The sequence below is a fragment of the Gordonia sp. YC-XJ4 genome (assembly GCF_059511865.1).
Map to the genome: position 1 here is coordinate 1,956,294 of NZ_CM183447.1, position 113,961 is coordinate 2,070,254.

The 113,961-nt window shown below is 67.5% G+C and carries 105 protein-coding genes, 1 pseudogene and 2 riboswitches (2 of these 108 running past the window's edge); of the genes and pseudogenes, 55 read left to right on the plus strand and 51 right to left on the minus strand.

The window, feature by feature from the left end; all coding sequences use genetic code 11:
- The 5 genes in view from AC5ZH6_RS08590 to tsaD are tightly spaced (each overlapping or abutting the next) and all read left to right on the plus strand, a layout consistent with a single transcriptional unit that may run on beyond the window.
- Positions 1–571: the 3' portion of an alpha/beta fold hydrolase gene (locus AC5ZH6_RS08590; RefSeq protein ID WP_006367576.1), read on the plus strand. 557 nt of this gene lie to the left of the window's left edge; 571 of the gene's 1,128 nt are visible here — the last part of the coding sequence; its start codon lies beyond the left edge, outside the window; its stop codon occupies positions 569–571.
- Entirely contained in the window at positions 568–1,014 is a 447-nt protein-coding gene (gene tsaE / locus AC5ZH6_RS08595) for a tRNA (adenosine(37)-N6)-threonylcarbamoyltransferase complex ATPase subunit type 1 TsaE (protein WP_006367575.1), read from the plus strand. Before AC5ZH6_RS08590 ends, tsaE begins: the two co-directional genes overlap by 4 nt.
- Positions 1,011–1,817, plus strand: a complete 807-nt coding sequence (gene tsaB / locus AC5ZH6_RS08600) for a tRNA (adenosine(37)-N6)-threonylcarbamoyltransferase complex dimerization subunit type 1 TsaB (protein WP_006367574.1) — start codon at positions 1,011–1,013, stop codon at positions 1,815–1,817. Before tsaE ends, tsaB begins: the two co-directional genes overlap by 4 nt.
- Positions 1,814–2,347 carry a ribosomal protein S18-alanine N-acetyltransferase gene (gene rimI / locus AC5ZH6_RS08605; RefSeq protein ID WP_006367573.1) on the plus strand — a complete coding sequence of 178 codons (534 nt, stop codon included), beginning with the start codon at positions 1,814–1,816 and terminating at the stop codon, positions 2,345–2,347. The genes tsaB and rimI overlap by 4 nt, the downstream gene beginning before the upstream one ends.
- Positions 2,344–3,387 (plus strand): tRNA (adenosine(37)-N6)-threonylcarbamoyltransferase complex transferase subunit TsaD, encoded by a 1,044-nt coding sequence (gene tsaD, locus AC5ZH6_RS08610; protein ID WP_006367572.1) that lies wholly within the window; start codon positions 2,344–2,346, stop codon positions 3,385–3,387. The genes rimI and tsaD overlap by 4 nt, the downstream gene beginning before the upstream one ends.
- 15 nt (positions 3,388–3,402) lie before the next feature.
- Here the strand turns inward: tsaD and AC5ZH6_RS08615 are convergent, their stop codons facing one another.
- Positions 3,403–3,864, minus strand: coding sequence for a MarR family winged helix-turn-helix transcriptional regulator (locus AC5ZH6_RS08615; RefSeq protein ID WP_006367571.1), 462 nt, complete (start codon positions 3,862–3,864; stop codon positions 3,403–3,405).
- 90 nt (positions 3,865–3,954) lie between these two features.
- Here AC5ZH6_RS08615 and AC5ZH6_RS08620 point away from each other — a divergent pair, with 90 nt between their 5' ends.
- The 3 genes from AC5ZH6_RS08620 to groL all read left to right on the plus strand — a co-directional run bounded on the left by AC5ZH6_RS08620 (position 3,955) and on the right by groL (position 7,981).
- The gene (locus AC5ZH6_RS08620; protein ID WP_020171749.1) at positions 3,955–5,580 is read left to right on the plus strand and encodes an MFS transporter; all 1,626 of its coding nucleotides are present in this window, start codon (positions 3,955–3,957) and stop codon (positions 5,578–5,580) included.
- Positions 5,581–5,755: 175 nt separating this feature from the next.
- Positions 5,756–6,055, plus strand: a complete 300-nt coding sequence (gene groES, locus AC5ZH6_RS08625; protein ID WP_006334733.1) for a co-chaperone GroES — start codon at positions 5,756–5,758, stop codon at positions 6,053–6,055.
- A 309-nt stretch (positions 6,056–6,364) separates the two neighbouring features.
- On the plus strand, positions 6,365–7,981 hold the full coding sequence (groL, locus tag AC5ZH6_RS08630; protein ID WP_014359484.1) for a chaperonin GroEL: 1,617 nt from the start codon (positions 6,365–6,367) through the stop codon (positions 7,979–7,981).
- A 135-nt stretch (positions 7,982–8,116) separates the two neighbouring features.
- Here the strand turns inward: groL and AC5ZH6_RS08635 are convergent, their stop codons facing one another.
- Positions 8,117–8,413, minus strand: a complete 297-nt coding sequence (locus AC5ZH6_RS08635) for a WhiB family transcriptional regulator (protein ID WP_006367568.1) — start codon at positions 8,411–8,413, stop codon at positions 8,117–8,119.
- A gap of 455 nt (positions 8,414–8,868) precedes the next feature.
- Here AC5ZH6_RS08635 and AC5ZH6_RS08640 point away from each other — a divergent pair, with 455 nt between their 5' ends.
- The 3 genes from AC5ZH6_RS08640 (at position 8,869) to AC5ZH6_RS08650 (ending at position 11,344) form a co-directional block, all read left to right on the plus strand.
- Entirely contained in the window at positions 8,869–9,741 is an 873-nt protein-coding gene (locus AC5ZH6_RS08640) for a hypothetical protein (RefSeq protein WP_210739049.1), read from the plus strand.
- A gap of 132 nt (positions 9,742–9,873) precedes the next feature.
- A complete protein-coding gene (locus AC5ZH6_RS08645) occupies positions 9,874–10,464 on the plus strand; it encodes a sigma-70 family RNA polymerase sigma factor (protein ID WP_014359485.1) in 591 nt (196 codons plus the stop codon).
- 13 nt (positions 10,465–10,477) lie between these two features.
- A complete protein-coding gene (locus AC5ZH6_RS08650; protein ID WP_014359486.1) occupies positions 10,478–11,344 on the plus strand; it encodes an anti-sigma-D factor RsdA in 867 nt (288 codons plus the stop codon).
- Between the two features lie 101 nt (positions 11,345–11,445).
- On the opposite strand, the gene AC5ZH6_RS08655 is transcribed toward AC5ZH6_RS08650, so the two are convergent.
- Complete coding sequence (locus tag AC5ZH6_RS08655) at positions 11,446–11,835, minus strand: DUF5319 domain-containing protein (RefSeq protein WP_014359487.1); 390 nt, start codon at positions 11,833–11,835, stop codon at positions 11,446–11,448.
- 145 nt (positions 11,836–11,980) lie between these two features.
- On the opposite strand from AC5ZH6_RS08655, the gene guaB reads away from it, so the two are divergent.
- The 3 genes from guaB to AC5ZH6_RS08670 all read left to right on the plus strand — a co-directional run bounded on the left by guaB (position 11,981) and on the right by AC5ZH6_RS08670 (position 16,571).
- Positions 11,981–13,492 carry an IMP dehydrogenase gene (gene guaB, locus AC5ZH6_RS08660; protein ID WP_006367563.1) on the plus strand — a complete coding sequence of 504 codons (1,512 nt, stop codon included), beginning with the start codon at positions 11,981–11,983 and terminating at the stop codon, positions 13,490–13,492.
- Between the two features lie 114 nt (positions 13,493–13,606).
- A complete protein-coding gene (locus AC5ZH6_RS08665) occupies positions 13,607–14,749 on the plus strand; it encodes a GuaB3 family IMP dehydrogenase-related protein (RefSeq protein WP_006367562.1) in 1,143 nt (380 codons plus the stop codon).
- A gap of 55 nt (positions 14,750–14,804) precedes the next feature.
- Positions 14,805–16,571 carry a GMC family oxidoreductase gene (locus tag AC5ZH6_RS08670; protein ID WP_006367561.1) on the plus strand — a complete coding sequence of 589 codons (1,767 nt, stop codon included), beginning with the start codon at positions 14,805–14,807 and terminating at the stop codon, positions 16,569–16,571.
- A gap of 122 nt (positions 16,572–16,693) precedes the next feature.
- Here AC5ZH6_RS08670 and AC5ZH6_RS08675 read toward each other — a convergent pair whose 3' ends face one another.
- The 3 genes from AC5ZH6_RS08675 to AC5ZH6_RS08685 are packed head-to-tail and all read right to left on the minus strand — an operon-like array spanning position 16,694 to position 18,631.
- Entirely contained in the window at positions 16,694–17,296 is a 603-nt protein-coding gene (locus AC5ZH6_RS08675) for an energy-coupling factor transporter transmembrane component T family protein (RefSeq protein ID WP_020171748.1), read from the minus strand.
- Positions 17,293–17,967 carry an energy-coupling factor ABC transporter ATP-binding protein gene (locus AC5ZH6_RS08680; protein ID WP_006367559.1) on the minus strand — a complete coding sequence of 225 codons (675 nt, stop codon included), beginning with the start codon at positions 17,965–17,967 and terminating at the stop codon, positions 17,293–17,295. Before AC5ZH6_RS08680 ends, AC5ZH6_RS08675 begins: the two co-directional genes overlap by 4 nt.
- A gap of 19 nt (positions 17,968–17,986) precedes the next feature.
- Entirely contained in the window at positions 17,987–18,631 is a 645-nt protein-coding gene (locus AC5ZH6_RS08685; RefSeq protein WP_014359492.1) for a biotin transporter BioY, read from the minus strand.
- 98 nt (positions 18,632–18,729) lie between these two features.
- Here AC5ZH6_RS08685 and guaA point away from each other — a divergent pair, with 98 nt between their 5' ends.
- Both guaA and AC5ZH6_RS08695 read left to right on the plus strand, forming a co-directional pair.
- Positions 18,730–20,316, plus strand: a complete 1,587-nt coding sequence (gene guaA / locus AC5ZH6_RS08690; RefSeq protein WP_006367557.1) for a glutamine-hydrolyzing GMP synthase — start codon at positions 18,730–18,732, stop codon at positions 20,314–20,316.
- A 39-nt stretch (positions 20,317–20,355) separates the two neighbouring features.
- Positions 20,356–20,550 carry a hypothetical protein gene (locus AC5ZH6_RS08695; RefSeq protein ID WP_043456377.1) on the plus strand — a complete coding sequence of 65 codons (195 nt, stop codon included), beginning with the start codon at positions 20,356–20,358 and terminating at the stop codon, positions 20,548–20,550.
- Positions 20,551–20,567: 17 nt separating this feature from the next.
- Here AC5ZH6_RS08695 and AC5ZH6_RS08700 read toward each other — a convergent pair whose 3' ends face one another.
- Together AC5ZH6_RS08700 and AC5ZH6_RS08705 are read right to left on the minus strand one after the other, a co-directional pair.
- Positions 20,568–20,810: a hypothetical protein gene (locus tag AC5ZH6_RS08700; RefSeq protein ID WP_006367556.1), complete on the minus strand. Its 243-nt coding sequence runs from the start codon at positions 20,808–20,810 to the stop codon at positions 20,568–20,570.
- A 32-nt stretch (positions 20,811–20,842) separates the two neighbouring features.
- A complete protein-coding gene (locus AC5ZH6_RS08705; protein ID WP_014359493.1) occupies positions 20,843–22,198 on the minus strand; it encodes a PspC domain-containing protein in 1,356 nt (451 codons plus the stop codon).
- A 163-nt stretch (positions 22,199–22,361) separates the two neighbouring features.
- Here AC5ZH6_RS08705 and AC5ZH6_RS08710 point away from each other — a divergent pair, with 163 nt between their 5' ends.
- The gene (locus AC5ZH6_RS08710) at positions 22,362–23,783 is read left to right on the plus strand and encodes an ATP-binding protein (protein WP_043456378.1); all 1,422 of its coding nucleotides are present in this window, start codon (positions 22,362–22,364) and stop codon (positions 23,781–23,783) included.
- Entirely contained in the window at positions 23,780–24,460 is a 681-nt protein-coding gene (locus AC5ZH6_RS08715; protein ID WP_496168933.1) for a LuxR C-terminal-related transcriptional regulator, read from the plus strand. Before AC5ZH6_RS08710 ends, AC5ZH6_RS08715 begins: the two co-directional genes overlap by 4 nt.
- Positions 24,461–24,541: 81 nt before the next feature.
- Here the strand turns inward: AC5ZH6_RS08715 and AC5ZH6_RS08720 are convergent, their stop codons facing one another.
- Entirely contained in the window at positions 24,542–25,831 is a 1,290-nt protein-coding gene (locus AC5ZH6_RS08720) for a serine/threonine-protein kinase (RefSeq protein WP_014359496.1), read from the minus strand.
- A 194-nt stretch (positions 25,832–26,025) separates the two neighbouring features.
- A complete protein-coding gene (locus tag AC5ZH6_RS08725) occupies positions 26,026–26,559 on the minus strand; it encodes a DnaJ family domain-containing protein (protein WP_193361580.1) in 534 nt (177 codons plus the stop codon).
- Between the two features lie 36 nt (positions 26,560–26,595).
- Between AC5ZH6_RS08725 and AC5ZH6_RS08730 the strand changes: the two genes are divergently transcribed.
- The 4 genes from AC5ZH6_RS08730 to AC5ZH6_RS08745 all read left to right on the plus strand — a co-directional run bounded on the left by AC5ZH6_RS08730 (position 26,596) and on the right by AC5ZH6_RS08745 (position 31,096).
- Positions 26,596–27,240, plus strand: a complete 645-nt coding sequence (locus AC5ZH6_RS08730; RefSeq protein WP_240524184.1) for a TetR/AcrR family transcriptional regulator — start codon at positions 26,596–26,598, stop codon at positions 27,238–27,240.
- Between the two features lie 155 nt (positions 27,241–27,395).
- Positions 27,396–28,433, plus strand: a complete 1,038-nt coding sequence (locus tag AC5ZH6_RS08735) for an Rv2578c family radical SAM protein (protein WP_014359499.1) — start codon at positions 27,396–27,398, stop codon at positions 28,431–28,433.
- A 243-nt stretch (positions 28,434–28,676) separates the two neighbouring features.
- Positions 28,677–29,498 (plus strand): DnaE2-dependent mutagenesis accessory factor ImuA', encoded by an 822-nt coding sequence (gene imuA', locus AC5ZH6_RS08740; protein WP_006367550.1) that lies wholly within the window; start codon positions 28,677–28,679, stop codon positions 29,496–29,498.
- Positions 29,498–31,096: a DNA polymerase Y family protein gene (locus AC5ZH6_RS08745; protein WP_006367549.1), complete on the plus strand. Its 1,599-nt coding sequence runs from the start codon at positions 29,498–29,500 to the stop codon at positions 31,094–31,096. The genes imuA' and AC5ZH6_RS08745 overlap by 1 nt, the downstream gene beginning before the upstream one ends.
- Positions 31,097–31,107: 11 nt before the next feature.
- On the opposite strand, the gene AC5ZH6_RS08750 is transcribed toward AC5ZH6_RS08745, so the two are convergent.
- Both AC5ZH6_RS08750 and AC5ZH6_RS08755 read right to left on the minus strand, forming a co-directional pair.
- Positions 31,108–32,205, minus strand: coding sequence for an alanine racemase (locus AC5ZH6_RS08750; protein ID WP_006367548.1), 1,098 nt, complete (start codon positions 32,203–32,205; stop codon positions 31,108–31,110).
- Positions 32,202–34,133: an SDR family oxidoreductase gene (locus tag AC5ZH6_RS08755; protein WP_271355397.1), complete on the minus strand. Its 1,932-nt coding sequence runs from the start codon at positions 34,131–34,133 to the stop codon at positions 32,202–32,204. The genes AC5ZH6_RS08750 and AC5ZH6_RS08755 overlap by 4 nt, the downstream gene beginning before the upstream one ends.
- Positions 34,134–34,339: 206 nt before the next feature.
- Here AC5ZH6_RS08755 and AC5ZH6_RS08760 point away from each other — a divergent pair, with 206 nt between their 5' ends.
- The 5 genes from AC5ZH6_RS08760 to AC5ZH6_RS08780 all read left to right on the plus strand — a co-directional run bounded on the left by AC5ZH6_RS08760 (position 34,340) and on the right by AC5ZH6_RS08780 (position 41,328).
- Positions 34,340–34,939, plus strand: a complete 600-nt coding sequence (locus AC5ZH6_RS08760) for a TetR/AcrR family transcriptional regulator (RefSeq protein WP_238534885.1) — start codon at positions 34,340–34,342, stop codon at positions 34,937–34,939.
- Positions 34,940–35,030: 91 nt separating this feature from the next.
- Complete coding sequence (locus AC5ZH6_RS08765; RefSeq protein WP_006367545.1) at positions 35,031–36,647, plus strand: carboxylesterase/lipase family protein; 1,617 nt, start codon at positions 35,031–35,033, stop codon at positions 36,645–36,647.
- A 140-nt stretch (positions 36,648–36,787) separates the two neighbouring features.
- Entirely contained in the window at positions 36,788–37,309 is a 522-nt protein-coding gene (locus tag AC5ZH6_RS08770; protein WP_006367544.1) for a glyoxalase superfamily protein, read from the plus strand.
- Positions 37,310–37,443: 134 nt separating this feature from the next.
- A complete protein-coding gene (gene def / locus AC5ZH6_RS08775) occupies positions 37,444–38,019 on the plus strand; it encodes a peptide deformylase (RefSeq protein WP_006367542.1) in 576 nt (191 codons plus the stop codon).
- Positions 38,020–38,070: 51 nt separating this feature from the next.
- The gene (locus AC5ZH6_RS08780) at positions 38,071–41,328 is read left to right on the plus strand and encodes an error-prone DNA polymerase (protein WP_014359503.1); all 3,258 of its coding nucleotides are present in this window, start codon (positions 38,071–38,073) and stop codon (positions 41,326–41,328) included.
- 41 nt (positions 41,329–41,369) lie between these two features.
- Here AC5ZH6_RS08780 and AC5ZH6_RS08785 read toward each other — a convergent pair whose 3' ends face one another.
- The 4 genes from AC5ZH6_RS08785 to AC5ZH6_RS08800 form a co-directional block, all read right to left on the minus strand.
- Positions 41,370–42,905 (minus strand): hypothetical protein, encoded by a 1,536-nt coding sequence (locus AC5ZH6_RS08785; protein WP_271355402.1) that lies wholly within the window; start codon positions 42,903–42,905, stop codon positions 41,370–41,372.
- 52 nt (positions 42,906–42,957) lie between these two features.
- Positions 42,958–43,584: a signal peptidase I gene (locus AC5ZH6_RS08790; protein ID WP_496168939.1), complete on the minus strand. Its 627-nt coding sequence runs from the start codon at positions 43,582–43,584 to the stop codon at positions 42,958–42,960.
- A gap of 61 nt (positions 43,585–43,645) precedes the next feature.
- Positions 43,646–45,094, minus strand: a complete 1,449-nt coding sequence (locus tag AC5ZH6_RS08795) for a cutinase family protein (protein WP_271355405.1) — start codon at positions 45,092–45,094, stop codon at positions 43,646–43,648.
- Between the two features lie 170 nt (positions 45,095–45,264).
- Positions 45,265–45,903, minus strand: coding sequence for a SipW-dependent-type signal peptide-containing protein (locus tag AC5ZH6_RS08800; RefSeq protein ID WP_271355406.1), 639 nt, complete (start codon positions 45,901–45,903; stop codon positions 45,265–45,267).
- A gap of 414 nt (positions 45,904–46,317) precedes the next feature.
- On the opposite strand from AC5ZH6_RS08800, the gene AC5ZH6_RS08805 reads away from it, so the two are divergent.
- Both AC5ZH6_RS08805 and AC5ZH6_RS08810 read left to right on the plus strand, forming a co-directional pair.
- Entirely contained in the window at positions 46,318–46,545 is a 228-nt protein-coding gene (locus tag AC5ZH6_RS08805; RefSeq protein WP_014359505.1) for a DUF167 domain-containing protein, read from the plus strand.
- Between the two features lie 225 nt (positions 46,546–46,770).
- The gene (locus tag AC5ZH6_RS08810; protein WP_014359506.1) at positions 46,771–47,220 is read left to right on the plus strand and encodes a hypothetical protein; all 450 of its coding nucleotides are present in this window, start codon (positions 46,771–46,773) and stop codon (positions 47,218–47,220) included.
- Positions 47,221–47,236: 16 nt separating this feature from the next.
- Here AC5ZH6_RS08810 and AC5ZH6_RS08815 read toward each other — a convergent pair whose 3' ends face one another.
- Complete coding sequence (locus AC5ZH6_RS08815) at positions 47,237–47,701, minus strand: tRNA (cytidine(34)-2'-O)-methyltransferase (protein ID WP_006367533.1); 465 nt, start codon at positions 47,699–47,701, stop codon at positions 47,237–47,239.
- A 5-nt stretch (positions 47,702–47,706) separates the two neighbouring features.
- Positions 47,707–48,708: a serine/threonine dehydratase gene (locus AC5ZH6_RS08820; protein WP_006367532.1), complete on the minus strand. Its 1,002-nt coding sequence runs from the start codon at positions 48,706–48,708 to the stop codon at positions 47,707–47,709.
- Between the two features lie 62 nt (positions 48,709–48,770).
- On the opposite strand from AC5ZH6_RS08820, the gene AC5ZH6_RS08825 reads away from it, so the two are divergent.
- From AC5ZH6_RS08825 to AC5ZH6_RS08835, 3 genes are all read left to right on the plus strand, one after another.
- Positions 48,771–49,685 carry a bifunctional methylenetetrahydrofolate dehydrogenase/methenyltetrahydrofolate cyclohydrolase gene (locus AC5ZH6_RS08825; protein WP_271355408.1) on the plus strand — a complete coding sequence of 305 codons (915 nt, stop codon included), beginning with the start codon at positions 48,771–48,773 and terminating at the stop codon, positions 49,683–49,685.
- Positions 49,682–50,005 (plus strand): DUF3017 domain-containing protein, encoded by a 324-nt coding sequence (locus AC5ZH6_RS08830; RefSeq protein ID WP_496168942.1) that lies wholly within the window; start codon positions 49,682–49,684, stop codon positions 50,003–50,005. The genes AC5ZH6_RS08825 and AC5ZH6_RS08830 overlap by 4 nt, the downstream gene beginning before the upstream one ends.
- Before the next feature lie 85 nt (positions 50,006–50,090).
- On the plus strand, positions 50,091–51,650 hold the full coding sequence (locus tag AC5ZH6_RS08835) for an Hsp70 family protein (RefSeq protein WP_006367529.1): 1,560 nt from the start codon (positions 50,091–50,093) through the stop codon (positions 51,648–51,650).
- Between the two features lie 63 nt (positions 51,651–51,713).
- On the opposite strand, the gene metX is transcribed toward AC5ZH6_RS08835, so the two are convergent.
- Positions 51,714–52,862, minus strand: coding sequence for a homoserine O-acetyltransferase MetX (metX, locus tag AC5ZH6_RS08840; RefSeq protein WP_014359510.1), 1,149 nt, complete (start codon positions 52,860–52,862; stop codon positions 51,714–51,716).
- 24 nt (positions 52,863–52,886) lie between these two features.
- Positions 52,887–54,221, minus strand: a complete 1,335-nt coding sequence (locus tag AC5ZH6_RS08845; protein ID WP_271355409.1) for a bifunctional o-acetylhomoserine/o-acetylserine sulfhydrylase — start codon at positions 54,219–54,221, stop codon at positions 52,887–52,889.
- 61 nt (positions 54,222–54,282) lie between these two features.
- Positions 54,283–54,403, minus strand: a riboswitch (SAM riboswitch).
- Positions 54,404–54,620: 217 nt separating this feature from the next.
- On the opposite strand from AC5ZH6_RS08845, the gene AC5ZH6_RS08850 reads away from it, so the two are divergent.
- Positions 54,621–56,378: a cutinase family protein gene (locus AC5ZH6_RS08850; protein WP_271355411.1), complete on the plus strand. Its 1,758-nt coding sequence runs from the start codon at positions 54,621–54,623 to the stop codon at positions 56,376–56,378.
- Positions 56,379–56,471: 93 nt separating this feature from the next.
- Positions 56,472–57,800 carry an MFS transporter gene (locus AC5ZH6_RS08855; RefSeq protein ID WP_148275452.1) on the plus strand — a complete coding sequence of 443 codons (1,329 nt, stop codon included), beginning with the start codon at positions 56,472–56,474 and terminating at the stop codon, positions 57,798–57,800.
- On the opposite strand, the gene bfr is transcribed toward AC5ZH6_RS08855, so the two are convergent.
- Positions 57,758–58,243, minus strand: coding sequence for a bacterioferritin (bfr, locus tag AC5ZH6_RS08860; protein ID WP_006367524.1), 486 nt, complete (start codon positions 58,241–58,243; stop codon positions 57,758–57,760). The genes AC5ZH6_RS08855 and bfr overlap by 43 nt on opposite strands.
- 95 nt (positions 58,244–58,338) lie before the next feature.
- On the minus strand, positions 58,339–58,518 hold the full coding sequence (locus tag AC5ZH6_RS08865) for a (2Fe-2S)-binding protein (RefSeq protein ID WP_014359516.1): 180 nt from the start codon (positions 58,516–58,518) through the stop codon (positions 58,339–58,341).
- A gap of 123 nt (positions 58,519–58,641) precedes the next feature.
- On the opposite strand from AC5ZH6_RS08865, the gene AC5ZH6_RS08870 reads away from it, so the two are divergent.
- From AC5ZH6_RS08870 to AC5ZH6_RS08880, 3 genes are all read left to right on the plus strand, one after another.
- A complete protein-coding gene (locus tag AC5ZH6_RS08870; protein WP_265077827.1) occupies positions 58,642–59,490 on the plus strand; it encodes an exodeoxyribonuclease III in 849 nt (282 codons plus the stop codon).
- A gap of 69 nt (positions 59,491–59,559) precedes the next feature.
- Positions 59,560–60,600, plus strand: coding sequence for a tryptophan--tRNA ligase (gene trpS / locus AC5ZH6_RS08875; protein ID WP_079929251.1), 1,041 nt, complete (start codon positions 59,560–59,562; stop codon positions 60,598–60,600).
- Positions 60,601–60,729: 129 nt separating this feature from the next.
- A complete protein-coding gene (locus tag AC5ZH6_RS08880; protein WP_271355413.1) occupies positions 60,730–61,791 on the plus strand; it encodes a YhjD/YihY/BrkB family envelope integrity protein in 1,062 nt (353 codons plus the stop codon).
- A 24-nt stretch (positions 61,792–61,815) separates the two neighbouring features.
- Here AC5ZH6_RS08880 and AC5ZH6_RS08885 read toward each other — a convergent pair whose 3' ends face one another.
- The 3 genes from AC5ZH6_RS08885 to AC5ZH6_RS08895 form a co-directional block, all read right to left on the minus strand.
- The gene (locus AC5ZH6_RS08885) at positions 61,816–63,123 is read right to left on the minus strand and encodes a D-alanyl-D-alanine carboxypeptidase family protein (protein WP_271355415.1); all 1,308 of its coding nucleotides are present in this window, start codon (positions 63,121–63,123) and stop codon (positions 61,816–61,818) included.
- Between the two features lie 75 nt (positions 63,124–63,198).
- Positions 63,199–64,587 carry an aspartate aminotransferase family protein gene (locus tag AC5ZH6_RS08890; protein WP_006367519.1) on the minus strand — a complete coding sequence of 463 codons (1,389 nt, stop codon included), beginning with the start codon at positions 64,585–64,587 and terminating at the stop codon, positions 63,199–63,201.
- Positions 64,584–65,048, minus strand: coding sequence for an Lrp/AsnC family transcriptional regulator (locus AC5ZH6_RS08895; RefSeq protein WP_006367518.1), 465 nt, complete (start codon positions 65,046–65,048; stop codon positions 64,584–64,586). Before AC5ZH6_RS08895 ends, AC5ZH6_RS08890 begins: the two co-directional genes overlap by 4 nt.
- A gap of 110 nt (positions 65,049–65,158) precedes the next feature.
- Between AC5ZH6_RS08895 and AC5ZH6_RS08900 the strand changes: the two genes are divergently transcribed.
- Both AC5ZH6_RS08900 and AC5ZH6_RS08905 read left to right on the plus strand, forming a co-directional pair.
- Positions 65,159–66,658, plus strand: a complete 1,500-nt coding sequence (locus tag AC5ZH6_RS08900; RefSeq protein WP_271355418.1) for an aminobutyraldehyde dehydrogenase — start codon at positions 65,159–65,161, stop codon at positions 66,656–66,658.
- Positions 66,655–68,070: an NAD(P)/FAD-dependent oxidoreductase gene (locus AC5ZH6_RS08905; protein WP_271355420.1), complete on the plus strand. Its 1,416-nt coding sequence runs from the start codon at positions 66,655–66,657 to the stop codon at positions 68,068–68,070. Before AC5ZH6_RS08900 ends, AC5ZH6_RS08905 begins: the two co-directional genes overlap by 4 nt.
- A gap of 14 nt (positions 68,071–68,084) precedes the next feature.
- On the opposite strand, the gene AC5ZH6_RS08910 is transcribed toward AC5ZH6_RS08905, so the two are convergent.
- The gene (locus AC5ZH6_RS08910) at positions 68,085–68,579 is read right to left on the minus strand and encodes a PaaI family thioesterase (protein ID WP_035726755.1); all 495 of its coding nucleotides are present in this window, start codon (positions 68,577–68,579) and stop codon (positions 68,085–68,087) included.
- 58 nt (positions 68,580–68,637) lie between these two features.
- On the opposite strand from AC5ZH6_RS08910, the gene AC5ZH6_RS08915 reads away from it, so the two are divergent.
- A complete protein-coding gene (locus AC5ZH6_RS08915) occupies positions 68,638–69,288 on the plus strand; it encodes a TetR/AcrR family transcriptional regulator (RefSeq protein WP_006367514.1) in 651 nt (216 codons plus the stop codon).
- Between the two features lie 3 nt (positions 69,289–69,291).
- Here the strand turns inward: AC5ZH6_RS08915 and AC5ZH6_RS08920 are convergent, their stop codons facing one another.
- The 4 genes from AC5ZH6_RS08920 to AC5ZH6_RS08935 form a co-directional block, all read right to left on the minus strand.
- Entirely contained in the window at positions 69,292–70,011 is a 720-nt protein-coding gene (locus AC5ZH6_RS08920; RefSeq protein WP_006367513.1) for a type 1 glutamine amidotransferase, read from the minus strand.
- On the minus strand, positions 70,008–70,910 hold the full coding sequence (locus AC5ZH6_RS08925; RefSeq protein WP_006367512.1) for a universal stress protein: 903 nt from the start codon (positions 70,908–70,910) through the stop codon (positions 70,008–70,010). The genes AC5ZH6_RS08920 and AC5ZH6_RS08925 overlap by 4 nt, the downstream gene beginning before the upstream one ends.
- Entirely contained in the window at positions 70,900–72,420 is a 1,521-nt protein-coding gene (locus AC5ZH6_RS08930; RefSeq protein WP_006367511.1) for an APC family permease, read from the minus strand. The genes AC5ZH6_RS08925 and AC5ZH6_RS08930 overlap by 11 nt, the downstream gene beginning before the upstream one ends.
- Before the next feature lie 121 nt (positions 72,421–72,541).
- Entirely contained in the window at positions 72,542–73,015 is a 474-nt protein-coding gene (locus AC5ZH6_RS08935; RefSeq protein ID WP_035726754.1) for a hypothetical protein, read from the minus strand.
- 130 nt (positions 73,016–73,145) lie between these two features.
- On the opposite strand from AC5ZH6_RS08935, the gene AC5ZH6_RS08940 reads away from it, so the two are divergent.
- On the plus strand, positions 73,146–73,709 hold the full coding sequence (locus tag AC5ZH6_RS08940; protein ID WP_006367509.1) for a Uma2 family endonuclease: 564 nt from the start codon (positions 73,146–73,148) through the stop codon (positions 73,707–73,709).
- Positions 73,710–73,823: 114 nt separating this feature from the next.
- On the opposite strand, the gene AC5ZH6_RS08945 is transcribed toward AC5ZH6_RS08940, so the two are convergent.
- The 4 genes from AC5ZH6_RS08945 to sdhC are packed head-to-tail and all read right to left on the minus strand — an operon-like array spanning position 73,824 to position 77,298.
- Positions 73,824–74,612, minus strand: a complete 789-nt coding sequence (locus AC5ZH6_RS08945; protein WP_006367508.1) for a succinate dehydrogenase iron-sulfur subunit — start codon at positions 74,610–74,612, stop codon at positions 73,824–73,826.
- Positions 74,612–76,366, minus strand: coding sequence for a succinate dehydrogenase flavoprotein subunit (gene sdhA, locus AC5ZH6_RS08950; RefSeq protein ID WP_006367507.1), 1,755 nt, complete (start codon positions 76,364–76,366; stop codon positions 74,612–74,614). Before sdhA ends, AC5ZH6_RS08945 begins: the two co-directional genes overlap by 1 nt.
- A gap of 59 nt (positions 76,367–76,425) precedes the next feature.
- A complete protein-coding gene (locus AC5ZH6_RS08955) occupies positions 76,426–76,878 on the minus strand; it encodes a succinate dehydrogenase hydrophobic membrane anchor subunit (protein WP_006367506.1) in 453 nt (150 codons plus the stop codon).
- 12 nt (positions 76,879–76,890) lie between these two features.
- Entirely contained in the window at positions 76,891–77,298 is a 408-nt protein-coding gene (sdhC, locus tag AC5ZH6_RS08960) for a succinate dehydrogenase, cytochrome b556 subunit (protein WP_014359531.1), read from the minus strand.
- A 226-nt stretch (positions 77,299–77,524) separates the two neighbouring features.
- Between sdhC and AC5ZH6_RS08965 the strand changes: the two genes are divergently transcribed.
- Genes AC5ZH6_RS08965 through AC5ZH6_RS08975 form a run of 3 tightly spaced genes read left to right on the plus strand, consistent with a single transcriptional unit; the run spans position 77,525 to position 80,438 of the window.
- On the plus strand, positions 77,525–77,968 hold the full coding sequence (locus AC5ZH6_RS08965; protein ID WP_271355760.1) for a cytidine deaminase: 444 nt from the start codon (positions 77,525–77,527) through the stop codon (positions 77,966–77,968).
- Complete coding sequence (locus tag AC5ZH6_RS08970) at positions 77,965–79,311, plus strand: thymidine phosphorylase (protein WP_271355423.1); 1,347 nt, start codon at positions 77,965–77,967, stop codon at positions 79,309–79,311. The genes AC5ZH6_RS08965 and AC5ZH6_RS08970 overlap by 4 nt, the downstream gene beginning before the upstream one ends.
- Positions 79,308–80,438, plus strand: a complete 1,131-nt coding sequence (locus tag AC5ZH6_RS08975; protein ID WP_271355424.1) for an adenosine deaminase — start codon at positions 79,308–79,310, stop codon at positions 80,436–80,438. Before AC5ZH6_RS08970 ends, AC5ZH6_RS08975 begins: the two co-directional genes overlap by 4 nt.
- 82 nt (positions 80,439–80,520) lie before the next feature.
- Here AC5ZH6_RS08975 and AC5ZH6_RS08980 read toward each other — a convergent pair whose 3' ends face one another.
- From AC5ZH6_RS08980 to AC5ZH6_RS08990, 3 genes are all read right to left on the minus strand, one after another.
- A complete protein-coding gene (locus AC5ZH6_RS08980; RefSeq protein ID WP_014359535.1) occupies positions 80,521–81,813 on the minus strand; it encodes a SatS C-terminal domain-containing protein in 1,293 nt (430 codons plus the stop codon).
- Between the two features lie 77 nt (positions 81,814–81,890).
- Positions 81,891–82,850, minus strand: coding sequence for a C40 family peptidase (locus tag AC5ZH6_RS08985; RefSeq protein WP_006367500.1), 960 nt, complete (start codon positions 82,848–82,850; stop codon positions 81,891–81,893).
- Positions 82,850–83,176: a type VII secretion target gene (locus AC5ZH6_RS08990; RefSeq protein ID WP_006367499.1), complete on the minus strand. Its 327-nt coding sequence runs from the start codon at positions 83,174–83,176 to the stop codon at positions 82,850–82,852. The genes AC5ZH6_RS08985 and AC5ZH6_RS08990 overlap by 1 nt, the downstream gene beginning before the upstream one ends.
- Positions 83,177–83,382: 206 nt before the next feature.
- Here AC5ZH6_RS08990 and upp point away from each other — a divergent pair, with 206 nt between their 5' ends.
- A complete protein-coding gene (gene upp, locus AC5ZH6_RS08995; protein WP_014359538.1) occupies positions 83,383–84,006 on the plus strand; it encodes a uracil phosphoribosyltransferase in 624 nt (207 codons plus the stop codon).
- An 18-nt stretch (positions 84,007–84,024) separates the two neighbouring features.
- On the opposite strand, the gene AC5ZH6_RS09000 is transcribed toward upp, so the two are convergent.
- From AC5ZH6_RS09000 to AC5ZH6_RS09010, 3 genes are all read right to left on the minus strand, one after another.
- Complete coding sequence (locus tag AC5ZH6_RS09000; RefSeq protein ID WP_006367497.1) at positions 84,025–84,804, minus strand: ABC transporter ATP-binding protein; 780 nt, start codon at positions 84,802–84,804, stop codon at positions 84,025–84,027.
- A 46-nt stretch (positions 84,805–84,850) separates the two neighbouring features.
- The gene (locus AC5ZH6_RS09005; protein WP_006367496.1) at positions 84,851–85,540 is read right to left on the minus strand and encodes a hypothetical protein; all 690 of its coding nucleotides are present in this window, start codon (positions 85,538–85,540) and stop codon (positions 84,851–84,853) included.
- Between the two features lie 134 nt (positions 85,541–85,674).
- Complete coding sequence (locus AC5ZH6_RS09010) at positions 85,675–86,478, minus strand: purine-nucleoside phosphorylase (RefSeq protein ID WP_006367495.1); 804 nt, start codon at positions 86,476–86,478, stop codon at positions 85,675–85,677.
- A gap of 78 nt (positions 86,479–86,556) precedes the next feature.
- On the opposite strand from AC5ZH6_RS09010, the gene AC5ZH6_RS09015 reads away from it, so the two are divergent.
- Both AC5ZH6_RS09015 and AC5ZH6_RS09020 read left to right on the plus strand, forming a co-directional pair.
- Positions 86,557–87,264 carry an enoyl-CoA hydratase/isomerase family protein gene (locus AC5ZH6_RS09015; protein ID WP_006367494.1) on the plus strand — a complete coding sequence of 236 codons (708 nt, stop codon included), beginning with the start codon at positions 86,557–86,559 and terminating at the stop codon, positions 87,262–87,264.
- A 45-nt stretch (positions 87,265–87,309) separates the two neighbouring features.
- The gene (locus AC5ZH6_RS09020; RefSeq protein ID WP_006367493.1) at positions 87,310–88,509 is read left to right on the plus strand and encodes an amidohydrolase; all 1,200 of its coding nucleotides are present in this window, start codon (positions 87,310–87,312) and stop codon (positions 88,507–88,509) included.
- Positions 88,510–88,567: 58 nt separating this feature from the next.
- Here AC5ZH6_RS09020 and AC5ZH6_RS09025 read toward each other — a convergent pair whose 3' ends face one another.
- Entirely contained in the window at positions 88,568–89,050 is a 483-nt protein-coding gene (locus tag AC5ZH6_RS09025; protein WP_006367492.1) for a gamma-glutamylcyclotransferase family protein, read from the minus strand.
- A gap of 244 nt (positions 89,051–89,294) precedes the next feature.
- Between AC5ZH6_RS09025 and AC5ZH6_RS09030 the strand changes: the two genes are divergently transcribed.
- The 3 genes from AC5ZH6_RS09030 to AC5ZH6_RS09040 all read left to right on the plus strand — a co-directional run bounded on the left by AC5ZH6_RS09030 (position 89,295) and on the right by AC5ZH6_RS09040 (position 92,679).
- Positions 89,295–90,698 (plus strand): NAD(P)H-quinone dehydrogenase, encoded by a 1,404-nt coding sequence (locus AC5ZH6_RS09030; protein WP_035726770.1) that lies wholly within the window; start codon positions 89,295–89,297, stop codon positions 90,696–90,698.
- Between the two features lie 147 nt (positions 90,699–90,845).
- On the plus strand, positions 90,846–92,222 hold the full coding sequence (locus AC5ZH6_RS09035) for a hypothetical protein (RefSeq protein ID WP_496168949.1): 1,377 nt from the start codon (positions 90,846–90,848) through the stop codon (positions 92,220–92,222).
- A gap of 4 nt (positions 92,223–92,226) precedes the next feature.
- Positions 92,227–92,679 (plus strand): hypothetical protein, encoded by a 453-nt coding sequence (locus AC5ZH6_RS09040; RefSeq protein WP_006367488.1) that lies wholly within the window; start codon positions 92,227–92,229, stop codon positions 92,677–92,679.
- Between the two features lie 19 nt (positions 92,680–92,698).
- Here the strand turns inward: AC5ZH6_RS09040 and glpK are convergent, their stop codons facing one another.
- Positions 92,699–94,207 (minus strand): glycerol kinase GlpK, encoded by a 1,509-nt coding sequence (gene glpK, locus AC5ZH6_RS09045; RefSeq protein ID WP_035726752.1) that lies wholly within the window; start codon positions 94,205–94,207, stop codon positions 92,699–92,701.
- Positions 94,208–94,261: 54 nt separating this feature from the next.
- Between glpK and glpD the strand changes: the two genes are divergently transcribed.
- Positions 94,262–96,007, plus strand: coding sequence for a glycerol-3-phosphate dehydrogenase (gene glpD / locus AC5ZH6_RS09050; protein ID WP_006367486.1), 1,746 nt, complete (start codon positions 94,262–94,264; stop codon positions 96,005–96,007).
- An 85-nt stretch (positions 96,008–96,092) separates the two neighbouring features.
- Entirely contained in the window at positions 96,093–96,518 is a 426-nt protein-coding gene (locus tag AC5ZH6_RS09055) for a pyridoxamine 5'-phosphate oxidase family protein (RefSeq protein WP_006367485.1), read from the plus strand.
- Between the two features lie 570 nt (positions 96,519–97,088).
- Here the strand turns inward: AC5ZH6_RS09055 and AC5ZH6_RS09060 are convergent.
- The 3 genes and pseudogenes from AC5ZH6_RS09060 to AC5ZH6_RS09070 form a co-directional block, all read right to left on the minus strand.
- Positions 97,089–98,439, minus strand: a pseudogene (locus AC5ZH6_RS09060) (HNH endonuclease).
- 358 nt (positions 98,440–98,797) lie between these two features.
- The gene (locus tag AC5ZH6_RS09065; RefSeq protein WP_271355431.1) at positions 98,798–99,583 is read right to left on the minus strand and encodes a DNA-formamidopyrimidine glycosylase family protein; all 786 of its coding nucleotides are present in this window, start codon (positions 99,581–99,583) and stop codon (positions 98,798–98,800) included.
- Positions 99,570–104,246: an ATP-dependent helicase gene (locus tag AC5ZH6_RS09070; protein ID WP_271355432.1), complete on the minus strand. Its 4,677-nt coding sequence runs from the start codon at positions 104,244–104,246 to the stop codon at positions 99,570–99,572. The genes AC5ZH6_RS09065 and AC5ZH6_RS09070 overlap by 14 nt, the downstream gene beginning before the upstream one ends.
- Before the next feature lie 70 nt (positions 104,247–104,316).
- Positions 104,317–104,463: riboswitch (cobalamin riboswitch) on the plus strand.
- 36 nt (positions 104,464–104,499) lie between these two features.
- Here AC5ZH6_RS09070 and AC5ZH6_RS09075 point away from each other — a divergent pair.
- Together AC5ZH6_RS09075 and AC5ZH6_RS09080 are read left to right on the plus strand one after the other, a co-directional pair.
- Complete coding sequence (locus tag AC5ZH6_RS09075; RefSeq protein ID WP_006367480.1) at positions 104,500–104,721, plus strand: CbtB domain-containing protein; 222 nt, start codon at positions 104,500–104,502, stop codon at positions 104,719–104,721.
- A gap of 26 nt (positions 104,722–104,747) precedes the next feature.
- Positions 104,748–105,575 carry a CbtA family protein gene (locus AC5ZH6_RS09080; protein WP_211541837.1) on the plus strand — a complete coding sequence of 276 codons (828 nt, stop codon included), beginning with the start codon at positions 104,748–104,750 and terminating at the stop codon, positions 105,573–105,575.
- Positions 105,576–105,653: 78 nt separating this feature from the next.
- On the opposite strand, the gene AC5ZH6_RS09085 is transcribed toward AC5ZH6_RS09080, so the two are convergent.
- From AC5ZH6_RS09085 to AC5ZH6_RS09095, 3 genes are read right to left on the minus strand one after another with little or no spacing between them, the layout of a single operon-like run.
- Complete coding sequence (locus AC5ZH6_RS09085) at positions 105,654–106,319, minus strand: (2Fe-2S)-binding protein (RefSeq protein WP_006367478.1); 666 nt, start codon at positions 106,317–106,319, stop codon at positions 105,654–105,656.
- Positions 106,316–107,227: a CbtA family protein gene (locus AC5ZH6_RS09090; protein WP_271355433.1), complete on the minus strand. Its 912-nt coding sequence runs from the start codon at positions 107,225–107,227 to the stop codon at positions 106,316–106,318. The genes AC5ZH6_RS09085 and AC5ZH6_RS09090 overlap by 4 nt, the downstream gene beginning before the upstream one ends.
- 9 nt (positions 107,228–107,236) lie before the next feature.
- Positions 107,237–107,461 carry a CbtB-domain containing protein gene (locus tag AC5ZH6_RS09095; RefSeq protein WP_014359555.1) on the minus strand — a complete coding sequence of 75 codons (225 nt, stop codon included), beginning with the start codon at positions 107,459–107,461 and terminating at the stop codon, positions 107,237–107,239.
- 334 nt (positions 107,462–107,795) lie between these two features.
- Between AC5ZH6_RS09095 and AC5ZH6_RS09100 the strand changes: the two genes are divergently transcribed.
- Positions 107,796–109,016 (plus strand): acyl-CoA dehydrogenase family protein, encoded by a 1,221-nt coding sequence (locus AC5ZH6_RS09100; RefSeq protein WP_006367475.1) that lies wholly within the window; start codon positions 107,796–107,798, stop codon positions 109,014–109,016.
- A gap of 119 nt (positions 109,017–109,135) precedes the next feature.
- Here AC5ZH6_RS09100 and AC5ZH6_RS09105 read toward each other — a convergent pair whose 3' ends face one another.
- The 3 genes from AC5ZH6_RS09105 to AC5ZH6_RS09115 form a co-directional block, all read right to left on the minus strand.
- A complete protein-coding gene (locus tag AC5ZH6_RS09105; protein ID WP_271355434.1) occupies positions 109,136–110,419 on the minus strand; it encodes an Nramp family divalent metal transporter in 1,284 nt (427 codons plus the stop codon).
- Between the two features lie 70 nt (positions 110,420–110,489).
- Complete coding sequence (locus AC5ZH6_RS09110) at positions 110,490–113,267, minus strand: molybdopterin-dependent oxidoreductase (protein WP_271355762.1); 2,778 nt, start codon at positions 113,265–113,267, stop codon at positions 110,490–110,492.
- Positions 113,268–113,269: 2 nt separating this feature from the next.
- A protein-coding gene (locus tag AC5ZH6_RS09115) for an FAD binding domain-containing protein (protein ID WP_094602282.1) crosses the window boundary here: on the minus strand, positions 113,270–113,961 show its 3' portion. Its footprint extends 133 nt past the window's final position; the window shows 692 of its 825 coding nt (coding positions 134–825); its start codon lies beyond the right edge, outside the window — the gene reads right to left on this strand; its stop codon occupies positions 113,270–113,272.

Consider the following 113,961-nt stretch of genomic DNA (forward strand, 5'->3'; position numbering starts at 1 on the left):
CGGCCGGATCGCGGGAGTGGCGCTCGTGGCGACCGCCGCCAGCGGTCTGACCGAGGCCGGACTCGGTCGGGGACTGCGCAATCCACTGCTCGACGGGTTCGCGGTCGCCGCCCGCAACACCCCGCGGGTCATCGAGGCGGGCCGCGACCTGACCCGGCTACTCCTCGAGCCGGTGCTCGTCGCCGCCAGCTTCGGCCCGGATTTCCACAGCCCGGCTGCCGGGCGGGCGGTGGAGAAGATGATTCAGAACACGCCCATCGTGACCGTGGTCAACTTCCTCAACGCGCTGGAGCGTCATGACGAGTGGATGGGTGTTCCGGTGATCGCCCAGGTGCCCTCGGTGGTCGTATGCGGCGACGAGGACCGGATGACGCCGTTGCCCAATTCGCTGCAGCTCTACGGTGAACTCGGCACCGACTCGCGGATGGAGGTGGTCGACGGCGCCGGGCACATGGTGCAGATGGAGGCGCCCGACCGCGTCACCGACGCGATCGCCGATCTCGTCGACCGTGCGCGTCCGGCCCGCCCGGCTCCGCGGCGTCGCTGGTGGCAGCGGAGGCTGCGCGCATGAGCGGACCGCAGACCCGCGATCTCCCGGGCGTCGCCGACACCGAGATGTTCGGAGAGGAACTCGCGCAAGGACTTTCGGCCGGTGACCTGGTGATCCTGGACGGACCACTGGGTGCGGGCAAAACCGCCCTCGCCCGCGGCATCGGGCGAGGGCTGCACGTCGCCGGTCCGGTCTCCTCACCGACGTTCATCATCGCGCGCGAACACCGGCCGACCTCGGCCGGTCGGCCCGGGATGATTCACGTCGACGCCTATCGGCTCGGGGGGCTCGAGGAACTCGACGCACTCGACCTCGACACCGACCTCGCCGACGCCGTCGTGGTGGTCGAGTGGGGCGAGGGGGTGGCCGAACGTCTGGCCGAGCGACATCTGCTGGTACGTCTGGTCCGCGACCCCGACACCGACGTGCGCCACGCGAGTTGGGAATGGGTGAATCACCGATGAGCACACCGGAATCGACACCGTCGGCGCAGTCAACGTCGGCGCAGACGGCCCCCGGCACCGTGGCGGGTGAGAGCACTCCAACCGGGCGCACTCGGACCGTGCTCGTGATCGACACCGCCACCGATACCGTCGTCACCGGGATCGGCCGCATCACGACGACGGCCGGGGCTCCCGAGTGCCATGTGGTCGCCGTCCGCGCGGTGGCCGACGGGCGTCGCCACGCGGAGATCCTGACCTCGCTCATCGCCGAGGTACTCGAGGAATCGGGCGTCGGCCGCGATGGCATCGACGCGGTGGTCGTCGGAACCGGGCCCGGGCCGTTCACCGGCTTGCGGGTGGGCATGGCAACCGGCGCCGGATTCGGTGACGCCCTGGACATTCCGGTGTTCGGCGTCTGTTCGCTCGATGCCATCGCGCACGATGTGGGGCGCGTGAGCGCGCCGGGCGCCACGGTGCTCGCGCTCACCGACGCGCGCCGCCGTGAGGTGTACTGGGCGCTCTACCGCGACGGCGGGCACACCCGCACGCGTGGACCCGAGGTGAGCGCTCCCGGTGTCGTCGCCGAGATCCTCTCCGACTCGGGTGTCGACGCGGTCGGCGGGTCGGCGGCCCACCTGCGCCAGAGTGGTTGGGGTGGTGACGATCCGGCGATCACCGTACCCTCGGTCGCCGGATTGCTCGGTGCGGCCGCGATCGCGGTGACCGGTGGGCAGAGTCCACCGCCGCTCCTTCCGCTCTATCTGCGCCGACCCGATGCGGTGGAACGAAAGGACCAGCAACCCAAGAAGGTCGGCGCGTCGTGACCACCGGTGCGCCGATCATCGATGCTCTCGACTACCGCGACATCCCCCGTTGTGCCGCCCTGGAGAAGGAGATGTTCGCCGGCGATTCACCGTGGCCGGCAACGGCTTTCCGGGCAGAGCTGAACGCGCCGTATAACCGCTACTTCGCGGCCCGGGACGAGCTCGGTGGTGCCGTCGCCGGCTACGCGGGTATCTCCACCCTCGGATCCGAGGGCAGCTTCGACTGCGAGATCCACACGATCGCCGTCGCGCCGACCCATCGCGGACGCGGTTACGGCAGGGCGTTACTCGATGCGCTGCTCGAGGTCGCCGACTCCGTCGACGCACCGGTCTTCCTCGAGGTGCGCGTCGACAACGTCACCGCGATCGCGCTCTACGAGCGCAACGGTTTCGTGACGTCGGGCGTGCGGCGCGGCTACTACCAGCCCTCGGGTGCCGACGCCTACACGATGATCCGTCCGTCGGCCTCCGGTCGGGTCGGCGTCGACGAGACACTGGATTCGGCAGGCAAGGGCGGGCAGCACACATGATCGTGATGGGTATCGAGAGCTCCTGCGACGAAACGGGAGTCGGGATCGTGCGCTGGGAGCCGGGCACCGACGAGCCCGGTCGGGCGGTCCTGCTTGCCGACGAGGTGGCCTCCAGTGTCGACGAGCATGCCCGATTCGGGGGAGTGGTCCCCGAGATCGCCTCCCGCGCACACCTCGAGGCGATCGTGCCCACCATGCGGCGGGCTCGCGCGGCGGCCGGGATCGATCGTCCCGATGCCATCGCGGTCACCATCGGCCCGGGTCTGGCCGGGGCCCTGTTGGTGGGAGTGGCGGCAGCGAAATCCTATGCGCTGGCCTGGGATGTCCCGCTGTATGCGATGAATCATCTCGGCGGACATGTCGCGGTCGACACGCTGGAGCACGGACCGATGCCCGAATGCGTGGCCCTGCTGGTCTCCGGCGGGCACACGCACCTGCTGCACGTCACCGATCTCGCCGAGCCGATCGTCGAGCTCGGTACCACCGTCGACGATGCGGCCGGTGAGGCGTTCGACAAGGTCGCCCGCCTGCTCGACCTCGGTTTCCCTGGTGGACCGGCTCTGGACAAGGCTGCAGCGCTTGGGGATCGGGAGGCGATCGCGTTCCCCCGGGGAATGACCGGGCCCCGCGACGCCCGGTATGACTTCTCGTTCAGCGGGGTCAAGACGGCGGTGGCCCGCTACGTGGAGAAGTGTCGACGAGACGGCGTCGAGGTACCGATCGCCGACGTCGCGGCGTCCTTTCAGGAGGCGGTCGCCGACGTGTTGACGCTCAAGGCCGTACGTGCGTGCGATGACCTCGGCGTCGACACTCTCGTGCTCGGAGGCGGGGCGACGGCCAACTCGCGTATTCGATCTCTGGCGCAAGAACGTTGTGCTGCAGCGGGTATCACGCTGCGGGTACCCACTCAGCGCCGGTGCACCGACAACGGGGTGATGATCGCGACGCTCGGCGCCCACGTCATCGCCGGCGGTGCGCAGCCCTCACCGCTGACGGTGGCGACCGATCCGGGGATGAGCGTGCAGGTCTCGCAGTTGTGACGGCGGAGCGCTGCGTCAGGTGGTGGTGAACCCGCCGCCGGACACCTCGGGGCACGTCACGCACTGCTCGGCGAGGATTCGACGTTGGGTCGGCCGGGCATCGGTGTACCGTCGCGCTCCCTCGTCGGTGAGAGCAGCGAACACCGACCGTCGGTCCGTGGCGCACATCGTGCGCTCGACGAGTCCGTCCTTGTCGAGTCGGGCGACCACGCGCGACAGTGCGCTCTGCGTCAGATGCACCCGCCCGGCCAGATCGCTCATCCGAAGGCTGTGATCCGCTGCGGCCCAAAGAAGTTCGAGGACCTCGAATTCACTGGAGGACAGTTGGTGCAGCGTCTGTAGTTCGCGGTCGAGGGTGCACTGGATGCGGTGGAAGCGGACCGAGAGATCGTGCCATGCGGCGGCGAGTTCCTCGGCACGGTCGTCGCTGGCGGCGCCGGCTCCGCTCGTCGCGTCTCCTTCTGCCGCCGTGGTCATGGCCGCAGCATATCACTGCCACCGCATCTTATGCGTGAGAAAACAATGTGAGATCAAATAATGTAGACGCATTAGATGCGTATGCATATAGTGATCGGCATGGCATTCACAGATCGCAAGGTGGTTTCCCCGGCCGTGCCGGGACACACGGGGGCGCCGCGCGCGCCGCACGACGCGTCACCGCTCGACCCGGCCGACCATGTGGCGGCCGGTCATGTCACGACCGGATCGGGTTGGCCGGCGCGAACCTGGATTCTGCTCGTGGTGCTGGCCGGCGCCTTGTTCCTCGACGGGCTCGACGTGTCGATGGTCGGGGTCGCACTTCCCTCGATCGGCTCCGATCTCGGCATGGGGCAGAGCGAGCTCCAATGGATTGTCAGCGGATATGTCCTGGGCTACGGCGGTCTGCTCATGCTCGGCGGCCGGGTGAGCGATCTCCTCGGCCGGCGGCGGGTCTTCCTCGTCGCGCTCGGCGTCTTCGCGGTCGCGTCGGTGGCCAGCGCCGTCGTCGACATCGACATGCTGATCGTGGCCCTGCGATTCATCAAGGGGGTGGCGGCGGCGTTCACCGTGCCGGCCGGGTTGTCGATCATCACGACCACCTTCGCCGAGGGGCCTGCGCGCAACCGCGCACTGAGCATCTACACCGTCTGCGGGGCCAGCGGCTTCTCGCTCGGTCTGGTCTTCGGTGGACTGCTCACCGAGTGGTCCTGGAGGGCCACCCTGATGTTCCCGGGACCGGTGGCGATCGGATTGTTCTTCGCCGGGCTGCGGGTCATCCCGCGCGGTGAGCGGGTCGCGTTCCGCTGGGCGCAGTTCGACGTCCTCGGTGCGGCGACGAGCACGGGTGCGCTGCTGCTGCTCGTGTTCGCGGTGGTCCGGGCTCCCGAGATCGGGTGGGCGTCGACGGCCACCATCGGCACCTTCGTCGCCTCGGCCGTGCTGGCCGTCGCTTTCCTGGTCATCGAGATCCGGCACCGACACCCGCTCGTGCGACTGGGCATCCTGCGGTCGTACCTGCTGGTACACGCCAACATCTCCGGTGCGCTGATGTTCGGCGGGTATGTCGCCTTCCAGTTCGTCGTCACCCTCTACCTGCAGGATTCGCTCGGCTGGACCCCGCTGGCCATGGCCCTCGGCTTCTTGCCGGCCGGGTTGATCGTCGCGGCCAGCGCGACCCGGATGGACCGGGTACTCGACCGCGTGCCCACCCCGTTGCTGATGGTGCTGGGATTTGCGGCCTTTCTCGGCGGATACCTCTGGTTCGCACGAGCCCAGCCCGGCATGGCCTACGCGGATTTCCTGTTGCCGACCATCATCCTGCTCGGCATCGGTTTCGCGCTCACGTTCCCGTCGGTGACCTCTCAGGGCACCGCGGGCGTCGACGACGACGAGCAGGGGCTCGCGTCCGGATTGGTCAACACCAGCGTGCAGATCGGCGGGGCGGTGATGCTCGCCGTCGTGACCGCCGTGCTCTCCAGCTCGGGGGAGCACAATCGACCCGGCGAGTTGCTCGGCGGGATGACCACGGCGATCTGGCTGGTCAGCGCGCTGTCGGTGATCGGTCTGGTCGGCGCGGTGGCGGTGAGTTGGTTCGGTCGACGCGACGCCGCCGCGGGTGGAGGGCGGTCGGGCGAGCCGAGGGACGAGCCTGCCGCATCGCCGGCCGCAGCGGTGGCGGAGGTGTCCGTTCCGCAGCCGTGTGCCCACTGCTGAGAATTTTGCACCCGCCGCCCTTGAGTGCTGGCACTCGCATGTATAGAGTGCCAATAGGCACTGTGTTGTGAACCTCGGCACCCGCGACGACGAGGTTTGTGGCAGAGCCCCCCAATGCAGGTCAACTGCAACAAGTACATCCACTTCTCGAACGAGAAAGTTGAGGACTGACATCGTGGCGAGCGTGAACATCAAGCCGCTTGAGGACAAGATCCTGGTGCAGGCCGTCGAGGCCGAGACGACCACCGCGTCGGGTCTGGTCATCCCGGACACCGCCAAGGAGAAGCCGCAGGAAGGCACCGTCATCGCAGTCGGTGAGGGACGGGTGACCGAGCAGGGCAACCGTGTCCCGGTCGACGTCAAGGAAGGCGACACCGTCATCTACAGCAAGTACGGCGGCACCGAGATCAAGTACGCCGGCGAGGAGTACCTGATCCTGTCGGCGCGCGACGTGCTCGCGGTCATCGGCAAGTAAGAGCGCAACGCGTTGGAGCGACACGAGAATTCGTGAACCTCTCTCCGCCCCGGTGCCCCTTGGGTCACCGGGGCGGAGTTGCCTGACCGCATCGGTCACACGGAACGCTCCATTCCCGACCCCCACCACCTGTTCGCGCATCACTCCCTATCTCTCGTGCGTTTGCCGCTCCCCCATGTGTTCGCGCCGCGCCGCGATGCAGGAGGAGCCGGCGAGGAGCGTAGCGACAAGCCGGCGACGACGAAGTGCGGCGACTTGAGGCGCGAACACCCGCGACTCGCGGAGCGATCGCAGAAAGTACAGAAACTCATGTCCAAGCAGATCGAATTCGATGAAAAGGCGCGCCGCGCGCTCGAACGCGGCATCAATCAACTCGCCGACACGGTGAAGGTCACGCTGGGGCCCCGTGGCCGCCACGTGGTGCTCGCCAAGGCTTTCGGCGGGCCGAGCGTCACCAACGACGGTGTCACGATCGCGCGTGACGTCGATCTCGAAGATCCCTTCGAGAATCTGGGTGCGCAGCTGGTCAAGTCGGTTGCCACCAAGACCAACGACGTGGCCGGGGATGGCACCACCACGGCGACGGTTCTCGCGCAGGCGATCGTCTCGGCCGGTCTGCGCAATGTCGCTGCCGGTGCGGGTCCGATGGCGCTCGGCGCAGGCATCGGCAAGGCTGCCGACGCCCTGAGCGCCGAACTGTTGCGGACGGCGACGCCGGTCGAGGGGCAGAAGGCGATCTCGCAGGTGGCGACCGTGTCCTCGCGGGACGCCGAGATCGGCGAGATGGTCGGTAAGGCGATGGAGACTGTCGGCGTCGACGGTGTCGTCACCGTGGAGGAGGGTTCGGGCCTGAGCACCGAACTCGATGTCACCGAGGGTGTCCAGTTCGACAAGGGCTATCTGTCGCCGTACTTCGTGACCGATGCCGACGCACAGGAAGCCGTTCTCGAGGACGCGCTGGTGTTGTTGTACCGCGACAAGATCAGCTCGCTGCCGGATTTCCTGCCGCTGCTGGAGAAGATCGTCAACGCCGGCAAGTCGGTGTTGATCATCGCCGAGGACGTCGAGGGCGAGCCGCTGTCGACGCTCGTGGTCAACTCGATCCGCAAGACGATCAAGGCCGTCGCGGTGAAGGCCCCGTTCTTCGGCGACCGTCGCAAGGCGTTCCTCGAGGATCTCGCCGTGGTCACCGGCGGGACCGTCATCTCCTCCGACATCGGGCTGAGCCTGGCGACCGCCGAGCTGGACCTGCTGGGGTCGGCGCGGCGCGTGGTGGTCACCAAGGACACCACGACGATCGTCGAGGGTGCCGGGACCGCGGACGCGATCGCCGATCGCGCCGCCCAGTTGCGTCGCGAGATCGAGAACAGTGATTCCGACTGGGATCGTGAGAAGCTCGCCGAGCGGCTCGCGAAGCTGTCCGGTGGCATCGCGGTGATCCGGGTCGGGGCGGCCACCGAAACCGCGCTCAAGGAGCGCAAGCACCGCGTCGAGGATGCGGTGGCCGCGGCCAAGGCCGCCGTCGAGGAGGGCATCATCGCCGGTGGCGGTTCGGCCATCGTGCAGGCCGCCAAGGTGCTCGACGCTCTCGCCGACTCGCTGCCCGGCGACGAGGCGCTCGGCGTGCGGGTTGTTCGCGAGGCCGTCAAGGCGCCGCTGTTCTGGATCGCCACCAACGCCGGTGTCGACGGAGCGGTCGTGGTGAATCGCGTCGCCGAGTCCGGTGCGGGGGAGGGCTACAACGCCGCCACCCTCACCTACGGCGATCTCATTGCCGAGGGCATCATCGACCCGGTCAAGGTCACCCGCTCGGCGGTCGTCAATGCCGCGTCGGTGGCCCGGATGGTTCTCACCACCGAGACCGCGGTCACCGACAAGCCCGAGCAGGCCGCCGAGGCCGGTCACGGACACGGGCACGCGCACTGACGGTCGGTCTTCTTCACGACGGTTTCTTCACGACGATGCCGGGGTGGTCACCACAAGGGTGACCACCCCGGCATCGTCATGTGGTGAGAGGGGTGTCGGGGAGGTCGTTGCGCCCCGGCGGTGGTTGGTGCGCGTTCAGCTCGCGATACGGCGTCCGACACCGCGCTTCATCAGCATGCTGCGTTCGGATTCCGACAGCCCGCCCCAGATGCCGTACGGTTCGGCCACCGCGAGTGCGTGCTCGCGGCATTGGGCGATCACCGGGCACTGATGGCACATCTCCTTGGCGCGCCGTTCACGCTGTGCCCGGGCCCGGCCGCGTTCGCCGTCGGGATGAAAGAACATCGACGATTCGACACCACGGCACAGGCCGTGCATCTGCCAATCCCAGACGTCGGCGTTGGGGCCGGGAAGGTGGTTCGGTGCAGGCATGGCAGCATCTCCTTCTGCAAGGGCGTGGACTCGCGTGGACCTTGTGGGCGTCGAGTCGCGACGTGATCCGACGGTGGCGCCGGTCTGGAGTTCATGACGGTCGTTGTCGTGGTCGTTTCCGGCGACGCAAGAGAACAGTAAGCGGGCCTGAGAAACAACGTCAATACCGTCAATCAGCGGGAAATGATCGAAAAGATTCCGCCATTGTTAACGCAGTGTTAGCTAGAGTCCCGGCGCTAGCACAGCCGTGCCGACCGGTGTTGCGGGGGCGTCCGTGGCCTGCGGAGATGCGGTGTGAGCAGTGCGTATTGGCGTATCCGGAAGGAAATGGGAGGGCGTGGAGAAATGGTGCGGTACGAGCGGCCAAGATATTCGATTAACCTGACGGAAACCGTCACGTCATCGACCGTTGATGCCACCGAGATTTTTAACAATTGTGTCGCCGAGTTAAATTCATGCTAACTGGGACGCCGGACGGTGACGCCGGACACGTTTTCGCTGGTGATGAGCGCGTGCGGCGGTGGTGTACGGCAGTCGAGACCGGTGGGCTCGGGTACGGGGCGGCCGCGTTGACCGCGCTGGCGGAGTTGGTGGCCGACGCCCGGCGTGCCGGCGACGGTCCGATGGCGGCACTCGCCACGAGCACCGCGGCGTCGCTGTACCGGCAGTCGGGTCGTCACCGCGACGCGCGTGCCCTGGACTCGCGCGCGCTGGCATACGTCGATGCCGCCGGGTCGTCGCCACGGCACGCTGACTCGAGGTGGACTCGCGCCGCCCTGGCCGACACTCTCGTCAATCTCGCCGCCGACAATCTGGGGTTGCTGCGGTTCGGTGTGTCGCATCGACTCCTCGAACGGGCCGATGTGGTCCTCGGACGGCCGCAGGATCTGGGCGAGGGTCCATGGCTGCCCGACGCCCGGTGCCGGCTTCGATTGCTCTGGGTGCGTGCGGAGTGGGCTCTCTACACCGGCGACGCGAAGCACGCGGTCGAGGTCGCCGAGCGAGCGCAGGCACAGCTCGCCGACCGCGCAGACCATGGAAGCGAGCGCCATCGGATCAAGACCGGGCTGGTCCTCGCGGCTGCGCGCGCCGGCGCCGGGCAGACCGAGCACGCACGACAGGACGCCTCGACGGTGCGTGATCAGGCGGCCGAGGCGGGCCTGCTTCCCCTGTGCTGGGCAGCGTCATCGCTGTTACAAGGACTCGGCGACGCCCCGGATTCGGGACCCGGCGGTCCAGCGCCTTCGACCGGCGCCTCCGTCATCGATCTGCATCGATTGCTGATGGAGCGCGGCATGCCGTTCGTGACGTCGGCGAACGATCGCTAAGGTATTTGGGGTTCGCCGCGCCCGCATGGCAGTCCCCGCGCAGGGCGGCACCGCTGTTCAGGCCGTCATTGCACCGCAACGGACCAGGTGAGGTCCGCCACACACTATGTAACACGGGGATCTCGACTGACGATGAAACTGACGGGTGATGAGCTGGACGCCGCCGTCCGCGCCGCGAGGCAGGGCGATCGCGTGGCTCTCACGTCAGTTCTCGAGAGTGTGCATGAACCCATCCTGCGCTACTGCCGAGGGCGAATCGGAGTCGGAGAGCGCCACTTGTTCTCCGCGGATGACATTGCGCAGGAGGCGTTGATGGCGGTGATGACCGCGCTGCCCCGATATGAGGATCAGGGCAAACCGTTCATGGCCTTCGTCTACGGCATCGCGTCCCACAAGGTCGCCGACGCGATGCGGGTTGCCGGTCGGGTCAAGGCCGATCCGGTGGAGGCGGTTCCCGATGTCACCACGGTCCTCGGCGGGCCCGAGGAGATGGCATTGGACTCCGATGCCAGCCGACGGATGCGACAACTGCTGTCGGTGTTACCCGACAAGCAGCGCGAGATCCTCGTGTTGCGACTGGTGGTCGGGATGTCCGCGGAGGAGACCGCCGACGCGGTCGGCAGCACACCGGGAGCGGTGCGCGTCGCCCAGCATCGAGCGCTGGCAAAACTGAAAGACGAGCTGAGGAAGGCAGGTGGACGACGCAATGAACGACGAGCATGACCGGCGTCGACCCATGCCGGGCCCGCAGCCGTCGGGGGGCGTTCCGGGTTCCGGTGTCGGGCCACATGCACCACGTGGCCACGGCCATTCCGGTGCACCCGACGACAACGATCGACGAGCCGACATCGACCTGCGGCAGGTGCACTTCGATGACGCATTCATCGACGCGCTCTCCCATGACGTGCCCACGCCCACCCGTGACGACACCGAGTATCAGTTGGCCGCATTGCTGTCGGGTTGGCGCCACGAGGTTCTCTCCGAGCCCGCACCGCCGATCCCCGGTGTCGCCGAGGTCGAGCGCGCGATGGCGGCGCGCTCCGGTGCACGTCGCGGTGGCAGGGTGGTGCGCTCGCTGCGCGTCGTCGCCGGTGCGGCGGCGATCGCGGTGGTCGCCGCAGCCGGTCTGACCGTGGTGAGCGAGGGCGCCCAGCCGGGCGACTCGCTGTGGGGTGTCAAGAAGGTCGTGTTCGCACAGGCCGCGTCGGAGACGCAGGCCGCCTACGACGTGCGTTCGGATCTCGAGCAGGCCGAGGCGGCACTCGCCTCCGGTGATGTCACCCAGGCGCAGCAGCTCATCGCGCGGGCGCAGACCAAGATGGGCCCGGTACGCGACTCGCAAACCCGGGATCAGATGAATCAGTGGATCACCCGGCTGCAGTCCGACGAGTCGGGCACACCCGCTGCGCCCACGTCGCAGCGTCCGGGTACCACGGCTCCCGGTGCCAGTGGCACCGAGAGCAGTGCTCCGCAGACCTCGGATCAGACGAGCGTTCCCTCGGAGCCGTCGTCGACGCCGACCACCACACCGACGACCACGCCGACGACCAGTTCACCGCCACCGACGACGGCGACGACCACCACGACCACGCCGGCAGGCTGATCGCCGTCTGCCTGATCGCCGTCTGCCTGATCGACGTCTGCCTCATTGACGTCTGCGGGGGCCGGCCGACACCACCCGACCGGAACGCCTGAGCGATCAGCTCAGCGTTCGTCGCCGAGGTGGTTGTGCGCGTCGGCGTACCCGCGGCAGTAGTCCCACGTGACGTAGTCGTCGGGGCGGGGGTCGACGGCGGGCTCGTGCGGACGCACGGTGCCGTCGATCAGAAGCTGTAAAAGGTTGGCGCGCAACATATCCCAGTCGTGGTAATGGTCCTCGTGGCAGTCTTCGCACACGACGACGAGGCCACGGACCCCGCGATGGGCCAGGAGTGCCTCGTAGACGGCCAGATCGGCGAGATCCTCTTCGACCGCGACCCGCTCGTTCTCGTCGAGGGGGATGCCGGGCTCCATCGAGTCCAACGCCGACGCGGGATCGCTGGGATCATCGGCGAACGGGTCGGGCGGAAGTCCTGGTGGCAAGTGGTCACGCACACCTCCACCGTAACCGATATCGCGTGACCTGCGCCGCATCGGTTCCACAGTTCGACGGGCCGATACGCGCATGCTCCACAGGGGTCACGGGTGAGCTGAATCGCCGCATTGGGTTGTGGCTCCGGTTGCCCGATACCATGGACCGATGACCCACGTTCGCACCGGTGGAGACGATCCCGGCAAGGTCGCAATGCTCGGCCTCACCTTCGACGACGTCCTGTTGCTACCCGCGGCATCGGATGTGATCCCCAGCGAGGCCGATACGTCCTCGCGGGTGACCAAGAACATCTCCCTGCGGGTGCCCCTGGTGAGTTCGGCGATGGACACCGTCACCGAATCCCGGATGGCCATCGCGATGGCCCGCGCCGGCGGCATGGGCGTATTGCACCGCAATCTGTCGATCGCCGACCAGGCCGCCCAGGTAGAGACGGTCAAGCGCTCCGAGGCCGGCATGGTCACCGACCCGGTCACCTGCTCACCGCACAACACCCTCGCCGAGGTCGATGCGATGTGCGCGCGTTATCGCATCTCCGGGCTGCCCGTGGTCGACGAGAAGGGTGAGCTCGTCGGCATCATCACCAACCGCGACATGCGATTCGAGGTCGATCAGGACCGGCCGGTCGCCGAGGTGATGACCAAGGCCCCATTGATCACCGCCCAGGAAGGGGTCTCCGCGGAGGCCGCCCTGGGTCTGTTGCGGCGCAACAAGGTCGAGAAGCTGCCGATCGTGGACGGCAACGGCAAACTGACCGGGCTGATCACCGTCAAGGACTTCGTCAAGACCGAGCAGCACCCGTTCGCGACCAAGGACTCCGACGGCCGGCTGCTCGTCGGCGCCGCCGTGGGTACCGGTGACACGCAGTGGGATCGGGCCATGGCACTCGCCGACGCGGGTGTCGACGTGATCATCGTCGACACCGCCCACGCCCACAACCGGCTGGTGCTCGACATGGTGTCCAAGGTGAAGTCCGAGGTCGGCGACCGCGTTGAGGTGGTCGGCGGCAACGTCGCCACCCGGGAGGCCGCGCAGGCACTCGTCGACGCCGGCGCCGACGCGGTGAAGGTCGGCGTCGGGCCCGGCTCGATCTGCACCACCCGCGTCGTCGCCGGGGTGGGCGCCCCGCAGATCACCGCGATCCTCGAGGCGGTGACGGTGTGTCAGGCGGCCGGCGTGCCGGTGATCGCCGACGGCGGACTGCAGTACTCCGGCGACATCGCCAAGGCGCTGGCCGCCGGCGCGTCGACGGCGATGCTCGGGTCGTTGCTCGCCGGTACCGCCGAGGCGCCGGGCGATCTGATCCTGGTCAACGGCAAGCAGTTCAAGAGCTACCGCGGCATGGGATCGCTCGGTGCCATGCAGGGCCGCGGGCAGGGTAAGTCCTACTCCAAGGACCGCTACTTCCAGGACGACGTCCTCAAGGAGGAGAAGCTCGTCCCGGAGGGCATCGAGGGTCGGGTCCCGTTCCGGGGTCCGCTGAACCAGGTGATCCACCAGCTCGTCGGCGGCCTGCGTGCAGCAATGGGCTACACCGGTGCCACCACGATCCCGGAACTGCAGAAGGCGCGCTTCGTGCAGATCACCGCGGCCGGACTCAAGGAGTCCCATCCGCACGACATCACCCTGACCGCCGAGGCGCCCAACTACTATTCTCGCTGAGTTCGCCTCGACGACTCCGACCCGCAAGTTCACCGGTCCGCACGTGAGGCGGCCCAGAAGACCCTCGTGGCGTGCGTTGCAACATGACCGTGCGCCGGACAGAAAGGCGCAACGGTGCGTGACCTCGTGGACCTCGGCATGGGCCGGACGGCGCGGCAGACCTTCGAACTCGACGACGTCAGCATCGTTCCGTCGCGGCGGACCCGGTCGTCCAAGGACGTCTCGACCGCATGGCAGATCGATGCCTACCGTTTCGAGGCGCCGATTCTGAGTCACCCGACCGACGCCCTGGTGTCGCCTGCGGTGGCCATCGAACTCGGACGACTCGGCGCTCTCGGTGTCATCAACGGTGAAGGGCTCTGGGCGCGTCATCGCGACGTCGAGGACAAGATCGCCGAGCTGGTCGAGGTGGCAACCACCGACCCCGATCCGCAGGCCGCGGTGCGGCGCCTTCAGGAACTGCATGCGGCACCGCTGGATCCCGATCTGCTCGGTGCGGCCGTGGCCACCATCCGCGAGGCCGGGGTGACCACCGCGGTACGTGTCAGCCCCCAGCACGCACCCGAGCTGACCCCGGCCCTGGTGGCCGGTGGTGTGGAGTTGCTGGTGGTGCACGGCACGATCATCTCCGCCGAGCACGTCGTGCAGGGCGCCGAGCATCCGCTCAACCTCAAGACCTTCATCGCCGACCTCGACATCCCCGTCATCGCCGGCGGGGTGCACGATCATCGCACCGCACTGCACCTGATGCGCACCGGCGCCGCCGGCGTCATCGTCGGTTACGGCTCCACCGCGGGTGCCACCACCACCGGCGAGGTCCTGGGTATCGGGGTGCCGATGGCCACCGCGATCGCCGATGCGGCCGCCGCCCGGCGGGACTACCTCGACGAGACCGGCGGACGGTATGTCCACGTCATCGCCGACGGCGACATCCACACCTCCGGCGACCTCGCCAAGGCGATCGCCTGCGGAGCCGACGCGGCGGTGCTCGGCACTCCGCTGGCCGCCGCGGCGCAGGCCCCGGGGCGGGGCTGGTACTGGCCGTCGGCGGCCGCGCATCCCGACACCCCGCGTGGGGCCATGTTGCAGGTGGCCACGCCCGACGGCCGACCGACCCTCGAAGAGATTCTCACCGGCCCGTCCGCCGATCCGTTCGGGGAGTTGAATCTGGTTGGCGCACTTCGTCGTTCGATGGCCAAAGCGGGCTACTCCGATCTCAAGGAGTTCCAGAAGGTCGGGCTGACCATCCACCGCTGAGGGGAAAACGAGACCCCCATCACTCAATGTGACAATCGGCGTTAGAATATTTGCCATGGCAGCCCACCATGGTTCACCCGACTTCGACGTGCTCATCATCGGTTCCGGCTTCGGCGGCAGCGTCAGCGCGTTACGCCTGGTCGAGAAGGGGTATCGCGTTGGCGTCGTCGAAGCGGGTCGCCGCTTCGACGACGAGGACTTCGCCAAGACCAGCTGGCGGCTCAACAAGTGGCTCTGGGCACCCAAGCTCGGCCTGTACGGCATTCAGCGCATCCACGCCCTCAAGGACGTGATGATTCTGGCCGGTGCGGGCGTCGGCGGCGGGTCGCTCAATTACGCGAACACCCTGTACAAGCCGCCCACCCCGTTCTTCACCGATCCCCAGTGGAATCACATCACCGACTGGGAGGACGAACTGTCGCCGTACTACGATCAGGCGCGACGGATGCTCGGGGTGGTCACCAATCCGACGTTCACCGAATCCGACCGCATCATGCGTGAGGTCGCCGACGAGATGGGTGTCGGCGACACCTTCACCTCGACCCCGGTCGGTGTGTTCTTCGGAGAGAAGGTTGGTCTGGCCGGTCGTCCCGGACAGACCGTCCCCGACCCGTACTTCGGCGGGGCCGGACCCGAGCGCACCGCGTGCACCGAATGCGGCGCCTGTATGACCGGGTGCCGGGTCGGCGCCAAGAACACCCTGATGAAGAACTACCTGGGGCTGGCCGAACGCCACGGGGCGACGATCATCGACCGCACGACCGTCGACGGACTGTCCCGGCGCGCCGACGGTACCTGGGAGGTGAGCACGCATGGGTCGTCGTCGTGGGGGCCGCTGGGCCGACGTAGCCGCACCTACACCGCGTCGCAGGTGGTCGTCGCGGCGGGCACCTTCAACACCCAGCGTCTGCTCCACCACGCCAAGGAGCGCACCCTGCCCGCGATCTCGGATGCCATGGGGCGTCTGACCCGCACCAACTCCGAGTCAATCCTCGGCGCCAATGCGGCGAAATACGATCCCCGGCACGACTATTCACACGGTGTCGCGATCACCTCGTCGTTCCATCCGGAGCCGAACACGCACATCGAACCCGTCCGGTACGGCAAGGGCTCCAACGCCATCGCCTATCTGCAGACGCTGCTCACCGACGGTGGCACCCCGGCCCAACGATTCGGACAGTTCCTGCGTGCGGTGGCCCGCAATCCGTTCCTGCTCGCCCGGATTCTGGTGGTGCACAAGTGGAGTCAGCGCACCGTGATCGCGCTGGTGATGCAGAACAACAACAATTCGCTGACGACCTTCGTCCGCAAACGCGGACCCCTGCGCTACATCACCAGCAAGCAGGGCATCGGCGAGCCCAATCCGACCTGGATTCCCAAGGGCAACGAGGCCACCCGCCGGATCGCCGACAAACTCCCGGGCGGGATGGCCGGCGGCACGTGGGGCGACATCGTCAACATGCCGCTGACCGCCCACTATCTCGGTGGGTGCGCCATCTCCGACGATCCGGCCAACGGTGTCATCGACCCCTATCACCGCGTCTGGAACTACCCGACGCTGCACATCACCGACGGTGCGTCGATCTCGGCCAATCTCGGGGTCAATCCGTCGTTGTCGATCTGTGCCCAGGCCGAGCGCGCGATGGCGTTCTGGCCCAACAAGGGTGAGATCGACACCCGGCCGGAACAGGGTGTGGGATACACGCGACTGCAACCGGTGGTACCTGTTGCGCCCGTGGTACCCGCGGATGCGCCCGGGGCGCTGCGATTGCCGATCACGCCGGTCGAGCGGGCCGAATTGCCCACGGCGCCGGGAGCGTAGCGAGCGGGCCGAATTGCCTACGGCGCCGGGAGCGTAGCGAGCGGGCCGAATTGCCTACGGCGCCGGGAGCGTAGCGAGCGGGCCGGGTGGGTGCGGCGCCGGGAGCGTGGCGAGTGGCGCGGTCAGTCCAGGCCGCGTGCCGAGAGGCTCTCGGCGAATCCGTCTGCGGTGCGCAGGGCGCCGAGCACGATGGGCGCCACCAGGATTCGCGGTCCGGGGCGTAGGCCGCGGGCCCGTCGGGCCTCGTCGACCTGACCGGCGATCTCGACCATCAGGGGGATGGCGCGGATCGTGAGTGCCAGGGCGATCGCGATGAGGTCGGTACGAATCCCGAAGCGCCGCAACGGGTGTAGTGCGCGGGTCAGTGAGTCGAGCATGTCGGTGGTCCGGGTGGTCAGGGTGACCACCGCCGCCAGCAGTACCGACAGCGCCAGGATTCCGCACACGAGCAGGGCGCGCCGCGCGTCGGTGAAGATCCACTGGAAAGCGAAGATGAACACCAGGATCCAGAGGGTGGGCCGGAACTGTCGCCAGGCGGTGACCGGTCCGATCCCGGCCAGCGCGTAGAGCGCCGCCACGGCGAGTGCGCCAATGCCCAGCGCGGGCAGTGAGCGTACGGCCAGGGAGATCGCCAGGATCGCCGCGGCGAGCCCGACCAGCTTGATTCCCGGCGAGAGTCGGTGCAGCGGTGAGTGTCCCGGACGGTAGGTGCCCAGCGGATTCACGTCATCATCTCCCGGTAGTGACGCAGTGCCGGTGTGGGCTCGTCGTCGGCGACGATGCGTCCGTCGTCCATCACCAGTACGCGGTCGAAGTCGGAGACGAGATCGAGGTCGTGACTGACGACGATGAGTTGTTCGGTCAGTCCGGCGAACACCGCGCGCAACATCCGGGCGTTGCGCAGATCCAGCAGGGTGGTCGGTTCGTCGGCGATGATCACCGCGGGTTCGGTGACGAACACCGATGCCAGGGCGAGGAGTTGCTTCTGGCCGCCGGAGAGCCGTCCGGCGGGGGAGTCGGCGTGGTCGGCCAATCCGAACCGGTCGAGGACGGTCCGGGTGCGTTCGGCGCGTTCGGTTCTGCTCAGATCGGTGCGGGTGAGGGAGAGCTCGATGTCCTCGGCGACGGTCGGCATGATGATCTGCCGGTCGGGGTCGGAGAAGATGAAGCCGACCTCGCGTCGGACGCGTCGTTTGTGGCGTCGCGCGTCGATCCCGTTGACCGTCACGGTGCCGTGGTCGGGGATGACGAGCGCGTTGATCATTCGCACCAGGGTCGATTTGCCGCTGCCGTTGGCGCCGACGATCCCGATTCGGCGTTCCGACAGGGTCAGCGACACCTCGCGCAGGACGGTGCGGGCACCGAAGGCGTGGGTGATGTCGCAGAACTCGATCACGATGGGGCTCCGGTCGCGGTCAGTTCGACGGGGAGGCCTCGTGGGTCGGTCGCCGCAGCGGGCTGATCAGACCCGGCCATCCGCGGTGGACCTGGGCGGCGACCACGGCGGCGACGACGGCCTTGATCGTGTCGCCGAGGATGAACCAGCCGTTCGCGGCGATCGCCGCCCACAGCGTCATGTCGGCGCGGATCATCAGGCCGATGGTGCCGCAGATGTACACCACGAGGATGCCGCCGATGATGTTGATGACGATGCCGGGCAGCACCCGATACCGCGGCACCGTCTGCGATCGGGTGTGCGTCCACATCATCAGTGCGGTCAGTACGCCGATGACGATCACTCCCGGCAGGAAGCCGACGAAGAAGCCCGCGGTGGGGGAGCTCAATGCCGTCAAGCCGTTACGGCCACCGGAGAGGATCGGCAGGCCGGCGATCGCGAGCACCATGAAGATGACCACCGACAGCGTGCCCTTCTTGGGGCCGAGGATCGCCCCGGCGAGCATCACGCCGAGCGTCTGGAAGGTGATCGGCACGCCGGCGGTGCCCACGGTGATGGTGCCGGGCAGGCCGAGTGCGGCGATCAGCGCGGCGAACACCGCCGCCTGGGTGATGTCGGCGATGGTCAGTGACCAGGCACTGGGCCGGGTATCAGAAGTAGTCATTGCGAAAGATGAGTATTCCACGACGATCGGGGCGTGCGATCCGCCAGGGCGCGCAGGGTGAACCGCCCGGTGTCCGGCGGTGCCACTAGACTCGCCCCGTGACCGATTCGCAGGGATTCATCGACGGCCCGCGCCCGGTGCTCGTCGTCGACTTCGGTGCCCAGTACGCGCAGTTGATCGCGCGCCGTGTCCGTGAGGCGCGGATCTACTCCGAGGTGATCGCGCACGACGCGGGTATCGAGGCGTTCAAGGCCAAGGACCCGGTGGCGCTGATCCTCTCCGGTGGGCCCGCCTCGGTGTACGCCGAGGACGCCCCGCGGCTGGATCCGGCGATCCTCGACCTCGATATCCCGGTCTTCGGCATCTGCTACGGATTCCAGACCATGGCCGCAGCGCTGGGTGGTCGGGTGGCCAACACCGGTGGGCGCGAATTCGGCCGCACCACACTGACTCTCACCGACGAGGGGCTCCTGCACCAGGGACTGTCCAGCACTCAGCCGGTGTGGATGAGCCACAACGACGCCGTGCAGGAGGCGCCGGAGGGGTTCACCGTCACCGGCTCGACGCCCGGTGCGCCGGTTGCCGCGTTCGAGAATGTCGAGCGCCGGATGGCCGGGGTGCAATACCACCCGGAGGTGCTGCACACCCCGCACGGCCAGCAGATCCTCACCCGCTTCCTCTACGAGATCGCCGGGCTCGAGGCCGACTGGACCGCCGCCAACATCGCCGACGCCCTCATCGACCAGGTCTCCGACCAGATCGGCGACGGTCTGGCCATCTGCGGTCTGTCCGGTGGGGTGGATTCCGCGGTTGCGGCGGCCCTGGTGCAGCGTGCGATCGGTGATCGGCTGACGTGTGTGTTCGTCGATCACGGGTTGCTGCGCGCGGGCGAGCGTGAGCAGGTGCAACACGACTTCGTCGGTGCCACCGGCGCGAAACTGGTCACCGTCGACGCCGCCGACACCTTCTTGCGCGAGTTGTCCGGGGTCAGCGATCCGGAACAGAAGCGAAAGATCATCGGCCGCGAGTTCATCCGCTCGTTCGAGGGCGCGGTGAGTGAGGTGCTGGGCGATCACGCCGAGGGCGGACAGCAGGTCGACTACCTGGTGCAGGGTACCCTGTATCCGGATGTCGTCGAGTCCGGTGGTGGTAGTGGTACGGCCAACATCAAGAGCCACCACAACGTCGGCGGATTGCCCGAGGATCTCGAGTTCAGCCTCGTTGAGCCGCTGCGCCTGCTGTTCAAGGACGAGGTGCGCGCCGTTGGCCGTGAGCTCGGTCTGCCGGAGGAGATCGTTGCGCGTCAGCCGTTCCCGGGTCCGGGTCTGGCGATCCGGATCGTCGGGGAGGTCACCGCGGAGCGGCTGGCCATGTTGCGTAAGGCCGATCTCATCGCGCGTGAGGAATTGACCGCGGCGGGGCTCGACGCGCAGATCTGGCAGTGCCCGGTGGTGCTGCTCGCCGACGTGCGCAGCGTCGGCGTCCAGGGCGACGGCCGCACCTACGGTCATCCGATCGTGCTGCGCCCGGTTTCCAGTGAGGACGCGATGACCGCGGACTGGACCCGCGTGCCCTATGAGGTCCTCGAGATCATCTCCACCCGCATCACCAACGAGGTCCCCGACGTGAACCGTGTCGTCCTCGACGTCACGAGCAAGCCGCCGGGCACCATCGAGTGGGAGTGAGTGGGGCCGTGGTGCCCTCGCCTTCGACGTGCGAGTGAGATGTCCGGCGCCATCGGTCTCGCAGCGCTGATACTCGTGTCGCTGGTACTCGCCGCGGCAGTGATCGTTGCGGCCGTGACGGTGCATCGGCGCACCGGAAGTGTTGTCGGAGCGGTGGTCACCGCCTGTGCCGCAGCGCTCGTCGCTTATGGCGTCGTGATCATCGTGATCATGAGCGGGCAACCGAACCTCTAGACCAGTTCGGCAGATGATCAGCGCGACCGGGCCGACCGTGCTCCGGTGGCGATGAGCAGGGCGCCGACGGCGACGGCGATCCCGACGAGGGCCCATCCGATGGTCGCCGGGTCGGGCAGCGTCGGCCCGTCGGCGAGTCCCCAGCCGGCCACCAGCAGGGCGGCGAGCCCGATCAACGCCACCACGGGGGCACGACGCTGTGGTGCGCGGTCGGTGTCATTGTGATCGCCATTGCCGAATGATGGTGTCGTGCTCTTCATCTCGTCTCCTGTTCAGGGGTTGCCGGAGGTGTTCATCGCTGCACCTTCACACTGCCGACATTGGTGTGGGCGTCGATGGTGAGCACGGGGCCGGTGGTGCCGTCGTTGCCGCCGTCGAGTCCCTCGGGGCAGGAATAGTCGCCGACGCCTGCTGTGCATTCGGCCCGGATGTTCATCCCGGCGGGCACCTCGACGACGATCTCGCCGATTCCGTTGCGTAGGTGTACGGTCTCGTCGGTCGTCAGGTCGACGTCGCGGAGATCGAGCGTCATGCTGCCCATGGTCAGTGTGTACTCGTCGCGGATGTCGTTCTCGCTCATCGGTTTCCAGTTCCGTTCGCCGACTCCGCCGCCGGGCATACCGAACCGGTGGTCACCGGAGGCGGCTCCGGCGAGCAACGTGGTCACGATCACCGCCGCAGAGAGTCCGACCGCGAGTGGTACCAACGCCCCCGGGTGCGAGCGTGTGGACTGCCTGCGCAGCCCGTTGACCAGCAGACCCGCTCCGATCACGGCCAATGCCAGGGACAGCACGTGTGGCACGGTGAACCAGCCGGCGCCGAGTCCGTGGGCGGCGATCCCGCCTGCGACCACCAGGACCGCGATGCCGACCACGATGAACGAGAACGCCGATCGGCGGGGCGCGGCAGGTGGCGTCGGTGGCGTCGCGGGTGTGGTGGGTTCGGGGAGATCCCAGGCGAATCGGGCGGCCCCGAGCGGATCCCACGACGGGGGTGTGGCCTCGATGAAATCGGTCGGTGCGGCGGAAGTCGGGGCTGTGGTGCTCGCGGTGGGTGATGCGGTGACCCCGGCCGCCGGCTTGGCGAGATCGACCGCACCCGGTGCGCCGGGTACCGACGCCGATGCGGTGGATGCGGCACCGGTTCGTACCGCGCGCGGGGTCCAGCGGACGAATCGTTGCGGCGGTTCCGGCGCCGAGACGGTCGAAACGCTGGTATCTGCAGGTGGTTCGGGCGTGCGCAGGAACAGCAACCACCATCCGATGAGCATCAGGATGCCGCCGACGATTCCGCCCGAACCCCAAGGGCCACGCGAGAACACCGACGAGACGACGATCACGACGACCACCCACAGGATCACCGTCGGATTGTTGTGCCACCCGCGGGAGGCACCGCGATCGCCGCCGGCGGCGTGCGTGCGGGCCCGGGTGGTGGACGGAAAGGCGATCCATGCCGCGAGGTACAGGAGCACCCCGCTGCCGCCGAAGACGGCCGCCACCACGAACGCCACCTTCACCAGCGTCGGGTCGACCCGGTAGCGCTCACCGATGCCCGTGCAGACACCGGCAATGGTGCGCGGAGAGGCCGGTCTGGTGGGCCGTGTGGCCCACAGCCGTTCGAGCTGCGTCCGAAGCTGCGTCGTGTCCATGGCACTCATCGTGCTCGGTTCGTGGCGAGCTCACATCGGGGACCGACCCTGAAATCCACCCGGATCGACGCGTCGCCGACGTCGGCCGGTGTCGCGGTCTTCGGGGTCGGCACCGGGGTGAACCCTGATGCCCGGGCCCGACGATCATGGAAGTATCGAAGGCATGGCAACCGACGTCGAGCGTGCGCAGAGACTGATGCGCCGCAGTGGCGGCCGCGTGATCGGCGGTGTCGCCGGCGGCGTCGCCGACCACCTCGGCGTCGACGCATTCCGGGTCCGCGTCGTCTTCGTCGTGCTGACCGCGATGGCCGGGGCGGGCGCGCTCGCCTACGCGCTGCTGTGGTTCTTCTGCCCGCCGGGCGACGACGTCGCCGCTCCCAGCCCGTCCGAGCGCAGGCAGGCGTGGGGACTCGCGCTCATCGGGTTGGTCGCGATGAGCGTGGTGGGTTTCGCCGCATCCGGTACGCCCGCCACCTACCTCGTGCCGCTGGTGTTCGTGGCCGTCGGTGCGAGCCTGGTCTGGCGCGAATTCGACACCTCGGCGCGTGCCCGCCCCCACGGTCCGCTGCTGACCTGGACACGACTGGCAGGTGGCGCGGTACTGGTGATCGGGGGCTTGGTCGTCATCGTGTTCGCCGGCACCCGGAACTTCGGCGGACTGAGTACGACGCTCCTCGCCGTCGGTGCGACGTTGCTGGGCGTGCTGTTGCTGACGGTGCCGCTCTGGATGCGAATGTGGCGCGCCCTCAACGAGGAACGGGCCGCGCGCATCCGCAATGCCGAACGCGAGGAGATCGCCTCGCACCTGCACGACTCGGTGCTGCAGACGCTGGCCCTCATCCAGAAGCAGGCCGCCAAGCCAGAGGAGGTCGCGCGCCTGGCTCGCAGTCAGGAACGCGAGTTACGGACGTGGCTGTTCGGTGATCCGGCGCAGCGCGGCGGGTCCCTGGTTGCCGCCGTGACCAGCGTGGCCGGCGAGATCGAAGACCATTACGGCGTCGAGGTCGAGGTGGTGACGGTCGGCGATCTGCGGCCCGACGAGGAGCCCGACAAGTCGATCGCGAAACGGTGGCCCGCGCTGATCGGGGTGACCCGGGAGGCATTGATCAACGCGGCCAAGCACTCCGGCGAACGCAAGATCGATGTCTACCTCGAGGTCGGCGACGACGAGGTCGAGGTGTACGTGCGCGATCGCGGCGTCGGCTTCGATCCCGACCGGGTCGACGGTGATCGTCAGGGCATCGCACGGTCGATCCGGGCCCGCACCGAGCGCGTCGGCGGACAGGTGTCGATCCGCTCGGCGCCCGGGCGTGGCACCAATGTGCGGGTCACCATGCCCCGTGGGGATTCCGTCCCGCACGAGGACGAGAAGGCCGGGGCCGATCTCGAAAAGCATTCGGATATCCCCATTTCCGGCGAGGATCCCTCGGTCGTCCGGACTCCCGGGAATCGCGGTGCAGGGCACCTGGGTTCCGACCACACCGGCACGGACCACACCGGCCCCGGCCAGCGAGTCACCGACCAGCACGCCACCGACGATCCGAACACCGACGATCCGAGCACCGACCACGGAAAGGCATCATGACCATCGAAGCGCCGCATACCGGGCACTACCGGGTGTTCCTCGTCGACGATCACGGCGTGTTCCGGTCGGGGGTGCGGGCCGAACTCGCCGGGGAGGACGGTCTGACGGTCGCCGGCGAGGCGGGCACGGTCGCCGAGGCGATCGCCGGGATCACCCGTCTGCGACCGGATGTGGTGCTGCTCGATGTGCACATGCCCGCCGGTGGTGGGGTCGCGGTGCTGCGTGGGGTGACCGACGCGCTGGGAGTCGATGCCCCGGTGTTCCTGGCATTGTCGGTGTCCGACGCGGCCGAGGACGTGATCGCCACGATTCGCGCCGGTGCCCGCGGTTACGTGACCAAGACGATCGACGGGAGCGAACTCGCCGACTCGGTCCGTCGGGTCGCCGAGGGCGACGCCGTGTTCAGTCCACGTCTGGCCGGATTCGTGCTGGACTCCTTCACCGGCAAATCGTCGACGCCGGAGCCGCAACTGGACCCCGAACTCGACTCGCTGACCCGACGGGAACTCGAGGTCCTGCGACTGCTCGCACGCGGGTACACCTACCGCGAGATCGCCGAGGAACTGTTCATCTCGATCAAGACCGTCGAGACCCATGCCTCCAACGTGCTGCGAAAGACCCAGCAGTCCAACCGGAATGCGCTCACCCGGTGGGCGGCGACCCGTCATATCGGGTGAACCGTGCCTCGCCCGGATCCGACCGAAATGCTTGATGGGCGAGTGCTTGATGGCCGAGCGCTTGATCAGTCGAGCGCTTGATCAGACGAGCGCGATCACCAGCACGATGATGGCGGCGAGGACGACGAAGAACAAGAACACCACGGCGGCAAGGACACCCGGCGAGGTCTGCCGGTGCGGCGCGGGTGGACCGAGTGGCGGCATCGCGCTGCTGTAGGACGGTGCCGTCGGATAGCGCGGCGAGTACTGTCCCGGAGGCTGGGCGCCGGGATGGGACATGGCACCGGGACGGGATATGGCGCCGGGCGCTCGGGCCGGATCGTAGGGCGGTGGCGTCGCCACGCGGGTGGGATCGTAATGGTGTTGTGGTGCAGCGGGATTCGAGGTCATTCCGCGGGGTGAGGAGCCCGACGCCGGCGGTGGCCCTGGTGGTGCCGTGCGGGGCCGGGTGTTGCGCCCGAGGTCGGATCGGGAGACAAGGCTGGTCAGCACCTGCTCGGTGGAGCCGTGCTCACCCGCGGCGATCCGGGCGAGTTCGTCACGCGCCTGCGCCATCGAGACGCGGCGCCGAGGGCTCGGCTCGAGCATCCGCAACAGCACTGGTTCGAGTACGCCGGCCCGCTTCATCGGATTGATCTGCGCACGCGCGACCCGATGCAACATCACCAGCGAGTTGTCGTCGACGCCGTACGGCGGTTCACCCTCGACCATCGTGTAGATGGTGGCGCCGAGAGAGTACACATCCGACGGCTCGGCCGGCTCGTCGCCGCGAGCGACCTCGGGTGCGAAATAGGCTGGGGTACCGGTGATCAGGCCGGTCTGGGTGAGGGTGACATCGTCCTTGGCGCGGGAGATGCCGAAGTCGGTGATCTTGACCAGCCCGGCCTGACGCCCACCCCCGGCGATGAGGATGTTGCCGGGTTTGATGTCGCGGTGGATGATTCCCGATGCGTGCGCCTCGACCATCGCGTCGGCGACCTGTGCGCCGATCTTCGCGGCCTCGGTGACCTCGAGAGTTCCGGTGGCATGCAGGATCTGGGCGACGCTGCGTGAGGGCAGATACTCCATCACCAGCCAGGGCTCGCCGCCGTCGAGGGCGACGTCGTGCATGGCGATGGCGTTGCGGTGGCTCAGTCGGGCCGCGATCCGGCCCTCGCGCATCGCGCGCTGCCGAACGGTTTCCGCGGAGTCCTCCGACAATCCCTCGGTGGAGAGGACCTGCTTGACGGCCACCTCACGGTCGAGGAGTTGGTCGCGGGCGAGCCAGACCGTGCCCATGCCACCGCCGCCGATGCGCGAGACGAGCCGATAGCGTCCGGCCACCAAGAAATTGGGGCCGGGTGTCCGGTGGCTGTCGACGTCGGCGGGCATGACAGCGATGATAGCCGTGGCGCTCAGGCGCACCGCCCGGTGTGAGCTGGGCTGTCCGTCGAAAAGGGGAGTCAGTCGTCTGGTGTGGATGGGAGGCGCGCGGCAAACGGATGCCGGGTGGTGCGTTCGCGATGGAGCCGCCTCCTGGAAGCGGTGCGGTCGACCGGTACCGGCACACCTGGCCGATCGCGGTCTCAGTGATGTCGTCGACCCGCCTTGCCGAAGATACCTCGGCGAGACCGCTTCTGCGCCTTCGCTTCTTGACGTGGCATGGAGCGTGCTTCCGCAGATCGCGCCGCCTTGCGTTCGGCCCATGCAGCCACCGTGGCTTCGGTGTCACGGGGCATGGTGATCAGCGGCGGTCCGGATGGCAGCTGGAGACGAGCGTGCATCACCCGGTCGTTGAACTGGGCAATCTCGCGTCGAACGGCCTTCTCGTTCGATAGCCGATCGAGTTGCTCATCCAGGGCGGCATCATCTTTTCGTAACTGAATGGACGGCGGCAGGAAAACGAGTCCCTCGCGCTTCATGAACCTCTTGAGCCACCAGTCCGGGTCATCGGCATCGGACAGATCCAGTGGCTGGCCGCTGCCGGGGAGGTCATCAAAGTCGCCCCGTTCGATCGCCTTCCGAATATGCATGTCGGCGAGCAGAGCGATCGCCGTTTCGGAGTCGAACGCGAAAGCGGACGGGTTGCAGAACGTCAGGGGCGGCGTGTGCTCATGCATCGTCAGCACTCCATGTCGTGAATCTATTTCGGTCAGATGTATTATGTCATCTGTATTGCAACAGTGAGAGGGTTACGAGTGCCAAAGCAGGTTGATCATCATCAGCGGCGTGAGTCGATCGCTCATGCGCTGTGGCGCGTCGTTGATCAGCACGGTTGGGCACGGGCGACCATGCGTGAAGTTGCCGCTGAGGCGGGGGTTTCACTGGGTCAGTTGCAGCACTACTTCTCTTCTCGTGCCGAGATGTTGGCCTTCGCGATGGAGTTTGCGTCGGAACAAACATCTCGCCGAGTCTCACGAAGCCTGACGTCGCTCGACCAACCCCTGCATCCTCGCGACGTGCTGCGAGTGGTCCTCACGGAGATGCTTCCTCTGCGCCCTGACTCCCGTGCCACCAGCCGTATGAACGCCGCTTACGTGCTCGAGGCGATGCACGACTCATCGCTGCGTCAGCAGGTTGGACGCGGACTGCGGGAGGGACGCGCGATGGTGGAAAGTCTCATCCGGGAGGCGATCGGCCAGGGGCATATCCGTCGCGGTTGCGACCCGGTCATCGAAACGGATCTGGTCCTTGCGTTGACCGGACTCGGCCCTCTTCTCGACCTCGACGTCATCGAACCGCGAGCGGCACTCGCGGCGATTGACCAGCATCTCGACCGACTCTTCGCACCCGAATCATGACCGATGCAGGTACCGGTGTGCCCTGCGAACCCTCCGTGCGCGACGTGCCCGACGTCCTGAACTCCGAGACCCCTGGGAGGGTCGACGCCGCTCCCGCCCGAGGGTGTTGTGCGCGCTGGATTGACAAGACCTAGCACATGTGTTCGACTCCGGGTATGCGTTGGTCCGAACAGGCTGTCGAAGCCGACGATGGTGCCCTGCCGGGTCTGGGCCGGGCCGGGCTGGTGCGATCGGTGCAGACCCCGGAGTTCGAGGGCATCACCTTTCACGAGGTCCTCGCCAAGAGTGCGCTCAACCGGGTGCCCGAGGAGTCCGGGTTGCCGTTCACCTACACGGTCAACACCTTTCGGGGGTGCACCCATGCCTGTCGGTACTGCTTCGCCCGGCCCACCCACGAATACCTCGACCTCGACGCGGGCCGGGACTTCGACTCGCAGGTCGTGGTCAAACTCAACGTGGCCGCGGTGTTGCGCAAGGAATTACGGCGTCGATCCTGGCGTCGGGAACCGGTGGCCCTGGGCACCAACACCGACCCCTATCAGCGGGCCGAGGGCCGCTATCGGCTGATGCCCGGCGTGATCTCGGCGCTGACGGAATCGGCCACGCCGTTCTCGATCCTCACCAAGGGCACGCTGCTGCGACGTGATCTGCCCCTGCTGCGTCAGGCCGCCGGGCAGGTGCCGGTGTCGCTGAGCATCTCGCTGGCCTTTCATGATGCCGAGTTGCAGAAGCAGATCGAACCGGGGACGCCGTCGCCCGCGGCGCGGCTGGCACTGATCCGCGACATCGCCGAGGCCGGGTTCGCCCCGCACGTCATGGTCGCCCCGGTGATCCCGTACCTGACCGATTCCAGCGCGCACCTCGACGCCCTGCTCGCCTCGCTCGCCGAGGCCGGGGCGTCGGGCGTCACCGTCATCCCGATGCATCTGCGCGGTGCCACCAAGCCGTGGTTTCTGACCTGGCTCGCCGAGCATCACCCGGCGCTCGTCCGCCGATATCGCACGCTCTACGGGCGGGGCGCTTACGTCACCCCGGAGTATTCGTCGTGGCTGCGCGAACGGATGCGGCCGATGGTGGCACGTCACGGGTTGGCCGGGGCGTCGGGCTCGCGTGTGGGGCACCCGGAGCAGCCTTCCGGCGTCGACGATCCGGTGGCCGAACCCGAACTGGCACAAGCGCTCACGTTGTTCTGAGATCGCTCGTTCTTCCCGAGGGTTTTCGTTCTTCCTCGGGAGATTTTGCGGGGAAGGTCTTGTTTCTTCGGGAAGAAGCTCGGGCGACCTGCGCGGTTGCGGACTGTCGGAGCCGCGTCGTACGATCGGAACATCGAAAAAACATTCGATTCGCGGGGTGATTCCCCGAGTCGGATGGGACGCGATGGTGTGGCACTTCCCGGCCCGCCGAGCATTGTGTGCGCTGGCCGGAAGGGGTGTGTCATGAGTGTGGTGCCACTGGATCGGGGTGGGCGAGAAGGGTCGGGACGTGCGGATCCCGACACCCTCGACTCCCTGCGCCGAAAGATGGCGGTGATGTCGGGGATGCCCGACAGACGCTCGGTACAGCCTGGGCCGGCCGAGGTCTTTGCCTTACCGGACGCCATCGCAGACCTGTTGCCCCGCAGCGGAATCGGGAAGGACGGGAGCTCCGGACAGCACGGGATCGCCCGGGGCACGGTGGTCGGTTACCGGGGTGCGCGGTCGCTGCTGATGGCGATGATCGCCACCCTCACGCAGGCGGGACACCAGGTGGGCATCGTCGGGATGCCGCGCCTGAATCTGCTCGCCGCGGTGGAGATGGGCGCCGATCTGCGTCGGATCGCGGTGGTCCCCGACCCGGGTATCGACCCGGTGGAAGTGGCCGCGGTACTGCTCGACGGCATGGACGTGGTCGTGGTGGGGCTGCGCGGGACCACCGTCGCCCCCTCGCGGAGCCGGGTGGTCGGGGGCCGTGCGCGCCAGCAGGGTTCGTCGCTGGTGGTCGTCGACGGCGACTGGCCCGGCGCCCACACCCGGATGGATGCGAGGGTGATCGGTTATCGACACGGCCCGGAGGCCGCCGATCTCGCCGGTGCACATCGGGGTTATGGACGGGTCGGTGGCATGCGGCTGCAGATCGTCGTCGGTGGTCGCGACCACCGCCGACGTTCCGCCGAGATCGACATCACCGCAGGCGGATTCGGCGACGACGCGGTACATATCCGACGGGTGGGGCCGTCGGTGTCGGTGGCCGCCGACGCGCCCGGCGCGGTGGCCAACTGATGGCCGCGCAGGCGCGGGTATTGGCGCTGTGGTGTCCGGACTGGCCCGCCACGGCCGCCGCCGCCGATGCCGATCTGCCGCCCCGACACCCGGTGGCGGTGCTGCACGCCAATCGTGTGATCGCCTGCTCGGCCCCGGCGCGGGCGCTCGGGGTTCGGCGGGGGATGCGTAAACGGCAGGCGCAATCGGTGTGTCCGGAGATGACGGTCGTCACCGCTGACGAACATCGGGACGGCCGGTTGTTCGAGCCGGTGGCCGCCGCGGTCGCCGATCTGGTCCCGGCGATGGAGGTGGTGCGGCCCGGGCTGGTGGTCCTGCGGCTGTCGGGTGCGGCGCGGGTGTTCGGGGGAGAGGCCGAACTCGCCGAGGAACTCATCGACCGGGTCTCCGCGTGCGGAGTGGAGTCACAGGTCGGCGTCGCCGACGAACTGTTCACCGCGGTTCTGGCCGCGCGCACCGGACGCAGCGTGCCGCCCGGCGGCGATCGTGAGCACCTGGCGGATCGGCCGATCGCCGACCTCGCGGCCGAACCCTCCCTGTGCGGGCCCGGCCGCACCGAGTTGGTCGATCTGCTCCGCAGGCTCGGCCTACGGACCATCGGGGCGTTCGCCGCGATGGCGGCGTCCGACGTCGCCACGAGATTCGACGCAGACGCGGTCATCGCACATCGGCAGGCCGCCGCCCAGCCGGGCCGTCCGCCCTCGACGCAGGCGCTGCCGGAAGACCTGGTGATCGAGTACCCGTGCGACCCGCTGATCGATCGAATCGACGCGGCTGCCTTCGCCGGCCGCCGGATCGCCGAACTGCTGCACCGCCGTCTCGTCGATGCGTCGGTGGCCTGCACCAAGTTGACGGTGGAAGCGATCACCGAACGCGGACAGCGTCATTCGCGAACCTGGCGATGCGGCCAACCGCTCACCGCGTCGGCGACCGCCGACCGTATCCGCTGGCAACTCGAGGGATGGATGACCAGTGGTCGTACCCGGGGTTCCGGCGACGCGCGGCCGGATTCACCGATCGCGGTCCTACGGCTGGTGCCCGTCGAGGTCGTCGACGCCGGAATGCTGCAGCACGCGTTGACCGGTGCCGGGCTGCCCGGCGAACCGGAACTGACCGAACGAGCGCGCCGCAGCATGGAGCGGGTGCAGGGCCTGCTCGGCGGCGATGCGGTGCGCATACCCGTGCTCAGCGGTGGACGCGGTCCCGCCGAACAGATCTCGATGATCACCCTCGGCGAGGACCCGGTGCCCGGGCGCGACCCGGAGGCGCCCTGGCCGGGCCGCCTGCCCCAACCGGCACCGACGATGTCGTCCGACGCGCCGGTCGAGGTGATCGATCCCGCGGGAGAGCCGGTGCAGGTCACCCCGCGAGGCGCGTTCACCGCCGAACCGACGATGGTCCGGATGCCCGAACCCTCCCGGCAGGGCTGGGAGGTACGGTGGTGGGCCGGGCCGTGGCCGGTCGGTCTGGAACCTGCCGGTCCGGAATCGGGGCATGAGGCGATCAGTGCTCGCGCGCAGGTGCTGCTCGACGACTCGCGCGCGTTGCTGCTGTGCTACCGCTCCGGCGGCTGGGTGGTGGAGGGGGTCTACGACTGAGCGACCTGGCTTCAGCTGTTGCGGCCGCGTGCGGCGACGCGCCACGACAGTGATTGTTCCCCTTGGCCTTTCACGATCAGGTCATCGACGAGGTTCACGGCCGTGCACACGTGGTTGGGGATCACCTCGATCCGGTCTCCCGGATCGGGGATCCTCGCCGGCCCCTCGGGGTCGTCGTCCTCGGGGTAGTCGATGGTGGCGTGATGTTCCGACAACGCGGTGATCCGGGCTCGCGGGGAGTCGAGGACATGCCCGAAACCCGTTGCCCACCCGGGCCGGTCGGCGCCGAGGATCTTGCTGCCGGCATCGACGATCACCCGCGATCGCGATCGATGGACCACCGTGGTGACCGCGGTCAGCGCCACCTCGTCGACGGTGGCGCTGCCCAACTCCACCTGCTGGGCGTCGTTGAACGGGTAGACACCGGGCCGGATCTCGGTGAGGGCTCCGGCTTCGGCGAACTCGACCGTCGGGGTCGATCCGCCACTGATCACGCGGGGATCGATACCGTTGTCGCGCAACGACTGTGCCGCGTCGCGCAACGCCACCACCTCGGCGGCGGCGGCCTCGGCGCGCGCCGATCCGGGACCGTATCCGTGTCCGGGGAAGGTGAACACACCCACCACGTCGAGGCCCGCGTCGGCTGCTGCTGCCGCCACCTGCCCGGCCTGTTCGGCCGCCACCCCGGTGCGGTGATGTCCGGAATCGATCTCCACGAGAACCTCGAGATGTGTATCGGGCCGTGCGACCTCGGCGGCGAGGCGGTGCGCTCCGGCGATCGAGTCGACACCCACGCGCATCGACACCGCGCGAGCGATTTCGCGTAACCGCGCACCCGTGTGGGCGGTCACCCACAGCGGGTAGGCGATGAACAGATCGCGACACCCGGTTTGTTCTGCCGCGGCCGCGAACACCTCGGCCTCACCGATGGTTGCCACCGTCAGACCCGTCGCACCGCAGTCGATCTGGCGCCGAGCGATCTCGATGCACTTGTGGGTCTTGGCATGTGGGCGCAGTGCCACGCCGAGGTCGGCGCAGCGTCGCGCCATGGCGGTGAGGTTGGACTCGAGTCGAGTGAGATCGACTGCCAGATACGGGGTGTCGGTCACGGGGTGTCACCGGCTGTGGAGTTCTCCAGAGCGGCCGTCGATTCGCGGCTGAGGAGGTAGTCCTGATGCATGATCCGGGTGGTCAGCCGTGGGGCGAAGCGGTGGCCCAGGTCGGCGAGGTCACCCAGTGGTGTCGACACCCGTTGTGGGCGGCGCAGAATCGCATCCAGTACGCGTGAGGCGCCCTTGTCGACCGACCACACCCCGGCCGAGTCCCGGTACTGCTCGGTCGGCGCGATCATTCGTGTCCGAACCAGTGGGAGCCGCACATGGGAGACCGTCACGTGATCCGACAAGGTCTCGGCGGCGACCGAATCGCTGAACGCCTCCAGTGCCGCTTTCGATGCCGCGTACGCGCCGAAGCGGGCGCCGCGCGCCTGCACGGCGATCGAGGTGACGTTGACGATGTGGCCACTGTTGCGTTCGACCATGTGCGGTAGCAACGCCAGTACCAGATTGACCGCACCGAAGTAGTTGACCGCCATCACCCGGTGATAGTCGTGGGAGCGATCGACGGCGTTGATGGTCGCCCGGCGGATGGAACGGCCGGCGTTGTTGACCAGGACGTCGACGTGACCGTGGTCGACGATGACGGTCTTCACCATGGCGCGTACCGACTCCTCGTCGGTGATGTCACAGACGAACGGGATCGCCTGCCCGCGAGGGATTCCGGGTTTGGGTGTCGCCGAATTCACCTCGCGCGCCGCGGATTCCAGCTCCTCGGAGTGGCGTGCGACGATCAGCGCCGTGGCACCCCGCTCGACGCACATGCGGGCGGTGGCCTTGCCGATTCCCGACGAGCCACCGGTGATCAGAACGACCTTGCCGACGAGCGGGCCGCGCGGATCGGATCGCCGATGACGCGCCGGGTCGAGTGCGCGCTCCCAGTACCGCCAGAGCAAGGGCGCGTAGTCGTCGAATTCCGGTGGGCGAATCCCGAATCGGGCCAGCCGTGCGATGGTCAGGTCGGAGCGGAACGTCACGGGCAGATCCATGCCGTCGAGCAGGGCGGGCGGGATACCGGCCTGGCGGGCGATGAGGTTGCGGCCGAGGCGTAACGGGGGAGTGCCGGCCAACGACGTGGCGCGTCCGACGATCTGGTGGGGGATCGCGTTGATGCCCTTGGGGGCTCGCAGGGATGGGGCCAGTGCGTTGTACATCTCGGTGATCGTCACCTCGCGGCGGTCTCCGAGGTGATACACCTGGCCGTCGGATTCCGGGTCGAGACCGATCAGGGCGACGAGGGCGTCGACCACATAGTCCACCGGTACCATGTTGATGCGTCCGAGGTCGGGAAACGGGAGACGCAGTGCCGCAGGCAGTTTCCCCAGCAGACGAAGATGACCGAAGAAGTAGTACGGGCCGTCGATCTTGTCCATCTCGCCGGTACGGGAGTCGCCGACGACCACCGACGGGCGATACACACGCCAGCGCAAACCCGTACGCTCGCGGATGACCTTCTCGGCCTCGAACTTGGTGCGGTGATAGGGCGTCGGGAAACCCTGCCCGAGATCGAAGTCCTGCTCGGTGAACTCGCCCGCGTGGTCACCGGCCACCGCGATCGACGAGATGTGATGGCACATCGCATCATGGGCGACGGCGAAGTCCGCGACCCGTGCGGTGCCCTCCACATTCGCGGCATGCTGGCTGGCCGCGTCGGCTGCCATGTCATAGATCGCGGCGAGATGGACGACGTGATCGACCTCGATGTCGTTGTCGTCGACGCCAAGGCCGTCGACGGTGAGATCCCCGATGACCGGGTGGACGCGGTGCGAACCGGGGAAGCTGCGCACGGTGTCGACGAATCGGGGCAGTGAGCCCTGGCGGACGAGCGCGTGGATCTGCGCGTCGGGATCGGTTGCGAGTAGTTGTCTGATGACGCGGCGTCCGATGAATCCGCTGCCACCGGTCACAAAGTACGAGGTCACGGTGAACTCCATGTTCGCAGGCTGACGAAAACACCATTCTTACTGGACAGTAAGATCGGTGTGCTGGTTCACACCCTGTCACTCCGGGCCGTCGCAGGCAAGGTCTGGTGGCTCGCGCGGCGGTCGGTGCACCACAGGCATTGGAGGCTCGCGGATAAATTTTCCACCCCTGGTAAATGATTGCCAGGGGTGGTAGTTTTGCCGTGGTGGCCGCTACTTCCATGATCGCGCGGGTGCGTCGGCAGCAGATGATCGAAGCTGCTGTCGAGGTCATCGACCAGATCGGCGTCAGCCAGGCGTCACTGGTACGCATCGCACGACAGATGGGGGTCAGCCGCAAGCTGATCACCTATCATTTCGACAGTCGCGCAGCACTTTTCGCGGCGGTTGTCGAGCAGATCTATGATCTCGGCCGCAGTGAGGTCCAGCCAGAGGCCAACGCGGCGCGGTCGCCGGAGGCGATGCTCACGGCGTTCATCCGCGGCAGCATCGCCTTTTACGCCCGCCACGTGCGAGAGATGAGAGTTCTCTCGGCGCTGTATGCGTCCGACGATCCCGACGCCCCGAACCGGGACGAGAGCGATCATCACCGAGAGGAGATGACAGCGGTGGATGCGATCCTCACCGGCGGGCAGGAAGCCGGCCTGTTCCGGTCCTTCGACGTGGGGCTGGCCGCCGATCTCGTGCGCGTCACGCTCGACCTCGGGCTGCGGCGGATCATCGCCGGCGATCCGCCGGCGGCGGTGGCCGAGGAACTCGACCGATTCGTGCTGGCGGGGCTACGCGCCGAGCAGTCGCGGATCTGACCACGCGAATCTGACCACCGCGAATCCGACCACCGCGAATCCGACCACCGCGGATTCGACACCCGCGGATCTCCAGCCCACGGAGGGCGACATGACACAGTGCCTGAGACGATTGAGTTCGACCATCACGCTGATCGCCGTCATCATCGTCGGCGGTGTGGCGTGCACGAGCGCCGATGACTCCACACATGCTGCGCCGCTGCAGGTGTCGACCAGCAGTGGGGTCCTGCACGGCCACACGGTCGGGGCCACCCGTCAGTTCACCGGTGTTCGCTATGCCCAAGCGCCCACCGGGGATCGGCGCTGGGCGCCACCGGTCCCGGTGTCGGACCCGAAAGCCGATGTCGACGCCACCGGTGTGGCGCCCCAGTGCCCGCAGGCGGCGACGCCGGTACCGGGGAAGCCGCCACCCACGCAGAGCGAGGACTGTCTGTACCTGAATGTGACCACCCCGCAACGGATTTCCGATGGCTCATCGCTACCGGTGATGGTGTGGTGGCACGGCGGCGGATATGTCAGCGGGTCCGGATCGTCGTACGACGCACAGCGTCTGGCCGACGCCGGTGACGTCGTCGTGGTGACGGTGAACTATCGGTTGGGGATCTTCGGCTATCTCGGACTGCCGGGACTCGCCGGGTCCGGTGACTTCGGATTCGCCGATCAGATCCAGTCGTTGCGCTGGGTACACGACAACGCCCGGGCGTTCGGTGGCGATCCCGGCAATGTGACCGTGTTCGGTGAATCGGCAGGCGGCATGTCGGCGTGTGCGGCCCTGACCTCGCCGGCCGCCAAGGGACTCATCGACAAGGCCATCATCGAGTCCGGTTCGTGCGCATTGGATTTCCCCACCGGAAGTCTGTTCCCCGGAGTTCCGCAGTCACGTCCGTATGCACCCCTTGAACAATCGGAGGCCACCGGTGCGCAGGTCGCGGCATCGCTGGGGTGTGCCGGTGCCGACACCGTGCGTTGCCTGCGGGACCTGCCCGTCGAGAAACTGCTGACCCAGAACGAGACGTTCTCGAACGGACTCGCCTACGGCACCGCGCTGCTGCCCACGAGTCCGGCCACGGCCGTCGCCGACGGCACCACCCTGCGTATCCCGGTCATCACCGGCGGAAACGCCGAAGAGAACGGCGCCTTCACCGCAGGCGCGGTGACGGCAGACCCGCACGCCTACACCGCCGAGTCCTATCCGGCCGACCTACGGGCCGCGTACGGGGTACGGGCACAGGAGGTCGCCGCGCGGTATCCGTTGTCGTCGTTCTCGTCGGCGCCCGCCGCGTTGGCGCGGGTGTTCACCGATTCGGGGTGGTCCTGCCCGACCCTTCGGGCGGCCCACGACTTGTCCGGCCACGCGACGACCTTCACCTATGAATTCGCCGATGCGTCAGGGCCGAACGTGAGCGGTGGGGACAATCCGGCAGTGCCCAAGGCTGCGTTCCACGCCGACGAATTGCCGTACCTGTTCGACTTGAACGGCACCAACCTCGTCCCGCGACCTCCCCAGTCCACGCTGTCGGCGGCGATGATCGGGTACTGGACGTCGTTCGCGCATTCGGGTACACCCACGGCCGCCGACCAGCCGCAGTGGCCGTCGGTGTCGGGGGCGAGCGGTCCGGTGCAGTCCTTTGCGGCCGACGGAGTGCACGGCGTCGACTTCCGTGCCGAGCACCAGTGCGACTTCTGGGATTCGGTGCCGATCACATAGTCGTCGACGGCGCCCGGCACGACGCCGACAGCGCCCGCCATGATGCCGAGCGCGCTGTCGCGGTGGGTACGGTGATCGCAATGGAGAACCCGACCTTCGATCACTGACGTATCGACCACCGCCGCACCAGGAGTCGTCTCATGGACAACCACCTCAGCCCCAAGGCCATGGCCGTCACGTTGCGAGCACGCCTCGCAGAATCGGACGTGACGATCACTCATTCACGCGCGCTCGAAATCGTCGCGGCACAGTTGGGTTTCCGCGACTGGAACACGTGCGCAGCAGCGTCGGAGAATTGCTCCGATCCCATCACGGTTCCGATCGTGCGCACATTTCCCGGTGACGAGGCCGACCGCTTCTATCTCGACTTCCTCGGATTCGGTGTGGACTGGGAGCATCGCTTCGAACCGGGAATGCCCCTCTATCGCCAGGTATCCCGGCAGGGGTGCGTGCTGCACCTGTCCGAGCACCACGGCGATGCCACACCCGGATGTGCGGTGCGCATCCGGGTGCGCGACGCCGCTGCTCTGCAGCGTCGGCTGCATGACAGCACGATCTACCCGTTGCGGATCGGACTCGTCCACGAGCCGGGGCGGGACGAGGTCCGAGTGCCCGATCCCTTCGGCAATCGATTGATCTTCTTCACGCCCACAGGGCAGTAGTCGTCTGCGTCGATGGCGCTCACCCGCGCGTCGAGAGCGCTTGGTAGAGCGCTGTCGCGGGTCTGGAGGGCGCTGTCGGCGGTGTGCGACGAGCCCGGGTGACAGTGCGCTCATCGGCGGAGGAAACTGTGTGCATGCCCATCGCCGAATTGCTGAAGCTCGGAACCGTGCGCCCCATCGTCGCCTGGGGTGATCCGGTGTTGCATCGCGAGGCGCGCCCGGTGACCGACTTCGGCCCGGAATTGCAGACGTTGCTGGCCGACATGTTCGCCACCAACACCGCGGCGGCCGGTGCGGGCCTGGCCGCGGCCCAGATCGGGGTGGACCTCGCGGTTTTCATCTACGACTGCGGCGACGAGACCGGAACGCGACGGACCGGGGTTGTCTGCAATCCGCGCCTCGAACTGCCCGAGGGACGCGACCGCCGCCTCGTCGACTACGACGAGGGGTGTCTGTCGTATCCGGGTGCGTACGCCACCCTGTCGCGTCCGTCGGTCGCCACCTGTCACGGTGAGGACCAGTTCGGCGAGCCGGTGACGATCACCGCCGGCGGGCTGTTGGGCCGGTGTCTGCAACACGAGACCGATCATCTGGCCGGCATGGTGTTCGGCGATCGGCTCACCGCCCGGGCGCGCAAGGGGCTGCGACGTATGCGAGATGAGGTCGCCGACCGTTACCCCGACGACTGGCCCGTCTCGCCGAAGAGTTGAGAGGATGAGGTAAGACCGACGCGAATAGAACGCATGTTCTATGCTCGATGAGTGGGTTGGAACCATGGACCACCGACCTGGTCGGAGATGGAGCGAGTGCTCTCCGGCCGCTCGCGAGCCGGCGAGCGGCCCGGCGAGTTCTTCGGTCCCGGTGACGGTGGTGACTCCCCGGCATGGTCGCGCAAACGTGGACCCTACGTCGCGCCCGAGATCGATCGTGAGCCCTCGGGTGTGCCCTATGCCGAACTGCACGCGCACAGTGCCTACAGCTTTCTCGACGGGGCGTCGATGCCCGAGGAGATGGTCGCCGAGGCGCAGCGCCTCGATCTGAAGGCCTTGTCGATCACCGACCACGACGGTTTCTACGGCGTCGTCCGATTTGCCGAGGCCGCACGGGAATTCGGGATGCCGACGGTCTTCGGCGCCGAGCTGTCCCTGCAGCCCGACGTGGCGCGGACCGGTGTCAACGACCCGCCGGGCGAGCACCTGCTGGTCCTGGCCCGAGACGGCGAGGGCTATCGCAGGCTCTCGCGGCTGATCGCCGACGCGCACATGACCGGTGGCGAGAAGGGGCTGCTGCGCTACGACCCCGACCGGCTGACCGACCACGGCGGTCACTGGCTCGTGCTCACCGGCTGCCGTAAGGGGTCGGTACGCCGAGCCCTCGAGCGGGGCGGACGTGCGACCGCGCAGAAAGCTCTCGGCGATCTCGTCGACCGTTACGGCCGCAACGGGGTGGCCGTCGAACTCACCGCCACCGGCCAGCCCGACGACGACGAACGCAACGCCGTATTGTCCTCTCTGGCCGGTCTGTTCGCGTTGCCGACGGTGGCCACCACCGGTGCGCATTTCGCCGGACCGCCCCAGCGACGTCTGGCGATGGCGATGGCCGCGGTTCGCGCCCGCACCGACATCGACACCATCGCCGGGTGGATGCCCGGGGTCGGCGGTGCGCATCTGCGCAGCGGTGACGAGATGGCGCGATTGCTGTCCGCGCATCCGGAGGCCATCGACAACGCGGTGCACATCGCCGGCGACTGTGCCTTCGAATTGGGTTTGATCGCACCGCAACTGCCACCCTTCGAGGTGCCCGACGGTCATACCGAGGCCACCTGGCTGCGTCACCTCACGATGACCCGGGCACTCCGGCGTTACGGCACGCCTGCGCAACATCCACAGGCCTATCGGCAGATCGAACACGAACTCGCGATCATCGAAACCCTCACGTTCCCTGGCTATTTCCTGGTCGTCGCCGACATCGTCGATTTCTGCAAGAGCGCCGACATCCTGTGTCAGGGGCGTGGTAGCGCTGCCAACTCCGCGGTCTGTTATGCGTTGGGTATCACCAATGTCGACCCGGTCGCCAACGAGTTGTTGTTCGAACGGTTCCTCGCTCCCGAGCGTGACGGCCCGCCCGACATCGACGTCGACATCGAGTCCGACCGTCGGGAAGAGGCCATCCAGTACGTCTATCGCCGGTACGGCCGTGACTACAGCGCACAGGTGGCCAATGTGATCACCTATCGCGGCAAGTCCTCGGTCCGCGACATGGCGCGCGCCCTGGGATACGCACCGGGACAACAGGATGCGTGGGCCAAGATGCCCGACCACGCGCCCGCCGACGTCACGCGTCTGGCGGATGAGATCGCCGGTATGCCCAGGCACCTGGGTATCCACTCGGGTGGGATGGTGATCTGTGATCGGCCGATCGCCGACGTGTGCCCCACCGAGTGGGCCCGGATGGCCGATCGCAGTGTGCTGCAGTGGGACAAAGATGACTGTGCGGCAATCGGTCTGGTGAAATTCGATCTGCTGGGGCTGGGTATGCTCTCGGCGCTGCACTATGCGATCGACCTGGTTGCCGAGCACAAGGGCATCCACGTCGATCTGGCGCAGCTCGATCTCACCGAGGAAGCCGTCTACGACATGCTCTGCCGCGCCGACTCGGTGGGGGTGTTCCAGGTCGAGTCGCGCGCTCAGATGGCCACGCTGCCCCGCCTCAAACCGCGTTGCTTCTACGATCTCGTGGTCGAGGTGGCGCTGATCCGGCCCGGGCCCATTCAGGGCGGGTCGGTGCATCCCTACATCCGTCGTCGTAACGGCGACGAGCCGGTCACCGTCGAACACCCGTCGATGCTCGGGGCTCTCGAACGCACACTGGGGGTTCCGCTCTTTCAGGAGCAACTCATGCAACTCGCGGTGGACGTGGCGGGGTTCGACGCCTCCGAGGCCGATCAGCTGCGCCGGGCGATGGGCTCCAAGCGCTCGCCGGAGAAGATGCAACGGTTGCGTCAACGGTTCTACGACGGCATGCGCAGCACTCACGGCATCACCGGGCAGGCCGCCGACCACATCTACGAGAAGATGGCGGCCTTCGCCAATTTCGGTTTCCCCGAGAGCCATTCGCAGAGTTTCGCGTCGCTGGTGTTCTATTCGTCGTGGTTCAAGCTGCATCATCCGGCGGCATTCTGCGCAGCGTTGCTGCGTGCACAACCGATGGGGTTCTACTCACCGCAGTCCCTGGTCGCCGACGCCCGGCGGCACGGGGTGCGGGTACACCGGCCCGACATCAACCGCTCACTCACCGAGGCGACGTTGGAGAACACGGGGCTCGAGGTGCGGCTCGGTCTGGCTGCGGTACGCGGGGTCGGCGAGGAGGTGGCCGAGCGTATCGTGCTCGCCCGCAACGCCGATGGTGATTTCACCGGGGTCACCGACCTGTCCCGGCGTGCCGCGTTGAGCACCCGTCAGCTCGAGGGACTCGCCGGTGCGGGCGCGTTCGACTGCTTCGGGCTGAGCCGACGCCAGGCCCTGTGGGAGGCCGGAGCCGCGTCGAGCGCCCGGGCCGAACACCTCGACCTGCATCAGGCGGCGGCGACCCCGACCCTGCCGGGCCTGTCCGATGTCGAGTTGGCCGCGACCGATGCGTGGGCGACCGGGGTGACCCCGACGGCATACCCCACCCAGTACCTGCGTCCGCGGCTCGACGCACTCGGCGTGATCCCCGCCGACGGGCTGCTGTCGGTACCCGACGGGTCGCGGGTCCTGGTGGGCGGGGCGGTGACCCATCGCCAGCGCCCGGCCACCGCCTCCGGGGTGACCTTCATCAATCTCGAGGACGAGACCGGGATGGTCAACGTCGTCTGCTCGGTGGGCTTGTGGATTCGCCAGCGCGAGCTGGCGACCTCGGCGTCGGCATTGCTGGTGCGCGGCAAGGTGCAGAACGCCGAAGGGGCCGTCACCGTGGTCGCGGACCGATTGCAGCGCATGGACCTTCGAGTGGGGACGCGATCGCGGGACTGGCAGTGAGGCGCTACGGTGCCTGCCCCGGAAGCCAGTGCCGTCGGAGGTCAGCTGCCGGACTCGTCCGTGGTCCCTGGTCGTGCGGTGCCCACCGTTGATCCTGCCGTGTCGGTCGTCGGTGCACCACCGGTGCCCGGCGTCGTCGTCTCGGCTGCCCCGGCTTCGGGGGCACCCGGGTCGGGCGTGGTGACCTCGGGTTCGGTGACTTCGGGAGTGGTGCCTTCCGGCGTGACACTCTCGGGAGTGGTTCCCGGCGTGGTGATCTCGGGGGCGATCACCGTGCTCGGCAACGCGAACATCCATCCCGCGGTGTCGCTGGGCTGCCACACCGCCGAGCCGCCGCCGCGTCCGACCGTGAAGGCGAACCAGCCGGTGTAGGTGCTCTCGGGGTGCAGCGTGGCCGGAATCATTGTGCCCCGGTCGGTCTCGGCCGATCCGACAGCGATCCTCCGCCCGCTGACGAGGTGTGCGACATCGTCGGCGGACATCCGCGACAGTCGTGCACCACCGGTCTCGGCCGACGTGTCGACGCTCATCCGCACCGCGACGACGATCCCGTCGTCGCCGGCGGTCGAGACGACGTCATGCACTGTGGCGCGACCCAACTCGGTGCCGTCGGTGGCGATCAGGTCGAACGGGACACCGCGCTGCACCGTGGTCATGGTGTTGGGTCCGCTGGGCGATTCGGCAACGGAATCGCTTGGTGCCAAATCGGATTCCTCGGTGTTCTCGTCATCGACCGCGGCGTCGCCGGTGGCCTCTGCGGTGCTGGACTCCGCGTCCGCGCGGGTCTCCTCGGCGACGGAGCTCATCGGTGCGGCGAAGGTGTCGACATCGGGAAGGGCGGCTCCCAATCCGCATTCCGCGCGGACCAGTAGTGCATCGATGGTCCAGTAGTTGGTGCCGAACAGGTCGTATTCGCCGATCTGGAGCCGCAGCGCCGACAGCGCGGAATCCCCGGTCACGCTCGCGTAGCTGGTCAGCGTGCCCCGCAGGCGTGCGGCGGTGATCGGCGCAGTGAAGTCGGTGGAGGTGCCTGCGGCGGGGACCGCAACCGTCGTGCTGCCGATGGTCATCGTGCCGCCCGCCGGTGCGGTGACCGTGGGACCGCTGTCGGCGGTGCACACCGCCGATGCGCTGATCGGCGCGGTCAGCTGAACCCGGCGACTCGACGACAGTGCGGTCGCGTAGATCTCGAAGCTGTTCATCGTCGCCGAGGCCGAGCCGGTCGCGTTTCCGGAGGCGGTGTAGCTCGCGGTCGACGTGCCGGCGCCCTCGGCTCTGGTGATCCCGAGCAGCCCGCTGGTGTCGATGACATCGGTGACGGTGGACGTACCGGGATTGTCATGGGTGTGGGTGACGCGGGTGGCCTCGACGTTGTCGGTGGTGATGACGCGATCGATGGTGGCCCGACCGGTGAGCGAGCGTGCGTACCCCTCGGTGACGTCGGCCCGGGCGAACGTCGAGGTACCCCAGATCGCGGACTGCCAGGAGGCGAGTACCCCGGTGGTCTGGACGGCGAGCATGCCGGCGGCGATGGTTGCGATGGCGGCGAGGACGACGGCGATCTTGGTGCGTGTCATGGTGGTTTCCGGTGCGAGCAGGTGGATGGGTGGACGGTGGACGCGGGCGAGCTCACTCGCGGATGCGAGGCGAGCGTGGCCAGAACGCCCAGAGCACCAGCAGCGAGGCACAGATGGTGATCGTGCCGAGTACGTAGGGATTGGCCAGCCACACCACGCCCTTGGCGAGTCCTGGTGCGTGCCAGACGACTTCACGGACCTCGGCGACCCGGTACATGCCCGGATCCGGGTTGGGATTGGCGTCGCCCTTCATGGCGATCAACGCGTGGCCGTCGGCTTGGGGGTGGACCTCGGTCACCCGGTGGGTGACCGGACGTCCCGTCTCACGATCGACGGTGACGATGTCGCCGACGGAGATCTCCGACGCCGGTATCTGATGGACCAGGGCCAGCGATCCCTGCGGAATCGTCGGTGACATCGATCCGGTCTTGAACATGATCAGTGAGTAGTTGCCCACGAAGGCCCAGATGACCAGCACGATGCACACGAGGCCTGCGGCGGCGAGGACATTCATGATCGTGTTCTCGAGGATGCGCAGAATCGGTGATCGGGGCGGTGGGCCCGCCGGTGCGGGGTCGATGGGAGTCGCCGGGCCGGTGTCGTTGGTGGTGTGCACCGACCACGCGGGGATGGCGGGGGTGTGCCGTGACGACGCCCGGTGCGACATGGCGCGTGTCATTGTCTTTCCTTCTCGTGCTGTGGTTTTCGTGTGCGACCGATGTGGAGGGCCGATCGCTTGGTCAGGTCTCGTCGATCCGGCTCGAGAGCCAGGTGCCGATCCAGTCGAGTGCCGTGGTCCCGTGGTCGTCGACGACGAAGGAGCGGTAGTCGACATGTGCGTCGGAGGCGGCGAAGTCGGCGGCGGTGACCGCGTCGGTGATGATCGTCGCCGGGTCGGTGATCGCGTGGGCGGCGATGATTCGTGCCAACGCGCTTGCGGCGTCGGTCAATTCGGTCGACACCAAGGGTGTACCGGACGGACCGGCACTGCGTCCGGTGACGAAATCATTCGCCAGGGAGCCGAGTTCACGTGTGATGTCGACGACGTCGCCTGCCGAGGTGGCGACATCGGGGGTGGTGAGGACTGCGTCGGAGGGTGTGAGACGACCGAGGACGTACCAGCTGAGTTCCTGAATCCGGCCGACGACGTCGGCGGTGCGTTCGATGTCGACGCGATCCAGGATGCGGGCGAGTGCGGCTGCGGCCGTGGTTATTCCGGTCTCATCCGGGATGACGGTGAGAACGTCGGCGACGGTGCCGTAATCGATGGCGGCGGCGAGCGTCACGAGCGGGCGCAATTGGTTGTTCAGGGTTCCCGAGATCTGGTGGGCGGCGCGCAGGTCGCCGGCGACGAGACTCTCGCGGAGCCGGTCGGCGTTGTCGGCGATTCCGGCCATGTCGAGCGAGGCCAGGGTGCTCATCGCGTCGGCGGTCCGGGTGAGAGCAGATTCGGTCTCCTCGGTGGTTGTCCCGAGAGCCGAACCGATCTGCCCGAGAACGGGATTGCGGTCCTTGTCGATGGAGCAGTACAGATCGTCGGGGTGGCAGATCGTGATCACCTTGCCCGCGAGCGCACCCATGCCCTGGGGGCGGGGGTCGGCGATCCCGGTGCCCGTCGAGGTGGGGCCGACGGTCTGCTCCCCGTCGGTTCCGGACCGGGGGTCGGCCAGCAACGCCACTGCGCGGACGCGATCTGCGGTCACCGGACCGTCACCGTGACCGATGGCGGCGGCGAGATCGCCTGCGGCGTCGGCGCCTTGGCTGTATCCGGTGATGGTGTAGCTCGCATCGGGATGTACTGCGGCGTGTTCGCGCAGAATCTGTGACGCGTTGGCGACCGCGGTGGATTTGCTTGTCGCGTAACTCTGCCCGTTGTCGAAGGCGCGAGCCATGTAGGGAAGGAAGTAGACGACCGCGCCGGCGCCGTGATCGGCGGCGATGCGGTTGGCGACCGGTTCGAGCATGCCGGTGGCCGAGGTGGGATCGGCGGCATCGTCGGTCTCCCAGGTCCCCGGGATGAACAGGTTGAAGGTGGCCGCTGTCGGTGTGCTCGCTGTTGCGGTCGTGGCGACCGGCGATGTCAGCGCGCCGAAGCCGAGAATGGCGGTGGCCGCGGCGATCGATATGGCCAACAGTGAACGCAGGTGGCGGCCGATCCGGATGGGTGTGTCAGGGGTACATGTTCTCATCGTGCTCTCCCGGGGGAGTGCGTGGGTGGTGACCACGATGGTGATTGCGGTCGAAAAAGTCTGTGATACAGCGGAAGTGATGGACGTCGCTGAGTTCTTGTGATGATGCGGGCAGGCGGGCCGGCGCGGTGGCCGGCCGCCTGCGTGAGGAAGGGACCAGCGGGATCCGCTCAGCTGTCGACGCTTTGGGCCGACAGCTCCCAGGCCGCGTTGACAGTTTGGTCGAGTCCCGACGGATTGGTCCCGGACGGCAGGGTCACGGTGAACCCCAGCCATTTCTGGCCGTTCGCGTCGACCCGGACGGTCGACGAACTCTGTCCGGAGGCCATGGCGCTGTTACTCAGAATGGCCGAACCGCCGGTGCCGTCGTATGTGCCCGGATTAACAGCGCCCAGGTCGGCAATGCTGACGATGAGCTTCTGGCCAAGGGTGTTGGTGCTGTCGACCCTGGCGCCCTGGACGGTGACGTCGGCGGCCATGTTGCCCTCGGTCTCCTTGAGTCCGACCAGCGCATGGACGGAGTCGCCGGGCATCAATGCGCTGGGATCGATGGTTCCCAGAGTGAAGACCATGTTGCCCGCGTCGTCCTGTGTCAGGAATTCGTCCCAGTTCGCCCCGGCGTCGAAGCTGCCCTGGACATTCCAGGAATTCTCGCCGGTGCCGAATTGCGAGTCGCCCCACACGGAATCGTTCCAGGCGGCGAGGGTGATCACCGCGCCGACGCCGAGGACCGAGCCCGCGGCGAGAAGGGCCTTCTTCTTGCGGCGCTTGGCGGTGTGGTCGGGGGTCTGGCTGTTGTTGATGGTCATCTTTCTATCCGATTGTCGCTGGTGGTAAGTGGCGGATTCGCCACTTATCACACAATAACAAGTTATGAGGACATATATTTCAATTCTGTCTACAATGCTCGAAATTCGGCCGTCCGAACATATAAACAATGGCCATGCGATATTGAAAAAGATTGTTGCGCAACGCAATTGGAGGAGATCGCGAGCATCCGAAAGTGAAGGGGCCGTGCATGGGTTGCCAAAGAAGACGCAACCCGTGCGATGTCTCCGGGCTCACTGGGGCGACGATAGGTGACCCGGGGGACAGCGGGCTGTGCTGCGATCGGTCCGGACACCGGGCGGCGCTGATGCGGCGAGAGCGGCCGCATCGGGCATACGGCACAATCGTCACCGGGCCTGCGCCGCGGCGGGACGTGACGATTCGAGGGGTGGAGTATGCCACAGCAAGTGGTGGTGACGGTGAAGCCGAACAGTCGGAAGGGACCATTGGTGCAGACCGGTCCGGACGGCTCGATCACGATTTACGTGCGTGAGCCCGCCACCGAGGGCAAGGCCAACAAGGCGGTCGCCGAACTGCTCGCCGCCCACCTGGGTGTGCCGAAGTCGAGGGTGAACCTCATCGGCGGCGCGACCTCACGCACCAAACGCTTCCGGGTCGCCTGAGGAGGGTTTCTCGGGTCTCCGCACGCGAGCAGCAGGAAGTGGCATCATCGGGTCATGTCACCCGACAGCTCCCCGTCGCACTCGGAATCTGCCGTGCGACAACAGGTTACGCAAACCGAAGAATTGCCCCATACCGGAGAATCCGGCTCGGTACCGAGTGGGCCGGCGCAGCACGCGTACGGGCAGGCCGGTGACGCAGATCTGTCCGCGGCCCGACTGCCGTGGGTGCGCTTGCGACGGGCGTGGCGCGGGTCGCTCGAGCCCGGCGAACAATCCGCGGTGCTGTCGTGGGCGGCCTTCACCACGACCTTCGTCACCGCGCGCGGCATCACGCACTGGATTCGCGCCGGTCACGGCCCCGCCGGCGGTGGAATGAGTCTGGGTGGACACCACTTTCACCACTACAACATCGGAATCGGGTTACTCGGCGCCATCGGTGCAGTCGCGGTGCGCGGCGCCGAACGACACCGGCGCCACCCGGCGACCGCCATCGCCTACGGCACCGGCGTCGGACTCATCGTCGACGAACTGGCCCTGTTGCTCGATCTCGAGGACGTCTATTGGGCCAAGCAGGGCCGTACCAGCGTGGACGCCGCCGTCGCCATCATCGGAGCCGGTGGATTGGCGGTCGCCGGAATGGCTTTCTGGCCGGAGGCCCGAAAAGCGCTGCGCTGAGGAACGTGCGCAGGATTCACACCGCTCCGTCGAATCCCTGTTGTCGCCAGGCCTCGTACACCGCGATACTCGCCGCGTTCGCGAGATTGTGCGAGCGTCGGCCGGCGAGCATCGGTATGCGGATGCGGTCGGTGATCTCCGGCTCGTCGAGAACCTCCTCGGGCAGTCCCGTCGGCTCGGGGCCGAACAACAGGACGTCGCCGGGACGGTAGTCGACGTCGGTGTGATAGCGCTGCGCATGCGCGGTGAAGGCGAACACGCGCTGCGGCTTGAGCGTCGTCCATGCCGTGACCAGGTTGGGATGCACTGTCACCGTGGCCATTTCGTGGTAGTCCAGGCCGGCTCGTTTGACCTGGGCGTCCGACATCGAGAACCCCAGCGGCTCGATCAGATGGAGCTCGCATCCGGTGTTCGCGGCCAGCCGGATCGCGTTGCCGGTGTTGGGCGGGATGCACGGTTGGTAGAACATGATCCGGAACATGGCTGTCATTGTGCCGGGTGCAGGTCGTCGAGCCTGGTGTTGGCCCCGCACAGGACGATGCACAACGTGGAATCGGTCGCGGGTTCGACGGCGCCGGTGGTGACCGCAGCGACGGCGGTGGCCGTGCCGTGTTCGATGACGATCCGGAAGCGGTCCCACATCATCCGGCGGGCCGCGATGAGGTCGGCGTCGTCGACGACCACGGAGTCCACGGCCCGGTCGGCGATGGTCGCCCAGCAGATGCCGCCGACCCGACTCGCACCCAGCGAATCCGCCGCGATGCTGTCCAGCTCGACGGTGACGGGCTCTCCGGCCGCCCGGGCCTGATCCAGACACGAGGCGCCGATCGGTTCGGCGCCGATGAGGCGGTCACCGGGCCGCAACGTGGCAGCGAGTCCGGCGAGCAGACCGCCACCGCCGACACAGGCGACGGTCTGCAGTCTGTGGCCGGGGAGGTCCTCGGCCACCTCGAGGCCGATGGTCCCGGCGCCGGCCACGATCGTCGGCAGATCGTAGGCGTGCAACAGCAGTGCGCCGGAGTCGGCGGCCAGCGCGGCGGCGGCGTCGGCGGACTCCTGATAACGAGTGCCGATGAGCCGCACCGTCGCACCGAGTGAACGCAGCGCCGAGATCTTGACCGCCGGAGCGGTCTCGGGGACCACCACGGTCGCCGGAACGCCGACGAGTCGGGCAGCCCAGGCCGCACCGAGCGCGGCGTTGCCGCCGGAGGCCACGAGAACCCCGGCCTCGGGCAGGGCATCGTGGGCGACGGCGTCGAGCACCGCATTGAGACTGCCGCGCACCTTGAAGCAGCCACCGAGCTGCGTGTACTCCAGCTTGAACACCACATCGACCGGTCCGCCGACCGTGTCGAGCGTGGTCTCGAGCAGGGGAGTGCGCCGCAGGCGGCCCGCGAGTCGTGCACGCGCCGCCATCACGTCGGCAGCGGTGACGGCGACGGGGGTTCCGGCGCGATCGGCGTCCCGATCGGGCGCTGCAGGCGACATGAGCGCAGGCTACCGGCCCGGCCGGGCGATCGGTCGCACAGCGGAATGGAACAATGGTCGGCGTGAGCGCGATACGACTGGACGGCAAGGCCACCCGCGACGAGATCTTCACCGACCTCGCCGCACGAGTGGAGAAGTTGCGCAGTGCGGGAGTCACCCCAGGACTCGGGACCATCCTGGTCGGCGACGACCCCGGCTCGCAGTCCTACGTCAAGGGCAAGCACGCCGATTGTGCGCGGATCGGGGTGTCGTCGATCCGCAAGGATCTGCCCGCAGACACGACGACCGAGGACCTCGATGCGGCCATCGACGAACTCAACGCCGATCCCGCCTGTACCGGGTACATCGTGCAGCTCCCATTGCCGAAACATCTCGACGAGAACGCTGCGCTCGAGCGTATCGACCCGTCCAAGGACGCCGATGGCCTCCATCCGATCAACCTCGGCCGACTCGTGCTGGGCAAGGAATCGACCCTGCCGTGTACGCCGCGGGGGGTCATCCACCTGCTACGGCGCTACGGCATCGACATCGCGGGTGCGCGGGTGACCGTCATCGGCCGCGGCGTCACCATCGGCAGGCCCATCGGCCTGCTGCTGACGCGGCGCAGCGAGAACGCCACCGTGACCCTGTGCCACACCGGTACGCGCGACCTCGCCGCCGAGGTGGCCCGCGCAGACATCGTCATCGCCGCGGCAGGGGTGCCGCATCTGGTGACCGCCGACATGGTCAAGCCGGGTGCCGCCGTGATCGATGTCGGCGTCAGCCGGACCGAGGACGGCCTGCGCGGCGACGTCGCGCCCGACGTCTGGGATGTGGCCGGACACGTCTCGCCCAACCCGGGCGGGGTCGGGCCGCTCACGCGCGCCTTCTTGCTGGTGAACGTCGTCGAACGGGCCGAGGCTCAGCTCGCGGCGCTCACCGCAGGCGACTCCGTGCGGAACGCCGCGGGCGACGCCGTCGGGACCCGTTCGCGATGACCGGCGGCGCCCCCCGACGGGTGGAGCGGTTGCGCCACGTCCGACGGGTGCGCGCCTACGCGGTACAGATTCCCTACCTGCTGGTGCTGCTCGGCGTCGTGGCCGCCGCGGCACTCGTGTTGTTCGATCGATGGCGTCGCGGAGCGTTCGTGTTCGGATCGGCGTTGTTGTTCGGCGCACTCCTGCGCGCGCTGATCCCCACCTCGCGGGCCGGGTTGCTGCAGGTCAGGGGTAAATTCTTCGATGTCGCGGCAATGGCGTCGGCAGGTGCGCTGATCCTCTGGCTGGCGACGTCGATCGACCCTTTGGGCACAGATTGATTACACTGGTGACCTAAGCGTGACATTCGGGGTACGGACCCGACGCACAAACTCCGCCGAGCGGAGCGATTGTTAGCAACACTAAGTGGGGATTGACATCAGTTCGACGTTCGAGATCAACGACCAGGCAAGACCGGGCGACACCACGTCGCTGGGCGTCTCCGTCGGTGAGGGAATGATCCATTACGTCCTGCTCACGCACGACGAGGCAGGTCGCACCGCCCTCGAGGCGCGCGTCTTCGACGTCGATCCCACCGACGGACTCGATTCGGTGGGACGCGTGAACGCGGGCATCGACCTGATGCTCGACGCCGCCCGCGCCGCCGAACTACGCGTCGGCCCGATCGGGGTGGCGGCGCGGACCGCCACCCAGCGCCGTCGTCTGCGCTCGGGAGGGTCGGGTACCCGCCGTCAGATCCACCTCGGCTCCGATGAAGAAGCGGTCGCCGAATTCCTGACCCGAACCGGACAGATCGGACGATTCTCGTCGGTGGTCGTCGCCGATTGCGGCGACACCGGCGTGTCGCTCTACACCGTGGATCCGGCCGCAGGCCGGGTCGGGTCGATCGAGAGGTCGACGGTGCTCAGTGGACGCCGGATCGACGAGGCGCTCGCCGACCACATCGCCGCGGAGGTGGACGGCGCCGACGCCGGCACCCGCACCAAGCGCCAGCGGGCCAAGCTGGTCAGCGCCTGCCGCACAGCGAAGGAAGAGGTCGCCGACCCCACGTCCGCCTCGGGTGCATCCACTGCGGGGCTGGGCTCATCGGCAGGACTGGCCGGGGTGTCGTTGACCTCGGCGACCGTCGAGCGGGTTGCCGGCCCGATGGTCGACGAGGCGCGCGAGGTGTTCGCCCGCTATCTCGCCGATCTCCGGTTGCGCGGTGACGCCCCCGACGCCGCGGTGCTGGTCGGTGGGTTGGCGAATCTGCCCGTCACCCGACGAATCGTGCCCGATGCCGGACTCGAACTCCTCACCCCGGCGTCGCCGGAATTGGCCGCGGCCACCGGTGCGGCGATGCTCGCCGGCAAGGCAGGCACCAACCGACTGGCCTTCATCGGCGGTCGCCGCGCGCGTAGCTGGTCGGCGGTACCGGTGGCGATCGTGGCCGGGATCATCGGTGCGATCGTGATGGCGGCGGTCGCAGTCGGCGCCACCGTGACCGACGACGCCGACCCGCTGCCTTCGCCGACGCGCACCGCCGATGCGCACACCATTGACACCACCCGGGATTCGGGATTCACGACGACGTCGCATCACCAGACGACTTCGGTGGTGACCTCGGTCGCGGTGTCGTCGCCGACCTCGCCGGACGGGCACGAGCAACTCCCGAGTTGGGCGACGACCGAACTGCCGCTCACGACGTCGACGACCACCCTGACGCTGGTGCCCAACACCACCACGCCGTCGGCGACCACCCCGTCGACCACCACCCCGACCGGCCCGACACTGACTCCGTATCCGACGCTGCCGATCCCGTCCGGTCTGATTCCGTCCGGTCTGATCCCCAGCATCGTGCCGCCGCAGACGACCGCGCCGGGATTCGCTCCGGAAATCCGGCCCTCCCAGCCGTCGTCGAGTACCGCGCAGGCGCCGAGTGCGGGGAATCCGGCGGAGACGACCACCACCACACCCGCCCGCTGAGACACGCCCGCCCACGACGCCTGCAGGCGCGTGGGCGGGTCGGTCTGTGTCGGTGTGAGTGCGTCAGCGGCGAGCGAGATCCACAGTGCGCTTGAGGAGATCGGCGATCGCGTCGAACTCGGTGAGGAACCCGTCGTGGCCCTTGTCGGAGCGGACCACCTGGAGCCCGCCGACGCAATTGCCGAGGCCCTCGGCGATCTCGGCTTGTAACCGCAACGGATACAAGCGATCCGAATCGATGCCGGCGACGATGGTCGGGACGGTGCACGAGGCGAGGGCGGCGGCGATCCCGCCCCGGTTGCGGCCGACGTCGTGGTGGTTCAGCACGTCGGAGAGCACCACGTAGCTGCCCGGATCGAAGCGCTCGATCAGCTTGTCGGCCTGGTGCTCGAGATAACTCTGAATCGCATAGCGACCGCCGAGAAGCGGATTCTCTTGCGCCTGAGGCGTATTGGCGAACCGCTCGTCGAGCTCACCCTCGAATCGGTAGGTGAGGTGGGCGATGCGCCGGGCGATCCCGAGGCCGGCGATCGGGGACCGTCCGGTGCCGTGGTAGTCGCCGCCCTGCCAGTCGGGATCGGAGGTGATGGCCGCGATCTGGGTGGTCTGCGTGCCGATCTGATCGGCGGTGGCACGCGCGCCGACCGCCAGCACCAGTGCGCTGCGGACCCGATCGGGGTACTCGATCGCCCACTCCAGCGCACGCGCGCCACCCATCGAGCCGCCGAGTACCGCGCCGATTCCCTTGATGCCGAGGGCATCGAGCAGGGCTGCCTCGGCACGCACCTGATCGAGCACGGTGATGTCGGGGAAGCGTGAACCCCAAGGCCGCCCTTGCGAATCCGGCGACGACGGGCCCGTCGACCCACGGCAGCCGCCGAGGACGTTGGCGGAGATGACACACCATTCGTCGGTGTCGATGGCCGCTCCCGGCCCGATCAGACCATCCCACCACCCGGGGGAGGGATGCTCGTCGGTGGGAGCGCCGGTGACGTGCGAGTCACCGGTCAGGGCGTGCAGGGTCAGGATCACGTTGTCCCGTGCAGGCGACAACGCCCCCCAGCGCTGGAACGCCAGGGTGACGTCGTCGAGTTGCTGCCCGTTGTCGAGAGACAACGACCCCAGACGCATTCGGACCATCTGTCCGTCGGGAACTCGTTCCCACTCGGGCTGATGCGTCGTGGTCGCCTGGGGGTCGATGCTCACCGACACGGGTGTTGTGCTCCTGTCCTAGAACTACTTGGCCGCCGCGAAACCCTGGTCGAGGTCGGCGATGATGTCGTCGATGCCCTCGATACCGACGGCCAGGCGCACCAGGCCGGGGGTCACGCCGGCAGCGAGCTGCTCCTCGGGGGTCAGCTGGCTGTGGGTGGTCGACGCGGGGTGGATGACCAGTGACCGCACGTCACCGATGTTGGCGACGTGGCTGTGCAGCGTCAACGCCTCGACGAAGCGCTTCCCGGCGTCGACGCCACCGGCGATCTCGAAGCCGATGATCGCGCCCTGCCCCTTGGGCGCGAGCTTCTGACCACGGGAATACCAGGGCGAGGACTGCAGACCGGCGTAGGCCACCGACTCGACCTGAGCGTGATCGGCGAGGTAGGCCGCGACCCGCTGCGCATTGGCGACGTGGCGCTCGACGCGCAGGCTCAGGGTTTCCAGTCCCTGGGCGAGCAAGAAGGCGTTGAACGGCGAGATCGCCGCGCCGGTGTCACGCAGCAACTGCACGCGCGCCTTGAGCGCGTAGGCCGGCGCACCGAGGTCGGCGAACACCGCACCGTGGTAGCTGGGATCGGGGGTGGTGAAGCCGGGGAACAGATCCTGACCATCACGCTGCACCCGCCAATCGAAGGTGCCGCCGTCGACGATGATGCCGCCGATCGCGGTGCCGTGCCCGCCGATGTACTTGGTCGCCGAATGGACGACGATGTCGGCGCCATGGGCCAGGGGGTTCAGCAGGTACGGGGTGGCGACGGTGTTGTCGACGATCAGCGGCACGCCGTTGCGATGGGCGACCTCGGAGATGCCCTCGATGTCGAGAATCTCGTTGTTGGGGTTGGAGATCGACTCGCCGTAGAACGCGCGGGTGTTGTCGCGGACCGCGGCCTGCCACGAATCGAGATCCTCGGGATCCTCGACGAAGCTCACCTCGATGCCGAGCTTGGGCAGCGTGTAGTGGAAGAGGTTGTAGGTCCCGCCGTACAGACGCGGGCTCGACACGACGTGTCCGCCGTTCTCCACGATGTTGAGGATGGCGTAGGTCTCGGCGGCCTGACCGGACGCGACCAGCAGTGCCGCGACACCGCCCTCGAGTGCGGCGACCCGCTGCTCGACGGCGTCCTGGGTGGGGTTCATGATGCGGGTGTAGATGTTGCCCGGCTCGGCGAGGCCGAAGAGGTTGGCCGCGTGGGTGGTGTCGTTGAAGACGTACGACGTGGTCTGGTAGATCGGCAGTGCACGGGCGTTCGTGGCGGCGTCGGCCGACTGGCCCACATGGATCTGCTTGGTCTCGAAACTCCAGTTGTCGGCTGGGTTCTGGGCATCCGTACCGTCGTTGGCTACGTCAGACATGAAAATAGATCACTTTCTGCGGTCGGCAGGGTGTGGTGACCCTGATGGGGTCCGACCTTCGGACCCGCGCTTGCCGGGGATGCTCGTCGCGATCCCACAACCCGGTCATCACCCGGAGCACCCCACCGCGGTTGGAGGGTTGCCGATCAGCGAGCCGGGGCTTGACGCTGATACTCATGACCTGGCGACAAGGATATAACACGGTCGTCGTCGGCTGAGAACCCTCCTGCTCAGCCTGGTTTGCGTGCTGGACAGAAACGGTCCGTGCGGTTCGGGCGCGCGGTAGGTGTCGCCCGGACGGACGAATCGCCGTCCTGATCTCGACCGATCCGCCGGAATCGGCCGCGCCGTCTGCTTACCCTTGCCACGTCACGGTTCCCTCGCCCAAGGACGTGTCCGATGCGGCTCTCACCTTCCTTTGCCTCGCTCCGCGGCAGCGTCTCGACCGGAGTGGTCGGGGCCGCGAGTGTGGCGCTCATCGCGGCCGCATTCTGGGGTCACGGGGTCGCGTCGGCGGAAACGGCGGCGGCGTGCAGTCAACCCGGTCGGGTGTTCATCGTCGGCGGCACGTGGAATTCCGACGGTTCGTATCTCGTCGGGATGGAACAGCGCTACACCGGGCACGGCGCGCACTGGGAGGAGCTGCCGGACAGTCCGTACTCCGGCGCGGGCGCCTACGAGATCGAGCAGGTCCCGTACTCCGCGACCATCTGGCCACTCGGGTCGGTCGGATACAACGCCAGCGAGGCCGAAGGGTCGGCCAACCTGGAGCAGGCCGTCGCCGCGTACCAGCAGCAGTGCGGTGCCGACAAGAAGATCGTCATCGCCGGCTATTCGCAGGGAGCGCGGGTGGCCGGCGACGTTCTCACCGACATCGGTGCGAATCGGCCGGTGACCATGGACGACGGCTCCACCTACGTCATCTCCACCACCGATTCCGACGGTGCGCGCACGGTGTCGGGTGAGCTCTACTCCGATCCGCGGATGTCGGGGACGTTGTGGGGACAGGGGATCGAGGCGACCCTGGTCGGGATCATCCCCGGTCTGACCATGTCCGGAACCCGAGCAGTCACCGACTACGGGGGCCTGCCGGTGACCACCTACTGCATCGCGGGCGACCCGATCTGCGATCTCCCCGATCCGTTCCATGACCCGATCGGCGACCTCGACGCGCTCCTCGGCTACTGGGTCAAGCACGGTCAGTATCCGTTTCACATGTATCAATTCCCGGGTACCGGCACGACCTGGTACATGAACGGCGCGAACGAGCCCATGACATGTACGCAGAGCGGAGCGTTGCAGACCTGCACGATCGCCTCGCCCTCGTCGATGGCCATCCTCACCCAGAACCTCGTCGACGCCGTGGGCCTGCACTGGTCGGTCCCGGACCTCGTGGCCTACCGGTTCCGCCTACCCGACATCATCGGGATCACCCTCGCCGACTTCCAGCCGCCGATCCGGTGGGTCATGGACTGGTTTCCGCCGTTGCCGCAATTGGGCTACGGCGCGTACCTGCCGGATCTGTACGCCTTCGAGAACACCATCACCGGCGTGCTCACCTGGAACGGCGAGCTCTTCGAGCAGGGAGCCCAGGCGTTGCTCGCCAGCGGCAAGAGCATCGTCGCGCTGCCGCTCAATTTCGTGAGGTACTGGGTGGCGCGCGTCGTCGAGGGGATCACGACGGTGCCGAGGGGTTCGACGGGTGCGGGTGCGTCGGTGCTGTCGACCCCGACACATGTCGCGGTGCCGCTGGTTGCGTCCCAGCAGAGCGCAGTCGACGGTGAGACGGGCGCAGTCGACGGTGGGGCGGGCGCTGTGGGCGATGAGGCGGGCGCAGTCAGCGGGACCAGGGGCGCTGTCGGTGAGGGTGGGGGCGCTGTCGGCGCAAGGCGGGCACCGGAGTCGAGCACGTCACCTGCGCCGAGCACCTCACCTGCTCCTAGTGCGTCACCTGCGCCGAGCACGTCACCTGCGCCGAGCACGTCACCGGAGTCGAGTTCGACGTCCGAGTCGGGCGCGACGCCGTCGCCGTCGGCAACGTCGGCGCAGGAGAGTTCCGCGCCGTCACCAGGTGATGCCGGAAGCGGTTCCGCGCCCGATCAAATTACGGTGCCGACCCCGTCGTCGGTGAAGGAATCCGCTGCCGCCACACCGTGACGGGCGTCTCGATTCCGGCCCGACAAACCCGTGTGAACGAACTCACCCGCGTCGGCGGGAATCCGCGGCGGACGCGCCGTGGTTACGCCTCCCGTGTCGAAATCAGCCCATCCCACCTCCGCCGTGACCGCCGACGCGACGCCCGCGACCGGCGCGGCACCGTCGGTGGCGTCCGATGATCTCGGTATTGCGTTGTCCGACAATGTTTCTCGTCGCCAGACGTCGCTACGCTGGGCGATCCTGGCGCTCGCGCTCGGCGGTTTCGGTATCGGGACCACCGAGTTCGTCGCGATGGGTCTGTTGCCCAATATCGCCGGCGCCCTCGATGTCAGCGAGCCCACCGCCGGGACGGTGATCTCGGCGTACGCGCTCGGCGTCGTGGTCGGTGCGCCGCTCATCGCCGCCCTGACCGCCCGGATGTCGCGGCGCACCTTGCTGATCGGCCTGATGGTCGCCTTCACCGTCGGCAACGTCGCGACGGTGCTCGCGCCGTCCTTCGGCCTGCTGGTCGCGGCGCGGTTCGTGGCCGGTCTGCCGCATGGCGCGTATTTCGGGGTCGCCGCTCTGGTGGCAGCGCATCTCGCGGGTCCGGGCAGGCGCGCCAAGGCGATCGGGCAGGTCATGCTCGGCCTGGCGGTGGCCAACGTCGCAGGCGTGCCGATGGCTGCCTGGCTCGGTGAGCATTTCGGTTGGCGCAGTGCGTTTCTGGTGGTTGTCGTCGTCGGCGTGGCGACCGTCGCCGCCCTGATCCGCAGCCTGCCGTCGTTGCGTGACATGCGCGTCACCAACCCGGTCACCGAACTCGGTGCCCTGCGCCGCTCGCAGGTGTGGTTCACCCTGTTCATCGGAATCGTGGGTTTCGGGGGGATGTTCGCGTTCTACACCTACCTGAACACCACGTTGACCACACTCGGTGGCCTGCCGGTGGGGCTGGTCCCGCTCGCGCTGATGCTGTTCGGGCTGGGCATGGTCGTCGGCAACATCATCGGGGGGATCGCCGCCGACCGCAGCGTGTCGCGCTCGATCCTGGTGGGACTCGTCGGGCTCGCCGCGGTCTTGCTCTGCTTTGCCCTCTTCGTTCAGATCACTTGGGCTGCACTGGCGTTGACCTTCTTGGTGGGTGTCGCCGGCACCTCGATGGTGCCCGCGTTGCAGACCCGTTTGATGGATGTCGCCGAGGACGCCCAGACGCTGGCGGCGGCGCTGAACCATTCGGCCCTCAACATCGCCAATGCCGCCGGCGCATGGCTCGGCGGCATCGTGATCGCGGCAGGTCACGGCTATCGCGCACCATCGGTGCTCGGGGCCGCGCTGGCCGTGGCGGGAGTCGTGGTCCTGGGCGTCGCCCTGGCGGCGGCGCGCCGGACCCGACGACCCGATCAGCCCACGTCGGGTGGCGTGGCGACCGTCTTGGACATGTAGAGCTGCTCCCCGAGGCGGTCCATCAGCTCGAGCTGGGTCTCGAGGTAATCGATGTGGTGCTCTTCGTCCTTGAGGATCTCTTCGAAGAGTTTGGCCGAGGTGATGTCACCCTTGCCGCGGCACATCGCGATTCCCGGCTTGAGGCGCTCGACGACCTCGATCTCGATGGCCAGGTCGCATTCGAATTGCTCACGCAGGGTCTGGCCGATGCGCAACGGGAGGATCTGCTGATAGTTGGGCAGGCCCTCGAGGAACAGGATCCGGTCGGTGAGGATCTCCGCGTGGGTCATCTCCTCGATGGATTCGGCGCGCGTCTTGGAGGCCACCTCGGTCAGCCCCCAGTTGTCCTGCATCTTGGAGTGCAGAAAGTACTGGTTGATCGCCGTCAATTCGCTGGTCAGCTGCTCATTGAGCAGGGCGATGACCTCGTCATCTCCACGCATGCCACAACTCCGTTCGGTCCAGGGACTGGTGAATCGAACGGTAGCACGAGCAATAACCCCACGCGCGTAATTCGCATGGGGTGACCTCCAGTGAGTCAGGCTGCGGTGGTGACGGAAGTCCTTTCGCTCACGATCTGCTGTAGCCGTTCGAGGCAGGTGCCACATCCTTCGCCGGCACCACAGCGGTCGCTGATCGCGTCGACGGTTCGAGCGCCCGCGGTGCAGTGCTCATGGACCTCGTCCTCGGTCACCGCGCGGCAGATACAAACGAACATGGAACTCACCTCATCTGGCTGTTAGGTGAGGATTACATAAAGTGGCGCGTCGGCGCAAGGGTTGCCTTACCTTTGGAATCACTCCAGATAACGTGTCGGTGGCCGCACGTAGGGTGGGGCACCGTGACCACGTCGATCACCACCATCAACGTAAACGGCATCCGCGCCGCCACCAAGCAGCGTTCGGAGATCAATCCCGGCTTTCTGAGCTGGCTCGATGCTTCGGGCACCGACATCGTCCTGATGCAGGAGATCCGGGCCGACACCGAGCAGACAGAAGCTGCATTGGGTCCGGCTCTCGAGGCCGGCTGGCATCTGTCGATGACCGAGTCGGTCGTCAAGGGCCACGCCGGGGTCGGTGTGCTGAGCCGGTCCGCCCCGAAAGCCGTGCGCGTCGGATTCGGCAGCGAGGAATTCGACGCGACCGGGCGCTACCTCGAGGCCGACTTCGACGTCCCCGATCTCGGAGCGCTGACCGCGGCCAGCCTGTATCTGCCGAAGGGCGCAGCCGAACCGACACCGTCGGCCACCGAGAAGGAGACCGCCAAGTTCGCCGAGAAGAAGCGCTTCCTCGACGAATTCGGCGAGTATCTCGCCGGAGTGGCCCGGCGCCGGCGGCACGTGGTCGTGGGCGGGGACTGGAACATCGCGCCCGCCGAGCTCGACATCAAGAACTGGAAGGGCAATCTGAAGAATCCCGGTTTCCTGCCCCACGAGCGCGAATGGGTGGGCGCGCGCCTCGAGTCGGGCTGGACCGACGTCGTGCGCGACCTGCACCCCGCTGTCGACGGCCCGTACAGCTGGTGGTCGTGGCGCGGCAAGGCATTCGACAACGACTCCGGCTGGCGCATCGACTACCAACTCGCCAACCGGTCATTGAGCCGACGGGCGGTGAAGGCCTTCGTCGATCGCGCCGACTCCTACGATCGCCGGTGGTCCGATCATGCCCCGGTCACCGTGGTCTACGAGTGATCCGCGGCGTCCGATCGCACCGTCGGGCTCCCGCGGTTGATCACTCGACCCGTCTGAAAGAATCGACCCATGAGTGACGTCTCCGGGTCGGTGTCCGCGCCGCGTCAACGTGTGTTGTCGGGCATTCAGCCCACCAGCGATTCCTTTCACCTCGGCAACTACCTCGGTGCCGTGCGGCAGTGGGTGGCCCTACAGGACGACTTCGACGCGTTCTACTTCATCCCCGACATGCACGCCCTCACCGCGGAATTCGATCCCGCGACATTGGCGCACCGCACGCGGGTGTCGGTGGCGCAGTTGCTCGCCGTCGGCGTCGACCCGACCCGGGCGACCGTCTATGTGCAGTCACACATCCCCGAGATCGCGCAACTGACCTGGGTTCTGCAGTGCATCACCGGATTCGGCGAGGCCAACCGGATGACGCAGTTCAAGGACAAGAGTGCCAAACAGGGCGCCGACGCCGCCGGGGTCGGACTGTTCACCTATCCGATCCTGATGGCCGCGGACATCCTCGCCTTCGACGTCGACCTCGTCCCGGTCGGTGAGGACCAGCGCCAGCACCTCGAGCTGACCCGAGACCTCGCCCAGCGCTTCAACAAACGCTTCGGCGGCGTCCTGCGGGTGCCACGTGCGCACATCGTCTCCGAATTCGCGAAGATCTATGACCTGCAGAACCCGACGGCCAAGATGAGCAAGTCCGCCGAGACCGACAAGGGTCTGATCAATCTGCTCGACGACCCGAAGCGTTCGGCCAAGAAGATTCGCTCCGCGGTCACCGACACCGGCTCGCAGATCTCCTTCGATCCCGCCGACAAACCGGGCGTGAGTAACCTGCTCACGATCCAGTCGGCGTTGTCCGGGGTGGGCATCGACGATCTCGTCGCCAAGTACGAGGGCAAGGGGTACGGCGATCTCAAGGTGGACACCGCCGAGATCCTCACCGAATTCGTGACACCCCTGCGCGGTCGCGTCTCCGAATACCTCGACGACCCCGCCGAACTCGATGCCATCCTGGCCTCGGGCGCGGCCCGGGCCCGTGAGATCGCATCCGCCACGCTGAAGTCGGTATACGACAAAGTCGGGTTCCTGGCACCTACGGTAGGGGCGTGAGGCCCGTGCCCGGTTGATCCGGGTCGGCGGGTACCGACGCGGAGCGTCAGTAGGCGTACCGACGCGGACCGCTGTCGGGCGCACCCACGCGGAGCCCGGGCGCTTCGCCGACAGGGAGGTGAGGCGACGATGGGTTCGGTGATCGCGTGGTTCAAGAATCTGCTTGCACGCGCCAAAGAATGGTTCGCTGCCGCTCGTGAGCGCTGGCCGTGGCTTGGTCACGCCATGCGCACCCAGGAGCGCTACACCAATCGGCGCGGCAACGTCCATGCCGCGAGCATCAGTTTCAACGGAATCCTCGCGCTCGTCCCGATCCTGATGGTTGCGTTCGCCGTCGCGGCATTCGTCCTGGCGAGCAACCCCGATCTGATCGAACAACTCAAGGACGCCGTGGTCAAGCAATTGCCCGGCGGCATGGGCGACCAGATCGGCTCCGTGATCGACTCGGCGATCTCCTCACGCGCCACGGTCGGCATCATCGGTCTCGTCGGTGCCGCGCTGACCGGTGTCGGCTGGATCGCCGGTGTGCGAGCCGGGATGACCGAGATGTTCGGGGGCAGGCTGTCGCGCAATGCTCTCGTCTCGAAGGTGACCGATCTGCTCACCTTCGTGGTGCTCGGGCTGGCCTTCGCTGCGACGATGGCACTGACGACGCTGGCCAACGGCGGTGGCATCGTCAGGAAGGTCCTCGAGTGGGTCGGCGTGGACCACACCTCATGGGCTCCGGTGCTGCTGCGGGTGGTGGCGATCGCGATCTCGGTCTTCGCCAGCTGGATGCTCTTCACCCTCGTGCTGGCCCGTCTTCCCCTGGTGCCGTTGCCTTTCCGTAACTGCCTCAGCGCCGGCCTGATCACCGCGATCGCGTTCGAGATCATCAAGAACCTCGGCGGGCTCTACCTCAAGTCGGTGCTCGGCAGCCCGGCCGGAGCCGCGTTCGGGCCGATTCTGGGCATCATGGTCTTCGCCTACCTCGCGTCGCGGATCATCCTGTACGCCACCGCGTGGTGCGCCACCGATCCGATCAACGAGGATTTCCAGGTCGACGACGAGATCGACGAGACGCAGCAGCGGCCGGTGGTGATGCGTCCGACCGTGGAGGTCAGTCCGATGCCGAAGGTCGGTGCACTCGCCGGTGCCGCCGCGGTCGGAGCTGCGGTGGGTATGGTGATCCGGCGCGTCCGCGGCGACTGACGATCCGCGTCGCTGCGGCGCCGGTCAACGGCGGCGCCGCCCGACGAGGCGGGTGGCCGCGGCCAGCAGGATCACGACGACGAGGGCGACGACCAGCCCGACGAGAATGCGGGTGGCGGTCGAGTGATCGGCGGTGCTCGACGGACGAGCGGTATCCGCTTGCGTCGTCATCGCCGATGACCCTGATGACGCCGATGACCCCGATGCCGTGGTGGCCGATGTCGATGCCGATGTGTTCGGGCCCGCCACGAGCTCACCCACCCGGGTGTCCGACGGTGCGTGGAATCCGTACTCCAGCAACGATTGTGCCTGGGTCCAATAATTGTCGTCGCCGGTCGAGAGACCGTACATCTGCACGATCAGGACGGTCTTGTCGCCGTGGCGGGCGGCTCCGACGAAGGTTTTCAGTGCGTCGTCGGTGTACCCGGTCTTGCCGCCGAGCATTCCTGGATAGCCTTGCAGCAGTAGCTGATCCGAGGTCTGCATCTCGTATCCGGGGTGCGGTGTGTCGCTGGGTACGTCCGAGCGGGGCGGGTACCCGGGGAAGTGGTAGGTGGGTGTGGAGATGATGTCCCGGAACGTTGAATTGCCCATCGCGGCACGGAAGATCAGCGCCAGGTCGTAGGGCGAGGTGGACATGCCTGCGGCGTCGAGGCCCGATGGCGTGGTCGCCCGGGTGTCCAGCGCGTGCAGGTGCGCGGCGAGCGAGTTCATCTTGGTGAGCGTGCTCGATACCCCGCCCAGTTCACGCGCGAGCGCGTGCGCGCAATCGTTGCCGGAGACGATCAGCAGCCCGCTGAGCATGTCGCGCACGGTGTAGCGCCCGCCCGGTCCCATGCCACACGAATCGCCCTCCTGACTCCAGTCCTCGGCGGTCGGCACGACCATCTTGTCGAGGTCGAGTCCGGCATCGAGGACGGTCAGGGCCAGCAGCACCTTGATCGTCGACGCCGGGCGGTAGCGGCCGTGCGGGTCCTTGGCGGCGATGATCGCACCGGTGTCCAGGTCGGCGACCAGCCAGGCCGCCGAGGTGAGACGTTCGGGGATCGGGCCGGCGCCGGGATCGGCGATCACCCCGCATGCCGAGAGGCGCTCGCCGCCGACGGCCGGTGTGGGGACCGGGAGTGCAGTGGGCGTCGTCGAGCCGGGTGCGACGACCTCTGAGGTGTCGACCGGGGGCGGCGGGGTCTGCCGATGCGGGCACTGATCGGTGACCGGTGTCGCCGGCGGAACGGCGACGGCGGCCCCGGGTGCGCTCACCAGGGCCGCCGCACACACCGCTGCCAGGATCGTGCCGATCCGTCGGCCGAGGTGCGTATTCCCCCACGTCACTGCACGGACGTTACCAGCGGCGTCATCTCTCGGCGTCATGTCGTGTGGGCGACGCCGAGACCGGATGTCGGCCTGTCAGAGCAGTGTGTAGGCCTCGGTCAGCACCGAGCGCAGGATCTGTTCGATCTCGTCGAACTCGGCCTGTCCGGCGATCAGCGGCGGGGCCAGCTGGACGACCGGGTCGCCGCGGTCGTCGGCGCGGCAGTACAGACCGGCGTCGAAGAGCGCCGTGGACAGGAATCCCCGCAGGATGCGTTCGGCCTCGGCGTCGCTGAACGACTCCTTGGTGGTCTTGTCCTTCACGAGTTCGATGCCGTAGAAGTAACCCTCGCCGCGGACATCGCCGACGATCGGGAGATCGTGCAACTTCTCCAGCGTTGCGCGGAACGCGGGGGCGTTGGTCTTGACGTGGTCGTTGATGCCTTCGCGTTCGAAGAGGTCGAGGTTGGCCAGCGCCACCGCCGCCGACACCGGATGCCCACCGAAGGTGTAGCCGTGCGGGAAGGTGGTCGATCCGTCGTTGAACGGCTCGAAGAGCCGGTCGCTGGCGATCATGGCACCGATAGGGGAGTAGCCGGAGGTCATACCCTTGGCGCAGGTGATGATGTCGGGCTGGTAGCCGAAGTCCTCACAAGCGAACATCGAGCCGATGCGGCCGAATGCGCAGATCACCTCGTCGGAGACGAGCAGGACGTCGTACTGATCGCAGATCTCGCGGACCCGCTCGAAGTATCCCGGCGGCGGCGGGAAGCACCCGCCGGCGTTCTGCACCGGCTCGAGGAACACCGCGGCGACGGTCTCGGGGCCCTCGAATTCGATGGCCTCGGCGATGCGGTCGGCGGCCCAGCGTCCGAACTTCTTGGGATCGGCGGCCAGATCCTCGTCGGGCGCGCGGTAGATGTTGGTGTTGGGCGCGCGGAATCCGCCGGGGGTCAGTGGCTCGAACATCTGCTTGAGCGCCGGTACGCCGGTGATCGCCAACGCGCCCTGCGGGGTGCCGTGGTAGGCGACCGCACGCGAGATCACCTTGTGCTTCATCGGTTTTCCGGTCAGCTTGAAGTACTGCTTGGCCAGCTTCCATGCGCTCTCGACCGCCTCGCCGCCGCCGGTGGTGAAGAAGACCCGGTTGAGATCACCGGGTGCGTAGGCGGCCAGGCGCTCGGCCAGCTCGATGGCCGGTGGTGTCGCGTACGACCACACCGGGAAGAAGGCGAGCTCCTTGGCCTGGCGAGCGGCCGCTTCGGCCAGCTCGACGCGACCGTGGCCGGCCTGCACCACGAACAGACCGGCGAGGCCGTCGAGGTAGCTGCGCCCGCGGTCGTCGAAGATGCGGACACCCTCGCCGCGGGTGATCACCGGCGGGGTGATGCCCTCGCCGTGTCGGGCGAAGTGGCCCCACAGGTGCGCGGCGCTGCGTGCTCCGAGAGAGGTTCCGTCGATGGACGGTTGGGTGGTTGTGGTCATCGTGTTCCCCAATTGTATTGCTGTTTGACGAGTTTCAGATAGACGAGGGTCTCCGTGCCGGTAACCTCGGGATGTTTGCGGACGGTCCGGTTGAGGATCGAGAGGAGGTGATCGTCGTCCTCGCAGACCACCTCGATGAGGATGTCGAACGAGCCGGCGGTCAGCACCACATAGTCGATCTCCGGATTCCCGGCGAGTGCCGTGGCCAGTTCCTCGGTGTCACCGGTACATCGGATGCCGATGAGGGCCTGGCGGGCGAACCCCAACTTGAGGGGATCGGTGACGGCGACGATCTGCAGTAGTCCGCTCTCGCTCAGCTTCTGTACGCGATTGCGTACCGCCGCCTCCGAGAGTCCGACCTCCTTGCCGATCGACGCATACGAACTGCGCCCGTCGGCTTGCAGTAGCTCGATGATTCTCTTCGCGGTGCCGTCGAGATGAGGGTGAGAGGCTTCAGGCACCCCCCGATCTTGACGGATTCAGTGGTAAAGCGCAACCGATACTTCTGATTTCGTCATAAAAATCCGGAAAAGAATCGCGAATCCGCATTATCGACGGTAGTATCGCAGCCGTGTTGACCACCAGCGTCCCGTCCGGATGGATCGCCGGCGCGCCGATCGACGGTGCCGGGCCGGACCATACTGTTCTCGATCCTGCCACCGGCGAGCCCGTCGCGGAGATGGCATTGGCCGGATCGGCCGATGTCGATGCCGCCATATCGGCAGCACGCGCTGCCCAAAGTGATTGGGGTGCAGCCACTCCCGCGCAGCGTTCCGAGGTACTCGGGGCGCTCGCGGCTGCTCTCGGAACCCAAGCCGATCTGCTTGCCGAGCAGGAGACCGCGCACACCGGCAAGGCGATCCGGCTCTCCCGCGAGTTCGATGTGCCGGGCAGCATCGACAACGTGCGCTTCTTCGCCGGTGCCGCCCGCATCCTGGAGGGCAAGGCCAGCGGCGAGTACTCCGGTGACCACACCAGTTCGATCCGCCGTGAACCGGTGGGTGTCGTCGGGTCGATCACCCCGTGGAACTACCCGCTGCAGATGGCGGTCTGGAAGGTGTTGCCCGCGTTGGCCGCCGGGTGTGCCGTCGTGCTCAAACCGGCCGAACTGACACCGCTGACCACGCTGACCCTGGCGCGACTGGCCACCGAGGCGGGCCTGCCCGACGGTGTGCTCAACGTGGTGGTCGGCACCGGCGCCGACGTCGGTGCCGCGATCGCCGGTCATCCCGACGTGGACATGGTCACCTTCACGGGCTCGACCGCGGTCGGCCGGATGGTGATGGGTCAGGCCGCCACCCACGGCACCCGCGTGCAACTCGAACTCGGCGGCAAGGCCCCGTTCGTGGTCTTCGACGACGCCGACCTCGATGCCGCCATCGCCGGTGCCGTCGCCGGATCGCTCATCAACGCCGGTCAGGACTGCACGGCGGCCACCCGGGCGATCGTGGCCGCCGACCTCTACGACGACTTCGTCGCCGGGGTCGCCGAGGTGATGGGATCGGTGGTGATGGGCGATCCACGGGATCCGGCCACCGACATGGGGTCGCTGATCTCGACCGACCACCGCGACAAGGTTGCGCAGATGGTGGCGCGCGCCCCGGCGCAGGGCGCCCGGGTGGTCGTCGGCGGGCAGGTGCCCGACGGTCCTGGCGCGTTCTATCCACCGACGCTGATCGCCGACGTCGCCGAGTCGTCGGAGATCTATCGGGACGAGGTCTTCGGCCCGGTACTGACCGTTTCGGCGTTCACCGACGACGACGACGCCATCCGCCGCGCCAACGACACCGTCTACGGTCTCGCGGCCTCGGCGTGGACCCGCGACGTCTACCGTGCCGGCCGTGCCTCCCGGGAGATCCACGCCGGGTGCGTGTGGATCAACGACCACATCCCGATCATCAGCGAGATGCCGCACGGTGGCGTCGGTGCCTCGGGCTTCGGCAAGGACATGTCGATGTACTCGCTCGAGGAGTACCTCACCGTCAAACACGTCATGAGCGACAATACCGGTGTCGCGCAGAAGGATTGGCACCGAACGGTGTTCGCCGATCCGGGTCGGGGATCGCGATGACGTGGGCGAGCAGACCCGGGCGTCGGGCCGTCGAGATGGTGGCACAGGCCGCGCCGACGTCGTATTGGCTCGACCGGGCGGACCGTCCCGCCCCGCGTCCGCGGCTGTCCGACGAGGTCGACGCCGACCTGCTGGTCGTCGGCGGTGGCTTCACCGGGCTGTGGACCGCGGTGACGGCCGCCGAACGGGACCCGAGCCGACGGATCGTACTGGTCGAACGTGACCGCATCGCCGAACACGCCTCCGGCCGCAACGGCGGATTCTGCTCGTCGAGTATCACCCACGGACTCGGTAACGGCATCGACCGCTTCGAGGACGAGATGGACACACTGTTGCGTCTGGGGAGTGAGACGCTCGACGAGATCGAGGCAGCGCTGGCGCGTCTGGGCATCGACGCCGACGCCGAGCGCACCGGTGAACTCGACATCGCCAACGCCGACTGGCAGGTCGACGACCTTCGGGAGATGTCCTCGGCGGCAGCATTTCTCGGCAAGGAGATGCCGTTGCTGCCGGGGCCGCAGGCGCGTGCGCGGGTGAACTCGCCGATGGTCAAGGCCGCGCTCTTCGACCCCGAGGTGATCATGCTCGACCCCGCGAAACTCGCCTGGGGGCTGGCTGCGGCCGCCGAGCGGCTAGGGGTACGCATCTACGAACACACCGAGGTGTCCGGGCTGCGTCGCGAGAACGACCGCATGCGCGCGCGAACCGGATTCGGTGACGTCGTCGCCGATCGCGTCGTCCTGGCGACCTCGGCGAGTCCGTCTCTTGTGCGCCGACTTCGGCCCTACACGGTTCCGGTATGGGATTACGCCCTGATGACCGAGCCCCTCGACGCCGAGCGTCGGGCAGCGCTGGGTTGGGCCGGGCGCGAGGGTCTGGCCGACTGTGGTCCACGCTTCCATTACTTCCGCTTGACCGCCGACGATCGGATTCTGTTCGGCGGCTGGGACGCGCTCTACCACTACGGTTCCGATGACTCGCGACGTCATGAATACGAGCCCGCCGAGTTCGCGTTGCTCGCCGAACACCTGCTGCAGATGTTCCCGCAGCTCGAGGGCGTCCGCGCCAGTCACACCTGGGGTGGTGTGATCGACACCTGCTCACGATTCTGTGCTTTCTGGGACCGCTCACACGGTGGTCGGGTGGTCACCACGGTCGGCTTCACCGGGCTCGGCGTCGGGGCCTCACACTTCGCCGCGGCGACCGCACTCGATCTCGTCGACGGTCTGGCGACCGAGCGGACATCTCTGAAGATGGTGCGCTCCAAGCCGATTCCGTTCCCGCCGGAACCGCTGCGATGGACCGGGATCACGCTGACCCGCCACCAACTGGCCCGCAGCGAGCGTCGCGAGGGCAAGCGAGGTGCATGGTTGGCCGCGATGGACAAGGTCGGGCTCGGCTTCGACAGCTGATACATGGACGCCGATCAACCGATCTGATAGGTCCCGGTCGCTCGCGCCACGAGTGTGCCGCTGGTGGCTCCGAGCAGGTCGACGGTGCAGTGGCACAGCCGTTTTCCGTTGTGAAGACGGTCGGCGACAATGCGGAGATCCTCGGCCTGTAGGGGCCGCAGGAAGTTGACCGACATCGAGGTCGTCACGCCACGCAGCTTGTCCGGAATCTCGCGACCGGCCCATGCCGCCGCCATGATGCCGACATCGGCGCATGCGCCCAGCGCGCCGCCGTGCACCATCTCGCCGACGGTGGTCAGTTCGTGCCGAAAGGGCATCCGGAGCTCTGCTCGGCCGTCGCCGATCGACTCGAGGGTGATGCCGAGGACGACGACGAACGGTGAGGTCGGGATCAGCTCCCGCATCACCGCTGAGCCGTCGGTCGGCGCAGGCTCGGGGTGTCTCGGTCCCGGGTGTCTCGGTCCTGGGTGTGTCGGATCGGTGGGTGTGGCCGGATCGGTGGTGGTCATGAATCCTCCAGGTAACACTAGTCTGACTACGATTGCGTAGTAGTACTACAATTAGCACATGACCTCGCTCCTGGACGAGCCCCGCGATCGCCGACGACGCCGCACTCGCGCCGCCATTCTCGATGCCGCCGCAGAGTTGTTCGCGCAGAACGGTTTCCGGGCGACCTCGGTCGATGGGATCGCCGAGCGTGCCGACATCGCACTGACCACCCTCTACGGCAACTTCGGCGACGGAAAGGCGCAGGTGTACGCGGTACTCGCGGTCCGGATGGCTCACGTCCACGACGAGCGGATGCGTGCGGTGCTCGCCGATCGGATCGGCAGCTCGGCCGCGCAGGCGGCTCTCGAGGAGTACGTGCGGTTCCACCGGGACGAGCCGCTGGCGTTCCGGCTGCTCGGGCTCAGCGACGTCGACGAGTCGGCGGCGCCCGCGGTGGCGGTGGCGCGCACCGAGATCGCCGACCGGCTGCGTGCTGTCGTCGAGATGGTCATCGACGCGATCGACGGCCGGCCGGGTGGCGGCGCCGCACGCCGGTCACCGGCACGGCGCACCCGGATTCGGCGGGCGGTGGTGATCGCGTGGGCCGGGCTCAACGGACTGCTCGCGCTCGGCGGGCGGGGGCTGGTCGAGGAATCGGAGGCCGGCGACCTGATCGACGAGGCGGTGCGCCTGTACCTCGCTCGGATCGACGAGGTGCTCGACGCGTGAGGGTTATCCGATGACGAAGGAGTCGAACCAACGTCGGATCAGCGTCGCCGCGAGTGGCGCGGTGATCGTCTGTGCGGCAGCGACATCGGCGGCGACGGAGGCCGGTGCCCCGGGACCGAGGGCGGCGACGAGTTCACCGCGGTAGTCCTCGACGTCGAGCCATGCGCGCAGCAGATCGGTGTCGACCTCGAGGTGGAACTGGACCCCGTAATGCGGTCCGTGGCGGTACAGCTGATTCTCGTATCGCTGCGAGCCGGCCAGTCGGGTCGCCCCGTCGGGGAGTGTGAACGTGTCGTAATGCCAGTGCATCGCCGGGAACGTCGATTCGGTGATCGCCGAGAACACCGGGTCGGTGCGAGCGTCGTCGGTGAGCGTCACCTCGGCGACACCGACCTCGCCGGCCGGCCCGGTGAACACGCGCGCCCCCAGCGCGCGGGCGAGTAGCTGTGATCCGAGGCAGACACCCCAGATCGGGACGTCGGCGGCCACCGCCGCGGTGAGGAAGGCGATCTCGGTGTCGATCCACGGCAGTGTGGCGCCGTCGTTGGCACCCATCGGGCCGCCCATCACGAGGATGCCGGCGAAGTCCCGGGGATCGGTCGGCAACTCCTCTCGCCAGGTGCGCACGGTACGGACGTCGGCGAGGCCGGCCAGTCCGGCGCCGTAGGTTCCCGGCGATTCGCATTCGGCATGGCGCAGTTCGAGAATCGTCGGCCGGGTCATGACGAGGCGGACGTGGTGTCGCCCGAGCGCGGCACCACGAGTACGGGCGCTGTGGTCCAGCGCAGGATGCGGGCTGCGGTACTGCCCAGGAACACCCGGTTCTCGGCGCCGAGGTGACCCGAGCCGACCGCCACGAGATCGTTGTCATCCCACTGCAGATTGTCGAGGGCCTCGTCGAGCGTGGGTCCGTCGGCGACGAGCACCTCGATGTCGAGGTCGGAGTCGACGGTGGCCCGCGTCTTCTCCAGCAGATCCCGGACCACCTCGACGCGACGCGCACGCGCGCTGCGCGAGACGTCGTCGTCGAAGGGCGACTCCAGCGAGACCAGGGAGACCAGACGCAGATCCAGGTGCGCCTGTTCGGCGAATGCCAGCGCGAAGGGCAGGGGATTGCTGGTGGTGGGCTTGACCGGCACCGCAACGGTGACCATGTCGAGGGCGACCCCGGTTCGGTCGGCGTACCCGCGTGGGGCGAGCGCCACCGGTAGCGGTGCCGAGTGCAGCAATTCGGTGCTGACCGTACCCAGCGTGTGCCGGCTGATCAGCCCATCCCCGGTACCGCCGACCACGATCATCTCGGCGCGGGCCTGCTGGGCCAGACCGATGAGACCGTCGGTGAACGACTCGTCGACCACCACCACCGTGCGTGTCTCGATGTCGTCGGGGATGCGTGCGGCACCTGCGGCCAGCCAGGTAGCGGCCTGGTTCTCCAGTCGAGCCTGATACTGCTCGACGCCGGGGTGTCCGTCGTAGGGGACGGGGTGGACCACGCACACGAGATCGATGGCCGCACCGGTCTTCCGGGCGATCGCGACCGCGAGGGCGATACCGTCATCGCCCGACGGCGTGGCGAGATAGCCGACGGTCAGCCTCGGGCGTGCGGGGGAGTCAGTAGACATCGGGAACCTTCACTTCGGTCGTGGCGGTCAGTGTCTTGCCCTGGAAGAACTCTCGGCGTTGGGCGAAGCAGGCCAACATGAGCGGGATGCCGAGCACCAGCATGCCGACGCCGAGGATGAACACGCCGCCGACCGGGCCGACCGAGGTGTAGCCGTAGTCGGGGTTGAACATGTCGATGGCGCTCTTGAGAAACGCCCATGTCATCGCGATGCCGCCGAGGAGCGGGAACAGACCGCGCATGAAGAAGTTGCGGGCGGAGTCGAACAGCGTCCGCCGGAAGTACCAGACCGAGGAGTAGGCGGTGATGCCGTAGTAGAACGCCACAGCGAGTCCGAGCGAGGCGATCGAGTCGGCCAATGTGTTCTGGCTTGCGATGGACAGGACGAGGTAGAAGGCCAACGCCGAGATGCCCATCACCGCGGTGCCGAACGCCGGCGTCATGTAGCGCGGGTGGATCTTCGCGAAGCGATCCGGGATCGCCTTGTACACCGCCATCGACAGGCTGCCCCGGGCGGTCGGCAGGATCGTCGACTGGGTCGAGGAGATGGCCGAGACGCTCACCGTCAGCAGCAGTGCGGCGGCGAGGATGCCGCCGGCCACCGGTTTGCCGAGAATCGTCAGCACGTCGTCGGCGTTCTCGGGGTTGTTGAGTCCGATACCGGTGTCGCCGAAGCCGGCGAAAGCCTGGACCGCATAGGCCACGAGTACATACGTCGCGACAAGGATCAGGCAGGTGATCACCGCGGCCCGGCCGGGCGTCTTCTCCGGATCCTTGGTCTCCTCGCCCACGGCCAGGCAGGCATCCCACCCCCAGTAGATGAAGATGCACAGGATCACCGCGGCCGCGATCTCGGATTGGCTCAGTCCGCTGGGCCAGAGCCAGCTCCACTCCGGTGAGATCGCTTGCGGGCCGGCATGTCCCGTGCCGACCTTGACCAGCGCGATGACACTCGCGAGGATCAGGACGCCGAACTGGATGAACATCAGGGCCGAGAGCAATCGCTCGCTGATGACGATGCCCCGGATACTCACCCAGGTCATCCCTGCGATGAACACACAACCGAGCAGCACCTTGACCCATAAGGTGTCGGCGAGGGTCTCCAGGCCGAGGAATTTGAGCAGATACACCGCGGCGATCTCGGCGACGTTGGCCAGCACGATGATGGCCGACACGGCCAGCCCCCATCCGCCGATCCAACCGACCCACGGGCCGAACGCCTTGGTTCCCCAGGTGAAGGTCGTTCCGCAGTCCGGGGTGTCCTTCGCCAGTTCGCGGTAGGCGAACGCCACCAGCAGCATCGGGATGAAGGCGACGACGAACATCGCCGGCGCCTTGGTGTGGACCGCGGCCACCACATACCCCAACGTGGCCGCCAGGCTGTAGGCCGGCGCCACCGCCGACAGCCCGATGATCACATTGCCGACGAGGCCGATGGAACCGGCTCGTAAACCCTTGTCGCCCTGGATCTCGGCGTGAACGCTTTCGGTCAATGTCTTGCTCCCACTCATGTCCGTGTGCTGGAGACAGAGTAGGGTTTCCGTCATCAGCGCGCAGCGTGATGACGGAATTAGTGACAACAATCCAGAATTATCATGGAATCCGTCGTGAACGGGATGTTTGTCGGATGTTTCACCACTCGCAGACCGCCATCGCCGCAGGCCCCTCGGCGTCGTCGGTCGCCACCGCCCGGGTGCCGGAGGTGACGGTGCAGTGTGCGACCTCGCCGCCGGAGATGAACACCACACGGTGCGTGTGCCGGCGGTCGTCGGTGGGGGTCAGGGTCAACGAGCCTGTCCATTGATCGGCCTGCGAGTCGTGATCGGTGAGCTTCACGTCGAACTGATGTCGTGGTCGGCCGTTCGCGTCGTACCAGAGCAACTGCTCGTTGACCTCCTCGTCGGAGGCGATTGTGATGGTCAGGGGTGTCGAAGGAGATTGGGGCGAAGGAGATTGGGGCGCAGGGGATCGGGGCGCAGACGGATTCGTGAGATCCGTCGATGCCGCCACCGGCGGCGGGGTGAGGCCCGCGGCTAGGCACGCCACCGATACGACGGCGAGGACGAGTAGGACGAGCGGATGCGGGCGGGCGATCAGGTGAGTCATGATCGATTGGACGCAGCGGACGCCGGATCGGTTCCGGCGGGTCGCGGGTTGTCCACAGGCAGTTGCGGTGCGGTCGGCGCGGACCGGTTGTGCATCATGCTTGTCGCCGTGAACCGGGAGGCGACTTACCATGACAACCGTGACCACCGAGATCCTGGGCCTGCCGCACGGCAGCGGTCTGACGTACGCGGACCTGGAGTCCATGCCCGATGACGGCTGGCGCTACGAGCTTCTCGACGGGGTCCTGATCGTGAGTCCGGCCCCTACGCCTCGGCACCAGCGAGTCGTGGCGAGGCTGCACCTGCTGCTACATGCCGCGTGTCCGCCGGACCTCGAGGTGTTGTTCGCCCCGCTGGATGTGGTGCTCGCCGAGGACACCTGCCTGCAGCCGGATCTCCTCGTGGCGCCCCGGTCGGCGTTCGCCGAGACCAACCTCCCACAGGCGCCGACGCTCGCGATCGAGGTCGCGTCGCCGTCGACGCGAGGAGTGGACATGCTGCTCAAGAAGGACAGGCTCCGGCGGGGCGGGTGCGCGCACTATTGGGTCGTCGATCCCGCTGTACCGACCTCGATCACCACCTGGTCGCTGGTCGACGGGGCCTACGTCGATTCCGGAACGGCCGTCGGCGAGGAATGTCTCGCGGTGACCGCGCCGTTCGCCGTCGACATCGTGCCGGCCGACCTCGTCGACTGAATCGGCACCCCGGCCTCGTCCGACAATTCAGGCCCGCACCGGAAGGGTGCGGGCCTGAATCGGGGCTGCAGAGGTGGCTTGTGTCCCGCTGCGAAACGGTCAGCTGCGAAAAGGTCAGCGCGAGAACATGAGTGCGCGCTTGACCTCCTGGATCGCCTGGGTGACCTGGATGCCACGCGGGCAGGCGTCGGTGCAGTTGAAGGTGGTGCGGCAGCGCCACACGCCGTCGATGTCGTTGAGGATGTCGAGACGCTCGACGGCGCCCTCGTCACGACTGTCGAAGATGAAGCGGTGTGCGTTGACGATCGCTGCCGGGCCGTAATAGCTGCCCTCGTTCCAGAACACCGGGCAGCTGGTGGTGCAGCACGCGCACAGGATGCACTTGGTGGTGTCGTCGAAACGGGCGCGGTCGGCCGCGGACTGGATGCGCTCACGGGTCGGCTCGTTGCCGCTGGTGATCAGGAACGGTTTGATCGCCCGGTAGGCGTCGAAGAACGGCTCCATGTTGACCACGAGATCCTTCTCCACCGGAAGCCCCTTGATGGGCTCGATGGTGATGGTGATCTCCTTGTTCTTGTCCTTCGGGAGCAAGTCCTTCATCAGCAGCTTGCAGGCGAGCCGGTTCACGCCGTTGATGCGCATGGCGTCCGAGCCGCACACCCCGTGGGCACAACTGCGCCGGAAGGTGAGCGTGCCGTCGAGGTAGCCCTTCACATAGAGCAACAGGTTCAGGAGGCGGTCGGTCGGCAGGGCCGGGACGCGGAAGCTCTCGAAACCCTGTGCGTCGGGGTTCTCCGGGTTGAACCGGTAGATCTTCAGCGTCACCATCGTCGCCTCGTCCGGAACCGCGGGCAATGGCGGATCGTCGGACGAGGGAGCCGGATTCTCCATGGTCACTGTCATCAGTACTTACGCTCCATCGGCTCGTAGCGGGTCTGGATGACGGGCTTCCAATCCAGCTCGATGTCGCTGAGCAGATCGTCGCCCTTCTTGTAGGCCATCGTGTGCCGCATGTAGTTGACGTCGTCGCGGTTGGGATAGTCCTCGCGGGCGTGGCCGCCACGCGACTCCTTGCGGTTCAGCGCGCCGACCACGGTGACCTCGGCCATCTCCAGCAGGAAGCCGAGTTCGATGGCCTCGAGCAGATCGGAGTTGAACCGCTTGCCCTTGTCGTGCACACGGATGTGGGCGTAGCGCTCCTTGAGCGCATGGATGTCGGTGAGCGCCTGCTTGAGGGTCTCCTCGGTGCGGAACACCGACGCATTGGCGTCCATCGAGGCCTGCAACTCGGTCCGGATGTCGGCGACCCGCTCGTGTCCGTGCTCGGACAGGATCGTCTCGAGCCACGCGTCGACCATCGCGGTCGGGTTCTCCGGCAGCTCGGTGAGCTCGGCGGAGTTGGCGTACTCCGCGGCGGCGATCCCGGCCCGACGACCGAAGACGTTGATGTCGAGCAGCGAGTTGGTGCCCAGGCGGTTGGCGCCGTGCACCGACACGCACGCGCACTCACCGGCGGCATAGAGGCCATGGACCACATCGGTCGCGTTGCGCAGGACCTGACCTTCGATGGTGGTGGGGATGCCGCCCATCACGTAGTGGCAGGTCGGGAACACCGGCACCCATTCGGTCACCGGGTCGACGCCGAGGTAGGTGCGGGCGAACTCGGTGATGTCGGGGAGCTTCTCGTTGAGGACGTCCTCGCCGAGGTGCGTCACGTCGATGTAGACGTAGTCCTTGTTCGGGCCGGCGCCCCGGCCTTCGAGGACCTCGAGGACCATCGAGCGCGCGACGATGTCGCGAGGCGCAAGGTCCTTGATGGTGGGGGCGTAGCGCTCCATGAAGCGTTCGCCGTCCACGTTGCGCAGGATGCCGCCCTCGCCGCGGACCGCCTCGGAGATGAGGATGCCCAGCCCGGCCAGGCCGGTCGGATGGAACTGGTGGAACTCCATGTCCTCCAACGGAAGTCCCTTGCGGAACACGATGCCCATGCCGTCACCGGTGAGGGTGTGGGCGTTGGAGGTTGTCTTGTACATACGACCCGAACCGCCGGTCGCGAAGATGATCGACTTGGCGTGGAAGACGTGGATCTCGCCGGTGGCGAGCTCGTAGGCGACGATCCCGGTGGCGACGGGCTCGCCGGCCTCGTTCTCGCTGAGGCAGAGATCGAGCGCGTAGTACTCGTTGAAGAACTCGACGTCGTGCTTGACGCAGTTCTGATACAGCGTCTGCAGGATCATGTGGCCGGTGCGGTCGGCGGCGTAACACGCACGCCGGACCGGTGCCTTGCCGTGATCGCGGGTGTGGCCACCGAAACGTCGCTGATCGATGCGGCCCTCGGGGGTGCGGTTGAACGGCAGACCCATCTTCTCCAGGTCGAGCACCGCGTCGATGGCCTCCTTGGCCATGATCTCGGCGGCGTCCTGATCGACGATGTAGTCACCACCCTTGACGGTGTCGAAGGTGTGCCACTCCCAGTTGTCCTCCTCGACGTTGGCCAGCGCGGCACACATGCCGCCCTGCGCCGCGCCGGTGTGGCTGCGGGTGGGATAGAGCTTTGTGAGCACAGCGGTGCGGGCGCGGGGGGCGGCCTCGATCGCCGCGCGCATCCCGGCGCCGCCGGCACCGACGATCAGGACGTCGTAGCGGTGTTCCTGCATGTGTTTCGAATCTCCTGGAGTCGACGAGGGCGGGGCGTCAGAGACGAGAGTCCGTGGCGTCAGTTGACGCTGTTGACGTCAAAGGTCAGAAGCGCGTAGGTACCGAGCACCAGCACGAGGATCATCGAGATCCCGAGCAGCACGTTGAGCCAGAACCGGGTGGAGTCCTTGCGCGAGTAGTCGGCGATGACGGTGCGCACACCGTTGCCGCCGTGCAACTGGGCCAGCCACAGCATCGTCAGGTCCCAGATCTGCCAGAAGGGTTCCTTCCACCGCGCCGCCACGAAGGAGGCGTCGATGCGGTGCACACCGTTGTCCCAGGCCAACATGATGAACATGTGCCCGATGGTCAGGATGATCAGCGCCAGGCCGGAGAAGCGCATGAACAGCCACGCGTACTTCTCGAAGTTGCCGCCCTTGCGGGCACGCGGCGCGCGCGGATTGTCGAGGCTGGCCGGCCGGTCGTAGTCGGTGCCGAGCGTCTTGGCCAGGTGTGGGGAGGATGCGGTCATCGGTGATCTCTCCTAGAACGAGTGCTCGATGAGAATCTGCAGGAGCCGCACCGCCGCGGCGGCGAAGACGATCACGAACAGCGTGAGGATCGTCCACAGCATCTGCCGCTGGTACTTGGCGCCCTTCGACCAGAAGTCGACGAGGATGATGCGCACGCCGTTGAGGGCGTGGTACAGCACACAGGCGACGAGACCGATCTCCATGAGGCCGATGATCGGCGTCTTGTAGGTCTCGATGATCTCGGAATACTTGTTCGGATCGATCCGGATGACCGCGGTGTCCAGAACGTGGACGAACAGGAAGAAGAAGATGGTGACACCGGTGATCCGGTGGAGCACCCACGACCACATCCCGGGGTCGCCTCGATAAAGAGATCGCTTGCGCACCGGGTCGGGTGCGGTGTCGGTCGGGGTGCTCATTGCGAAATCGGCCTCCAACATCGTCGATGGACTCTGGTGGCAGCCTGCATCTTCAGGCTCCACCACGGACCCATGCAACAGACTCTAAACCTATGCTGAGGGTGGTCGAAAACTGCCCGAACAGATTTGGGCGACAAGAGATTCCGACTTAGGTTTGCCTTACCATTGCTTCGACGATGTGCCGGTGAGTGTGATCCGGCCCCGCACTGTTCACCGGGAGTTTGCCCTGTCTGCTGAAATCGATTGGAAGATGTTGCGCCACAAGGCGAATGAGATGATCGCCCGCGCATATGCGCCCTACTCCCGCTTCCCGGTCGGTGCTGCCGGGCTCACCGTCGAGGGCGATATGGTGGCCGGTGGCAATGTGGAAAATGTCTCATACGGACTCGGTGTCTGCGCCGAGGTCTCGTTGGTGTCGGCACTGATCGGATCGGGCCGATCACGACTGCGTGCGGTGAGCGTCTGCGACTCGCGTGGGGTGGTGCTGATGCCGTGCGGACGGTGCCGACAGGTGCTCTGGGAGTTCGGCGGGCCCGATCTGCTCGTCGACCATGCCGACGGGCCCCTGCGGCTCGCCGGATTGTTGCCGTACGCATTCGGGCCCGACGATCTCGGCGCCGGAACCCTCGACAGCGCCGGAACCCTCGACAGCGACGGAGGGCGGCGATGAACCCCGAGATCATCGATCCGATCTCGGTGATCGCCACCAAACGCGACGGCGGTTCGCTGAGCGACGGCCAGATCCGGTGGGTCGTCGACGGCTACACGCGGGGATCGGTCGCGCCGGAGCAGATGTCGGCGTTGCTGATGGCGATCGTGCTGCGCGGCATGGACCGTCGTGAGATCGCCACCTGGACGCAGGCGATGATCGACAGCGGGCGGCGCGCGGACTTCGGCGATCTGCGCCGCGACGGTCGGTCGCTTCGCACCGTCGACAAGCATTCCACCGGCGGGGTGGGGGACAAGATCACCCTGCCGCTCGCGCCCCTGGTGGCCTCGTATGGTGTTGCGGTGCCCCAACTGTCGGGCCGAGGCCTCGGGCACACCGGCGGCACGCTGGACAAGCTGGAGTCCATCTCGGGATGGCGTGCGGACCTGTCGATGGACGAGATACTCAGTCAGCTCGAGGCGGTGGGTGCGGTGGTCTGCGCGGCGAGTCCCGACCTTGCACCCGCCGATCGTCTGCTCTATGCGTTGCGGGACATCACCGGCACCGTCGCATCGATCCCGTTGATCGCCAGCTCGATCATGAGCAAGAAGATCGCCGAGGGCACCGGCGCGCTGGTGCTCGACGTCAAGGTCGGCTCGGGGGCGTTCCTCCCCGAACTCGACTCCGCCCGCGAACTCGCGACCACCATGGTCGAGCTCGGACATCGCGCCGGGGTGGCGACCTCGGCGCTGCTGACCGACATGGACACCCCGCTCGGACGCTGCGCGGGCAACGCCGTCGAGGTCGCCGAATCACTCGAGGTGCTAGCCGGCGGCGGGCCCGCCGACGTCGTCGAGCTGACGGTGGCCCTGGCGCGGGAGATGCTTGCCGCAGCCGGGATCTCCGACCTCGACCCTGCCGACCATCTGCGCAACGGGCGCGCGATGGACTCCTGGCGCGCGATGATCGCCGCGCAGGGCGGCGACCCGGATGCACCGCTGCCCCGGGCCCGGCACACCGACGTCGTCGTCGCCGAGACATCCGGTCGTGTGCGACGACTGGATGCGCGAGCGGTCGGCGACGCCGCCTGGCGACTGGGTGCCGGGCGGTCGGTGCCCGGTGAGGCCGTGCAGTCCGAGGCCGGGGTGCAGTGGCACACGCGTCCCGGAGAGTTCGTCGAGGCGGGTGCGGCGCTGTTCACGCTGCACACCGCAACACCGGAACGGTTCGGTCCCGCGCGGGCGGCGTTGGTCGGGGCGGTCGACATTGCCGCCGAGCCGAACTCCGGCGGCCCCGGTGCCGAACTCGATCCCGCTGATGTCGCCCGGCCGCTGGTGATCGAACACGTTAGGTTCGGATCATGACGTCGATGCCGCCGCGTTCCCCGCTCGATCCCGCTGCCCTGACCCTCGCGCCCAAGGTGCTGTTGCACGATCACCTCGACGGCGGCCTGCGGCCGTCGACCGTGTTGGAGTTGGCCCGTGAGACCGGTTACGACGAGCTACCGGCGGAGACGGCCGACGACCTCGCGGTGTGGTTCCGTGACGCGGCAGACAGTGGTTCGTTGGAGCGCTATCTGGAGACCTTCGCCCACACCGTGGGCGTCATGCAGACAGTCGGTGCGCTCGAGCGGGTCGCGGCCGAATGTGTGGAGGACCTCGCCGCCGACGGCGTCGTCTACGCCGAGGTCCGCTACGCACCCGAACAGCACCTCGAGCGTGGGCTGGAGCTCGACGAGGTCGTCGAGGCGGTGTTGCGCGGGTTCGCCCAGGGCGAGCGGACCGCCGCGGGGTCCGGTCGCCCGATCGCCGTGCGGTGCCTGGTCACCGCGATGCGCCACGCTGCGCGCTCCCGTGAGATCGCCGAACTGGCTGTGCGGTATCGCGACCGCGGGGTGGTGGGGTTCGACATCGCCGGTGCCGAGGCCGGTCACCCGCCGAGTCGCCATCTCGACGCCTTCGAGTACATGCGGGCAAACTGCGCACCGTTCACCATCCATGCGGGCGAGGCGTTCGGGCTGCCGTCGATCCACGAGGCGATCGGTTTCTGTGGTACCGACCGGCTCGGACACGGGGTGCGGGTGATCGACGACATCACCCTGCCGCCCGGCGCGCAACCCGATGATGATTCGTTTCCCGGTGCCGAACTCGGTTTGATCGCGAATATCGTGCGCGACAAGCGGATTCCGCTCGAGCTGTGCCCGAGTTCGAACGTGCAGACCGGTGCGGTGGCGTCGCTGGCGCAGCATCCGTTCAACGTTCTGGCCCGGCTGCGTTTCCGCGTCACCGTCAACACCGACAACCGGCTCATGAGCGACACCACCATGAGCAAGGAGTTCGCGAAACTCTCCGACCAATTCGGTTACGGCTGGGCCGATTTCGAGCGATTCACGGTCAATGCGATGAAATCGGCGTTCATCCACTTCGACGAGCGGCTGGCGTTCATCGACGACGTCATCAAGCCCGGCTACGCGGTGCTGCTGCAGGGCTGAGGCCCGCGGCAGCCCTTCCGGGTGATGTTGTGCCCGCAGTCCGGGCACAAGATCACCCGGAACCGGCGCCGACGGGGATCGGTCACCGCTTCTTGACGAGCCGATCCTCGAACTCGTGCTCGAGGGCCCGCCACGCCTCGGCCTCGTTGTCGAACGGGGGGCTCGGCGCCATCCGCTTGGGGTCGGGGTTGGTGGCGTAGTCGACGAACCAGCCCAGTGGGGTCGTCGAGCCCAGCGCTTCGGCCACCGAGTCGTCACCGGCGTAATCGGCTGCGTCGGTAAACAATTCGACCGCCAACTCCAGTTGATTGCGATCGATGCGCCGGGGACCGTCGGTGATGTCCTCGACGAGGCCGGGCAGCACGTAGACGTTGTCGTCGATGACGTCGAACTCCAGGGAGCCGTCGGTCGCGGCGACGCGGACCTCGTCGAACGTCGACACACCCGAGAGGTCATGAGAGTTGTCCTCGGCGAGGAACTTCGACAGCGCGCGCGGGGAGGCGAAAACGAAGATCTTGCCGTCGTCACCGAGGAACACCGGATCGTCACCGAGGTAGCACCGCAACGAGAGGAACTCACCGGTGCCGGTCACGATACGAATCGGGTCGATGCCCACCGACGCCCAGAAATCGTCGTCGTCGATTTCGTCGTCGGTGTCCTCTTCTTCCTCGTCGTCGGTGCCGTCGGCGAGATCGGTCTCGGAATCGTCCGACTCGGTGTCGGCGTCGCCGACGAGGTCCAGATCCTCGTCGGGCTCGTCCTCGTCCTCGGCGGAGGCGGCGGCCTCGAGTTCGGCCTCGGCGGTGGTCACCGCTGCCTTGTCGACCTCGGGTGTGCTGATCACCTCGTCGATCGCGTCGAGCACGTTGTCCCAGTGCTTGGCGATGAGCCGGCCGATGCGCACCCACAGGTCGGTGCCGTCGCGGCCCTCGAAGTTGCGGGTGCCGGTGGTCACCGCACCGAGGATCGGGTTGCCATTGAAGAACTTGGTGATGACGGTCAGCTCGCAGACCTCGCCGAGGATGCGCACGATCTCCAGTGCGTCCTCGAGTTCGGCGATCACCTCCGGTGTCGGGTCCTCGGCGGCCAGTTCGGGGACGCCCACCAGGTCATAGGAATGGCGGTCGTCGGGGACCAGCTCGTCGGCCTGCAGACCCTTGACGGTCTCCCAGGCAGGGTGCTCGACGAGATCGTTGTCGTCGTCGGTGCGGATGAAGGCGACCAGCTCGGCAACGCTGCCGAAGACGTAGAGGTCCTCGTCGAGTCCGAGGAATGCCTCCCACTCGTCGTCGCCCTCCCGCCAGCGGGGTGCCCACAGCGTGAAGCTGTTTCCGTCGGTCAGTCCGAGCTCGATGGGGACAATGTCTCCGGCCATGACGTCACAGCGTAGCGATCGCGCCTGTGAGCGCCATACCGGCCCCACGACGGGCAGGTGAACTTCTGCATCGACACTCATCGCGGACGGTAGAACCCCTGAAATCCCTGGCCGGCATTCGTCGTCCGCAGCGGTGAGACCTGTACGGGATCCCCGGCCTCCACGAGCTGATTGTTACCCACGTACATCGCGACGTGTCCGTCCCAGACCGCGAGGTCACCGGGCATCAGATCGGCTTGGGCCACCGCGAATCCGGCGGTGTCCTGCTCCTGGGCCAGGCGCGGCAGTTCCAGGCCGGCCTGCCGATAGGCCCACTGGGTCAGGCCGCTGCAGTCGAAACCACTGGGATCGGTGCCGCCCCACACGTAGGGCACGCCCTGCTGGCTCAATGCCGCACGCACCGCTGCGGCGGCGCGCTCGTTCGGGGCGTAGGCGATCGACCCATCGGGCAGGGTGATCGCGACCCCGCCGTCGGGGACCCCACCCTCGGCGGGTCGTCCACCGGGGCCGCCCGTACGGGCGACCGGGGCGGGCGCGTCGTGGCGAGCGAGTTCGGCCAGCGCGGCGGTGTCGGCGGCGAGTTCCGCCCGGGTCCGTTCGACGACCGCCACGCCACGGCCGACGTGATCGATCGCCAGCGGTAGCAGTACCGCGAGTCCGGTGGGGGTGAACAGATCGGCACCGAGGGCGCGGGCAGCCCGATCGAACGAGTCCATCAGCGACTCGAGCTGACGGGCGGCGCCGTGCACCCGCTGGGCTGCGGACTGCGTCAACGTCACGATCTGCGCGTCGTCACCGCTGATCGCGGTGGTGCGTCCGGCGGTCACCGCCGACGCCGCCTGGGCGGCCTCGGCGCCGCGCCCCTGCCATTCGGTGCCGAGTCTGACTACGGCGGCGATTGCGTCGTCGCGGGTCGATGCCAGATCCGGAGCGAGGGCGGCGATGGCACTGACCGGATCGTCACCCGGCAGCACACCGGTTCCCAACGCCGTCACCAGGATTCGTAGCGGAGCGATCAACAGGTCGGCCGATGTCATCAGGCGTCCACCTCCGCGACGGGCCCACCGGCGATCGACAAGGTCGCGGCCGACATGTCGTCGATGCCGGTGTACGCGGCCGCCGCAGCGGCACTTTCGTCGGACAGGGCCAGGTGCCGGCCGGCGACGGCGTTCAGTCGGGCGCGCCTGCTGTCGAGGACCCGACCCAGCGTGGTGAGGAAGTCCGCGCCGATCAGCCCGAAGGTCAGCGCGAGGGGTGTGAGGTCGGTGGCGACCGCGTGGGCGCCGATCCGGGCCGCGGTACCCGCCTCGCCGGCGGCATGGGCGGACAGCGCCGCGGGGGATACGGAGAGTTGTTCGATCATGCAGATTTGGACGCAACGGCCGGCGCTCTGGTTCCATCGAATCGCCGACCCGTGCGGCGAGGCCCGATGAGTCCGGTCACGAGGCCGCAGCAACCGCCGCCCACTATGGTTTCCCCATGCCGGTTCACCCCCAGCCCGAACACCCTGTGCCCGAACAATCCGAACCCGAACGACCCGGGTCCGAGAGCGCCCAGGCCGGGCGAACGTTGCCCGTGCAGGTCGTCGATCATCCATTGGCCGCAGCGCGACTGACGACGATGCGCGACAAGGGCACCGACAACGCGGCCTTCCGAGCCGCGCTGTCGGACCTGACGCAGATGCTCGTGTACGAGGCGTTGGCGGATGCGCCGAGCGAGCAGGTGACCATCCAGACACCCATCACCACGTGCCCCGGCTCGCGACTTGCCAAGCCGCCGTTGCTCGTTCCGGTGCTGCGGGCAGGCTTGGGCATGGTCGAGCAGGCGCATGCGATGGTGCCCGAGGCGCTCGTCGGATTCGTCGGCGTGGCCCGCGACGAGGCGACCGCCAAACCGGTGCCCTACCTCGAATCGCTGCCCGACGATCTCGCCGGTCAGCCGGTGTTCGTGCTCGACCCGATGTTGGCGACCGGCGGGTCGATGTTGCACACCATCGAACTCCTGGTTGCACGCAACGCCACCGACATCACCGTGCTGTGTGTGGTGGCCGCACCCGAAGGTGTTGCGGCGCTGGAGAAGTCGGGCCATCCGGTGCGCCTGGTGGTGGGGGCCGTCGACGACGGTCTCAACGAGGCGTCCTACATCGTGCCGGGCCTGGGCGACGCCGGCGACCGCCAGTTCGGTCCGCGCTGACCGCGCCCCGCGCAGGACTCAGGTGGCCACCGCCGACCACCGGCCCTGGTGGCGGCGCACCGTGACCGGGTGATCGAAGCAGGTGCTGATCGTCGCCGACGTCAGGGTCGCCTCCACGGTGCCCGCGGCAACCACCTTCCCCTCCCGCAGCAGCATCGCGTGCGTGGTGCTCGCAGGAAGATCCTCGAGGTGATGGGTGACCAGCACGCTGGCGAGATCGGCGACGTCGCCGCGCAGCCGATCGATCGCCGACAGCAGTTTCTCGCGGGCTGCGAGATCGAGGCCGGTGGCCGGCTCGTCGAGCAGCAGCAACGCCGGACGCGGCATCAGCGCCCGCGCGATCAGCGTGCGACCACGTTCGCCCTGACTCATGACCGGCCACAACGAATCCCGGCGCTCGCTCATCCCCAGCATCTCCAACAATTCGTCGGCGCGGGCATGTTCGTCGTCGGTGTAGTCGTGGCGCCGGTCCAGTTCGGGGGTGTTGGTCAGCCCGGTCAGGACCACATCGTGCGCCGAGATCGGCACGTCGATGCGCCAGCGCGGATCGACATGCCCGATGTGGGTGCGCAATTCGCGCATGTCGACGCGACCCAGGCGTTTACCGAGCACGTCGACGACCCCGGTGGTCGGGTGCGAGCGGGCCCCGAGGATCGCCATCAACGTCGACTTGCCCGCGCCATTGGGGCCGAGTAGCGCCCAGTGCTCACCGGGCTGCACGACGAGGTCGACATCGTGCAGCAGGGCCCGGGAACTCCGGATGACATCGATGTGGGAGGCGTCGAGAACGGCGGACATTCGTTCAGTTGTAGACCTCGACCGACGAACCCGGTACGCGGGGGCGTCAGTTCGACGACCAGTACTCCAGCATCGGCTCGGTGGCCAGCGTCGCGCCGTTCTCGGAGATGACCAGCGCCGACGGCGAAACGGTGTAGGTGACCGCGCCGTTGCGCGCCACGTAGGTGGCGCCCACCATCTGCGGATACCCGATCTCGATGGGATTGCCGTCGGCGAGACCCTTGTAATACCAACGCCCGGTCTGGTTGCCGACCTGACAGATCACCACCTGTGATCGGCTGGTGCGGCCGATGACGATCGCCGGATCGTCGGCGGCGTTGCATCGCGGGCCGGACAGGAAGCCCTGCCAGTCGGCGCCCGAGACGGTGGGGTTGGGTCGCACCTGCGGCTGTGTCGTCGTGGTCGGTACGCCCGTCGGACCCGAGGCGCCCCCGGGACCGGTGACCGTACTGGTGACGGTCTGCGTCGAGGCGCTCGCAACCGACGTCGACGCCGAATCGGCCGCCGAATCAGAGGAGTCCGAACCCCGGGTCAGCCAGTACGCGCCGACCCCAGCACCGATCACCACGAGCACACCCACCACGATGGCAGCGATCACCAGCGGCGACGACCACGGTGACCGCGGCGGCGGATAGCCCGGCCCGTATCCCTGCGGAGGCGGCGTCGGGTACCCACCGCCCGACGGGTAACCCTCGCCAGGCGGATAACCACCTGGATCTCCCGGCGGATAGCTCATGGGAACCTCCCTGGGATGCGCGGTGACGATTGGTGCGAACGGTACCGCAGTGACAACCCCGACATTTGTGACCGCGCGGATGTCGGGGCTTTGTCGAATAACAGGGCTTGTCGAAGGTCCGCGATTGTTGGCGGTCAGAGCCTGCCGACGACTGTCGCCAGCAACTCACCCATGTGCGCGGCCGACGCGCGACCCACGTCGAGGACCTCGGCATGATCGAGCGGCTCGCCGGTGATGCCGGCCGCCAGGTTCGTCACCAGTGACACCCCGAGCACCTCGAGTCCGGCGGCGCGTGCGGCGATCGTCTCGTGCACAGTGGACATTCCGACGAGGTCGGCGCCGAGGGTGCGCAGCATGCGGATCTCCGCCGGCGTCTCGTAGTGCGGGCCGGGCAGCCCTGCATAGACGCCGTCGGCGAGCGTGGGGTCGACCTCGCGTGCCACCTCGCGCAACCTCGGCGAGTAGGCGTCGACGAGGTCGACGAACTGAGCGCCGACAAGTGGCGAGCGGGCAGTGAGGTTCAGATGATCGGCGATCAGGACCGGTTGGCCGACCGACATGCCGTCGCGGAGCCCGCCCGCTGCGTTGGTGAGCACGATGGTGTGCACACCGGCCGCCGCCGCGGTGCGCACCGGATGAACCACACGCGCGAGGTCATGGCCCTCATAGGCGTGGATGCGTCCGAGCATCAGTAGGACCCGGCGGTCACCGATGTGCACCGACCGGATCGTCCCGCCGTGCCCGGCGGCCTTGGGTGCGGTGAAACCGGGCACCGCCGACATCGGCAGCGTCGCGATCGGTGTGCCGAAGGCATCGGCGGCCGGCGCCCACCCGGATCCCAGGACCAGTGCGACATCGTGTGCGGCACAATCGGTTTCGGTGGCGATGGTGGCGGCCGCCGCGATCGCGGCGGCGTCGGGGTCAAGAGTGGGATCCATATGTCTCACCCTATGACCTCCGATCCGCGCCTGCCCGGCGCCCGGAGAGCGCGTGTGCGCAGGCGATAAGGTCTGCTCATGCCTTTCCTGAGCGCGGAGCCCACCGCCGCCGACGTCGCCGAACTGTTCCTCGGTGCCCCGGGGGTCGAACTCGACGAGACGAATCCGGAGAACCGGTTTGCCCCCGCGTGGATCGAGAAGACGAGCGCGTTGCTCGACGACGCCGTCGCCGGTGGCGCCAAGGCCCTGGTCATCACTGCGACCGGAAAGTTCTTCACCAACGGACTGGATACCGACCACATCGCCGCGCACGCCGCGGAGTTGCCCGCCTATCTGGATTCGGTTCACGCGCTCTACACCAAGGTGCTGACGTTGCCGGTGCCCACCGTGGCCGCGATCAACGGACACGCCTTCGGTGCGGGCGCGATGCTCGCCCTGTGCGCCGACCACCTGATCATGCGCACCGAACGCGGCTACTGGTCGCTCCCGGAAGCGGCGCTCAACATGCCGTTCACCCGGGGGATGGCCGCGCTGCTGCGTACGCGGTTGCCCGAGCGTACGGCCACCGAGGCGATGCTGACGGCCCGCCGCTACGGCGCCGATGACGCCGTCACCGCCGGCATCGTCGACGAGGCCGTGGCCGTCGACGAACTGCTCAACCGGGCCGTCGAGGTCGCGGTGCAGCGGGCCCCGCTGGCCGGGCCCACGCAGACCTTGATCAAGCGTGGGCTGCGATGGCCGCTCTTGGACGACCTCGCGGTGCCGACGCCGCCCGAACTGCTCTGAGCCGACGCAGCGGTGGATTTCCCGGTGGATGGAAGGAGAAATGTGGTGACGCAGGCCGAGATCGGTGATCCGTCCGGCGGTGTGATCGACACCTGGCTGGCCAGCCACCGCGATCAACTGGTCGGCTGGCGCAGACACATCCACGCCCATCCCGAATTGTCCAGGCAGGAGGTCGCGACCACCGAACTGGTGATGGCCGAACTGACCGCGCTCGGCCTTGCCCCGCGTCGGCTCCCGTTGGGTACCGGCGTGGTCTGTGATCTGGGCCCGAACACCGGTCAACGGATAGCCCTGCGCGCCGACATGGACGCGTTGCCGATCACCGAGCACACCGGGCTGGCGTTCAGTTCCACGGTCGACGGGGTGTCGCACTCGTGCGGTCACGACGCGCACACCGCAATCCTGCTGGGGACCGCGGCTGCGCTGGCCTCGGCGCCCGAGCTGCCCGTCGGGGTCCGGCTGGTGTTCCAGCCGGCCGAAGAGGTGATGCCCGGCGGTGCCCTCGACGCGGTGGCCGCCGGAGTCACCGAAGGGGTGAGCCGGATCTACGCGCTGCACTGCGATCCGCGCCTGCCGGTCGGTTCGGTCGGACTGCGCGAGGGCGCACTCACCTCCGCCGCCGACCACATCGAACTCCAACTGCGCTCACCCGGCGGGCACACCTCACGCCCGCATCTGACCGGCGATCTGGTCTACGCGATGGGCGCCGTCATCACCGGGCTGCCGGGCATCCTGTCGCGGCGGATCGATCCGCGATCGGGCACCGTGATGGCATGGGGGGCAGCGCATGCCGGCAACGCCCCCAACGCGATCCCGCAAGAAGGGATGCTGCGCGGAACCGTACGCACCGGAGAGCACGGCACCTGGGCCGACATGGAGCCGTTGGTGCGTAGCGTCATCGGCGAAATCCTTGCGCCGCTACGAGTTTCGTATGACCTGTCGTACTTTCGTGGCGTACCGCCGGTCGTCAACGACCCGCTCGCGGTGGAGGTGCTGGCCGCATCGGTGGCCACCCTCGGTCCCACCGCCGTCGCCGACACCCCGCAATCACCGGGCGGCGAGGACTTCTCGTGGTACCTCGAGCAGGTGCCCGGAGCGATGGGTCGGCTCGGCGTGTGGAATGGTCTCGGACCGCAACTCGATCTGCACCAGCCCACCTTCGACATCGACGAACGGGCCCTCGACGTCGGCGTGCGCACACTTGCCGGCGTGGTGTTCGTCGGATCGCCGGGCCCGCCGACCTGAGATCGCCGGTGTCGGGCTCGGGGGTCTCAGCCTTCGGGACGCTCAGCCTTCGGGACTCTCAACCTTCGGGGGCGCCCGGACCGGGGCCGACGTTGCGGGCTTCGCGCAGGCGTAGATCCTGCACGTAGTCGGCCGGCGCGCCGGCCACCTCGGCGGCGTCGGCCATCACACCGAGATAGCGGGCCGAGGGCAGGCCGCCCTCGTAGGCGTCGAGGACGTACATCCACGCCAGGACCCCGCCGTCGGCGGTCTTCACCCGTGCCCGGATCTTGCGGTGGATGCCGAGTTCGGAGCCTTCCCACCGGTCGAGGTTGTCCTCGTCCTCGGTCGGGACGTCGTAGAGGACGACGAAGACCTTCGCGTCGGGATCGTCGCGGTCCTCGGTGACGGTGGCCAGTGATCCTTCCCACCCAATGTCGCCGCCACCGAAGGTCAGTCGCCAGCCGTGCAGCCATCCGGTTCCCGACATCGGCGAGTGTGGGGCGCGCAGCGCCATCTGCTCGGGATCCATGTTCGAACCGTACGCTGCGTAGATCGGCATAGTCGCCTCTGACCTGCACTTTCCCGCCGGGATGGAGCCCGACCTCATCGATTTGCCGCCACCGGTGCACCTGCGGCCACGACGATCGTATTACGCCGGACGCCGCCGCACGATGCACGCGGTGATCGCCGACCGCGGTACGACGCGGAAATCGGTAACGGTGCGCACGAGGAATGATCGTCGATGGCCTAGGTTGGTCAGCGGAGGCGACAAGTGTCTTTTGGCCCGAACAGGAGTGATGGACGTGACCAGGATCGTGATCATGGGCGGAGGCCCCGCAGGCTATGAGGCGGCTCTGGCCGCGGCCGCGTACGGCGCCGACACCACCGTGATCGACTCCGACGGCATCGGCGGTGCCTGCGTGCTGTGGGACTGCGTGCCGTCCAAGACGTTCATCGCGTCCACCGGCATTCGCACCGAGGTCCGACGCGCCGTCGACCTCGGTATCAATTTGCGCACCGATGACACGTTGGTGACGCTGCCGTCGATCCATCAGCGAGTCCGTGATCTGGCATTCGCCCAGTCCGCCGACATCCGATCGCGACTCATCAGCGAGGGCGTCACGCTGGTCTCCGGCACCGCGGCCCTGGAGGGGCCGCAGGTCGGGGTGTCCACACACGCCGTCACCGCCACCCTCGCCGACGGCTCCACCCAGCGATTCGAGGGTGACGTCGTCCTGATCGCGACGGGTGCCTCGCCGCGTGTGCTGCCCGACGCGCAGCCCGACGGCGAACGCATCCTCACCTGGCGGCAGCTCTACGATCTCGAGGCGTTGCCCGAACACCTGGTCGTGATCGGATCGGGTGTGACGGGTGCCGAATTCGTGCACGCCTACACCGAACTCGGGGTGAAGGTGACGCTGATCTCCAGCCGTGACCGCGTGTTGCCGCACGAGGACGAGGACGCCGCACTCGTGCTGGAGGAGGCGCTCGCCGAACGTGGCGTCGAATTGGTCAAGCACGCGCGCGCCGACAAGGTCGTGCGGACCGGCGACTCGGTGACCGCGTACCTCGCCGACGGCCGCAGCGTCACCGGATCGCATGTGCTGATGACCGTCGGATCGGTTCCCAACACCGACGACCTCGGCCTCGACCGCGCCGGTGTCGAGACCCATCGCGGCGGTTACATCACCGTCGACCGCGTCTCGCGGACGTCTGTGACCGGTATCTACGCGGCCGGTGACTGCACCGGACTGTTCCCGCTCGCGTCGGTCGCGGCCATGCAGGGCCGGATCGCGATGTACCACGCCCTCGGCGAGGGCGTGAGCCCGATCAAACTCAAGACCGTCGCCTCGGCGATCTTCACCCGGCCCGAGATCGCCACCGTTGGTGTGTCCCAGAACGCCATCGATTCCGGTGAGTATCCGGCACGCACGGTGATGCTGCCGTTGGCCACCAACCCGCGCGCCAAGATGAGCGGCCTGCGCCGTGGCTTCGTGAAGATCTTCTGTCGGCCCGCCACCGGTGTGGTGATCGGCGGTGTGGTGGTCGCCCCCAACGCCTCGGAACTCATCCTGCCGATAGCACTGGCGGTGCAGAACAAACTGACCGTTTCCGATCTGGCACAGACGTTTTCGGTGTACCCGTCACTCTCGGGGTCGGTGACCGAGGCGGCCCGGCAGCTCGTGCGACACGACGATCTGGACTGACCTGTTCCCACGGGTCCTGTCTCTGTGCGCCATCGGCTCCGATCCATGCACAGGTGTCCGATTCGTCCTGCTCGGTTGCTCGGGGGCCGGTAGGGTCGCTCACGATGCCGACGAGGTGATGGGGGAGACAGTGCTGGGGGAGACAGGGTGACCGGTGACGGCGATCGCAATGCCCGGCGCAGTGGTGAGCGCCCGGCGGACTGCGGCAGCACCGACTGGGGGTCGATGTCGATCACCGAGATCCTCACCATCATCGCCTCGATGAAGCAGGGTGCCGCTCAGGGCGACGCCGACGCGGTGCTCGTCGCCATCGAGAAAGTGGAAGGGATCGCCCACGCCCTGTTGAACGGCTTCACCGACGACGGGGTGCTGATGGGTCAGGCCGCACGGGGTGCGGTCGACGCCGCGCTCCGTCTCGGGGGCGAGATGTCGGCCAGTGTTGCCGACGCGCGCGGTAGCGCGGCGGCAATGACCGAGGCGGCGGGCATCCTCGGCGCGACACATGGTCAGAAGCCGCTGCTCGAGGCATACCGGATCCGGTTGCAGGATCATCCCGAGGATGCCGCTGCGGTCCGTTCACAGGTGCGCAGCATCATGCGGGGCACCTACGGCGGACCGATTGTCGGTGCGGCGGCCGCATTGCCCGGTCCCGCAGGACCAATCGGCACCGATTCGTACTCAGGTGTGCGCGGTGGTTCCAGCTCTGCGGATGGCACGTCGACATCCGGATCGGGACCGTCGGGCACCCAGCAGTCGGCATCACTCACCGACATCGACGACACCGGACCATCAGGCCCCGGAGGCGGACCCGATGGCGGTGGCGGCCCGACGGGTGGTGACACCCCGACCACTGCCGTTCCCACAGCCGGCCCGGCGTCGACGGCGGGCGGCGGCGGTGGGTCGGGACCATCGGGATACCGCGGTGGCGGCAACGATCCGTCGACGTTGACCCGCGGGGGCCTCGGTAGCCCGGTCACACCGGGAGCGGCGGTACCGGTCTCGGGGCGCGGCACCGCGAGTGCAGCGGGTGGTCCCGAGGGCGCCACTGCGGGCGGAACCGGACTTCCCGAGGGCGTGATCTCCCTTCCGCCAACCGCTTTCGCTCCACCATCGACCTTGGCGGGTACTCCCGCGGCCGGCGCGGCCGGGGCCGGAACACCGGGATCTCCCGGCGGTGCGATGCGGCCGACGACCGGGCCCGGGGCCGGCCCGGGTGCCGGCGGGGCCCGTTCGCGCGATACCCGTCATCGACCGGCCCACTATCTCAGCGACGGCGAGAACGGGCGTGAGATCGTCGGTGATCTGCCGCTGGTCGGTCCGCCGGTGATCGGCGACTGGTCTCCGCAGGCGCTTCCGCCGACCGTGGACGATTCCGGATTCGGGGCGGTCGCATTACCGATCAGTGACCGCGGCTCGGCGTCGCCGGTGGCCGGTCAGCCCGCCGACGTCGCCGGTGGATCGGAGTCGACTGATGTCGATTCGGTTGTCCCGCAGACTGATTCGTCAAAATCACCGGAGCGCTGAGCCGATGGCGGTTCCGGGAGCGGCGCGGCGTGTCGACCGACTCAGTGGCGGGGCAGTGGCCGAACTCGTCGGTCGCGTCGCAGCGGGTGAGGTCGAGGACTGTCTGCGGATGCTGACGGTGACCGTCATCGACGTCGTCGACCTGGGTGGTGAGTCGGTCGTCCATGACGTGTTGACGCAGTGGCGTGAGCAGGGACGGGTCTCGCCGGCGACGCGCTCACAGCTCGCCGCGGTGATGACACGACACGAGGTCGACGCAGCCTTCGCCCATCGCTCGTCCGACATCGACGCCCAGCGGCTCTCGTTCGTCAAAGCGCGTGCTCTGCAGTGTCTTTCGATCGCGATCGACTCGGCGGTCGGACCCACCGAACGGCTCGGCGAAGCCGCTTACGAGGCGGCTGCGGCGATGGGTGGGACGGCTGGGGTGGTGGCCGTGCTCGTCGAGTTCGCGGGGTGATCACCCACGTCCGGCACGCTCACGCCAGGCCGTAGCTGTGTTCCACCGCGCGATTCCATTCGCCGTACAGGCGGTCGCGTTCGGGGGCGTCCATCGCCGGATTCCACCGGGTGTGTTCGTTCCAGTTCTCCCGGATCTCGTCCTCGCCGTCCCAGTATCCGACAGCCAGGCCGGCCGCGTAGGCCGCACCGAGGGCGGTGGTCTCGTTGACCACGGGCCGGATGACGGGGACGTCGAGGATGTCGGCCTGGAACTGCATCAACAGATTGTTGACCACCATTCCGCCGTCGACCTTGAGTGTCGACAACCGCACCCCGGAATCGGCCTGCATCGCCTCGATGACCTCTCGTGTTTGAAAGGCGCTGGCCTCCAGCGCAGCTCGCGCGATATGACGCTTGTCGGCAAAGCGGGTCAGGCCGGTGATGATGCCCCGCGCGTCGGGCCGCCAGCGGGGTGCGAACAGACCGGAGAATGCCGGCACGAAGTAGACACCACCGTTGTCGTCGGCCTGAGCTGCGAGCTTCTCGACGTCCGCGGCCTCGCTGAACAGCCCGAGATTGTCCCGAAGCCACTGCACCAGTGACCCGGTCACCGCGATCGACCCCTCGAGTGCGTAGCGCGGCGCGTCCTCGCCGAGCCGATAGCACACCGTCGTCAGAAGCCCGTGATCGGAGAACACCGCTTCGGTTCCGGTGTTGAGCAACAAGAAGTTTCCCGTGCCGTAGGTGTTCTTCGCCTCGCCCGGCGACAGACATGCCTGCCCAAAGGTTGCCGCCTGCTGGTCGCCGAGAATGCCCGCGAACTGCACGCCCGGCAGGGAACCGTGTTCGCGCAGTGAACCATAGACCTCCGAGGAACTGCGGATGTCGGGCAACGACTCGACGGGGATACCCATGTCCGCGCAGATGGACTCGTCCCAGGTCAGGGATTCGAGGTCCATGAGCATCGTGCGTGAGGCGTTGGTGACGTCGGTGATGTGCTGCCCGCCGGCCGGTCCGCCGGTCATGTTCCACGCGATCCAGGAATCCATTGTGCCGAAGCAGAGTTCGCCGTTGCGTGCACGCTCGGCCACGGCGTCGACGTTGTCGATGAGCCACCGCATCTTCGGTCCGGCGAAATAGGTCGACAACGGCAGGCCGGTGCGGGTGCGGTAGCGGTCGACGCCGGCGTCGCCACCGAGTTCCTCACACAGCGCGCCGGTACGGGTGTCCTGCCAGACGATGGCATTGTGCAAGGGTTCGCCGGTGGAGCGATCCCAGGCGACGGTGGTCTCGCGCTGATTGGTCAGTCCGCAGGCGACGATGTCGTCGACATTGAGGTCGGCCGACGCCAGGGCCGCGGCCACCACGCGTCGCGTGTTGCGCCAGATCTCCGCGGGATCGTGCTCGACCCACCCGGCTCGAGGGAAGATCTGGCGGTGTTCGAGTTGCTCGACGGACACGACTCGGCCGCGGCGGTCGAAGACCATTGCGCGTGTGGAGGTCGTGCCCTGGTCGATGGATGCGACATATCCCGAGGTGCTGGCCACGCCGCCAGTGTCGCACGCGGTGCCCCACGCCGAGATCAATTACGCTGACGGACTATGAACTCCGAGTTCAATCCCGATCGACCTGCCGATATGGGCCCGCTGTACCGCGCCGAGGCGTGGCGGCGGTTGTCCGAGGAGCAATTCGACATCGTCGTGATCGGCGGTGGCGTCGTCGGGGTGGGAGCTGCGCTCGATGCGGCGACCCGAGGACTGCGGGTTGCGCTCGTCGAGGCCCGCGACATCGCCTCGGGTACATCGAGCCGGTCGTCGAAGATGTTTCATGGTGGGTTGCGCTACCTCGAACAACTCGAATTCGGTCTCGTTCGTGAGGCCCTGGCCGAGCGTGAATTGTCGTTGCGACTTCTTGCACCGCACCTGGTGAAGCCGCTTCCGTTCTTGTATCCGCTGACGCGGCGGGTGTGGGAACGGCCGTATGTTGCTGCCGGGATCTTTCTGTATGACCGGATGGGTGGTGCCAAGTCCGTTCCAGGACAACGACATGTGACCCGGTCGGGTGCGCTGCGGGTTGCGCCGGCCCTCAAGCGCGACTCGTTGATCGGTGGCATCCGTTATTACGACACCGTCGTCGACGACGCCCGCCACAGCCTCACGGTGGCACGTACGGCGGCGAACTACGGTGCGGTGATCCGCACGTCGACGCAGGTGGTCGGGTTCCTGCGGGAGGCCGATCGGGTGATGGGAGTGCGTGTTCGCGACAGCGAGACCGGTGATACCGCGGAGGTGCGCGCGCACTGCGTCATCAATGCCGCCGGGGTCTGGACCGATGAAGTGCAGGCACTGTCCCATCAACGCGGCCACTTCCGGGTGCGCGCCTCCAAGGGTGTACACATCGTCGTTCCCCGGGACCGGATCGTCAGTGAAACGGCGATCATCTTGCGTACCGAGAAATCGGTGCTGTTCGTCATCCCGTGGGAGACGCACTGGATCATCGGCACCACCGACACCGACTGGAATCTCGACCTCGCGCATCCGGCCGCTACCCGGGCCGACATCGACTACATCATCGATCGGGTCAACGAGGTGCTGGTGACCAAGCTCACCCACAACGACATCGAGGGTGTCTATGCGGGTCTGCGGCCGCTGCTCGCCGGTGAGGACGAGTCGACGTCGACGTTGTCGCGGGAGCATGCGGTCGCGCGGGTGGCGCCCGGACTGGTGTCGATCGCGGGGGGCAAGTACACCACCTATCGGGTGATGGCCGCCGACGCGGTGGACGCGTGCGACGACTACATCCCGACACGGGTGGCGCCGTCGATCACCGAGCGCGTCCCGTTGCTCGGTGCCGACGGATACTTTGCGCTGATCAATCAGTGCGAACATCTCGGGAAGCGTTTCGGCCTGCATCCCTACCGAGTTCGGCGGCTGCTGAATCGGTACGGATCGCTGATCGATGACGTGCTCTATTACGCCGACGCCGATCCGTCGTTGTTGCGCCCGTTGGCGGCCGCGCCACAGTATCTGCGAGTAGAGGTCGTCTATGCGGCGATCGACGAGGCGGCACTGCATCTCGAGGACGTCCTTGCCCGCCGTACGCGGATTGCCATCGAGTATTCGCACCGCGGTGTCGGTTGTGCCCAGGAGGTTGCCGAACTCCTGGCGCCGATACTCGACTGGGACGCGGAGCGTATCGCCTTCGAGGTGGAGACCTACAACGCGCGCGTGGCCGCCGAGATCGCCTCGCAGCAGCAGCCCGACGATGCCTCGGCCGATGCGTTGCGCGCTGCGGCGCCCGAGTCCCGCCAAGAGATTCTCGAACCGGTGCCGGTGCCCGACAATTGATTGTGCGACTGCTTTGCCTGGGACCTTTGCCCCTGTGACCGGTGATGTCGCCGAGGGACAATGGGTTATGGGAAAAGGAGAGGTCATGGTGGACAACCCGGTTCAGGAGCTTCCCGTCGACGAGGCCTGGGCATTGCTCGCCTCCAAGGAAGTAGGACGTCTTGCGGTGAGTGTCGGGGGACAGCCCGACATCTTCCCGGTGAACTACTACGCCGGCGAGAAACGCATTCTTTTCCGCACCGGTGAGGGAACCAAACTGTCGGAGCTCGTCGTCAATTCCCACGTGGCATTCGAATCCGATTTCTACGGCGACGGAGCGACCGGATGGAGCGTCGTCGCCAAGGGCTCGGCACGGATTCTGTCCCGCGGTGACGAAATCGCCGCCGCCGACGAGTTGCCGCTGCAGCCGTGGATTCCGACGATCAAGTACAACTACGTCGAAATCACCGTCGACGAGATCTCTGCTCGCCGATTCCAATTCGGCCCCGAACCGGAGCGCTACCCGGTCTGAATCACACCATCGGGCGATGACGACTGGCCGTCGAAGGATGTTTCGGTCCTTCCCACCCGATGCCCTTCTCATCCGGTGGTCGAGGTGCCGAGGAGCGCCAGCGACGAGGCCTGTTGTGTCGACGGTTATCCGGATGACGGTGGTCCGGTTCCAGCTCTGCTGCATGCGGTCTCGAGGCTCGCCGCACGCGGCTCGCACCTCGACCAGCGATTGATGAATCTCGGGCCGTTCCCCATCCCGGTGGTCGAAGCCTCCCCGTGCGGGAATGCCCAGCCCTTCCCATCCCGATGGTCGAGGTGCCGAGGAGCGCCAGCGACGAGCCTCGAGACCCCTTGTGCCGGCAGGCTTCCGGGTGGCGATGACATCCTTGCGCGTTCCCACCCCGATGGTCGAGGTGCCGAGGAGCGCTAGCGACGAGCCTCGAGACCCCTTGTGCCGAAGTCATTCCGGGTCACGGTGGCACGCGCACCTCGACCATCGGGCGTGGGGAATTCTCTATGGAGTTCTCAAACAACAGATGCGGTCCCGGCCAGGCCGGGTGCAGGGAATCAGGTAGTGGGGCAGCGTAGGTCAGGCTGCTACGTCGTCGAGTCGCATGGTGCGTCGGTGATAGGACGGTATCGGTCGTCGTTTCGGGTCGATGCTGGCGGGTGGGATCAGCCAGGGGTGTCGGTCGAATCCGATGATGATGTCCCAGCCGTGGTGGTGGACGTCGTCGTGGCAGCTGGTGCAGAGTAGGCAGCCGTTGTCGAGGTCGGTGGGACCGCCCTTACTCCAGTGGGTGAGGTGGTGTCCTTGGCAGCGTCCGGCGTGTGCACCGCATTTGATGCATCCGCGGTCACGCACGAGTAGGGCTTTGCGTTGGCCGGGGGTGAAGAAGCGTTTCTCTTCACCAACACTGAGGGGTACACCGTTGGGATCGAGCATGATTTTGGTGATGGTGGGTCGCACGACAACATTCGGGCGGTGGCTTCGGTGATGGCACCCATGTTCTGCAAATCGCCGCCGAGTGCGGGGTTGTCGGCTGACCAGGTCCACAACAGGCCGTTGGTGGGTTTGGCTGAGAAGGTGGTGTCGGCCAGGCCTTGTGCCGCCAACTCCACGATCGTTTCGAATGCGGCAGCGCAGATTTGTTCGGGTGTGCGGGGGTCGGGGGATCCGTCGGGCTGGGGCTTGGGCGCCGACAAGGTTTCCATCAAAGTTCTGGTTTTCTCGCCGGCGACGATGTCGAGGTTCGCCGAGATCTCCAGCCGTCCGTCGTCGGTGATGCGGTCGGTGTAGGAGTTGATCGTCTTGTCTTCGGCGGCCGGCAAGCCACCGGGTGTTTCGGCCGCCAGCTCGTTCCCCAGCTGCCGTGCGTAGAGGTTGATCTCGGCGGGGTGAATCCGGCGAAGTAGTGCGACAAGAGTTTCCGCAGGTATTCACACCGTTGCACGGTGTCGAGGGATTCGTGGCATCGGGTGTCGATGTGCGCCAATCCGCGCACGATGGCATCGGCGTGTTCGGAAGAAATGGACCCGTCCGCTGCATGCGCCAACAACAGATCCACATCGGTGGTGGCGGCGACCCGCACATACCGACCTGCGACGGCGGGTGCGAAACCCATGCTGATCAACAACTCCCGCAGTCGGGTGGTTTTGTGGTCGGCCACGCCCAGCCGATCCATTTCACCGGTGAGCGTGGTCGCGTGATGATCAACCAGGTTCCGCAACAACAGGACTTGCTTCATCGCGCCGAAGGCCTGCGGTCCGGTCATCTGCGGGTTCCACTGCAGGCCGCTGAGTCGGCTGACGATGTCGGCGAAAACCGCTTCGGCGTCGACAGTTCCAGCGTCGAGAGCTTCAGTGGATTCGATCTTACCCCTCCCCAGTGGCTGATCGGCGTATGGCTCCAGTCTACATCGCCAGTGTGTTCGACGCAAGAGGTATTTTGATCAATTCTGCTTGTGGACAACGTATTTCGGCGCCGATTTTCTGTCGGTGGGGTGTGGTAGGGGTGCGGTTTTCGTTTGCCATGCGTTCGATGTGGTTGTGGAGCTTGTTCTCTCGCCGGGTCTCGAGGCCCGGCGCCTGGGGCGCCGTGCACCTCGACCACCGGGGGAAGAGGTCTCTACGGTCGGGTAGGGCGGGTTGCGCGACCATCGGGGGAAGAGGTCTCTACGGTCGGGTAGGGCGGGTTGCGCGACCATCGGGGAGGGCGCACCGACGTCGGGAGCGGCGCACCGACGTCAGGGGGATAGCCGGGTCATTGAGTGGCGAGAGTCCTCGGTGGAGCGACGGTCAGGACTGGCAGTGAGGGCACCAGTAGATGACGCGGTCCTCTCCGGGAGGGCCGAGAAAGCCTCGGCGGATGAGGGTTCCGCATCGGCGGCACGGGCGACCGCGTCGGCCGTAGACGTAGACCCGGGCGTGTGGGCCGGTGGCGCCGGTGGTGGTTCGCGCGGTGCGCATCCGGTTGGCCCAGAGGACGCGATGGGCGAGATCGACCATCGCGGGAACGTCGACCTCGGCGACCGGACGTTCGGGGAGAACGCCTCGGAGGAAACACAATTCGCAGCGATACTCGTTGCCGACGCCGGCCAACAGGTGTTGGTCCAGTAGTGCGAGGCCGATGGGTGTGTCGGGGTGTGCTTCGATGCGGCGTACGGCTTCGGCGGCATCCCACTCCGCGCCGAGCAGGTCGGGGCCGAGGTAGGCGAGGTCGGACTCCGGCGTGGTGAGGAGTTCGAGGATGCCGAGCGAGAAGCCGACTGCTTCGGTGGTCTCGGTGCGCAACACGACCCGTGCCTCATGGCCGGGCCGACGCCATTTCGCGCCACGGGCGTGCACATCCCAGATCCCCTCCATCTTGAGGTGCGAGTGGATGCTGACGGGAACGTCCAGGTCGTCGCGGGACACGTCGATCAACAGGTGCTTGCCACGCGAGCGAACGCCGGTGACCACGCCACCGGACAGATCCCGGGTCGCCAGCCGAGGAACCCGGAAGTCGGTGTGGGTGAGTACCTTTCCGGCGAGGGCGCCGCGCAGACGCGCGGCGGCACGAAAGACGGTGTCACCTTCGGGCATGGTGTCCGTACCGTAGGCGTAGACCGCGTGGTGTGGTCGAGAAGCCGGCGTCGACGAGGATGGCAGCGAGGTCGGACCGCAACGATTCGGCGCCGTCGATCTGATCGATCGCCAGCCGCGACACCCGGCCGTCGTGCACGACTCCGGCCAGAGCCGTTGCTGCCGAACGCAATACACTCTCGCTGTCCTCGAAGGTCAGGACGGTCTTCCCGCCGCGCTCGACGTAGATCGTGAGAACGCCGTCCACCAATACCACCAGCGCACCAGGCTTACGCCCGGGCCGATGACCGCTCTCGGGGCGGTCGGGCCACGACAGAGCGGCACCGTAGGGATTCGCCGGATCGGTGGCGGCGAGGACGACTGCGGTGTGCGTGGACGTGTCCCGATGATCGAGGGTGTGTCGGCGCAACTCGTCGACGGTCGCCGGGGCGGCGAACTGCGCTCCGCCGAGTCCGTCGACGTAGTACCCGCGGCGGACGAATCCGTTGTCCTCGAAGATGTTGAGGGCCTTGTAGATCCGTGCGAATCCGCCGACCACACCTTCGGCGACCACCGCGCCGCGGGTCACCACGCCGTACCGGGTGAGCAGTTGATCGCAGAGAACCTGGGTGGACACGGTCGGGTCCGTGGCGCGACCGGGCAGGGTGAACCAGCGCCCCGCCACGGTCGGCGGGGTCGATACCGGCGGAGTCGTCGAGATCAGATGGCGGGTCGTGAGTCGCGACGAGCGCAGCCGGGGCGCGCGGGCACGAGATCGGTGTGCCGGGGCCGTGCGGGATCCGCCGGACGATCGTGGCGTGAGCAGGGCCCGGACCGGCGCGAACGAGTCGTTCGACAGACGACCCGACCAGACCAGGTCCCACAGTCCTGATTCCACTTCCGCGGTGATCGCGGTCATCGACGCGGTGGCCGGTGCGTCGAGGTCGGCGAAGTCGCCCACGAACTGCGCGAAGCGCAAGCCGCCGGAACCGGTGAATGTCTCCAGCAGTCGGCGATGCACCTCGGTCGTGTCGATCTCGTCGGGCTCGGGCAGCAGCACCTCGGTGAGATCGGCCGGGCACAACCGGATCCAACCGTCCGCACCGCCGATCCGCCCCGCGCCCGACCAGACCACCTCACCGGAACCGAGGAGCTCGTCGAGCATGGCGGGGCTGTAGTCGGCGACGCGCGACGGCAGGATCAAGGATTCCCACGCCGACGCCGGAAGCGGTAGTCCGGCAAGCTGATCGATCGCCACCGACACCCCGTCCACCCCCGTCAGCCGATCGTCGTGGTCGCCACGGCCGGCCGTGCGGGGTGTGACGTGCTGCCATCCCATGAGAAAGCGTGACAGGGTGGCGTCGTCGACCGGCTCGATCTCGGCGCGGCTCGCGGCGAGCGACCCGCGCCGGATCTGCCCGAGCACGTCGCTGTGACACCACTGGGTACCGGTTGCCTCGGGCAGGAAGTCGCCCTCGATCACCTTGCGTTCGCCGGCCATCCGTGCCAGCACGTCGCGGATGACGGCGACGCCGAGCCCGAGCGAATCGGCTGCCTCGTCGACGGTGAACGGGCCGTGGGTACGGGCGTAACGGTGTACGAGGTCGCCGACCGGGTCGGCGACCGGTTCGAGGAACGCTGCGGGCACCCCGAGCGGTGCGGGTACGCCCAACGCGTCACGGAGCCGCGCGGTGTCCTCGATCGCGGCCCAGAGCGCGCGCCCCCGCTGACTCACCGAGATGATCGTCCCGTCGCGATGCAGAGCAGCGAGAACCGTTGCCGCATCGACCGGTTGGGCACCGGCGGATACGGCATCGGGATCGTCGCCGCGGTATCGGGCGTCGACCTCCTCGGTGGTCAGCGGCCCGAGCCAGCGCAACAGATCGACCACGTCCTGGGCATCGCGGGCCTGCCTCGACGGCTCGAGTCGTTGGAGGCGGTTGGTCACCTCCGTGATCACCGCGGGGTCGAGGAGTTCGCGCAGATCGACACGGCCGAGGAGTTGGGCGAGCAGAGCGGTGTCGAGAGACAGTGCCGCGGCCCGCCTTTCGGCGATCGGCGCGTCGTCGTTGTACATGAAGGCACCGACGTAGCCGAAGAGCAACGATGCCGCGAACGGCGACGGTGACTCCGTCTCGGTCTCGACGACCCGCACCCGGCGGGTGGCCACACTGCGCAGCAGATCGATCAGCGCGGGCAGGTCGTAGACATCTTGCAGGCACTCCCGGACGGCTTCGAGCACGATCGGAAAGTCCGGGAATTGCGAGGCCACGGCCAGCAATTGGGCGCTGCGCTGACGCTGTTGCCACAGGGGGGCACGCCGACCGGGATCGCGACGCGGTAACAGCAATGCGCGGGCGGCGCATTCACGGAATCGCGAGGCGAACATCGACGACTCGGCGAGCGCATCGGTGACGAGTTGCTCGATGTCGTCGGGGTCGATGGTGAAGACCGCAGCGCCCGGCGGGTTGTCGTCGGTGTCGGGGAGTCGCACGATGATGCCGTCGTCGGAGGCCGTGACGGCGCCGTCGAGACCGAGCGTCGTCTTCAGGCGCGCTGAGATGGCCGACGCCCATGGCGCATGAACTCGTAACCCATACGGGGAGTGCAGGATCAGCCGCCAGTCGCCGAGTTCGTCGCGGAACCGCTCGACGACCAGCGTGCGGTCGGTGGGCAGATGGGTGGTGGCGTCGCGCTGTTCGGCGATGAGCGCACCGAGGTTGTCGCGGGCGTAGGTGGTCAGGCCGAGCTCGTCGGCGCGGCGATCGAGTTCGGCGCGGTCGGCGATCTCACCGGTGAACCGGCCGATGGCGGCCCCGAGTTCGGCCGGCCGGCCCACCGCGTCACCGATCCAGAACGGCAGGCGTCCCGGCTGCCCGAACGCCGGCGTGACCAGCACCCGATCGTGGGTGATGTCCTCGATCCGCCAGCTGGTGGCTCCGAGCGCGAAGACGTCGCCGACGCGTGATTCGTAGACCATCTCCTCGTCGAGTTCGCCGACGCGCGTCTGTTTCTCGCCGACCATGAACACACCGAACAGGCCACGGTCCGGAATGGTGCCACCGGAGGTGACGGCGAGCCGCTGGGCGCCGCGGCGTCCGATGAGCACATTGCGTTCTCGGTCCCAGGTGACGCGCGGACGCAGTTCGGCGAATTCGTCGGACGGGAATCGTCCGGAGATGAGATCGAGGGTGGCCTCGTACACGCCGCGGCCGAGCTCCCGATACGGTGCACTGCGGCGTACTACCTCGAACCACTCGTCGACGTGGAGCTCGTCGATGGAGGCTGCGGCGATCGTCTGTTGGGCCAGGACGTCGAGGGGGTTGGTGGGTACCCGCAGCTCCTCGATCTCGCCCTCCCGCATGCGCGATACCGCGACGGCGCAATGAATGAGGTCGGTGCGGTGTTTGGGGAACAGTACGCCCTGACTGATCTCGCCGACCTGATGCCCGGCCCGGCCGATGCGTTGCAGACCACTGGCCACCGACGGCGGCGCTTCGACCTGGACGACGAGATCTACTGCGCCCATGTCGATTCCGAGCTCGAGGGAGCTGGTGGCCACCACACATCGCAACCGGCCGGTCTTGAGTTCGTCCTCGATTTCGGCGCGCTGCTCCTTGCTGACCGACCCGTGGTGTGCCCGGGCCAGTAGGGTCGTGGCCGCCGAGGACGCTCCGCTACCCATCACCATCGCCGGAGCGCCCCCGGCGACCCGCGGGTTGGCCGCAGCGGTCACCGCGGCGGGCGCGATGCGGGATTCGGCGATCTCGTTGAGCCGTGCGGTCAGTCGCTCGGCGAGGCGACGGGAGTTGGCGAACACGATGGTCGTGCGATTGGCCTCGATGAGATCGACGATCGCCGATTCGACGTAGGGCCACAGCGATCCCGCGGTCGGGGAGAACGCGTCGTCGAGATCCCCGGAACCGGGTGCGTCCGGTGGCGGCGGGATGTTGGCCATGTCTTCCACGGGCACGTCGACGCGAAGATCGAAGGTCTTGCTCGCGGGTGGCCGCACGATGGTGCACGGCGCGGCACCGGCCAGGAAGCCCGCGACCACCTCGGGTGGGCGGACCGTCGCCGACAATCCGATGCGCTGTGCGGGTGCCTCCAACAACTCGTCGAGACGCTCGAGGGACAGCGCCAGATGGGTGCCGCGTTTGGTGCCGGCCACCGCGTGGACCTCGTCGATGATGACGGCCTCGACGCCGGTCAGCGTCTCCCGCGCCGACGACGTCAGCATCAGGTACAGCGACTCCGGGGTGGTGATGAGGATGTCCGGGGGTGTGCGGACCAGACTGCGGCGGGTCGCGGCGGGGGTGTCCCCGGAGCGCAGGCCGACGGTGATCGCCGGCTCGGGATCGCCGAGTTCCTGCGCCGCGCGGGTGATGCCGGTCAGCGGTGCACGCAGGTTGCGTTCGACGTCGACGGCGAGGGCCTTGAGTGGCGAGATGTAGACGACGCGGGTGCCGCGCGGCCGATCCGGGCGAGCGGCGAGGCGGTCGAGCGCCCACAAGAATGCCGAGAGGGTCTTACCCGAACCGGTGGGGGCAATGACCAGCGTGTGGTTGCCGTCGGCGATCGAGGACCACGCCCCGGTCTGTGCGGCGGTCGGCTCGGCGAAGGTGCCGCTGAACCACCGCCGGGTGGGGGCGGTGAAGCGATCGAGGACCGACGGCGAAGCCATCCACCCATCATCCATGCTCCCTCCGACAAATCGCCGCGGCGGCGTTCTGCTCGTTTTGTCCGATGGGTCGCGCCGGTCACATTTGCCGGGTATACAGTTCTCGCCAGATGCTGACGGAAACCCGGTGCGAATCCGGGGCGGTCGCGCCACTGTGAGCCGGGTCAGGGAGTCGCCCCCGCCCGACGAGTCAGGATTCCGCCGAGCATCGATCCGACAAGCGCTGGGACGCGTCATCCCACGAAAGGACCTTCCGATGGTTGCAAGCACACACCAGAACAAGGCGCGGGCCCTCGCGGTACCCGACCTCTCCGTCGCATCGGCAGCCCTGTGGCTGACCGCCACCTTCATCCTCGCCGCGATGGCCTACTACTTCATCGGCTACGACCAAGGTGCATGGTCGGTGTTCGGCAACGACACCCACATCCACGAATTCGTGCACGACTCGCGGCACTTCCTCGGCTTCCCCTGCCACTGATCGAACGAGCACGGAGACAACCGAACATGGAGAAGAAATTCATCGGTGCCGGTCTGCTGTCGGGACTCGTCGCCGGGATCGTTGCCTACGTTTTCGCTCGGATCTTCATCGAGCCGCAGGTGGCCAAGGCCATCGATTACGAGGACGGTCGCAGTGAGGCCGAAGAGGCCCTGATGGCCGCGCAAGGGCACGGCGGCCACGAGCACGGCGCCGAGGTGTTCACCCGCTCGGTGCAGGAGAACATCGGTGCGGGCGTGGGGACCATCGTTTTCGCGGTGTCGATGGGCGCGTTCTTCGCAATCGCGTTCACGGTTCTGTGGACCTACCTGGCGCATCACCGCGCCGGAGCCGACCCACGCTGGGCGGCGGCCCTGATCGGGCTCCTCGGCTTCGTCGCGGTCTTCGGGGTGCCGTTCTTCGCATACCCGGCCAACCCGCCGGCCGTCGGCGACGACGACACCATCGGTGCGCGATCGACGGCGTACCTCACCCTCACGGTCATCTCGGTGGTCGCGGTGATCGCGGCGGTCGTTGTGGCGCTGTGGCTCCGGCAACGCTGGGGAGGGCTCGCGGCCTCGGTGGTCGCCGCCGTCGGTTACCTGGTGGTCGTGACCATTGCGATCGCGCTGCTGCCCGAGTTCCATGAGGTTCCCGACCCGGTCATGAACGGCGACGCGATCGTCTTCCCCGGATTCCCGGGCGCGGTGATCGGCGACTTCCGGGTGTATGTGATCGCCAACCAGGTGATCCTGTGGACCGTTCTGACCACGACCTTCGCGGGAATCATGACCTGGCTCAGCCGTTCTGATCCTGCGCGCCGGGCGACGACACCGGCCGCGGCACACAGTAACTGATCGCTGCTCCACGTCCGCCCTGCACGCTCGTGGGGCGGACGTGGTGCGTTCGTGGGGTCTGCCGAGAAGGTGGGTGGGTCAGATGAGTACGCAGTCGCCGCAGACGGCGCCCCGATCGCCGCTGACCCGATAGATCAAACAGCAACTGCGCCGGCGGAATCCCGGTCCCGCGCGTAACCGCCCGTCCTCGACATGGGGCTCGGCGAGAACACGGTCGGCCGCGGCGACGGCGAGATCGCCGTGTTCGGGGCGCGCCGTCGCGATGAGTCTGGCGGCGCTGTTGGTCGCCGAGGCGACGTTGCCCCACAGCGTTCGCCCACTCACCCCGAATGCGTCGCCGACGGCGTCGGTGAGTGCGCCGATGATCCCGTCGGCCAGGTTGGGCCGGGCGTCGGTCGCCGCGGTGGTGACCGAGAGCGGATAGGGCCCACCCAATTCGTCCTGCCACCAGAGGTCCGCGGCCGTGAACGATATCGGCGGTTCGTCGAGCGCCTCCACAGCGATCATCGGAGCGATGAGACGAGCGACGAGCCCGAGGTGGGTGACCGACGCAGCCACCCTCTGCTCGACACGTGACGTGCCGCCCACCCCGAGTGCGGCACGCACACGGTCCACGCGCGACTCCAGCATGCGCGCGTCCTCGAGTAGGTCGGCCATCGTGAGCCACGGTGCATCACCCCGCTGCCCGCGGGCGTGCGTGGCGACTCCGAAAAAGGGGCCGAGGTCGTCGAGGGAGGAGGTCACTGCCGGACGAGCGTAGCCTGCTCGCCGATGGTCTGTGGGGTCGACGGATGCATCCGGTTCATCAGGGCACCGAAGACCATTCCGATGACCAACCACACCAGAGCCTGGTTCAGGATCGAATACCACCGGAACTTCCAGAGCACGTCGGCGTCGAAGCCCGGATAGACGATCTGCCCTGGCGCATAGACCCTTCCGTCGATCGTGAGTGGGCGATCGAGGATGTTGGTGATGGGTTGCGGTGTCTCGGTGGCGGCGCGTGCGAAGCCGAACTCGCTGGTGTGGTCGACGTTTGCCGACAGGTCACCGAGAGACGGCAGCACGGCCAGAACGATGCCGAACAGTATGAGGAAGCCGACTCCGGCCACGAGGATCGCGCGTTGCGTACCGATCCGGGAATGCAGACGATGTACGACGTAGACCGCGAGACCGAGTAGGACGAGTGAGATCGCGACCATTGCGAGGTAGAGCTGACCGCGGGTTTCGATCGTGAAGGTGTGCCCGATCGCCGGTGGATTGGCCGGGTACTTCACGAACGGCAGCAGGTAGATACCGAGAAAGCCGAAGCCTGCGATGAGCCAGGACAGATACCGCGCGCGCAGTGCGGTCCGGCCCATGAGGATCAGGTAGGCGACGGCCACCAGGGCGCCCATCGCGACCGAGAAGCCGATGATGCCGGTGGCGATGCCCACGGTCGACTGGATCGTCCGGCTGAAGATCTCCGGACCATCGGGTTCGGTCGCCCGACCGGCCGCCTGGTTGAGTGCGTTGAGGACGTCGTCGCGGCCTGATTCGTAGTCGATGGCCTTGTTGATGACGGGTTCGGCGAAGACACGAGCAAAGACGAAGCCCAGGATGCCGGCGATCAGTCCGGCGAGGGCTCCGCGCCCGATGACGCGGAGTTCGGTCATGAATCCGGCTCAGTGGCAGGGGAAGCCGAGGAAGTGGCGAGCGTCATGAACCCACTCGTGCACGACCATGGTGTGCCCGAATACCGAGGTCATGCCTTCGTCGACACCGATGAAGTAGTAGGCGAGCAGGGCCAACAGGACGGTGATCCCCAAGATCAGCGCTACGCGCGTGCGCGACAGGGCTTCGGGGGAGACGGCGACACCGGGCTGCGGCGTGGCGACATGGGTACTCATCGGGACCTCCTCGGGGTGACGCGCCCCGGTTGTCGGGCTATGACTCGACGGCGACGTGTCTGACTGACCCGCGGGCGCGAGTTCACAGTGGCGCAACCGTCCCGGAATCGCACCGGGTTCCATACGCCGTCTGTCATAAGCAGACCAGTTGCGAAAGCGCAGGTCAAGCGCGTGTCCGTATTGAGTCGATTGTCCTTACCCCACTCTCTGGCCCATGAAGACACAATTGTGCCTTTCTGTATCTTGACGCTGATCGTGACGACTGACACAGTTGGACTGAAACAAGTTCTCATGGCAGCCGACGGGCGCTGTCCGATGATTCTGCGAGGTGTCGATGTTCGAGTGGTCCGATGAAGATCTGATGGTGCGCGACGCCTTGCGGGCGTTCATCGACAAGGAGATCCGGCCGCACATCGACGAGCTCGAGACCGGCCAGCTCCCGCCCTACGACATCACCCGAAAACTGTTGTCCACCTTCGGTGTCGACGCCATGGCCAAGGACGCGCTGGAGAAGGAACTCGAGGCCGAGGCGGCCGGCGAGAAGCCTGCGGGCGGCGGCGGAGCCGGCATGGCCGGGTCGATGTTCATGATCGTCAACATCGAACTGGCCGGGGTCTGTCTCGGTCTGGTCGGCTCGATGGGCGTCAGCATGGGCCTGACGGCGTCGGCGATCCGGGGTAAGGGCACCCTCGCGCAGAAGAAGCGGTGGCTGCCCGAGCTGGTCACCATGGAAAAGGTCGGGGCCTGGGCGATCACCGAACCCGACTCCGGCTCCGACGCCCTTGGCGGCATGAAGACCACCGTGCGCCGCGATGGTGACGAGTATCTGTTGAACGGACAGAAGACGTTCATCACCAACGGCCCGTACGCCGACACCATCGTGGTCTTCGCCAAACTCGACGACGGCTCGGATACCCCCATGCGCGATCGCAAGGTGCTCTCGTTCGTTCTGGACAAGGGGATGCCCGGACTCACCCAGGGCAAGGCGTTCAAGAAGATGGGCATGATGAGTTCGCCCACCGGCGAGCTGTTCTTCGACAACGTCCGCCTCGGTCGGGACCGGCTGCTCGGCGAGACCGAGGACACCGGGTCCGACGCGCGCGGCGCCGAGGGGGCGAAATCCGGTTTCACCGCCGAGCGTATCGGGATCGCGGCGCTGTCGATGGGCATCATCAACGAATGTCTGCGCCTGAGTGTCGATTACGCGAAGAACCGCAAGCTGTGGGGCCAGGAGATCGGGCGCTTCCAGCTGATCCAGCTCAAACTCGCCGAGATGGAGGTGGCGCGGATCAACGTGCAGAACATGCTCTTCAGTGCGATCGAGCGGGCCAAGGCCGGTAAGCCGCTGAGCCTGGCCGAGGCGTCGGCGATGAAGCTCTACTCGTCGAAGGCGGCCACCGATGTCGCGATGGAGGCCGTGCAGCTCTTCGGCGGCAACGGTTACATGGCCGAGTACCGCGTCGAACAACTTGCGCGCGATGCCAAGTCGCTGATGATCTATGCCGGCAGCAACGAGATCCAGGTGACCCACGTCGCCAAGGGGCTCCTGGCCTGACGGGCGGTGGACGGGCCACCGGGATACCTCCGGGGGTTCGACGCCGTCGGCCGCGAATCGCCCCGGCGATCGGTGGACCGAGACGATCCGTGTGGTACCGCGAGTCGTTCTCGGTCACCTCACGTGCCGGTGAACACCAGCACGATCAACGCGATGTTGAGTAGCACGATCATTGCCGACGCAACGGTTGCCAGGATGCGCAGCGGCCAGCCGTCGGCGAACTCGCCCATGATCGAGCGGTCGGACGTCAGCCGGCCCAGCGGGATGATCGCGAACGGGATGCCGAAGCTCAGCACCACCTGTGAGAGCACCAGTGCCCATGTGGGATCGACCCCGACAGCGAGAACGACCAGGGCGGGGATCAGCGTGACCAGTCGGCGAACCAGCAGCGGCACCCGCTTGTGCAGAAGCCCGGCCATGATCGCCGCACCCGCCGACGACCCGACCGAGGTGGCGGCCAGGCCGCTCGCGAGCAGACCGATCGCGAAGATGGTCGCCATCGCCGGCCCCATCGAGTCGGCCACGGCATGGTAGGCGCCCTCGATGGTGTCGGTGCCCTGCTTGCCCAGCAGGTTCTGCGCGGCCAGGAGCAGCAAGGCGATGTTGACGGCGCCGGCGACGGTCAGGGCGATCACCACATCCCACCGGGTCACGCGGACGAGTTTGCGTCGCCGGGGCAGACTTTCGGTGACCCCGTGGCGATCGATGACCAGCGCCGAATGGACATAGATGGCGTGCGGCATGACCGTCGCACCCAGCATCGATGCCGCGAGTAACACCGTCTCGGGTCCCTCGAGACGGGGGATCATCCCGCCGAGCACATCGCCGGCGGTCGGCGGGTTCACCACGAGCCCCGCGAGGAAGCCGACCACGATGATGGCCAGCATGCCCACGATCACCGTCTCGAAGACGCGTTGGCGGCGAGGGTTCTGCAGCAACAACATCAGCGTCGAGATGATGCCCACGATCACCCCACCCAGGACGAGGGGCAGGTCGAACAGCAACTGCAGGGCTATCGCGCCGCCGAGGACCTCGGCGAGGTCGGTGGCGATCGCCACCACCTCGGCCTGAACCCAGAATGCTTGGCGTTTGCGGCGACTCAGCCGCTCTCCGAGGAGACCGGGCAGGCTGCGGCCGGTGACGATGCCGAGTTTGGCCGACTGATACTGGATGAGCATCGCGATGAGATTGGCGACGACGAGCACCCACACCAGCAGGAAGCCGTAGCGCGCGCCCGCAGTGATGTTGGCGGCGACGTTGCCGGGATCGACGTAGGCGATGGCTGCGACGAAGGCCGGGCCGAACAGCGCCACGTGACGCAACGAGCGCATCCGGCGGCCGTGTATGCGGCCGCGCGTCGATCCGGCCTCCGATCCGCTCTCGCGGGTGTCCACCTGGCTCACCAGCTCAATGTGGCACACCGGCGGCCAGTGATCAAGTCGTGCGAAACAAAAAGTTCGGGTAGCCGAAAACTCATGTCCGGCTGAGTCGCCAGATCCGGTCACGGGACATGGGGGTCTCGTACGGACGGGTGCCGATGGCGCGCCGAATGGCATTGGCCAGAGCTGCCGCCACCGGGTTGAACGGCGATTCGCTCATCGACTTCGCGCCGTAGGGTCCGAGGCGGTCGGAGGTCTCGGCGAACATCACCTCGGTGACCGGGATGTCGGCCATCTGCGGTACCCGATAGGTCCGCAGAACCGGTGTCAGCGGTACGCCCTTGCCGTCGAGCATGATCTCCTCGTACAGCGCCGAGCCGATGCCTTGCGCCACACCGCCTTCCACCTGGCCGAGACATTGCTGGGGATTCATCACCGTGCCCGCGTCGGCGGCGTGCACCGACTGCAGGATCGCCACCGCACCGGTCTCGGTGTTCACCGCGACCCGAAAAGCCTGGACGTTGAACGCGATCGAGCGCAGATCGCCCCGTTCGATGCCGGTCGCCACGACGCGCGGTCCGGTCGCCGACTCCTGCCGGTGCTCGGCGTCGACAGCAGCGATCAGATCGCCGAAACCGATCACCGTGGCATCGACGAGTGCTCCGTCCGGGCACAGGCGCACGTCGGCGGCATCGCGTCCCGACAGCCTCGTGGCCGCCTCGACCAGCAGTTCGCGCAACCGCAGGGCCGCGCCGTGGACGGCCTTGCCGGCCACCGTGGTGCCGGCCGAGGCGAACGCTCCGGTGTCGTAGGCGGCGGCATCGGTGTCGCCGTGGCGCAACGACACCCGGGACAACTCGGTCGACATCGCGCTGGCCACGATCTGGGCTTGTACGGTGGTGGTGCCGTTGCCGAATTCGGCTGTGCCCGAGCCGATGTGGTAGGTGCCGTCGGCGTCGACGGCCACCGTGACGGTCGCATGATGCCCGCGGGGGGCCATCGTCGCGATGGCGGCCAGCGCCATACCCTCGCCGACCCGCCAGTGCGGGCCGGCCGGCGGGGCCACACCGTTGCCGCGTGCCAGGGCGGCCTGCGCGAGGTCGAGGCACTGGTCGAGACCGTAGCTGCCGTACACCAGGTCGTCTTCGGGCTCGGGGTGGGCGATGAGCAATGGATCACCGTCGGCCACCGCATTGCGTCTGCGCAACTCGAACGGATCGATGTCGAGCGTCAGCGCCAACTCGTCCATTGCACTCTCGATCGCGAAGATCACCTGTCCCAACCCGTAACCACGGAACGCACCCGACGGCGGATTGTTGGTGTAGACGACCTCGGCGTCGATCCGCTTCACCGGGCAGTTGTAGACCGACACCGACTCGGCGCACGCATGGAACATCACCCCGATCGCGTGGTTGCCGTACGCGCCGGTGTCGGACAGGACGTCGACCTTCATCGCGGTCAGTCGCCCCGTCTCGTCCGCACCGAGTTCGACGCCCACCCGGAACGGATGCCGGTAGGTGGTGCGCGTCATCTCCTCGGTGCGCGTCATCTCATAGGCCACCGGCCGGCCGGTACGGAGGACGGCCAGGGCGACGATATCCTCGGTGAGCAATTCCTGCTTGCCGCCGAAACCGCCACCGACGCGCGCCGCGAAGACCCGAACCCGCTCCGGTGGCAACTCGAGCAACAACGCGAGCTCGTCGCGCACCAGGAACGGCACCTGGGTGCTGGTTCGCAGCACCAGACGACCGTCGTCATCGATCCAGCCGAGGGTTCCGTGGGTTTCCAACTGGGCGTGCGACACCCGCCCGGTTTTCCATGTACCCCCGACCCGCACCGCCGAGCCCTCCAGTGCGGCAACCACATCACCGCCGAATCCCTCGTGGAATGCCGCGATCACATTACGGTCGGCGTCGACGACACGATCCTCGGGAGTGCGGTCGGGGTGCACGAGTGGCGCGCCCGGCAGCCGGGCTTCCTCCGGATCGAACACGGCGGGCAACAGCTCGTAGGTCACCTCGATGAGGCGACACGCCTCCTCGGCGGCCGCCGCGGTGTCGGCGACGACGGCGGCCACGCGCTGACCGACGAATCGCACGACCGGGTCGAGGACCAGGGTGTCGTCGGGATCGTCGTCGCGGGACTCGTGGCGGGCGGTGGAGAACCGTCGGGTGCTCACATTCTCGTGGGTCAGGATGAGCGAGACGCCGGGCACCGACGATGCCGCCGCGGTGTCGATGGCGGTGATCCGGGCGTGTGGATGCGGGGAGCCGAGCACGCGCAGGAACTGGGTACCGGGTACGTCGATGTCGAAGGTGTAGGGCTCGGTGCCGGTGACGACGCGCTGCGCGGCAAGGGGATTGGCGGACGCTCCGACGCCGCACGAGCTCGCGGCGGAGTCGGCGCGGGTCGTGGCGTCCGGGCAATGGGTGCGCTCGGCTCGTGCCACCCCGTCCCGGATGGCGGCGTCGACGGCCCGATAGCCGGTGCAGCGGCACAGGTTTCCCTTCATCCGCCGCGGTAGGTCGTCGAGGTCGGCGGCCTCGAGGGTGGACGCGGTGACGATCATCCCCGCGGTGCAGAAACCGCACTGGAACCCGAAGTTGTCGACGAAGGACTGCTGCATGGGATGCAGATCGCCTGGAGTGCCCAGGCCCGAGACCGTCGTCACCGACGCCCCGTCGGCGCGCACCGCCGGAAAGATGCACGAGTGCACCGGTGTGCCGTCGACCAGCACCGAGCATGCGCCGCAGTCGCCGGCGTCGCAGCCCTTCTTCACCTCGAAATGACCGTTGTCGCGCAACAGCGTTCGTAGGCATTGGCCCGGACGGGGCTGGGTATCGACGGATTCGCCGTTGATCTCCATGTGCACGGTCACCACCCCCGACCGGGGTCGGCGGCGAGTTCTGCCCGGATCTCGTCGGCGAGCACCGCGCTGACTGCGCGGCGCCAGTCCGCAGAGCCGAGCGGATCGGTGTAATAGCCGGGCGCGGAGTCGATGTCGGCGCGCAGTACCTCCGCATCGGGCAGCGTCGGGTAGCGCAGCACCGTCGGCCACCCGGTGGCCGCGGTGATGCCGAACACCGCGGTGCCGTCCTCGTCGACGCGCCCGGTGACCACCGCACCGGAGCGCCCGAGCTCGGCAAGTGCGATTTTGCGCATACCGGTCCGGGCGCGCAGCGCATAACCCGGAAAGTCGATGGCGCGCAGCACCTCTGCCGGTCCCAGGGTGTTGGTGCCGTTGCCGGTGACCAGTTCGGCCACCGGCACGTGGCGCTCACCCCCGGCGGGGGGCCAGATCAGCGCCTCGGCATCGAGGGCGACGGCCAACGACACCATCGACGCGGCCGCGAACGAGCGGCAGATGTTGCCACCGACGGTGGCCACGTTCCAGATCTTGAACGACGCCAACAACGCTGTCGCACACTGGAAGAACAGGGGGTGGGCGCGCCACTCGGGCCGCTTGGGCAACGAGGCGAGAGTCGCGATCGGACAGGTGGCCGCGACACGAAGACCGCCATCGGGCAGATCCTCGACGTCGGACCACCCCATCCCGGTGATGTCGA

Coding starts and splice junctions, on each gene's coding strand:
- AC5ZH6_RS08940 (WP_006367509.1), top strand. CDS start 73,146: ATGACAACCGTGACCACCGAGATCCTGGGCCTGCCGCACGGCAGCGGT.
- AC5ZH6_RS08745 (WP_006367549.1), top strand. CDS start 29,498: ATGGCCGCGCAGGCGCGGGTATTGGCGCTGTGGTGTCCGGACTGGCCC.
- AC5ZH6_RS09100 (WP_006367475.1), top strand. CDS start 107,796: ATGTTCGAGTGGTCCGATGAAGATCTGATGGTGCGCGACGCCTTGCGG.
- AC5ZH6_RS08935 (WP_035726754.1), bottom strand. CDS start 73,015: ATGACTCACCTGATCGCCCGCCCGCATCCGCTCGTCCTACTCGTCCTC.
- AC5ZH6_RS09090 (WP_271355433.1), bottom strand. CDS start 107,227: ATGACCGAACTCCGCGTCATCGGGCGCGGAGCCCTCGCCGGACTGATC.
- AC5ZH6_RS08700 (WP_006367556.1), bottom strand. CDS start 20,810: ATGAAGAGCACGACACCATCATTCGGCAATGGCGATCACAATGACACC.
- tsaB (WP_006367574.1), top strand. CDS start 1,011: ATGAGCACACCGGAATCGACACCGTCGGCGCAGTCAACGTCGGCGCAG.
- AC5ZH6_RS08795 (WP_271355405.1), bottom strand. CDS start 45,094: ATGAGAACATGTACCCCTGACACACCCATCCGGATCGGCCGCCACCTG.
- AC5ZH6_RS09040 (WP_006367488.1), top strand. CDS start 92,227: ATGGCGGTTCCGGGAGCGGCGCGGCGTGTCGACCGACTCAGTGGCGGG.
- AC5ZH6_RS08670 (WP_006367561.1), top strand. CDS start 14,805: ATGGCAGCCCACCATGGTTCACCCGACTTCGACGTGCTCATCATCGGT.
- AC5ZH6_RS08715 (WP_496168933.1), top strand. CDS start 23,780: ATGACCATCGAAGCGCCGCATACCGGGCACTACCGGGTGTTCCTCGTC.
- AC5ZH6_RS09025 (WP_006367492.1), bottom strand. CDS start 89,050: ATGCCGATCTACGCAGCGTACGGTTCGAACATGGATCCCGAGCAGATG.
- AC5ZH6_RS08865 (WP_014359516.1), bottom strand. CDS start 58,518: ATGTTCGTTTGTATCTGCCGCGCGGTGACCGAGGACGAGGTCCATGAG.
- AC5ZH6_RS08955 (WP_006367506.1), bottom strand. CDS start 76,878: ATGACCGCATCCTCCCCACACCTGGCCAAGACGCTCGGCACCGACTAC.
- AC5ZH6_RS08800 (WP_271355406.1), bottom strand. CDS start 45,903: ATGACCATCAACAACAGCCAGACCCCCGACCACACCGCCAAGCGCCGC.
- AC5ZH6_RS08730 (WP_240524184.1), top strand. CDS start 26,596: ATGTATTATGTCATCTGTATTGCAACAGTGAGAGGGTTACGAGTGCCA.
- AC5ZH6_RS08920 (WP_006367513.1), bottom strand. CDS start 70,011: ATGACCCGGCCGACGATTCTCGAACTGCGCCATGCCGAATGCGAATCG.
- AC5ZH6_RS09065 (WP_271355431.1), bottom strand. CDS start 99,583: ATGCCCGAAGGTGACACCGTCTTTCGTGCCGCCGCGCGTCTGCGCGGC.
- def (WP_006367542.1), top strand. CDS start 37,444: ATGCCCATCGCCGAATTGCTGAAGCTCGGAACCGTGCGCCCCATCGTC.
- AC5ZH6_RS09015 (WP_006367494.1), top strand. CDS start 86,557: ATGCCTTTCCTGAGCGCGGAGCCCACCGCCGCCGACGTCGCCGAACTG.
- AC5ZH6_RS09075 (WP_006367480.1), top strand. CDS start 104,500: ATGGTTGCAAGCACACACCAGAACAAGGCGCGGGCCCTCGCGGTACCC.
- AC5ZH6_RS08725 (WP_193361580.1), bottom strand. CDS start 26,559: ATGCATGAGCACACGCCGCCCCTGACGTTCTGCAACCCGTCCGCTTTC.
- AC5ZH6_RS08615 (WP_006367571.1), bottom strand. CDS start 3,864: ATGACCACGGCGGCAGAAGGAGACGCGACGAGCGGAGCCGGCGCCGCC.
- AC5ZH6_RS08915 (WP_006367514.1), top strand. CDS start 68,638: ATGACCTCGCTCCTGGACGAGCCCCGCGATCGCCGACGACGCCGCACT.
- AC5ZH6_RS08910 (WP_035726755.1), bottom strand. CDS start 68,579: ATGACCACCACCGATCCGGCCACACCCACCGATCCGACACACCCAGGA.
- tsaD (WP_006367572.1), top strand. CDS start 2,344: ATGATCGTGATGGGTATCGAGAGCTCCTGCGACGAAACGGGAGTCGGG.
- AC5ZH6_RS08705 (WP_014359493.1), bottom strand. CDS start 22,198: ATGGACACGACGCAGCTTCGGACGCAGCTCGAACGGCTGTGGGCCACA.
- AC5ZH6_RS08820 (WP_006367532.1), bottom strand. CDS start 48,708: ATGTCGCCTGCAGCGCCCGATCGGGACGCCGATCGCGCCGGAACCCCC.
- AC5ZH6_RS08980 (WP_014359535.1), bottom strand. CDS start 81,813: ATGGCCGGAGACATTGTCCCCATCGAGCTCGGACTGACCGACGGAAAC.
- AC5ZH6_RS09070 (WP_271355432.1), bottom strand. CDS start 104,246: ATGGCTTCGCCGTCGGTCCTCGATCGCTTCACCGCCCCCACCCGGCGG.
- AC5ZH6_RS08930 (WP_006367511.1), bottom strand. CDS start 72,420: ATGAGTGGGAGCAAGACATTGACCGAAAGCGTTCACGCCGAGATCCAG.
- AC5ZH6_RS09000 (WP_006367497.1), bottom strand. CDS start 84,804: ATGTCCGCCGTTCTCGACGCCTCCCACATCGATGTCATCCGGAGTTCC.
- AC5ZH6_RS08845 (WP_271355409.1), bottom strand. CDS start 54,221: ATGTCTGACGTAGCCAACGACGGTACGGATGCCCAGAACCCAGCCGAC.
- AC5ZH6_RS08990 (WP_006367499.1), bottom strand. CDS start 83,176: ATGATCGAACAACTCTCCGTATCCCCCGCGGCGCTGTCCGCCCATGCC.
- AC5ZH6_RS08970 (WP_271355423.1), top strand. CDS start 77,965: ATGAACCCCGAGATCATCGATCCGATCTCGGTGATCGCCACCAAACGC.
- AC5ZH6_RS08710 (WP_043456378.1), top strand. CDS start 22,362: ATGGCAACCGACGTCGAGCGTGCGCAGAGACTGATGCGCCGCAGTGGC.
- AC5ZH6_RS08815 (WP_006367533.1), bottom strand. CDS start 47,701: ATGTTCCGGATCATGTTCTACCAACCGTGCATCCCGCCCAACACCGGC.
- AC5ZH6_RS08985 (WP_006367500.1), bottom strand. CDS start 82,850: ATGACATCGGCCGACCTGTTGATCGCTCCGCTACGAATCCTGGTGACG.
- AC5ZH6_RS08890 (WP_006367519.1), bottom strand. CDS start 64,587: ATGACCACAACCACCCAACCGTCCATCGACGGAACCTCTCTCGGAGCA.
- bfr (WP_006367524.1), bottom strand. CDS start 58,243: ATGCGTGGAGATGACGAGGTCATCGCCCTGCTCAATGAGCAGCTGACC.
- AC5ZH6_RS08650 (WP_014359486.1), top strand. CDS start 10,478: ATGCCGGGCCCGCAGCCGTCGGGGGGCGTTCCGGGTTCCGGTGTCGGG.
- sdhA (WP_006367507.1), bottom strand. CDS start 76,366: ATGCAGGAACACCGCTACGACGTCCTGATCGTCGGTGCCGGCGGCGCC.
- AC5ZH6_RS09055 (WP_006367485.1), top strand. CDS start 96,093: ATGGTGGACAACCCGGTTCAGGAGCTTCCCGTCGACGAGGCCTGGGCA.
- AC5ZH6_RS09080 (WP_211541837.1), top strand. CDS start 104,748: ATGGAGAAGAAATTCATCGGTGCCGGTCTGCTGTCGGGACTCGTCGCC.
- AC5ZH6_RS08635 (WP_006367568.1), bottom strand. CDS start 8,413: ATGCCTGCACCGAACCACCTTCCCGGCCCCAACGCCGACGTCTGGGAT.
- AC5ZH6_RS08830 (WP_496168942.1), top strand. CDS start 49,682: ATGACCGGCGGCGCCCCCCGACGGGTGGAGCGGTTGCGCCACGTCCGA.
- imuA' (WP_006367550.1), top strand. CDS start 28,677: ATGAGTGTGGTGCCACTGGATCGGGGTGGGCGAGAAGGGTCGGGACGT.
- sdhC (WP_014359531.1), bottom strand. CDS start 77,298: ATGAGCACCCCGACCGACACCGCACCCGACCCGGTGCGCAAGCGATCT.
- AC5ZH6_RS08945 (WP_006367508.1), bottom strand. CDS start 74,612: ATGACAGTGACCATGGAGAATCCGGCTCCCTCGTCCGACGATCCGCCA.
- AC5ZH6_RS09095 (WP_014359555.1), bottom strand. CDS start 107,461: ATGAGTACCCATGTCGCCACGCCGCAGCCCGGTGTCGCCGTCTCCCCC.
- trpS (WP_079929251.1), top strand. CDS start 59,560: ATGAGTGACGTCTCCGGGTCGGTGTCCGCGCCGCGTCAACGTGTGTTG.
- AC5ZH6_RS08975 (WP_271355424.1), top strand. CDS start 79,308: ATGACGTCGATGCCGCCGCGTTCCCCGCTCGATCCCGCTGCCCTGACC.
- AC5ZH6_RS08790 (WP_496168939.1), bottom strand. CDS start 43,584: ATGACACGCGCCATGTCGCACCGGGCGTCGTCACGGCACACCCCCGCC.
- AC5ZH6_RS08770 (WP_006367544.1), top strand. CDS start 36,788: ATGGACAACCACCTCAGCCCCAAGGCCATGGCCGTCACGTTGCGAGCA.
- AC5ZH6_RS08925 (WP_006367512.1), bottom strand. CDS start 70,910: ATGTCTACTGACTCCCCCGCACGCCCGAGGCTGACCGTCGGCTATCTC.
- AC5ZH6_RS08720 (WP_014359496.1), bottom strand. CDS start 25,831: ATGCCCGCCGACGTCGACAGCCACCGGACACCCGGCCCCAATTTCTTG.
- AC5ZH6_RS08785 (WP_271355402.1), bottom strand. CDS start 42,905: ATGACACGCACCAAGATCGCCGTCGTCCTCGCCGCCATCGCAACCATC.
- AC5ZH6_RS08880 (WP_271355413.1), top strand. CDS start 60,730: ATGGGTTCGGTGATCGCGTGGTTCAAGAATCTGCTTGCACGCGCCAAA.
- AC5ZH6_RS09005 (WP_006367496.1), bottom strand. CDS start 85,540: ATGAGCTATCCGCCGGGAGATCCAGGTGGTTATCCGCCTGGCGAGGGT.
- AC5ZH6_RS08645 (WP_014359485.1), top strand. CDS start 9,874: ATGAAACTGACGGGTGATGAGCTGGACGCCGCCGTCCGCGCCGCGAGG.
- groL (WP_014359484.1), top strand. CDS start 6,365: ATGTCCAAGCAGATCGAATTCGATGAAAAGGCGCGCCGCGCGCTCGAA.
- tsaE (WP_006367575.1), top strand. CDS start 568: ATGAGCGGACCGCAGACCCGCGATCTCCCGGGCGTCGCCGACACCGAG.
- AC5ZH6_RS08905 (WP_271355420.1), top strand. CDS start 66,655: ATGACGTGGGCGAGCAGACCCGGGCGTCGGGCCGTCGAGATGGTGGCA.
- AC5ZH6_RS08640 (WP_210739049.1), top strand. CDS start 8,869: ATGCTAACTGGGACGCCGGACGGTGACGCCGGACACGTTTTCGCTGGT.
- AC5ZH6_RS08735 (WP_014359499.1), top strand. CDS start 27,396: ATGCGTTGGTCCGAACAGGCTGTCGAAGCCGACGATGGTGCCCTGCCG.
- AC5ZH6_RS08765 (WP_006367545.1), top strand. CDS start 35,031: ATGACACAGTGCCTGAGACGATTGAGTTCGACCATCACGCTGATCGCC.
- AC5ZH6_RS09010 (WP_006367495.1), bottom strand. CDS start 86,478: ATGGATCCCACTCTTGACCCCGACGCCGCCGCGATCGCGGCGGCCGCC.
- glpD (WP_006367486.1), top strand. CDS start 94,262: ATGAACTCCGAGTTCAATCCCGATCGACCTGCCGATATGGGCCCGCTG.
- AC5ZH6_RS08685 (WP_014359492.1), bottom strand. CDS start 18,631: ATGACTACTTCTGATACCCGGCCCAGTGCCTGGTCACTGACCATCGCC.
- guaB (WP_006367563.1), top strand. CDS start 11,981: ATGACCCACGTTCGCACCGGTGGAGACGATCCCGGCAAGGTCGCAATG.
- AC5ZH6_RS08850 (WP_271355411.1), top strand. CDS start 54,621: ATGCGGCTCTCACCTTCCTTTGCCTCGCTCCGCGGCAGCGTCTCGACC.
- AC5ZH6_RS08805 (WP_014359505.1), top strand. CDS start 46,318: ATGCCACAGCAAGTGGTGGTGACGGTGAAGCCGAACAGTCGGAAGGGA.
- AC5ZH6_RS08695 (WP_043456377.1), top strand. CDS start 20,356: ATGTCCGGCGCCATCGGTCTCGCAGCGCTGATACTCGTGTCGCTGGTA.